This window comes from Aminobacter aganoensis, assembly GCF_014206975.1.
Classification (GTDB): domain Bacteria; phylum Pseudomonadota; class Alphaproteobacteria; order Rhizobiales; family Rhizobiaceae; genus Aminobacter; species Aminobacter aganoensis.
Window position 1 is genome coordinate 1 of the sequence record NZ_JACHOU010000011.1, and the last position, 114041, is coordinate 114041.

Annotated in this window: 105 protein-coding genes, 1 tRNA gene, 2 pseudogenes and 1 riboswitch (1 of these 109 running past the window's edge); of the genes and pseudogenes, 60 read left to right on the top strand and 48 right to left on the bottom strand. The window is 63.9% G+C overall.

The window, feature by feature from the left end; all coding sequences use genetic code 11:
• Nucleotides 1-228: 228 nt before the first annotated feature.
• The gene (locus GGR00_RS18715; RefSeq protein WP_184700369.1) at nt 229-1899 is read right to left on the bottom strand and encodes a Na/Pi cotransporter family protein; all 1671 of its coding nucleotides are present in this window, start codon (nt 1897-1899) and stop codon (nt 229-231) included.
• 94 nt (nt 1900-1993) lie between these two features.
• Nucleotides 1994-2866 carry a LysR substrate-binding domain-containing protein gene (locus GGR00_RS18720; RefSeq protein WP_184700370.1) on the bottom strand — a complete coding sequence of 291 codons (873 nt, stop codon included), beginning with the start codon at nt 2864-2866 and terminating at the stop codon, nt 1994-1996.
• A gap of 93 nt (nt 2867-2959) precedes the next feature.
• Between GGR00_RS18720 and GGR00_RS18725 the strand changes: the two genes are divergently transcribed.
• The 5 genes from GGR00_RS18725 (at nt 2960) to phnE (GGR00_RS18745) (ending at nt 7556) form a co-directional block, all read left to right on the top strand.
• Entirely contained in the window at nt 2960-4087 is a 1128-nt protein-coding gene (locus GGR00_RS18725; protein ID WP_184700371.1) for an iron-containing alcohol dehydrogenase, read from the top strand.
• On the top strand, nt 4084-5055 hold the full coding sequence (locus GGR00_RS18730; protein ID WP_184700372.1) for a phosphate/phosphite/phosphonate ABC transporter substrate-binding protein: 972 nt from the start codon (nt 4084-4086) through the stop codon (nt 5053-5055). Before GGR00_RS18725 ends, GGR00_RS18730 begins: the two co-directional genes overlap by 4 nt.
• A 65-nt stretch (nt 5056-5120) precedes the next feature.
• Nucleotides 5121-5873, top strand: coding sequence for a phosphonate ABC transporter ATP-binding protein (gene phnC / locus GGR00_RS18735; protein ID WP_184700373.1), 753 nt, complete (start codon nt 5121-5123; stop codon nt 5871-5873).
• Nucleotides 5873-6700: a phosphonate ABC transporter, permease protein PhnE gene (gene phnE / locus GGR00_RS18740; RefSeq protein WP_184700374.1), complete on the top strand. Its 828-nt coding sequence runs from the start codon at nt 5873-5875 to the stop codon at nt 6698-6700. Before phnC ends, phnE (GGR00_RS18740) begins: the two co-directional genes overlap by 1 nt.
• A gap of 10 nt (nt 6701-6710) precedes the next feature.
• A complete protein-coding gene (phnE, locus tag GGR00_RS18745) occupies nt 6711-7556 on the top strand; it encodes a phosphonate ABC transporter, permease protein PhnE (protein ID WP_210315074.1) in 846 nt (281 codons plus the stop codon).
• A 480-nt stretch (nt 7557-8036) separates the two neighbouring features.
• On the opposite strand, the gene GGR00_RS18750 is transcribed toward phnE (GGR00_RS18745), so the two are convergent.
• The gene (locus GGR00_RS18750; RefSeq protein ID WP_184700376.1) at nt 8037-8249 is read right to left on the bottom strand and encodes a hypothetical protein; all 213 of its coding nucleotides are present in this window, start codon (nt 8247-8249) and stop codon (nt 8037-8039) included.
• A 598-nt stretch (nt 8250-8847) separates the two neighbouring features.
• Here GGR00_RS18750 and GGR00_RS18755 point away from each other — a divergent pair.
• The 6 genes from GGR00_RS18755 to GGR00_RS18780 all read left to right on the top strand — a co-directional run bounded on the left by GGR00_RS18755 (nt 8848) and on the right by GGR00_RS18780 (nt 14340).
• Nucleotides 8848-10032: a hypothetical protein gene (locus GGR00_RS18755; protein ID WP_184700377.1), complete on the top strand. Its 1185-nt coding sequence runs from the start codon at nt 8848-8850 to the stop codon at nt 10030-10032.
• Nucleotides 10033-10401: 369 nt separating this feature from the next.
• Nucleotides 10402-10581, top strand: a complete 180-nt coding sequence (locus GGR00_RS18760; protein WP_184700378.1) for a hypothetical protein — start codon at nt 10402-10404, stop codon at nt 10579-10581.
• 399 nt (nt 10582-10980) lie between these two features.
• A complete protein-coding gene (locus GGR00_RS18765; RefSeq protein ID WP_184700379.1) occupies nt 10981-11286 on the top strand; it encodes a hypothetical protein in 306 nt (101 codons plus the stop codon).
• Nucleotides 11283-13046, top strand: a complete 1764-nt coding sequence (locus tag GGR00_RS18770) for an AAA family ATPase (protein WP_184700380.1) — start codon at nt 11283-11285, stop codon at nt 13044-13046. The genes GGR00_RS18765 and GGR00_RS18770 overlap by 4 nt, the downstream gene beginning before the upstream one ends.
• A 125-nt stretch (nt 13047-13171) precedes the next feature.
• Nucleotides 13172-13510, top strand: a complete 339-nt coding sequence (locus tag GGR00_RS18775) for a DUF6634 family protein (RefSeq protein WP_184700381.1) — start codon at nt 13172-13174, stop codon at nt 13508-13510.
• A gap of 77 nt (nt 13511-13587) precedes the next feature.
• Nucleotides 13588-14340, top strand: a complete 753-nt coding sequence (locus tag GGR00_RS18780; RefSeq protein WP_184700382.1) for an ATP-dependent metallopeptidase FtsH/Yme1/Tma family protein — start codon at nt 13588-13590, stop codon at nt 14338-14340.
• Nucleotides 14341-14551: 211 nt separating this feature from the next.
• Here the strand turns inward: GGR00_RS18780 and GGR00_RS18785 are convergent, their stop codons facing one another.
• The 4 genes from GGR00_RS18785 to GGR00_RS18800 all read right to left on the bottom strand — a co-directional run bounded on the left by GGR00_RS18785 (nt 14552) and on the right by GGR00_RS18800 (nt 17715).
• Nucleotides 14552-15088, bottom strand: coding sequence for a hypothetical protein (locus tag GGR00_RS18785; protein WP_184700383.1), 537 nt, complete (start codon nt 15086-15088; stop codon nt 14552-14554).
• Between the two features lie 292 nt (nt 15089-15380).
• On the bottom strand, nt 15381-15578 hold the full coding sequence (locus GGR00_RS18790) for a hypothetical protein (RefSeq protein ID WP_184700384.1): 198 nt from the start codon (nt 15576-15578) through the stop codon (nt 15381-15383).
• Between the two features lie 52 nt (nt 15579-15630).
• Entirely contained in the window at nt 15631-17535 is a 1905-nt protein-coding gene (locus tag GGR00_RS18795) for a site-specific integrase (RefSeq protein WP_184700385.1), read from the bottom strand.
• Between the two features lie 90 nt (nt 17536-17625).
• A tRNA-Ser gene (locus tag GGR00_RS18800) sits at nt 17626-17715 on the bottom strand.
• 487 nt (nt 17716-18202) lie between these two features.
• Between GGR00_RS18800 and rplU the strand changes: the two genes are divergently transcribed.
• From rplU to GGR00_RS18815, 3 genes are all read left to right on the top strand, one after another.
• On the top strand, nt 18203-18634 hold the full coding sequence (gene rplU, locus GGR00_RS18805; RefSeq protein WP_184700386.1) for a 50S ribosomal protein L21: 432 nt from the start codon (nt 18203-18205) through the stop codon (nt 18632-18634).
• A gap of 25 nt (nt 18635-18659) precedes the next feature.
• Nucleotides 18660-18929, top strand: a complete 270-nt coding sequence (rpmA, locus tag GGR00_RS18810) for a 50S ribosomal protein L27 (protein ID WP_055974797.1) — start codon at nt 18660-18662, stop codon at nt 18927-18929.
• 122 nt (nt 18930-19051) lie between these two features.
• Complete coding sequence (locus GGR00_RS18815; RefSeq protein ID WP_184700387.1) at nt 19052-19639, top strand: GNAT family N-acetyltransferase; 588 nt, start codon at nt 19052-19054, stop codon at nt 19637-19639.
• 5 nt (nt 19640-19644) lie between these two features.
• Here GGR00_RS18815 and GGR00_RS18820 read toward each other — a convergent pair whose 3' ends face one another.
• Nucleotides 19645-20505, bottom strand: a complete 861-nt coding sequence (locus tag GGR00_RS18820) for an endonuclease/exonuclease/phosphatase family protein (protein WP_184700388.1) — start codon at nt 20503-20505, stop codon at nt 19645-19647.
• A 114-nt stretch (nt 20506-20619) separates the two neighbouring features.
• On the opposite strand from GGR00_RS18820, the gene obgE reads away from it, so the two are divergent.
• The 4 genes from obgE (at nt 20620) to GGR00_RS18840 (ending at nt 24783) form a co-directional block, all read left to right on the top strand.
• The gene (gene obgE, locus GGR00_RS18825) at nt 20620-21657 is read left to right on the top strand and encodes a GTPase ObgE (RefSeq protein ID WP_055974785.1); all 1038 of its coding nucleotides are present in this window, start codon (nt 20620-20622) and stop codon (nt 21655-21657) included.
• 14 nt (nt 21658-21671) lie between these two features.
• On the top strand, nt 21672-22814 hold the full coding sequence (proB, locus tag GGR00_RS18830) for a glutamate 5-kinase (RefSeq protein ID WP_184700478.1): 1143 nt from the start codon (nt 21672-21674) through the stop codon (nt 22812-22814).
• Nucleotides 22815-22818: 4 nt separating this feature from the next.
• Nucleotides 22819-24105: a glutamate-5-semialdehyde dehydrogenase gene (locus tag GGR00_RS18835; RefSeq protein WP_184700389.1), complete on the top strand. Its 1287-nt coding sequence runs from the start codon at nt 22819-22821 to the stop codon at nt 24103-24105.
• A gap of 87 nt (nt 24106-24192) precedes the next feature.
• Nucleotides 24193-24783, top strand: coding sequence for a nicotinate-nucleotide adenylyltransferase (locus GGR00_RS18840; RefSeq protein ID WP_055974778.1), 591 nt, complete (start codon nt 24193-24195; stop codon nt 24781-24783).
• A gap of 49 nt (nt 24784-24832) precedes the next feature.
• On the opposite strand, the gene GGR00_RS18845 is transcribed toward GGR00_RS18840, so the two are convergent.
• Complete coding sequence (locus GGR00_RS18845; protein ID WP_055975463.1) at nt 24833-25663, bottom strand: AraC family transcriptional regulator; 831 nt, start codon at nt 25661-25663, stop codon at nt 24833-24835.
• 210 nt (nt 25664-25873) lie between these two features.
• Here GGR00_RS18845 and GGR00_RS18850 point away from each other — a divergent pair, with 210 nt between their 5' ends.
• From GGR00_RS18850 to GGR00_RS18895, 10 genes are all read left to right on the top strand, one after another.
• Nucleotides 25874-27124: an MFS transporter gene (locus GGR00_RS18850; protein WP_184700390.1), complete on the top strand. Its 1251-nt coding sequence runs from the start codon at nt 25874-25876 to the stop codon at nt 27122-27124.
• A 170-nt stretch (nt 27125-27294) separates the two neighbouring features.
• The gene (gene rsfS, locus GGR00_RS18855) at nt 27295-27672 is read left to right on the top strand and encodes a ribosome silencing factor (RefSeq protein WP_055974772.1); all 378 of its coding nucleotides are present in this window, start codon (nt 27295-27297) and stop codon (nt 27670-27672) included.
• A gap of 17 nt (nt 27673-27689) precedes the next feature.
• Nucleotides 27690-28172 (top strand): 23S rRNA (pseudouridine(1915)-N(3))-methyltransferase RlmH, encoded by a 483-nt coding sequence (gene rlmH / locus GGR00_RS18860; protein ID WP_055974768.1) that lies wholly within the window; start codon nt 27690-27692, stop codon nt 28170-28172.
• A gap of 122 nt (nt 28173-28294) precedes the next feature.
• The gene (locus tag GGR00_RS18865) at nt 28295-29614 is read left to right on the top strand and encodes a murein hydrolase activator EnvC family protein (RefSeq protein WP_184700391.1); all 1320 of its coding nucleotides are present in this window, start codon (nt 28295-28297) and stop codon (nt 29612-29614) included.
• A 1-nt stretch (nt 29615) separates the two neighbouring features.
• Entirely contained in the window at nt 29616-30944 is a 1329-nt protein-coding gene (locus GGR00_RS18870) for a S41 family peptidase (RefSeq protein WP_055974762.1), read from the top strand.
• A 98-nt stretch (nt 30945-31042) separates the two neighbouring features.
• A complete protein-coding gene (locus tag GGR00_RS18875; protein ID WP_184700392.1) occupies nt 31043-32197 on the top strand; it encodes a divergent polysaccharide deacetylase family protein in 1155 nt (384 codons plus the stop codon).
• Between the two features lie 6 nt (nt 32198-32203).
• On the top strand, nt 32204-32722 hold the full coding sequence (locus tag GGR00_RS18880) for an RNA pyrophosphohydrolase (RefSeq protein WP_184700393.1): 519 nt from the start codon (nt 32204-32206) through the stop codon (nt 32720-32722).
• Between the two features lie 299 nt (nt 32723-33021).
• A complete protein-coding gene (gene rnk / locus GGR00_RS18885) occupies nt 33022-33438 on the top strand; it encodes a nucleoside diphosphate kinase regulator (RefSeq protein ID WP_246441483.1) in 417 nt (138 codons plus the stop codon).
• 67 nt (nt 33439-33505) lie between these two features.
• On the top strand, nt 33506-34048 hold the full coding sequence (locus GGR00_RS18890; RefSeq protein ID WP_184700394.1) for a GreA/GreB family elongation factor: 543 nt from the start codon (nt 33506-33508) through the stop codon (nt 34046-34048).
• Between the two features lie 126 nt (nt 34049-34174).
• Nucleotides 34175-35431 carry a D-amino acid dehydrogenase gene (locus GGR00_RS18895; RefSeq protein WP_184700395.1) on the top strand — a complete coding sequence of 419 codons (1257 nt, stop codon included), beginning with the start codon at nt 34175-34177 and terminating at the stop codon, nt 35429-35431.
• A 4-nt stretch (nt 35432-35435) separates the two neighbouring features.
• Here GGR00_RS18895 and GGR00_RS18900 read toward each other — a convergent pair whose 3' ends face one another.
• The 3 genes from GGR00_RS18900 to GGR00_RS18910 all read right to left on the bottom strand — a co-directional run bounded on the left by GGR00_RS18900 (nt 35436) and on the right by GGR00_RS18910 (nt 37453).
• Nucleotides 35436-35831 carry a VOC family protein gene (locus GGR00_RS18900; RefSeq protein ID WP_184700396.1) on the bottom strand — a complete coding sequence of 132 codons (396 nt, stop codon included), beginning with the start codon at nt 35829-35831 and terminating at the stop codon, nt 35436-35438.
• Nucleotides 35832-35836: 5 nt separating this feature from the next.
• Complete coding sequence (locus GGR00_RS18905; RefSeq protein ID WP_055974744.1) at nt 35837-36466, bottom strand: hypothetical protein; 630 nt, start codon at nt 36464-36466, stop codon at nt 35837-35839.
• Nucleotides 36467-36571: 105 nt separating this feature from the next.
• Nucleotides 36572-37453 (bottom strand): LysR family transcriptional regulator, encoded by an 882-nt coding sequence (locus tag GGR00_RS18910; RefSeq protein ID WP_055974742.1) that lies wholly within the window; start codon nt 37451-37453, stop codon nt 36572-36574.
• A 180-nt stretch (nt 37454-37633) separates the two neighbouring features.
• On the opposite strand from GGR00_RS18910, the gene GGR00_RS18915 reads away from it, so the two are divergent.
• Complete coding sequence (locus GGR00_RS18915) at nt 37634-39130, top strand: CoA-acylating methylmalonate-semialdehyde dehydrogenase (RefSeq protein ID WP_055974739.1); 1497 nt, start codon at nt 37634-37636, stop codon at nt 39128-39130.
• Between the two features lie 83 nt (nt 39131-39213).
• Here GGR00_RS18915 and GGR00_RS18920 read toward each other — a convergent pair whose 3' ends face one another.
• Nucleotides 39214-39861, bottom strand: coding sequence for a GntR family transcriptional regulator (locus GGR00_RS18920; protein WP_055974737.1), 648 nt, complete (start codon nt 39859-39861; stop codon nt 39214-39216).
• Between the two features lie 115 nt (nt 39862-39976).
• Between GGR00_RS18920 and GGR00_RS18925 the strand changes: the two genes are divergently transcribed.
• The 11 genes and pseudogenes from GGR00_RS18925 to pyc all read left to right on the top strand — a co-directional run bounded on the left by GGR00_RS18925 (nt 39977) and on the right by pyc (nt 53961).
• Entirely contained in the window at nt 39977-40870 is an 894-nt protein-coding gene (locus tag GGR00_RS18925) for a dihydrodipicolinate synthase family protein (protein ID WP_055974735.1), read from the top strand.
• Between the two features lie 30 nt (nt 40871-40900).
• Nucleotides 40901-42154: an NAD(P)/FAD-dependent oxidoreductase gene (locus tag GGR00_RS18930; RefSeq protein WP_055974733.1), complete on the top strand. Its 1254-nt coding sequence runs from the start codon at nt 40901-40903 to the stop codon at nt 42152-42154.
• A gap of 18 nt (nt 42155-42172) precedes the next feature.
• On the top strand, nt 42173-43174 hold the full coding sequence (locus GGR00_RS18935) for a 4-hydroxyproline epimerase (RefSeq protein WP_055974729.1): 1002 nt from the start codon (nt 42173-42175) through the stop codon (nt 43172-43174).
• Between the two features lie 346 nt (nt 43175-43520).
• Nucleotides 43521-44423, top strand: coding sequence for a branched-chain amino acid ABC transporter permease (locus GGR00_RS18940; protein ID WP_055974727.1), 903 nt, complete (start codon nt 43521-43523; stop codon nt 44421-44423).
• Nucleotides 44424-44427: 4 nt separating this feature from the next.
• Nucleotides 44428-46023, top strand: coding sequence for a high-affinity branched-chain amino acid ABC transporter permease LivM (livM, locus tag GGR00_RS18945; RefSeq protein WP_055974724.1), 1596 nt, complete (start codon nt 44428-44430; stop codon nt 46021-46023).
• Nucleotides 46023-47054, top strand: a pseudogene (locus GGR00_RS28605) (ABC transporter ATP-binding protein); the annotation flags it as partial. The gene livM and the pseudogene GGR00_RS28605, both read left to right, overlap by 1 nt.
• A gap of 654 nt (nt 47055-47708) precedes the next feature.
• Nucleotides 47709-47963, top strand: a pseudogene (locus GGR00_RS28610) (ATP-binding cassette domain-containing protein); the annotation flags it as partial.
• Nucleotides 47960-48691, top strand: a complete 732-nt coding sequence (locus GGR00_RS18960; protein WP_055974718.1) for an ABC transporter ATP-binding protein — start codon at nt 47960-47962, stop codon at nt 48689-48691. The pseudogene GGR00_RS28610 and the gene GGR00_RS18960, both read left to right, overlap by 4 nt.
• Nucleotides 48692-48702: 11 nt before the next feature.
• Nucleotides 48703-49050 (top strand): DUF6867 family protein, encoded by a 348-nt coding sequence (locus tag GGR00_RS18965; RefSeq protein ID WP_055974715.1) that lies wholly within the window; start codon nt 48703-48705, stop codon nt 49048-49050.
• 144 nt (nt 49051-49194) lie between these two features.
• Nucleotides 49195-50313 (top strand): branched-chain amino acid ABC transporter substrate-binding protein, encoded by a 1119-nt coding sequence (locus tag GGR00_RS18970; protein ID WP_055974711.1) that lies wholly within the window; start codon nt 49195-49197, stop codon nt 50311-50313.
• 189 nt (nt 50314-50502) lie between these two features.
• Nucleotides 50503-53961, top strand: a complete 3459-nt coding sequence (pyc, locus tag GGR00_RS18975; RefSeq protein WP_055974709.1) for a pyruvate carboxylase — start codon at nt 50503-50505, stop codon at nt 53959-53961.
• 49 nt (nt 53962-54010) lie between these two features.
• On the opposite strand, the gene GGR00_RS18980 is transcribed toward pyc, so the two are convergent.
• Nucleotides 54011-54844 (bottom strand): SH3 domain-containing protein, encoded by an 834-nt coding sequence (locus GGR00_RS18980; protein ID WP_184117376.1) that lies wholly within the window; start codon nt 54842-54844, stop codon nt 54011-54013.
• Nucleotides 54845-55210: 366 nt separating this feature from the next.
• On the opposite strand from GGR00_RS18980, the gene GGR00_RS18985 reads away from it, so the two are divergent.
• Nucleotides 55211-56395, top strand: a complete 1185-nt coding sequence (locus GGR00_RS18985) for an MFS transporter (RefSeq protein WP_055974704.1) — start codon at nt 55211-55213, stop codon at nt 56393-56395.
• 27 nt (nt 56396-56422) lie between these two features.
• Here the strand turns inward: GGR00_RS18985 and GGR00_RS18990 are convergent, their stop codons facing one another.
• The 6 genes from GGR00_RS18990 to GGR00_RS19015 all read right to left on the bottom strand — a co-directional run bounded on the left by GGR00_RS18990 (nt 56423) and on the right by GGR00_RS19015 (nt 63877).
• Entirely contained in the window at nt 56423-56581 is a 159-nt protein-coding gene (locus tag GGR00_RS18990) for a DUF3309 family protein (protein ID WP_082496519.1), read from the bottom strand.
• 96 nt (nt 56582-56677) lie between these two features.
• Entirely contained in the window at nt 56678-59848 is a 3171-nt protein-coding gene (locus GGR00_RS18995; protein ID WP_055974700.1) for an efflux RND transporter permease subunit, read from the bottom strand.
• Nucleotides 59849-59851: 3 nt separating this feature from the next.
• Complete coding sequence (locus GGR00_RS19000; protein ID WP_156381205.1) at nt 59852-60982, bottom strand: efflux RND transporter periplasmic adaptor subunit; 1131 nt, start codon at nt 60980-60982, stop codon at nt 59852-59854.
• Between the two features lie 243 nt (nt 60983-61225).
• Nucleotides 61226-62356: a patatin-like phospholipase family protein gene (locus GGR00_RS19005; RefSeq protein WP_055975455.1), complete on the bottom strand. Its 1131-nt coding sequence runs from the start codon at nt 62354-62356 to the stop codon at nt 61226-61228.
• Between the two features lie 23 nt (nt 62357-62379).
• Nucleotides 62380-63162, bottom strand: a complete 783-nt coding sequence (locus GGR00_RS19010) for a 3-hydroxybutyrate dehydrogenase (RefSeq protein WP_055974698.1) — start codon at nt 63160-63162, stop codon at nt 62380-62382.
• A gap of 121 nt (nt 63163-63283) precedes the next feature.
• Nucleotides 63284-63877, bottom strand: a complete 594-nt coding sequence (locus GGR00_RS19015; protein WP_055974695.1) for a hypothetical protein — start codon at nt 63875-63877, stop codon at nt 63284-63286.
• Between the two features lie 105 nt (nt 63878-63982).
• On the opposite strand from GGR00_RS19015, the gene GGR00_RS19020 reads away from it, so the two are divergent.
• The 3 genes from GGR00_RS19020 (at nt 63983) to GGR00_RS19030 (ending at nt 66941) form a co-directional block, all read left to right on the top strand.
• The gene (locus GGR00_RS19020; RefSeq protein ID WP_200943450.1) at nt 63983-64732 is read left to right on the top strand and encodes a class I SAM-dependent methyltransferase; all 750 of its coding nucleotides are present in this window, start codon (nt 63983-63985) and stop codon (nt 64730-64732) included.
• 101 nt (nt 64733-64833) lie between these two features.
• Complete coding sequence (ispG, locus tag GGR00_RS19025; RefSeq protein WP_055974689.1) at nt 64834-66084, top strand: flavodoxin-dependent (E)-4-hydroxy-3-methylbut-2-enyl-diphosphate synthase; 1251 nt, start codon at nt 64834-64836, stop codon at nt 66082-66084.
• A 2-nt stretch (nt 66085-66086) separates the two neighbouring features.
• The gene (locus GGR00_RS19030; protein WP_055974684.1) at nt 66087-66941 is read left to right on the top strand and encodes a lytic transglycosylase domain-containing protein; all 855 of its coding nucleotides are present in this window, start codon (nt 66087-66089) and stop codon (nt 66939-66941) included.
• A gap of 6 nt (nt 66942-66947) precedes the next feature.
• On the opposite strand, the gene GGR00_RS19035 is transcribed toward GGR00_RS19030, so the two are convergent.
• The 4 genes from GGR00_RS19035 to GGR00_RS19050 form a co-directional block, all read right to left on the bottom strand.
• Nucleotides 66948-67415, bottom strand: coding sequence for a PTS sugar transporter subunit IIA (locus GGR00_RS19035; protein ID WP_055974682.1), 468 nt, complete (start codon nt 67413-67415; stop codon nt 66948-66950).
• Nucleotides 67416-67424: 9 nt separating this feature from the next.
• Nucleotides 67425-67598, bottom strand: a complete 174-nt coding sequence (locus tag GGR00_RS19040; protein WP_156381204.1) for a hypothetical protein — start codon at nt 67596-67598, stop codon at nt 67425-67427.
• A 162-nt stretch (nt 67599-67760) separates the two neighbouring features.
• The gene (locus tag GGR00_RS19045) at nt 67761-70091 is read right to left on the bottom strand and encodes a response regulator (RefSeq protein ID WP_055974676.1); all 2331 of its coding nucleotides are present in this window, start codon (nt 70089-70091) and stop codon (nt 67761-67763) included.
• A gap of 118 nt (nt 70092-70209) precedes the next feature.
• Entirely contained in the window at nt 70210-71127 is a 918-nt protein-coding gene (locus tag GGR00_RS19050) for a polyprenyl synthetase family protein (RefSeq protein WP_184700397.1), read from the bottom strand.
• A gap of 128 nt (nt 71128-71255) precedes the next feature.
• Between GGR00_RS19050 and mtgA the strand changes: the two genes are divergently transcribed.
• The 3 genes from mtgA to GGR00_RS19065 all read left to right on the top strand — a co-directional run bounded on the left by mtgA (nt 71256) and on the right by GGR00_RS19065 (nt 72888).
• The gene (gene mtgA / locus GGR00_RS19055; RefSeq protein ID WP_055975451.1) at nt 71256-71966 is read left to right on the top strand and encodes a monofunctional biosynthetic peptidoglycan transglycosylase; all 711 of its coding nucleotides are present in this window, start codon (nt 71256-71258) and stop codon (nt 71964-71966) included.
• Between the two features lie 156 nt (nt 71967-72122).
• Complete coding sequence (gene rpmF, locus GGR00_RS19060; RefSeq protein ID WP_008834724.1) at nt 72123-72305, top strand: 50S ribosomal protein L32; 183 nt, start codon at nt 72123-72125, stop codon at nt 72303-72305.
• Between the two features lie 169 nt (nt 72306-72474).
• Nucleotides 72475-72888, top strand: coding sequence for a hypothetical protein (locus GGR00_RS19065; RefSeq protein WP_055974670.1), 414 nt, complete (start codon nt 72475-72477; stop codon nt 72886-72888).
• 31 nt (nt 72889-72919) lie between these two features.
• On the opposite strand, the gene GGR00_RS19070 is transcribed toward GGR00_RS19065, so the two are convergent.
• From GGR00_RS19070 to GGR00_RS19080, 3 genes are all read right to left on the bottom strand, one after another.
• Nucleotides 72920-73348: a GlcG/HbpS family heme-binding protein gene (locus GGR00_RS19070; protein ID WP_055974666.1), complete on the bottom strand. Its 429-nt coding sequence runs from the start codon at nt 73346-73348 to the stop codon at nt 72920-72922.
• A 154-nt stretch (nt 73349-73502) separates the two neighbouring features.
• Nucleotides 73503-74105 carry a polyhydroxyalkanoate synthesis repressor PhaR gene (gene phaR / locus GGR00_RS19075; protein WP_184700398.1) on the bottom strand — a complete coding sequence of 201 codons (603 nt, stop codon included), beginning with the start codon at nt 74103-74105 and terminating at the stop codon, nt 73503-73505.
• Nucleotides 74095-74421, bottom strand: coding sequence for a hypothetical protein (locus GGR00_RS19080; RefSeq protein ID WP_184700399.1), 327 nt, complete (start codon nt 74419-74421; stop codon nt 74095-74097). Before GGR00_RS19080 ends, phaR begins: the two co-directional genes overlap by 11 nt.
• On the opposite strand from GGR00_RS19080, the gene GGR00_RS19085 reads away from it, so the two are divergent.
• Both GGR00_RS19085 and phbB read left to right on the top strand, forming a co-directional pair.
• Entirely contained in the window at nt 74402-75586 is a 1185-nt protein-coding gene (locus GGR00_RS19085) for an acetyl-CoA C-acetyltransferase (RefSeq protein WP_184700400.1), read from the top strand. The genes GGR00_RS19080 and GGR00_RS19085 overlap by 20 nt on opposite strands.
• Before the next feature lie 97 nt (nt 75587-75683).
• Entirely contained in the window at nt 75684-76406 is a 723-nt protein-coding gene (gene phbB / locus GGR00_RS19090; protein ID WP_184700401.1) for a beta-ketoacyl-ACP reductase, read from the top strand.
• Nucleotides 76407-76475: 69 nt separating this feature from the next.
• On the opposite strand, the gene aqpZ is transcribed toward phbB, so the two are convergent.
• Nucleotides 76476-77165 carry an aquaporin Z gene (gene aqpZ / locus GGR00_RS19095; protein ID WP_055974657.1) on the bottom strand — a complete coding sequence of 230 codons (690 nt, stop codon included), beginning with the start codon at nt 77163-77165 and terminating at the stop codon, nt 76476-76478.
• Between the two features lie 739 nt (nt 77166-77904).
• On the opposite strand from aqpZ, the gene GGR00_RS19100 reads away from it, so the two are divergent.
• The 4 genes from GGR00_RS19100 to GGR00_RS19115 all read left to right on the top strand — a co-directional run bounded on the left by GGR00_RS19100 (nt 77905) and on the right by GGR00_RS19115 (nt 82968).
• On the top strand, nt 77905-81153 hold the full coding sequence (locus GGR00_RS19100; protein ID WP_184700402.1) for a helicase-related protein: 3249 nt from the start codon (nt 77905-77907) through the stop codon (nt 81151-81153).
• A 5-nt stretch (nt 81154-81158) separates the two neighbouring features.
• On the top strand, nt 81159-81542 hold the full coding sequence (locus GGR00_RS19105) for an RNA-binding S4 domain-containing protein (RefSeq protein ID WP_055974651.1): 384 nt from the start codon (nt 81159-81161) through the stop codon (nt 81540-81542).
• A 147-nt stretch (nt 81543-81689) separates the two neighbouring features.
• Nucleotides 81690-82028, top strand: a complete 339-nt coding sequence (gene fdxA, locus GGR00_RS19110; RefSeq protein ID WP_055974648.1) for a ferredoxin FdxA — start codon at nt 81690-81692, stop codon at nt 82026-82028.
• 355 nt (nt 82029-82383) lie between these two features.
• Entirely contained in the window at nt 82384-82968 is a 585-nt protein-coding gene (locus GGR00_RS19115) for a CarD family transcriptional regulator (protein WP_055974645.1), read from the top strand.
• Between the two features lie 74 nt (nt 82969-83042).
• Here the strand turns inward: GGR00_RS19115 and GGR00_RS19120 are convergent, their stop codons facing one another.
• The 3 genes from GGR00_RS19120 to GGR00_RS19130 all read right to left on the bottom strand — a co-directional run bounded on the left by GGR00_RS19120 (nt 83043) and on the right by GGR00_RS19130 (nt 85399).
• Nucleotides 83043-83816: an amino acid ABC transporter ATP-binding protein gene (locus tag GGR00_RS19120; protein ID WP_055974642.1), complete on the bottom strand. Its 774-nt coding sequence runs from the start codon at nt 83814-83816 to the stop codon at nt 83043-83045.
• Nucleotides 83813-84493, bottom strand: coding sequence for an amino acid ABC transporter permease (locus tag GGR00_RS19125; RefSeq protein WP_055974639.1), 681 nt, complete (start codon nt 84491-84493; stop codon nt 83813-83815). Before GGR00_RS19125 ends, GGR00_RS19120 begins: the two co-directional genes overlap by 4 nt.
• Nucleotides 84494-84625: 132 nt before the next feature.
• Nucleotides 84626-85399, bottom strand: a complete 774-nt coding sequence (locus GGR00_RS19130; RefSeq protein ID WP_184700403.1) for an amino acid ABC transporter substrate-binding protein — start codon at nt 85397-85399, stop codon at nt 84626-84628.
• A 250-nt stretch (nt 85400-85649) separates the two neighbouring features.
• On the opposite strand from GGR00_RS19130, the gene GGR00_RS19135 reads away from it, so the two are divergent.
• Nucleotides 85650-86519 (top strand): RNA polymerase factor sigma-32, encoded by an 870-nt coding sequence (locus GGR00_RS19135; protein WP_055974634.1) that lies wholly within the window; start codon nt 85650-85652, stop codon nt 86517-86519.
• 31 nt (nt 86520-86550) lie between these two features.
• Here the strand turns inward: GGR00_RS19135 and GGR00_RS19140 are convergent, their stop codons facing one another.
• The 4 genes from GGR00_RS19140 to thiB all read right to left on the bottom strand — a co-directional run bounded on the left by GGR00_RS19140 (nt 86551) and on the right by thiB (nt 91801).
• Complete coding sequence (locus GGR00_RS19140; protein WP_343065594.1) at nt 86551-87990, bottom strand: M48 family metalloprotease; 1440 nt, start codon at nt 87988-87990, stop codon at nt 86551-86553.
• Between the two features lie 230 nt (nt 87991-88220).
• Nucleotides 88221-88940: a thiamine ABC transporter ATP-binding protein gene (gene thiQ, locus GGR00_RS19145; RefSeq protein WP_184700404.1), complete on the bottom strand. Its 720-nt coding sequence runs from the start codon at nt 88938-88940 to the stop codon at nt 88221-88223.
• On the bottom strand, nt 88937-90550 hold the full coding sequence (thiP, locus tag GGR00_RS19150) for a thiamine/thiamine pyrophosphate ABC transporter permease (RefSeq protein ID WP_184700405.1): 1614 nt from the start codon (nt 90548-90550) through the stop codon (nt 88937-88939). Before thiP ends, thiQ begins: the two co-directional genes overlap by 4 nt.
• Before the next feature lie 246 nt (nt 90551-90796).
• Complete coding sequence (thiB, locus tag GGR00_RS19155; RefSeq protein ID WP_184700407.1) at nt 90797-91801, bottom strand: thiamine ABC transporter substrate binding subunit; 1005 nt, start codon at nt 91799-91801, stop codon at nt 90797-90799.
• 44 nt (nt 91802-91845) lie between these two features.
• Nucleotides 91846-91966: riboswitch (TPP riboswitch) on the bottom strand.
• A 104-nt stretch (nt 91967-92070) separates the two neighbouring features.
• Here thiB and GGR00_RS19160 point away from each other — a divergent pair.
• Genes GGR00_RS19160 through GGR00_RS19175 form a run of 4 tightly spaced genes read left to right on the top strand, consistent with a single transcriptional unit; the run spans nt 92071 to nt 95132 of the window.
• Nucleotides 92071-92715 (top strand): thiamine diphosphokinase, encoded by a 645-nt coding sequence (locus GGR00_RS19160; RefSeq protein WP_184700409.1) that lies wholly within the window; start codon nt 92071-92073, stop codon nt 92713-92715.
• A 2-nt stretch (nt 92716-92717) separates the two neighbouring features.
• Nucleotides 92718-94532 (top strand): ABC-F family ATP-binding cassette domain-containing protein, encoded by a 1815-nt coding sequence (locus tag GGR00_RS19165; protein ID WP_184700411.1) that lies wholly within the window; start codon nt 92718-92720, stop codon nt 94530-94532.
• Between the two features lie 58 nt (nt 94533-94590).
• On the top strand, nt 94591-94833 hold the full coding sequence (locus GGR00_RS19170; RefSeq protein ID WP_184700412.1) for a type II toxin-antitoxin system CcdA family antitoxin: 243 nt from the start codon (nt 94591-94593) through the stop codon (nt 94831-94833).
• Nucleotides 94833-95132: a CcdB family protein gene (locus GGR00_RS19175; protein ID WP_184700414.1), complete on the top strand. Its 300-nt coding sequence runs from the start codon at nt 94833-94835 to the stop codon at nt 95130-95132. Before GGR00_RS19170 ends, GGR00_RS19175 begins: the two co-directional genes overlap by 1 nt.
• A gap of 33 nt (nt 95133-95165) precedes the next feature.
• Here GGR00_RS19175 and GGR00_RS19180 read toward each other — a convergent pair whose 3' ends face one another.
• Together GGR00_RS19180 and GGR00_RS19185 are read right to left on the bottom strand one after the other, a co-directional pair.
• Entirely contained in the window at nt 95166-96677 is a 1512-nt protein-coding gene (locus tag GGR00_RS19180) for a hypothetical protein (RefSeq protein WP_184700416.1), read from the bottom strand.
• A 73-nt stretch (nt 96678-96750) separates the two neighbouring features.
• Nucleotides 96751-98049: an adenylosuccinate synthase gene (locus GGR00_RS19185; protein ID WP_184700417.1), complete on the bottom strand. Its 1299-nt coding sequence runs from the start codon at nt 98047-98049 to the stop codon at nt 96751-96753.
• A 195-nt stretch (nt 98050-98244) separates the two neighbouring features.
• On the opposite strand from GGR00_RS19185, the gene GGR00_RS19190 reads away from it, so the two are divergent.
• The gene (locus tag GGR00_RS19190) at nt 98245-99165 is read left to right on the top strand and encodes a DMT family transporter (protein WP_055975438.1); all 921 of its coding nucleotides are present in this window, start codon (nt 98245-98247) and stop codon (nt 99163-99165) included.
• A 96-nt stretch (nt 99166-99261) separates the two neighbouring features.
• Here GGR00_RS19190 and serA read toward each other — a convergent pair whose 3' ends face one another.
• From serA to glmM, 5 genes are all read right to left on the bottom strand, one after another.
• The gene (serA, locus tag GGR00_RS19195) at nt 99262-100860 is read right to left on the bottom strand and encodes a phosphoglycerate dehydrogenase (protein WP_055974604.1); all 1599 of its coding nucleotides are present in this window, start codon (nt 100858-100860) and stop codon (nt 99262-99264) included.
• Between the two features lie 177 nt (nt 100861-101037).
• Nucleotides 101038-102213: a phosphoserine transaminase gene (locus tag GGR00_RS19200; protein ID WP_184700418.1), complete on the bottom strand. Its 1176-nt coding sequence runs from the start codon at nt 102211-102213 to the stop codon at nt 101038-101040.
• 182 nt (nt 102214-102395) lie between these two features.
• Nucleotides 102396-103091, bottom strand: coding sequence for an outer membrane protein (locus GGR00_RS19205; protein ID WP_184700420.1), 696 nt, complete (start codon nt 103089-103091; stop codon nt 102396-102398).
• Nucleotides 103092-103294: 203 nt separating this feature from the next.
• Nucleotides 103295-104071: an outer membrane protein gene (locus tag GGR00_RS19210; RefSeq protein ID WP_055974596.1), complete on the bottom strand. Its 777-nt coding sequence runs from the start codon at nt 104069-104071 to the stop codon at nt 103295-103297.
• A gap of 212 nt (nt 104072-104283) precedes the next feature.
• Nucleotides 104284-105636, bottom strand: coding sequence for a phosphoglucosamine mutase (gene glmM, locus GGR00_RS19215; protein WP_055974593.1), 1353 nt, complete (start codon nt 105634-105636; stop codon nt 104284-104286).
• A gap of 254 nt (nt 105637-105890) precedes the next feature.
• Here glmM and GGR00_RS19220 point away from each other — a divergent pair, with 254 nt between their 5' ends.
• Complete coding sequence (locus tag GGR00_RS19220; protein ID WP_184700422.1) at nt 105891-106661, top strand: hypothetical protein; 771 nt, start codon at nt 105891-105893, stop codon at nt 106659-106661.
• Between the two features lie 179 nt (nt 106662-106840).
• Here the strand turns inward: GGR00_RS19220 and ftsH are convergent, their stop codons facing one another.
• The 6 genes from ftsH to GGR00_RS19250 all read right to left on the bottom strand — a co-directional run.
• Complete coding sequence (gene ftsH / locus GGR00_RS19225) at nt 106841-108775, bottom strand: ATP-dependent zinc metalloprotease FtsH (protein ID WP_184700423.1); 1935 nt, start codon at nt 108773-108775, stop codon at nt 106841-106843.
• A gap of 105 nt (nt 108776-108880) precedes the next feature.
• Nucleotides 108881-110236, bottom strand: coding sequence for a tRNA lysidine(34) synthetase TilS (gene tilS / locus GGR00_RS19230; RefSeq protein ID WP_343065595.1), 1356 nt, complete (start codon nt 110234-110236; stop codon nt 108881-108883).
• A complete protein-coding gene (gene ybgF, locus GGR00_RS19235; RefSeq protein WP_055974582.1) occupies nt 110230-111285 on the bottom strand; it encodes a tol-pal system protein YbgF in 1056 nt (351 codons plus the stop codon). The genes tilS and ybgF overlap by 7 nt, the downstream gene beginning before the upstream one ends.
• Nucleotides 111286-111444: 159 nt before the next feature.
• The gene (gene pal / locus GGR00_RS19240) at nt 111445-111954 is read right to left on the bottom strand and encodes a peptidoglycan-associated lipoprotein Pal (RefSeq protein WP_055974579.1); all 510 of its coding nucleotides are present in this window, start codon (nt 111952-111954) and stop codon (nt 111445-111447) included.
• 251 nt (nt 111955-112205) lie between these two features.
• Complete coding sequence (gene tolB, locus GGR00_RS19245) at nt 112206-113483, bottom strand: Tol-Pal system beta propeller repeat protein TolB (protein ID WP_246441492.1); 1278 nt, start codon at nt 113481-113483, stop codon at nt 112206-112208.
• A 76-nt stretch (nt 113484-113559) separates the two neighbouring features.
• Nucleotides 113560-114041, bottom strand: the final stretch of a protein-coding gene (locus tag GGR00_RS19250) for a hypothetical protein (protein ID WP_055974574.1). 580 nt of this gene lie beyond the right edge of the window; the window shows 482 of its 1062 coding nt (coding positions 581-1062); its start codon lies beyond the right edge, outside the window — the gene reads right to left on this strand; the stop codon is at nt 113560-113562.

Here is a 114041-nt window from a genome sequence, read left to right on the forward strand (position 1 = left end):
CAGCCGTCGAGGCAGATGGCAATCGCCGGCACCCGCGGCCAGTCGTAGGTGCGGCCGTTGGCGCTGACGTTGATCGTGGTCATCTTGTTCATGGGGGGGAAGGTCCTTTGGCTTGGAGCAATCCGATTGCCGGTGATACGCGCCGCCTCGGATATCGATCGCCCCTTTTTTGGAGCAACTCGATCTATTTGCCAAATCGCAATTATGAATTTGTTCGATAGATCAGGCCTATGGTTGGCTTGCCTTGGCTAGGCGGCTTTCCAACAGATCGCCGCTTGCAGTCAGAATGGGGTAGGCGACCGTAACCAATAACGAATTGATCTCTTTCAGGCCGCGCGCAATTTCGAGATGCATTCCACTGGTTTCAATGCTTTCCGGAGTACCGGATTGCAGCCGCTTCAAATGCTGGCCATGGGTATGGCGGTGCAAGTCGCGCATTCTTTGCTTCTCGATAACGAGCTGCCGCGCGGACAGCTGGTCCTGCGAAATGAGAACGTTGAGGGCAAGATGCATATTCTCGAGCAGCCGCTCGTGCAAATCGGCCAGTTCTTGCCAGCCCTCATCGGAGAAGCGCCAGTTCTTGTCAGCGCGCTCCTCGGCGAGTACCAGCAGGTTCTTGGCGACTACGTCGCCGGCATGCTCGAGATTGATTGCCAGATCGGTCAGTTCGATGCTGCGCCGCGCTTCCTCAACGGTCATCTGGCCGCGGTTCACCTCCGCTAGGTAGAGCTTGATTTCGGTGTGGGCCTGATTGACCGCTTCATCCATGTCGCGGACGCGAGCGATCTCGCTGCGGTTGCCGGCCCGCAGCAGATCCATCACGGGCCGCACCATGGTTTCCAGAAGTTCGCCCATGCGCAGTAGTTCGCGCGTGGCACTGGCGAGGGCCAGGCGCGGCGTCAAGATGACGGAACGATCAAGGGCGCTGATGCGGTGGCTCAAGGAGGCGCTGCTGGCTTCAACCTGCGGATCGGGCAGCAGGTGGCGGGTGAGCGACGCCATCGCTGATATGAAAGGAAGGCTCACGGCGACCAAGCCGGCGTTGAACAGGAGATGGAAATTGACCAGCGCCGTGCCAGCCCCAGACCCCAGCCTGTCGATCGAAAACCCGCTTGTTTCGAGCGCGGCAAGAGTAAGAAGGGCACCAGTCGCACGGAAGATCAGATTGCCAACCGGGATCCGCTGTGCTGCGGCAGGCAGGCCGCGAGACAGCCAGAATGCGATGAGGCCGCCGCCGAGATTGCAGCCAAGCACAAGCGGCACGCCGGCCTCCAGCGGCACGAGGCCCTGTGCGGTAAAAGCCGTGACCATGAGGATGGCGGCAACGCTTGAATGGACGACCCAGGTAAAGACGGCGCCGACGAGAAAGGCTGTGAGGTAGTCGTCGGCCAGATAGGCTGACAGAGATGGCAGCATGGCGCCGTTGCGCAACGGACCCGTGGCCGTCCCGATCAACTGCAGCGACAAGAGGACGAAGCCAATGCCGAGGATCATGCGCCCGGTTTCGCGGACCTTTTCGCCCGATAGCTTCAAATACATTAGCCCACCGGTGAACAAGCAGACTGGCACCAGCCAGCCGAGATCGAACGACAGGATGCGCACCACCACCGCCGAGCCAAGGTCGGCGCCAAGCAGCAAGGCAAGCCCAGTCGGCAGTGCAAGAGCACCACTAACCGCGAAACCGCAAGCAAGCATGGCCACTGCGGTCGAGCTTTGGAGCATCACGGCCATAGTCACTCCACCAGCCGCGGCTTTGATTTCGCCACGTTTGGCCTGTCTCAGCATGGTGCGCAGCGTGTCGCCATGCGCGCGCTCCATTCCGCTGCGCACCAAATGCACGGCAAAAAGCAGGAGCATGGTCGCACCAGCCAGATGGAGCAGGATGAGCGAAAAATGCATGGGATGTCCCTTCGTCGACTAAACAAAGGGTCGGGCGTCACTGTCTATTCGTCAACTCGATAGTTTCAATGGCGCCATAGCCTGTAGCTATGGATCAAGTTCCGGGGTGGAGGACTGACGTCATAAAAGCCTCGATCTTGGGCGAGTACTGGCGTTCTTGCAGGCACGCAAGCCGATACTCGGTCCGGATCATGGCATCCTCGATGCGGATCGTCTCGAGACGAGGGTGCGCGACAAACTCGAAGTCCGCGACGACCCCAATACCCAGTCCACGCTCCACGGCCTTCCAGACCCCCTCGCGGCTGCCGATCTCGAGCAACGGCTTTGTGAGCACTCCTGCCTTCTCTGCCGCCAGCTCAAAGGCACGGCGGGTCGTAGATCCGGTTTCGCGCAGGATAAGGGGCTGATCCGCCAGTTCGGCGATCTTGATGCTCTCGCGGCCATGCCAAGGATGATCCGCATTTACGAACACGACCACCTCATGAGTGCTGAAGGGAACCGAGTAGATCCGAGGATCATCCACGACATGGGCGAGGATGGCGACGTCGGATTCCAGATCGAGGATCCTCTGGAGTGTCTGGTCCGAATTACCCAAGAGCATGCTGACTTTGATTGACGGGTACTTGGCAAGGAAGCGTGCCACCATCTCTGTGGCATGGAAAGGCCCGACTGCCGCCAGCCGCAACTGGCCTGTCGTCAGCCGCCCGCTGCTGAGCAGCAATTCCTCGGCCTCGTCTTGTAAGCTCATGATGCGCCGGCTGATGTCGAAGAGAGCGGCGCCTGTCTCCGTAAGCTCGACGCGGCGTCCACGGCGAACCAGCAATTCAACGCCGTAGCGGTCCTCCAACTCCTTCACCTGCGTCGTGACAGTCGGTTGGCTGATGTGAAGGGCGTTGGCCGCGGCGGTGAAACCACGGTTTTCTGCGACGGCATGGAACGAGCGGAGATGGGTAAATACTATAGCCATGGTCTATGATAAGCGACAAAGATTTGTATTAGTCAATGGATCGGGACTTCGCCACACTCCTCCTTGCCATCAGTTCAGGACAGGAATTCAACCGTGTGGTCATATAGCAATCCCGTCGACATCCGTTTTGGCCGGGGCAGTTTTTCCAGGCTTGCCGACGCCATCGGCGGCCGCAGATACGCTCTGGTCACTTATGGCGATCCATATTTCCGGAACCTTGTTGCCGAACTTGAGAAAAAGGCGGGCCGCCCTTCCTTGGTCATCGATGACATCGCGCCCAATCCAGACATCGTCCTCTTGGAGATGCAGACCGCGCGCTTCGCCAGGCTCGCCGAGCAGCCAGAAGTCATCGTCGCGCTCGGCGGAGGGTCGGTCATCGACTCGGCCAAGGTCTTTGCCGCAGCACTGGGAGATTTCGCGACGGTAGACGCTTATCTCAAGAAGCGAGCTGGCGGCGAGACGATCAAACCCTGGCCGCTGATTGCAGTCCCGACAACCGCTGGCACCGGAAGCGAAGTCACTTGCTGGGGAACCGTCTGGGACAATGCGGGCGGGGTAAAGTTCTCGCTGGCGCACCCGGGTCTCTATCCCGAATTCTCAATCGTCGATCCCGACCTGATGGTCGGCAAACCGCGCGAGCTGACTATCCAGACCGGGCTCGACGCGCTGTCGCACTCGCTGGAAAGCCTCTGGAACCGCAACTCCAATCCCGTTTCCATGGCGCATGCTGTCATGGCGGCCCGCGGCGTGCTCTCGACCTTGCCGCTTCTTGCCAACGACCTTCGCAATCCCGACCTCCGTGAGCGGATGGCTCGCGCAGCCACACTTGCCGGATTTGCCTTCTCGAACACCAAGACGGCCATCGCGCATTCGCTGTCTTATCCCATCACCTTGCGCCACGGCGTCCCGCACGGCATCGCCTGCTCGTTCTCCTTGCCGATGATCATTCGCAGCGTTGCGGGAGAGGGGGGCATCTGTGCGGAGGGACTGAACGCGATATTTGGTAGGGGTGCAGACGGCGCGGCCGATCAACTCATGGCGTTCCTAGCCAAGCTCGGGGTCGCCACTAACCACCACCACTACGGCATCGAAGATGGCGAATGGCGCGAGTTGATTGACCTCGCCTTCGATGGTGAGCGTGGACAGAACTTCATCGGCCGCAAGGACAACCTGCTGAAGGCTGCTGGTCTAGGCAAGGAGAAACGCCAGGCAGTTGCATGATTGAAGTGCCGCAGCGGGAGGACGCTGCGGTATCACCGTTTTCATGGGAGGAAAACATGAGTGCTCTGAAACATACGTTCGCCGGCCTGATGACTGCCGGGGCAGTCGTCGCCTATGCGAGCTCGGGACTGGCGCAGGAGTGCAAGAATCCGGACCAGCTGGTCTTCTCGATTATCCCGACCGAAGAGACTACCCAGGAACTCGACATCTACAAACCGTTGCTCGACAAGCTGAAGGAGAAGACCGGCAAGCCTGTCGAATTCTTTATGCCGACGTCCTACGCCTCGGTGATCGAAGGCATGGTCAATGGCTGGGTCCAAATCGGTGTCCACGGGCCCAACTCCTACGTGCTGGCCAAGGAAAAGGACCCGGCCTTAGAGGTCTTTGCTACCTATACCAAGGCCAAGGGACACTTCCAGGAGGAAGGACCCGGTTACAGGGCGGTACTCATTAGCAAGGCCGATTCCAAGTTCGACAGCATTGAGACCGTCAAGGGTTCGGTTGTCGGCCTGGCCGATCCCGCCAGCACCTCAGGCAACTTGTTGCCGCGCATGGTATTCGGCGACCTGGTGAAGGTCGGCCCGGAGCTCGAGAAGTACTTCTCCAAAGTGGTCTACACTGGGGGTCATGACCAATCAGCGCTCGCGGTGAAAGAGGGCCGTGTCGATGACGCGTTCGTCGCCACGCACCGGCTCGACAATGTTATCGACCGTGGTCTTGCGAAGGCGGAAGACTTCAAGGTCGTCTGGTCCTCGGAGATCATCCCGCAGGACCCGATGGTCTATCGTGGCGATCTCTGCGAGCCGCTGAAGGCGGCAATTCGCGCAGCCTTCCTGACCCTCCACGAGGATGCGAATTCGAAGCCATTCTTTGACGGCATCAAGTCGACCAAGTTCGTGCCCATGAAAGACAGCGACTACGATATTATTCGTAAGCTCGTCGCGGCAGAGAAGGCGGCGGGCCAGTGAGACACGAAACGGTCATAGTCGAAGGCCGCGCGCAGCGCGGCCTTCCTGCCAAGGTGGCGGATGCCATGTCTGTTCTTGAGGTTTGCAATCTTAAGGTCAGCTATTCGGCCGGAGGCCCTCAGATCCTCAAGGGTATCGGTTTTGAGGTTGGCAGCGATGATTTCTGTGCAGTCATCGGGCCGAGCGGTGCAGGCAAGTCGACCTTGATCCGTTGCATCAACAGGCTGGTGGAGCCGACTGAAGGCGACATCATCCTGTTCGGGCAGTCCGTTTGCCCGCTCAAGAGTGGCGAGCTGCGTCGCTTGCGCCGACGGATCGGCATGATCTTCCAGGAATTCAACCTGGTGAACCGCATGTCGGTGATGGACAACGTGTTGTCCGGCCGCCTCGGCTACACAGGCGCCTTCCGCAGCTTCTTCAAGGCGTTTCCGAAAGAGGACATCGATCGGGCGCTGAACTTGCTGGAGCGCGTTGGCCTGCAGGATCATGTCGACAAGCGCGCCGATGCCTTGTCGGGTGGCCAACGCCAGCGTGTCGGCATCGCGCGCGCTCTGATGCAGCGGCCGGAGATACTGCTTCTTGACGAACCGACGTCGGCCCTCGACCCGAAGATTTCACGTGACGTGATGGGGTTGATCCGCGAACTGGCGGCCGAGTTCAAGATCCCGGTACTGTGCAACATCCACGATGTGCAGCTCGCACTCGAAACCTGCAATCGCATCATCGGCATGCAGGACGGCTACAAGAAGTTCGATGGCCCAGCCAAGGGCATGCGCAAGCAGGACCTCGACGAAATCTATGCCATGGAAGTGCTGTGATGAGCAGTGCCGCCGCAACAGTTTCCGAACACGGGTTCGATGCCTATCTCGCCCACAAGCGCCGCCGGCGCATCAACAATTGGTTGCTTGTCGCCTGTAGCCTCGCGCTGCTTGCCTGGTGTTTCTGGGACACCATCATGTTCGACACCGACTGGCAACGCATGGGCGGCGTGCTTGGCATCGGCGGCACGCTTGAACGCTTCCTTTTGATCGATTGGTCGCTCCTTCCCAAGCTCATGGTGCCGGCGCTGGAAACGCTTATGATGGCGACACTTGGCACCATTCTGGGCTGCGTCTTTTCGCTGCCCGTCGCTTGGTTCGGTGCCGCCAACGTCACGCCCAGCAAGTATTTCTTCTATCCCTTCGGCCGCTTCTTGATGGTGCTCAGCCGTTCGATTCACGAGATCATCTGGGCGCTGCTGTTCGTCGGCGCTGTTGGTCTTGGTGCGCTGCCCGGCATTCTGGCTGTCGCGATGCGCTCGGTGGGCTTCATCTCGAAAATTACAGCCGAGGCGATCGAGAACATCGATCCCAAGCCGGTCGAGGCGATCCGCGCCGTCGGCGGTAACCAGTTCCAGGTCATGTACTACGGCATCGTGCCGCAGATCCTGCCGGTGATTATCGGGACGATCATATTCGAGTGGGACATCAACATTCGCCGTTCGGCGATCATGGGGCTTGTCGGAGCAGGGGGGCTTGGTCTGGTCTTCTTCCGTCAGATGGCGATGTTCAACTATGGCGGCGTCACGCTGGTGGTGCTCGCCGTCCTTGTGCTGATCGCCATTGGGGAAGTCGTTTCCCACTATGCCCGCAAAGCCGTGATCTGAGGACGCGATGATGCCTACAACAACCGCCGCTATCCCTTCAATGCCGGCCGCGAAACGTACATGGTCGCGTTACCGCCATCCGGAATCGACAGTTCGCTTCGCCGTCATCATGGCAATCCTTGCCTTCCTCGGCTACTCGGTTGCCTATCTCAACATCGACCTGTCTCGCATTCTCGGCGCTTTCCCAAGGCTCGTCGAAATTCTCGCGACCCGCTATTTTCCTCCGGACATGAACTACGTGTCCGACGCGGACTTCGTGCGCTCGGTCCTGCGCACGCTGGAAATGTCATTGCTCGGCGGCTTCTTCGGTGTTGTCTGTTCGATCCCGCTTGCCTGGCTCGCCGCGCGCAACATCACCGTCAGCAAGCGAATTGCCTATCCGTTCGGGCGCTTTGCCATCATGAGCAGTCGCTCCATCCACGAGACGATCTGGACTATCCTCTTCGTCACCGTTCTTGGATTTGGCATGCTGGCGGGCACGTTGGCGCTGACTGTTTTCTGCGTCGGATTTGCCGGAAAACTCTTTTCGGATGAGCTGGAGGCAATCGACATGGGACCGGTCGAGGCGATGCGCTCGGTCGGCGCCAATCCGCTGCAGGTTTTCCAGTACGCGGTCCTACCGCAAGTGCGCGTCGCCTTCACCGGTATCGCAATCTACACTTGGGATGTGGCTTTCCGCGCCGCGACAGTCGTTGGGTTCTTCGGTGGCGGTGGCATGGGCTGGTACCTGAAACGCACGACGCAGCAAATGGAGAGCACGCGGGTTGCCGCCATATTGCTCGTGATTATCGGTCTCGTGCTTCTTGCCGAAGTTGGTTCGGGATGGCTGCGTAAGCGCATCGGGAAGATGCGATGATCTGTTCCTGGTGCTGCCTTCCGGGCGTCGCGACAGGGTACGCCCGTGCTGTAGACGGTGATGATGTGAACTCCGTCGATCGCATGTTGGTTGCTGCACACGAGCATCAGATGAGATCGCCATGCGGTTGTCTTGCCGGCTCGTCGCCATCCATCCATTTCTGAACGGCAACGAGCGGCATGTGCGGTTGATGCCGATCTATCGATCTGCGCTGCGGCGATCCGTTCAGTTGGGGCGGCGGGCTTGCCGATACCTGTGGTCTGCGCACAAAGGTATGTCGAGGCGCTGCGTGCCGCGGACCATCACGACATTGGGCCGTTACTGGCGTTCGCGCGATCGTAAACGTCCTCGCGGGTACAAACCGAATGGCGGCTTACCGCGAACCCGATTGAAAACCGGACTGTCCGTTGTCGGCCCCCAAACGGGACATATGGCGCCGGAGGCCGACCGTTGGCGTCTAGTGCCAAGTAAGATGGCAAGTCATTCGTCCTGGCTCTTCAAGTCTGCGCTTATGTCGGCCTGTCGGGGCGCGTTGTTCAAAGTGGGCAGGCTTTCCCCCTTCTTGAAGAGAGCTTCTTCCAAGTCAGGCACCCGATACGGCTGCTCGGCCGGCGGATTAAGCGCCAGTTCACTTGGCGGACCATCGCGCGAGAAACGCGCATAAAGATCCGCTCCTGTCGCAGGTTTTCTCATGAGCGGCGACACCTTCTGCAAGGTTGTATTGTGACGCCGCCCAAGCCGGCGCGCAAGCAGCAGGTGGTGGGTGACCGAAGCGGTTGCGTCTTGTCCGATTATGCTGCGGGTTGCGGACGGCGCGCGGGCTTGGTTCCAGAAATCCGATATGCTGCGAGGACGGAGGCTTCGCCTGGCCGTACCGATGGCGTCACCATGTCCATGAATGTCAGGCAAAGTTTGCCTAGTTTGGCACCATGATCGGGTGGCGCCGCAAATCCGCGCGAACATTGCTTTGAAACGGTATCGATCGGCCAGCCGTGTAAGGCCGTCAGGCCGCGGTGGTGCCAGCGAAGTACTCGTGGATGCGGATCAGCACAAGTTAATGATGATAATCCCTGGCGAAGAATTTTCGCAATGCAAGTAAGAAAGTTTTCAGTTGTAACAATAGTGGGAAAAATCTGGGATGTCTTGTAGGTTGAAGTTTTGAATTTACTTCGTGCTTAAGTATTGTGTGTTTTGACCTGTCGAATACTTGTTGGCATAATGGGTTGTCCTGTAGATTTTGCTTCCCGCAGTTCTTCGGGCGCAATCTGAACCGCCATCCAAGGAGTCTTCCATGGCAAAACACACCCCTTCGACCGACCTTGCCGACGCAATGCCGCTTCCCGCCAGCTTCGACATCAAGGTCCCCACGCGCAGAGAAAGAAGCGCGCGCGTGGCAATCGTCCCGCCCTCCATCGCGACGCCTGCAGCAGGCGAAGCTCCCGATTATTCCGGTCTCGGAATCCCTGCCGAGGCTGTTCCCGCCCTGGAAGCGGCCCGCGTGCGGCTGGCCGCTCTCGGCCGGCTCGAGACATCGCATGTCTATGAATACGGCGCGGTCATCCATGACGTGCGCGAAGCAGCGCCAGATCAGGCAACCTTCGCCAAATGGGCCAAGAAGATTCTGAATCTTTCGCGGCGCGGTGCTGAGAACTACGTCTCTGTTTATCGGATCTTGAGCCCGTACCGGAACCGTGTCGAGGCCCTGCGCCTGAGGCCGAGCACACTTTATCTGATGGCAAGTGCCCAGCCGGAGCGCATCGAGAATCTGCTGGCGCAGCAGGAAGCTGGCCACAAGCTAGCGGTCAAAGATGTGAAGGCGATCCTTCGCGAAGGCAACGAGCCGGAGACAGAGAAACGGGCCGTTTCAAGAGGTGGCGTCGCGGGCCTGAGAGCCCAGATCGCCGAGAAGACCAGTTGTGGCGTCGCGGCGATGATGGACACGGCCGTCGACATCCTCAAGGCAATCCACGTCGCCCTCGAGCCGCATCGACAGGGCAAACGGGTGCCCAAGGACGCGACGATGCGGCCGTTGATTCATCCCGTCCGCTTGCTGCGCGAGCAGCTGGAGTCGCTGATCTGGCTCGCTCAACCGGCGGGGCAGGGGTTCCAGGATGGCGTCGTGCATGTGATGCCGCTGAGCCGAGATGATGAGTGGTATAGGCTCTGGGCGATGCTCCAGGATCTTGGCGGCTACGAGACTTGGCCGCAGGCTGCCGACATTGGAACCTGGCTTAGCGACACTGTGGTGCCGCAGCTCGAGTGGCTGGTCGGCGATCGCGCGGAGAAGGCGGCTGCCGTGATCGATGAGATGGCGAAAGCTGCCGCTGCGCGCGACAAGGCCGCGAAGAAATCGGGTGCGAAGGCTAGCGCCAACAAGACGGGCAAGGGAGCCAAGGCAACCAGGCGAGATAGCATCGAGACCTTGTCTGCGGCCGTGGACGCCATTGCAATCCGACCGCCGTCGACCAACGTCTGAGCCCGGCGGTTCATGGCGGTGGCCATTGGCTACCTTTGCTGGCCCAGCACCGTCATCTCAGCGCTTTCAGCCAGATCGGCCCGGTTCTCCGGGCCGATCTGCTTTGAGGGATACGGACCCCGTCGAGACAGCGCTGTCTGATGCGGTTGCACTGCCCGGTATTCGGTCGAGCCCCTGGACAAGGAGAGCCCATTCTTAACCTAACGATCGCCTTTTTTGTCGGGCCTGCATTTTAAGGGCTCAGATCTCCCGCAGATCCTGCCAGGATGAGTCTGCTCGGCCAAATCAGCCGGGCAAGACGGCCCTCGACGGTGTTGGCGCACCATCGAAGGCCTGACCCAGATCCCTTACGCAGAAGGCCCTGAGCTTATGAGCACCTTTATCCCATCATCTGTGAACGACAAGTCAGGGGGCTATGTCGGCGGCCCCGTTGACATCGACTCGGTTCTGTTCAGCGAGGCGGTCGCACCGGTCAGCCTCCTCGGCTCGGCAGGCGCAAGGTCGCGCGATCACTATGAGTGTCTGATCATCCCCGTCAGTGCCTGGTAGCCGTCGGGCGAGGAGCCTCGCTTTTACTCCTCAGGCAAAGTTTGCCTGAGGTCGGGGCTCGCTGACATCAGGGTGCATCGACATCCCTGACATGGCAGCCGCGTCCCGCGTCATCGCCACCACCCATCGCTTCTTGTTCCAGCTTTACCCGTGGCGCTGCCGCGGGCGGGAGATTTTTTGCCCATGCTCAAGCCTCACGCCGACAATCCGAAGCGACATTCTGATTCCGCGTCTCCGTCGCCAGTCAGCGACCTCACTGGAACTGCCGCGAATCCATTGTCTCGCGACCAGCGTCTGATCCGACAGTCACTGCATGGTCTCGGCAAGCAGCCTATGTCACATGCCGCCGAGCCCGACGCGCGTCCAATTCCGAACCCTGGGCGACGCCAGGCCAGTTCCATGCAGACCGTGCTGGAGCTTCTCGGCCACAGTCCGGAATGCGCACGGCTGGCCCGGGCAGGCTTGGTGACGTCCTGCAACTGCCACCTGAAAGCGGCCGACGATCCGGCTGTCGTCGTTGGCCTTGCCGTCCATTTTGCACGTTCGGCACTCATGCATGGCGTGCCTCTGCCGGCGTCGGTCGCCGAGCAGCTAACCAAGGCTGTCGAGGCAGGGGATTCGGCATGCCGTTCGGTCGCGGAGTGGCTTGCCGACCTCGGGCTGCTGGTGCTGGCGCCGCATTTGTCGGCCGAGGCGGGCCGATGATGGAGGCGCGTCTTGCGAGATTTTTTGTCAGGCGGCTCCGACGTCGGGCGACTAGCGAGGCGGTCCACGACGCGGTCGCCAGCGGCATCCTGCGTGTGCTCCCGGAAGATCGGGCGGACTTTGAGTCTGGTGCCAGCCCGCGCGCTTTTGCCGTCGGCCCCCTGGTTGCGGGGACATCAGCGGAAGAAGCACTGCGGATGATCCGCCGCAGCAGTGCAGCCGGGCGCGCCAGGCGTAGCGATGACAACGCCGATTTTTTCCGCACCACCTCGGTGAAGCTGCGCAACGAGGCACGCCGGGCCGGCGAGGAGGCCTCGCAGGCCGAAGCCGAAAGCCCTCGGGTTGAGCACCAGGCGCGTGCGCTCCTCGACGCCGTCCGAGCCTCCGCCATGCCTTTGCGGGCCGGCGATGTCGCAGCCGCGCTTCTGGTTGCGCAAGCTGCCGGCAAGAGTGGTCTGCCGCCGGCGGAGATCGCAGCAGCCCTTTCGATGCTCTCGCCGATGGTCACGCTCACGGCAGAAGTCGAAGGTTTCGAAGAGACCGTCCTGGGCCTGCTTGCGGGCGGTGTGCTCGCGCCAGGGCGGGTCGCTGTTTGCGAAGGTAGTGAGCTGTCGCGGTCCGGGTCGCAGCGCTTCTCGCGAGCCAGGGATCCAAGATGGCACGCCATCGTCTTCAAGGCGTCGGAACTCGATGACGACGGCGACTGGCGAGAGCGCCAGCTCGGTTTCGCCGCCGAAAGCGGTTATCCGATCGTCGGCATCTCCGAGCGCGGACCGGTAATCCCGGAGGTCTTGCGACGGGTCGCTGCCGTGCACCTCGACTGCGGATCGCTGACACCTGATATCGTAATGAACACGATGCTTGTGGTCCTGGGCTCGCGCCACGATGATCATCTTGATCCCGAGCACACGGCGGTGCTTGCCCTTTCGGACCTTGCGCTCGCCATCCGTCCGGGCCAGTCGCCGGCCCGTGCTTTTGCATTGCTGGGCGATCTCGGTCGCCGGCGCATTAGGGCGAAGCAGGAAACGAGAAGGGCGGGCAGTGCCGGGCACGCGACTGCGGGCGGCCTAGTGAAGCGCAAGACGGGCCGCGGGTCAGGCAGTGGCGCCGATGTCATCCAGCCCCGCATGCCAGGCAGCACGGCAACCGATCGCTTCCTTCCCCGCATCGAAACCCTTGCCGGATATGGCGAGGCTGCCGAATGGGCGATGTCGCTCAAGGAAGACCTGGAGCTTTGGCGGGCGGGCGAACTTGCCTGGTCGGAAATGAGCACCAGGATCTTGCTGTCGGGACCGCCGGGCACCGGCAAGACACTGTTCGCCCGCGCTCTCTGCAACACCTTGCAAGTGCCGCTGGTCGCAACGTCGGTGGCGACGTGGCTGGAGCCGGGATACCTGGGCGATGCGCTCAGGCGCATGAGCGCAACCTTTGCCGAAGCAGAAGCGATGAAGCCGGCGATTGTCTTCATCGACGAGATCGACGGGATTGGCCGCCGCGAACGGCGCGGCGAGTGGGATCAATATTGGACATCGATCGTCAACAGAGGTCTCGAACTTCTTGATGGCGCGGTCAAAACGCCGGGTGTCATTGTTGTTGCAGCGACGAACAATGCTCAGGCAATCGACCCGGCGCTGCTGCGGTCGGGTCGGCTCGAGAAACATGTCGACATCCCGCCACCCGGCATCGCAGCCCTCACTGGCATCCTGCGCCACCATCTTGGCGACGATCTCGAAACCATCGCCGCCAGCGCGGCGGAGTGACCAACAAACGATAGTCACGGCCGAATGCACTCAATCCGCAAATGCCGTTCTGCTGATCCCAACTCCAGGCATGACAATCCACTGAACCAAGCACGACGCCCACTCAACAGGAGCACCCCTGACACATGCTGATGTTCGATCCACAGAACGGCCGGTATGACCCACGTTTCGAGCGCGAGACCGACCGGCTGATAGCCCTTGCTTCCGATATGGAGAAAATCCGCAATGGCGCCGATCCCAGCGATCTGGCTGCCGGAGCACCGATCCTCGATCAATGGATTGTTGCCGAGCACTCGGTTCCCTGTCTGGCCGGCCTGTCGTCCGGTCACCCGATCCTCACCGGCACCGGCAGGCTGATCGCCACGTCGGACCTCATGCTCGTCGCCCACGACCAATCCTGGGCACGGACACGCTCGCGCTTCTACCGCCTCGGTCGGCCAGGTGGTGCTGCATCCAATTCCTAGGCTCACAGATGACGAACCGGAAATGAGTGAGGGGACCGGAGTGAACTCAGGCAAACCCATGGAGCAAAAGACAGCCGATGCATGAGCATGCCATTGATCCTGGCACCGAGGCGGTGCTGCATACCCTTGCGCGGCAGGCGAGTGGGCTGACCGGCGCCGATGTCGAGCGGATCGTGCGTGAAGCGCGCCAGAAGGCCCGACGCGAACGTCGTCACCTGAGCTTCGACGATCTGCAGGCCGGGCTTGCCGCCACCAGGCCAATCTGGCCCGAGACCCTGCGGCGGCGCATGGCGATCCATGAAGCCGGCCATGTCGTGGCCCACCTGACGCTCGGCACGGCCCGGATCGAGACCGTCACAATCGACGGTCCTCAAGGCGGGCATGTCGAAGGCGAGACCTACAGTCTCGTCGCCCAGAGCGAGGCAGGCATTGCCGCACAGATCGTCACGAAGCTGGCCGGTCGCGCCGCGGAAGAGGAGATTCTGGGAAGCGTGTCCGCCGGTGCCGGCGGCTCGCCGCGGAGCGACCTCGGCCTGGCCACCGAGCTGGCATTGGCAATGGAGACGACTTTGGGCTTTTCCAAGCAGATGCCGCTGCTGCACAGGCAGGTCGAGGCAAAGTTTGCCCAACTGGCGGATGGGGCTGACCTCGCCATCCGTGTCAACGACCGGCTCGAGCATGCCTATCGGCAGGCGCGGGAGCTCATCCGGCGCCATCGTCCCTCGGTCCAAAGGATCGCCGATGCGCTGATGACGGTCGGCACCCTCGATGGAAATGAACTCGATGCGCTGATGTCCGACAGCGACCGTAACGGAAATACCGGGTCTTGAATCGCTGGTGCCGAAAACGCCGTTTGACGGAGTAATGGGGGGAGAACGAACAGGGCCATGTAAACGCCGTTTGTGTCAGCGATATCGTGCCCGGGGAATGCGCGGCCGCATGACAAACCATGCAGCCGCGCCTTCGTGAGGTCGGAACTGGGTGACGGATCACCGCAATGCCAAGTCTGGCAAGATAGCAGCGCGAGGGGACGGCTTTGCGTCAGTCCCTGGATCCACCGCCAGCGGCGTCGACCTTGTGCCGCCTCAGATGCGGCTTCGGGAAAAAGTCCCAGCCGTCTTCGTAACGCTCAAGCAGCCCTTCCCACGCGGCTCGCGTTGCCTCGGCGTTGAAGCCCTGGTCGACCAGCTGTCGCGAAACCTCGACGATCACTCGGCCCAGTAGCCGATCGCTGCCGCGTTGCTGCGCCGACACGATCATGTAGCGCAGCATGGCCCGTGCGATATCGTCGCGATCGGGAGCCCGCTCCTGCCTGCGCTTTGCCCGGTACTCACGCTGATAAATCCGCTGCCTCTCCAGTCTCTCGTGTCTCCGCGCCATCGTCATCCTCCTCATCTCATGGTGCAGGACAATCGTCGGCTCAGGCCATGCAAGCGACAAACGCCGTTTGCGCTGTAACGACATTCTCGAATTCTGAATCGTCTGCGGAGGCTTCTGAATCGCGGTACGAAAGATCAGAATCCGAATAGCGCAAATTTTTCTGATTTGTTTTGCGTTGTGCGCAGCGTGGACCGACATGCCAGGCCATCGAATGCACGTGCCGATGAGGTGTCGCCTGTCGCAAAGGCATTGATCTGGGTCTTGCAAGGCGAACTGCATGCCGAAGCGTATCGACCAGGAGCTGGACAAACGCCGTTTGCATCTGCCCGAACGCTGCGTTCGTCAAGCCATCTGCCCTATGTTGCAAACGCGTCGGCGACGGAGTTGGGCACAAGGCTGATGGGGCGCGCGGCAGGAGAGATCGCGGGTTGAGCAGCCGAAAAACCACCAGCTCGTGACCACAAGACGCGTCGCTTGCCGGCGCTCTGCTTTATCCCGCGGTCATCTTCTTGCGAGCGCTCTTCTTCGGCCGCCGTCCACGCTTGTCGCCGAACCGGTCGCCGCTCTTCTTGCCAGCCCAAGGCGGCGGGAGCTTCTGCTCCACCCAGGGAAGCAATTGGATCGGTTGCGGCTCCAGGTGTCCGGTAATCACCGGATAGCGTGAGATGATGAGCCGCAGCAGTGCCAAGCCCACCGGGTTGGTGTACCGCGTTGCGGTTTCCGTCTCGCACGATCCTTGGTCAGATGTTGCTACGGCGTCCGAACGTGCGCTTGCCTCTTGCCAGCCGCTCAAAATCCAAACCGTCGAACATGGAGTAATCGACCCCCTCTTTCAGCGGTGTTCGCGCCATTTCGCGGGCGCGGCTTTCGCTGATCGCCCGAAACCCGTAGAAGTCATGCTCGTCGTCGAGCGTGTGGCCAGCCTGTAGTTTGCGGTCACGCGTATCGACCCTGTTGTCACGCATCAATTCAATATTGCCGCCACGAAGGGAATGGAAAACTTCCTTGCGCTTCTCCGTGACGCCTGCCTTTTCGAACAGCCGGCTCATGTAAGAACTGGCGCTCTTTGACGGATCAATGAGGCGCATCAGTTCCGGGAACAGAAACTGGTCGCCGCGCGCTGCCGCCCATTGGACGAAACCGATCTCCTTCAGGAAGCCGTGCAGCACAAAGAACGTGGAACTGGCTTCAGTCTTGATCGGTACACGTCTCCAAGTCTTGCCGACCTTGATGATGCCGCTGGTCTGAGCAATCCAGACGTCTTTGTATTTCTCGCGGATATCATTTCCCGTGAGGTGGACGAGCAGGCCAAGCCGACGCCCTGTGAGATGACCAAGCAGTGGCAGCATGGCCTCGTCCAGAAGTCCGCGATCGATGCCTATTCTGAAGATGCGACTGATCTGGTCTGCGCTGAGCGGCTCTGTCGCCTGACTTGGCGCGGCCGTCTCGGGATAGAAAATCTTGGCGCCGGAGAATGGATCGCGGTAATCGTGCTCGGTCAACTTTGAGCGAACCATCGCCTTGATGTTGGCGACATAGCCCTCGCGCAGCGTCTTGATACCGAGCGGCTTTTGCGACAGGTCCCGGTTGGACGCGATGATCTCGCGGGCGCTCATGCGGACGGGGCGTTCCTTCACCGAAGCCGGCCAATATTTCAGGAGCGCGACGTAGGCCTGCAGATCGGTGCCCGTGTACGTGTCGACGGGATGGTCGCCGATCAACTCGATGAACAGGTCGCGCCTGAAGCGGGCCGTTTCCACGTCGGCATTGTCCTCGCCCGATCTGGCTTTTCTTGCGGCCAGGTATTCGTTCGAAATGGTGCTAAACAGCGGTTTACAGGAGGGGCGCCGCTCCACCGTGCGACGATCGAGCTCGAAGGCAGGCACCGACGAGGTGGCTTTGGACATTGTCCGGGCTGCTGGGCGCGGCTGTCCTGCAGCAGCGGGGCCGAGTTCCGACCCTGAGGTGGCTGGCTGGGTAAGCACTGGCGGAGCGATGGTCGCTCCCTCGCGGTTCGTGGCGAGCGGCTCGGCACCGATTGCACTCGTGCGAGCAATCTTGTCGACATAGCGCGTCTTCAGGAGTTCGACATTGTCGACGACCACTGGATTTCCCGCCGGACCCATTGCCAGTTCGCGCGCGATGCCCACCAGCCCGCGAACCCCTTCGAAGGCAGCTTCCTGATGCGGCGGGCTCGGAGGGGGTTCCTGCGACAGGAGCGAGGTCATGGCCTTTAGGTAACCTCGAACCTCGGATGCCACTTCGCCCGCTGTCTCGCCCGAGAACTGCGGGGTACCATGCCCGTATCTTCCCTTGCCGCCGTCATTGTCCTGCCCGCTAGCCAATCGCCGTGTCCTGATCCTGTCGAAGCAAAAGCGGGCATGCGCCGCCATCAGGTCTGCCTGGACACGTGCCTGCCGCGCCGTCAGCGCGCCGAGGCTGACGCGGACGGGGCGCAGGGCTTGGTCGCACAGGTCCTTCGGGACCTTAATCTGAAAGATGTAAACAGAGCCTGACCGTACCAGGTAGCGACCGGGTCGCGCTTTCCCAGGCCGTGCGTTGCCCGCTGATCGCAGCGGTTCCGCATCTTTCGCGGGTGATACTTCGCCCGATACACCAAGCGATACTTTCGACGATACTTCCATCCCGGAAACCCTTTTCTGGGCTCCCGGTCGGGCGATTGCCGTGGGAAATCAGCTGCTTGCGTGCAATTTGGGGAAGAGTGACACCCCAAGTGGCGGAGAGGGAGGGATTCGAACCCCCGATGGGCTTGCACCCATGCCGCATTTCGAGTGCGGTGCATTCGACCACTCTGCCACCTCTCCGCGGTCGTGATCGGCCGTTGCCGGCGCGGCGCAGTAGATAACGGCTCATCGCCTGTCGCACAAGGCCAAATATGACTCTCATCGCGCATCTTTTCCGCCGGCTCCGAATTGGCCCGCGAGACGCTGCGTCAGATGGCCGGGCTATCTCCTGGCGTGGCGACGTCAGCCGGGTCGCCTGGCGCGCGTGCAGGGCGTACAGGAAGCAGATTGAGGGTGTCTGTCCGGCTTGCTCGTTGCGGGTCCAGCGCGTATCTAAGGTAGCATTGTCGGTTCGCCATATCAGTGCCGGCTGAGTTGTAGCCACTAGATGTCCGTTTGGCAGCCTGTTTGCCTTGACTCCACGACAACCTTCGGTTACGGGACGCCCTGCATTCGGCGTGGGGGATTCTCTGCGCCGTTTGTTTTGAACCCGTAAAGACTGACAAAAAGACGGCCGGGACCGCTTCGAGTGGTTCAACAAGGTCGACCGAACAGCGAAAGGCATAAAATGTTCGCAGTCATCAAAACGGGCGGCAAGCAGTACCGCGTCGCCGCCAATGATGTGATCAAGATCGAGAAGCTCGTCGGCGTCGCCGGCGATACCGTTGAATTCGTTGAAGTGCTCGCCGTTGGCGAAGGCGACAATGCAGAGATCGGCGCGCCCTTCGTGGCCGGCGCCGTGGTGACGGCGGAAGTGGTCGAACAGGGCCGCGCCAAGACCGTCATCGCCTTCAAGAAGCGTCGCCGCCAGAACTCGCGCCGTTCGCGCGGCCATCGTCAGCACCTGACGACGGTCCGGATCGCCGAGATCCTGACGGGCGGTGCCAAGCCTTCGAAGAAGGCGGCAGTGAAGGCCGAAGCCGTGGCTGACGAAGCCGCAGAAAAGCCCGCGAAGAAGGCAGCGCCGAAAAAGGCTGCAGCCGTCGCGGAATCAGAGTAATCAGAGCGACTGAAGGAGAACACCCATGGCACATAAGAAAGCTGGCGGTTCGTCGCGCAACGGTCGCGATTCCGAGTCGAAGCGCCTTGGCGTCAAGAAGTTCGGCAGCGAATCCGTGATTCCGGGCAACATCATCGTCCGTCAACGCGGCACCACATGGCATCCCGGCGTCAACGTCGGCATGGGCAAGGATCACACCCTTTTTGCGCTCGAAGCCGGCGCCGTGACCTTCAACAAAAAAGCCAATGGCCGAACCTACGTATCGGTTAATCCGATTCTCAAGGCCGCGGAGTAGCCGGTTCCGCACTACAACACCGGCGCCCCATCTCGGGAACCGGTGTCTGGCCAAGCCAGGAAAAGGATCAGGGGAGATGGGTCGCCATCTCCCCTTTTTCATTTTCCTGGAGGATATGTGACATGGTTGCCGAGAAGGACGACGTCGAAGACGAAAGACTGTCGATCGACTGCCCGATACTGCTGACGGAGCGGCTCGTGCTGCGCCCGCCGCACGAGGACGACATCCCCGAGCTGGTGCAGCTCGCAGACAACAGGCACGTCGCCGAAATGCTGTCGCGCATGCCGCACCCCTATGGCGAAGCCGAGGCGCGGGCCTTCCTGTCGATGGCGCGCGGCCAGCGTGGCGGCGTGGTCTATGCGATCACCCTTGCCGACACCGGCGCCTTCGTCGGTTCGGCCGGGCTCAACTACACCGACCGCGGCCTCGAACTCGGCTACTGGGTCGGCGAGCCCTACTGGAAGCACGGATACGCCACCGAGGCGGCGCACGCGCTGGTCGATCTCGCCTTCCGGGTGACCGACATCAACGTGCTCAACGTCTCGTGCCGCGTCATCAACCCGGCGTCGCGCCGGGTCATCCACAAGTGCGGCTTCCAGTATGCGGGGCAGGGCATGCTGAACTCGATTGTCGCCGGCCAGGTGCCGGTCGAGCGCTACCGCCTCGACCGCAAGACCTGGGCGAGCCTCAGGTCGTGGGCGCGCAGCTAGCCGGCTCATGCCAGCTCGAGCCAGACCGGCTGGTGGTCGGAGCCTTGCGCGTCCTTGTCGATGCGGATGGACCTGACGCTTGCGGCGAGGCCGGCCTGCACGAAGGCATAGTCGATGAGGCGGGATTTTTCCGGATGGGTCGCGTCGGTCCAGGAGACCGACCCATCCGGAACGCCACCCGCCAGCGCATAGGCATCGACCGGGTGGTGGGCGACGATCTGTGCGCCCTCCACCGGGTCGGGCGCACCGGCCATGACGAGATGCTCGGGCGAGCCGGGGACCATGTTGAAATCGCCCATCAGTACGAATTCTTCGGGGCTGGGGAGCTCGGGGAAGCCGTATTCGACAGCGCCTGATATGGCGCCGCCTTCCATCGGATAGGCATAGACCCGCTCCTTGAGGTGGCGGATCTGCGCGATCCTTTCCTCGAGATTGACGTGGTCGAGATGCACCGAATAGACGCGCAACGCTCCGGACGGCGCCATGACGAGCGCTTCCAGCGCCGAACGCTGCAGGTTGCCGCGGCTCAGGCGCCGGCTGCGCGGCAGAAGCAGGTTGCGCGACGCCACGATCGGCCAGCGCGACAGCACCATGTTGCCGAATTGCAGGCGCTTGTTTGCCGGCTTGCCGTCGTCGCCGACCGTGCCGAAATCGATGTCCATGGCAACGCCGTAGACATGGAAGTAGTCGGGCAGCAGGCGCGCCAGGCCTTCGACCATGTCGGCCATGTTGTTGCGCATGAAGTTGCGGGTCACCTCCTGCAGGGCGATGATGTCGGCACCCTCGATCGCGGCGGCAATGCGCCCGAGGTCGTAGCGTCCGTCGCGACCGACCCCATATTGGGTGTTGTAGGTGACCAGTTTCATCTACGTCCTTTCCATGCGCGTCTCCGCGCCCAATCCGCTCTCGCCCTTCGCCGCGCCTTGCGCTATGGCAAGTGCGCTGAAACAACGAAATAACAGCAGAAGACGAAGAGTCCGATGAAATTTCTCGATCAGGCCAAGGTTTACATCCGCTCCGGCAATGGCGGCGCGGGCGCGGTGTCGTTCCGGCGCGAAAAGTTCATCGAGTTCGGCGGTCCCGACGGCGGCGATGGTGGCCGCGGCGGCGACGTCTGGCTGGAAGTCGTCGACGGGCTGAACACGCTGATCGACTATCGCTACCAGCAGCATTTCAAGGCGCAGACCGGCATCCACGGCATGGGCCGCAACATGACCGGCGCCAAGGGTTCCGACATCGTGCTCAAGGTGCCCGTCGGCACGCAGGTCTATGAAGAAGACAACGAGACGCTGATCTGCGACCTGACCCAGGTCGGCCAGCGCTACCTGCTTGCCAAGGGCGGCAATGGCGGCTTCGGCAACCAGCATTTCAAGACCTCGACCAACCAGGCGCCGCGGCGCGCCAATCCCGGCCTGGAGGGGCAGGAGATGTGGGTCTGGCTCCGGCTCAAGCTGATTGCGGACGCCGGCCTCGTAGGCCTGCCCAATGCCGGCAAGTCGACCTTCCTCGCTTCGGTCACGGCGGCCAAGCCGAAGATCGCCGATTATCCCTTCACCACGCTGCATCCGGGCCTTGGCGTCGCACGCATCGATGCGCGCGAATTCGTCATCGCCGACATTCCCGGCCTGATCGAGGGCGCGCATGAGGGCGTCGGCATCGGCGACCGCTTCCTCGGTCATGTCGAGCGCACGCGCGTGCTGCTGCATCTGGTGTCAGCGCAGGAAGAGAACCCGGGCAAGGCCTACAAGGTCGTGCGCGGTGAGCTCGAAGCCTATGGCCATGGACTGACCGACAAGATCGAGATCGTGGCGCTCTCCCAGGTCGACACGCTCGATCCCGATACGCGCAAGAAGAAGATCGCGTCGCTGAAGCGCGCCGCTGGCCGCGCGCCGATCCTGCTATCGGCCGTCACGCGCGAGGGCGTCGAGGAGACGCTGCGGGCGCTGATGAGCGTCGTCGAGGAAGCGCGCCAGGCAAGCGGCGACGTCGCGCCCGCCGATGCGCGGTGGACGAAGTAGGCCTGGACATGACCATCCCTTCGCTGAGGACCTACAAGCGCATCACCGTCAAGATCGGCTCGGCGTTGCTGGTCGACCGCTCGACCGGTCTCAAGCGCGAATGGCTGGCCTCGATGGCCGACGACATTGCGACGCTTTCGGAACGCGGCGCCGAGGTTCTGGTCGTGTCCTCGGGCGCCATCGCGCTCGGCCGCACCATGCTTGGTCTGGGCAAGCGCGCGCTGAAGCTCGAAGAGAGCCAGGCAGCCGCCGCCGTCGGCCAGATCGAGCTGGCCGGTGCCTGGTCCGACGCGCTTGGGCGCAAGGGCCTGAAATCGGGCCAGATCCTGGTGACGCTGGGCGACACCGAGGAGCGCCGGCGCTACCTCAACGCACGCGCCACCATCTCGACGCTGCTCAAGATGAAGGCGGTGCCCGTGATCAACGAGAACGACACGGTCGCCACCACCGAAATCCGCTACGGTGACAACGACCGCCTGGCCGCGCGCATGGCGACGATGATGGGCGCCGACCTGCTGGTGCTGCTCTCAGACATCGACGGGCTCTACACCGCGCCGCCGGCGCATGACCCGAACGCCAGGTTCATTCCTGTCGTCGACCGCATCACGCCCGACATCGAGGCGATGGCGGGTGCCGCCGCCTCCGAACTGTCGCGCGGGGGCATGCGCACCAAGCTCGACGCCGGCAAGATTGCCACTGCCGCAGGCACGGCGATGATCATCACCGCCGGCACGCGGATGTCGCCGCTGCTGGCCATCGATCGCGGCGAACGCGCCACCTATTTCCGCCCGAGCGGTAATCCGGTGAAGGGCTACAAGACCTGGATCGCCGGTCAGCTCGAGCCGGCAGGCCGGTTGACGGTCGATGCCGGTGCGGTGGGTGCGCTGCTCTCCGGCAAGTCGTTGTTGCCGGCCGGCGTGAAGCTGGTCAGCGGCAATTTTTCGCGCGGCGACACGGTGGCGATCCTGGCGCCCGAGGGTCGCGAGATCGCGCGCGGGCTGGTTGCCTATGACGCAGCGGATGCCGTAAGGATCGCTGGGCTGAAGACGGCGGAAATCGAAACCGTGCTTGGCTACGAGGCGCGTTCGGCGATGGTCCATCGCGACGATCTCGTTGTCAGCCACAATGATACGGTTGCGGTGCAAGCGGAAGGGTGAGGACATGCTGAAGGCGCATGAGAAGTCCCATGAGGATACGGCGCGGCTAATGGCCGAGATCGGCCGCAAGGCTCGTGCAGCCGCCCGCCCACTCGCCATCGCTTCTGCCGAACGCAAGCACGCCGCCCTGATCGGTATGGCCGAGGCGATCACCCGCCGCGAACAGGAAATCCTCGACGCCAATGCCATCGACGTTTCGAATGGCGAGGAGGCTGGCCTGAGCGGCTCGTTCATGGACCGGCTCAAGCTGACGCCCGCGCGCATCCGCGACATGGCCGATGGCATCCGCGCGATTGCCGATCTTCGCGACCCGGTCGGCGAGGTCATCGCCGCATGGGACCGTCCCAACGGCCTGCACATCGAGCGCGTGCGCACGCCGCTCGGCGTCATCGGCGTGATCTATGAAAGCCGGCCGAACGTAACGGCCGACGCGGGCGCGCTCTGCCTCAAGGCGGGCAATTCGGTGATCCTGCGCGGCGGCTCGGACTCGCTCAATTCGTCGCTGGCGATCCATTCCTGCCTGGTCGAAGGTTTGAAGGCGGCCAAGCTGCCCGAGGACGCGATCCAGCTGGTGCCGGTGGCCGATCGCGCTGCCGTCGGCGAGATGCTGAAGGGCCTGTCGGGCAATCTCGACGTCATCATCCCGCGTGGCGGCAAGAGCCTGGTCGAGCGCGTGCAGAACGAGGCGCGCGTGCCTGTGTTTGCCCATCTCGAAGGGATCTGCCATCTCTACATCGACAAGTCGGCCAAGCTCGACATGGCGGTGGCGATCGCCGTCAACGCCAAGATGCGCCGTACCGGCATTTGCGGGGCTGCGGAGACGCTGCTGGTTGACCGTGCCGTTGCTTCGACCCATCTGGTACCGGTGCTCGAGGCGCTGCATGCGGCTGGCTGCGAAATCCACGCCGAAGAGGACGTGCTTGCAGCCTTCGCCGACGCCAAGCCCGCGACCGATGCCGATTGGGTGACGGAATACCTCGACGCCATCATTTCGGTGAAGCTTGTCGATGGCGTCGCCGGTGCCATCGAGCACATCGAGACGTTCTCTTCGCACCATACCGAGGCGCTCGTCGCCGAGGATGCCAAGGCGGTCGAGCGCTTCTTCAACGAGATCGACTCGGCGATCCTGCTGCACAACGCCTCGACGCAGTTTGCCGATGGCGGCGAGTTCGGCATGGGCGCCGAGATCGGCATCGCCACCGGCAAGATGCATGCGCGCGGACCGGTCGGCGTCGAGCAGCTGACCTCGTTCAAGTACCGCGTGCGCGGCAACGGACAGCTCAGGCCGTGACGGGACGCATCGGGTCGGTGTGACGGCTCAGGGGGCTTAGAGTTGCTGTTGCCGTCAGAGCCGCCAGTTTCGCAAAAATACCTGCGCATGCCGCATGCGATGAAGGGCGTGCAGGTCGGGCTGTTTGGTGGCTCGTTCAACCCGCCGCATGCCGGCCATGGCCTTGTCGCGGAAATCGCGATGCGCCGCCTGCAACTCGACCAGTTGTGGTGGATGGTGACGCCAGGCAATCCGCTCAAGAGCACGCGCGAGCTGGCACCTCTGGCAAAACGCATCGAATTGTCGGAGCAGGTCGCCAAGAATCCGCGCATCAAGGTCACGGCCTTCGAAGCCGCGCATCACGTGCGCTACACCGCCGACACGCTGGCGCTGATCAAGGCGCGCAATCCGGGCGTCGATTTCGTCTGGATCATGGGTGCCGACAATCTGCGCGGCTTCCACCGCTGGCAGCGCTGGCGCCAGATCGTCATGACCTTTCCGATCGCGGTCATCGACCGGCCGGGGGCGACGCTGTCGTTCCTGTCTTCGGTCGTCGCCAAGACCTTCGACTACGCCCGCGTCGACGAGGGTGACGCGCCGCTTCTGGCGCGGATGAAGGCCCCGGCCTGGACCTTCATCCACGGACCGCGTTCGCTGCTGTCGTCGACGGCTTTGCGGAACGGCACAGCCAAAACCTAGAGTGGGCGCAATTGCGGACGGAAACCGTGCGCACTTTTCTGAAATCTAGCTAGCCCCTGATCGGGATCCAGAGCTCGTAGCCGCCATTGCCCGTCGCAGGGTCGAAGCTCTCGGGGTAGAGTTCGAAATTGGGGCCGTCGGCGGCCTGATGTCCCGAGGTGGGCAACCACTTGCTCCACACAGTGTGGGTGATGCGCCGGATCATCGAGATGTGGTCGGTGGTGGCGAACACGGCGTAACGCTGCGGCGGAATGCGCAGGCGGCTGTATTCCGACGTCAGGCTGGAGAAATCGGAGACCTCGACACCGGCAATGTACTCGAAGCTGTCGTCGTCGAAGTTGTAGCAGACGCCATAGCCGACATGGTTCTTCTGGCTTGGAACGCTGCCGAAATGCGGGCCGAAACGCTGCCACAGCGCAGGTATGCCATGGCTGGTTTCGCTGGTGTAGCGCTCGCTGAGACCAGCGATGAGCAAGGGGGTGCCGTCGACGAAGCGCGACGGGGCAAGGTTTTCGACAAAGGTTTCATCCATCTTGAGATGCTCCACGCATTCGAATTGGGGAACGGTGCCATTGGCCCGCACCTCCTCGGGCGTCTGCCCGAATTGGCTGCGGAAAGCCCGGGTGAACGCCTCATGCGAGCCGTAGCCGGCGTCGAGCGCTATCGCCAATATGTCGGGTGCGCCCTTGGCCAGCGCATGCGCCGCGTCTGTCAGGCGGCGCGCACGGATGTAACCCATGACCGAATAGCCGGTGGCGGCAGCGAAAGCTCGGGACATGTGGAAACGCGAAACGCCGCCAGCCGTGGCGATTTCGTCGAGCCCGATGTCGCTGAAGTAGTGGCTTTCGATGAACCAGATGGCTTTCTGAACGGGGGTCATGGTTGCTTCCGGCATGAGGACGGCCCCGATATGCCTGCTGCCGGGGCGGCCCATTTGATCGCGCTTGCTGCACAGCGCTTTTTTGCGAAGATGTCGATGGCGAAAACGCCGGCGGACGACTTTTGATCCAGTCCGGGATTTTGGCCAAGCCAGCACGATCCATGTCGCAATCGCGGCTGCGCAAGGGTCTTGGGCAGGCGAGGTTGATGCATGGGTCAGCGGGGCGATGTTGCGGTTGCAGTGGAGGATGGCGGACGGACGCCGGCCATAGCCGTCGTCGGCGTGATCCTGGCCATGGCGCTGGTTGCCGTCGGCAACGGCCTGATGTTCGGCTACATCCCCGTTCGCCTCGGCGCGGCAGGATATGCGCCGGCCTGGGCAGGCTCGATCCTCACCGGCCTCTCGGCCGGCGGCATCGCCGGCTGCCTGCTCACCGGCATGCTGGTTCGCCGCGTCGGCCATGCGCGCGCCTACATGGTCTTCTCCGCGTTGATCGTGTTGTCGAATGTCGCCGTTGGCGCAGGCACTTTCCCGTTCGTCTGGATCGCTGCGCGGGTGCTCTACGGCTTTGCCATATGCGGGCTGTTCATCGTTGCCCAGAGCTGGCTCAACGATGCCGTCGGCAACGAGATACGCGGCAGAGTCATGGCGATCTTCTACGTAGCTTATGTCGTCGGCCTTGGCGTCGGCTCGTTCTTGCTGCGCTTCGTCGACATCGCCACGGCCCAGGCGCCGCTGCTGTGCGTTGCCTTCGCTGCCATCTCCATCCTGCCTGTCGGGCTGACCCGCCTGCGCCAGCCGCCACCGCCGATGTCGGCATCGGTGGCGCTCGCACGGGCCTGGCGCATCTCGCCCGTGGGCGTCGCAGGCATGCTGGCCGTTGGCGGCCTATCTATGATGATTACCGGCTTTGCGCCGATCCACGCCACCGCCAGCGGCTTCAGCCAGCAGGAGGTGGCGACGCTGTTGTTTGCCATGCCGCTCGGCACGCTGCTGTTCCAGATTCCGTTCGGGTGGGTTTCCGACCGCACGGACCGGCGCCATGTCCTGGTGGCGGCGGGGTTGCTGGTGGTGATTGCCGGCCTTGCCGCCAGCCGTTTCGACGGCAGCGCGCTGCCGATCATGGTTGCGATCTACGTCGTGTGGAGCGGCGCGAGCGAATCGATCTATTCGCTGTCGAGCGCGCATGCCAGCGACCGGGCCCACAAGGACGATCTCGTGGCGTTGTCCAGCAGCATGCTGTTCGCCTGGTCGCTGTCGGGTTTCGTCGTCCCCGGCCTCGGGACCGTGCTGACCGCGGTCTACGGCACCCAGGCCTTCATGCATGTGGCGATTGTCATAGCAGCCGTGTTCACGGCGTTCGTCCTGTGGCGGCTGCGGACCAGCCGAGCCGTGCCGGCGGGCGAAGCGGGCAGCTTTTCGCCGATGTCGGCGCAGCTGCCGCCGTCGGTCGATCCCTAGGGGAAAGTCGTGCACGGCCAGCCCCAGGCGATCAACTTGTTGGGTCTCGTCTTGAAACTGTACCCCAACTCTGCCTATTTAAATGGTGTCATCCGAGTTCAGGGTGATTTGGTTGTTCCTGTCGGAAAGGAAAGACACTGAGAACAGCACTTCGGAAGAGGGCGGAAATCCTGCCTTCGCCGGCCGGGATAGGCGAAATAGACGCTGTTGCCCGCGCCATCAAGACAGTCCTTGCCAGTCTGGAAGACTCCAAGGCCGAAGACATCGTCTCCATCGACATTCAGGGGAAATCGAGCCTGGGCGACTACATGGTCGTAGCCTCGGGCCGGTCGCACCGTCATGTCGCGGCGGTAGCCGATCATCTCCTCAAGGCGCTCAAGGATGCCGGTCTCGGCGCGCCCCGCGTCGAGGGCATGTCGGGTGCCGACTGGGTGCTCATCGATTCCGGTGATGTCATCGTGCACGTCTTCCGGCCCGAAATCCGCGAGTTCTACAACATCGAAAAGATGTGGCAGGCCCCGGATCTCGAGGAAGAAACGGTTCATTGAGCCGTTAGACGACAGGGATGAAGGTCGCGATACATGCCGTGGGCCGGATGAAAGCCGGCCCTGAGAAGGATCTCGCCGACCGCTATCTTGACCGGTTCTCGAAAAGCGGCGGGCCACTCGGCCTGGACTTTTCCGGGGTCACCGAGATTGCCGAAAGCCGGGCGCAGAACGTCGACGAACGGCGGCGCGAGGAAGCCGACAGGCTGCGCGCGCAGATGGCGTCGGGAACGGCGCTGGTCCTGCTCGACGAGCGCGGCAAGAACCTTTCATCGCAACAATTTGCCGACAAGATCGCCGGGCTGCGCGACGGTGGCCAGCGCGGGTTGATGATCGCCATCGGCGGCCCCGACGGCCATGACGAGGCGCTTCGCAACGAGGCGCAATTGCTGATCTCGTTCGGTGCTGCCACATGGCCGCACCAGATGGTTCGTATCATGCTCGGCGAGCAACTCTATCGTGCCGCGACAATTCTCTCGGGGCATCCGTACCACCGCGCGTGAGTGCCCGGAATTCGACAAAATGGCCGGGCAAAAGTCCGCATGCGGTCGCGCCCGGCAAACATGGTTGATGGTTCGTTAACGATGCCGCCGCTAAGGTCACAGACATAGAACCGGATCATCGCATGGCGCGGAATTTTTCCCTGAAGGCGTGGCTCCAGCCATGCCGCGGCATCGTCGCGGCGGGCTGGATTGCGCTCGCCTGCGGGGCTGCGTCAGCGCAGATGGGGCCACCCTTGCCCGATCCCGACAGGACCCGTTCCGAGCTCGAGAACCTGTCGCGCGACATCCAGGTTTCGTCCGAGCGCCGCGAGAAGCTGGCAGCCGAAATCGCCCAGGTGAAAAAGGATCACGCCTCGATCACGGCGGCGCTCATCCAGTCGGCCAAGACCGAACGCAAGCTTTCGCAGGACATCGAGGACATCGCCGGCAAGCTCGAAGGGATGAAGGAGCAGGAATCCGGCATCCGCAGCTCGCTCAACATGCGCAAATCCGTGCTGGCCGAGGTGCTCGGCGCGTTGCAGCGCATGGGGCTCAATCCGCCGCCGGCCATCCTGGTCAAGCCGGAGGATGCGTTGTCATCGGTGCGCAGCGCCATCCTGCTCGGCGCGGTGGTGCCCGAACTGCGGTCGGAGACCGAGATCCTGATGGCCGACCTCAAGGAGTTGTCGCGGGTCGTGACCTCGATCGAAGGCGAGCGCGATCGGCTGACAACAGCGATGACTGCGCAAGCCGGCGAAAAGGCGCGGCTCGACCTGCTGCTCGAGGCCAAGAGCCGGCTGCGCTCGAGCACCGAGACAGCGCTTGCCGAAGAATCCAAGAACGCGGCCCAACTGGCCGCGCGCGCCGACAGTCTCAAAGATTTGATCGCCTCGCTCGACAAGCTGGCGATCAAGAAAGCAGCCGATGCGGAGGCCGCGAGAAAGGCTGCCGAAGCGGCGGCAAAAGCGGCCAACGAGCCCGTCGTCGCTGCCGTGCCGGAAGCCAACCAACTTGTTGCTTCCGCTCCGTTTTCCCTGCTTCAAGGTCAGGTTTCCCTGCCTGTCACAGGGCGCATCAAGCGCCGCTTCGGGGCTGACGACGGCATAGGCGGGACCATGCTCGGGGACATGGTTGCGACACAATCGGGCGCCATCGTGACCGCTCCGGCGGATGGAAGCGTTCTTTATGCGGGGCCTTTCCGCTCCTATGGTCAACTCTTGATCCTCAATGCCGGCGACGGCTATCATGTCGTCTTGGCGGGGATGAGCAGAATCACCGTTGCGCCGGGTCAGTCCGTACTAGCTGGCGAACCGATCGGTGCGATGGGAGAGGCGAGGGTGGCGAGCACCTCGGCCTCCGACAATGCGAATGCGACGCCGGAACTCTATGTCGAGTTCCGCAAGGATGGAAAACCCGTCGATCCGACCCCGTGGTGGGCGGACCGCACCTCTGGAAGGACATGAAATGATGCGTAAACTGTCGCTTCTGCTTGCCGGGGCGCTGATGGGAGCCACGGCCATGGGCCTGGTGTATGGTGCGCCAGGCTCGACGGCAAACGCGGCAGGTTCGGAAACCTACCGCCAGCTCGCCATCTTCGGCGATATCTTCGAGCGCGTGCGCGGCCAGTATGTGACCCCGCCGGACGAGAAGTCGCTGATCGAGAATGCCATCAACGGAATGCTGACGTCGCTCGACCCGCATTCGTCGTATCTCAACGCCGAAGCTGCCAAGGACATGCGCGTCCAGACCAAGGGCGAGTTCGGCGGCCTCGGCATCGAGGTGACGATGGAGAACGAGCTGGTCAAGGTCATCACTCCGATCGACGACACTCCTGCCGCCAAGGCGGGCGTGCTGGCCGGCGACTTCATCTCCAAGATCGATGGCGAGGAAGTTCGCGGTCTGACGTTGAACGACGCCGTCGAGAAGATGCGCGGACTGATCAACACGCCGATCAAGCTGACGATTTTGCGCGAAGGTGCCGACAAGCCGATCGAGATTTCGATCGTGCGCGACGTCATCAAGGTCAAGGCCGTCAAGTTCCGCGTCGACAACGACGTCGGCTACATGAAGATCACCTCGTTCACCGAGAAGACCTTCGACGACCTGCAGAATGCCATCGAGCAGATCAAGAAGCAGGTGCCGGACGACAAGCTCAAGGGCTACGTGCTCGACCTGCGCCTCAATCCGGGCGGCCTGCTCGACCAGGCGGTCAGCGTGTCCGACACCTTCCTCGATCGTGGCGAGATCGTCTCGACGCGCGGTCGCGATCCGAAGGACATCACGCGCTTCGATTCGCGTGCCGGCGACGACATCGACGGCAAGCCGCTGATCGTCCTGGTCAATGGCGGTTCGGCGAGTGCCTCGGAAATCGTGGCGGGCGCGCTGCAGGATCATCGCCGGGCAACCGTTGTGGGCACGCAGTCCTTCGGCAAGGGATCGGTGCAGACCATCATCCCGCTGGCCGAGAACGGTGCGCTCCGCCTGACGACAGCGCTCTACTACACGCCGTCGGGCAAGTCGATCCAGGGCAAGGGCATCACGCCCGACATCAAGGTCGACCAGCCGTTGCCTGCTGATCTGCAGGGTCGCGACGTGACCCGCGGCGAATCGGAGCTCAAGGGCCACATCAAGGGCGCCGAGGAGAGCGACACGGGCTCGGGTTCGGCCGCCTATGTGCCGCCGGAGCCGAAGGACGACCTGCAGCTCAACTATGCGCTTGAGTTGCTGCGCGGCCAGAAGACCGATCCGGCGTTCCCGCCGAATCCGGACAAGGCCGTGATGAACAACCAGTAGGCAAGAGCCAGCGAAAAGCTGGCCTGCATGGCTGGGCAATGCGATGCTGCCGGGACCGCAAGGTTCCGGCAGTTTGATTCGGGGGCTAGCCGCAGGTCGTGGTGCAGATCGACAAGGAAATCGACCGTCCGCTCGGACAAACGTCAGGGCGTCGTCCTGGAGGCAGGCGCGCGGCCCGGCTGCGCAAGGGGCCGCTAGTCGCCGGGATTTGCCTGCTGGCGGTCGTCGCGGTTTCGGCGGCCATCGCGCTGCGCGACAAGCCATTCCGGGCGCCCGAGCTTGTTGCCGTGTCCAAGCCGGAAGCAGTTCCGGTCCCCGCCGAGGCGTTGCCTGCGGCCAAGCCATCGAGCCCGGTCTCCAATGGCGGCCCGTCAATCATCAAGGTCAACCCGACCGAAGGCAGTGGCGCGATCGTCATCCGCGACCCGTCGGCGGTGGGTCAGAACCCGCGGATAGCGCATCTTCCCGACAGGGCGCTGATCGAAGACAGCGCAACCGGCCCGCTGCCTATTCGCGCGGCAGACGGCCGGCGGGCGTTCGACGTCTATGCGGGAGCGTGGTCGGGTGCGCGCGGCGCCAGGGTGGCGATCGTCATCGGCGGGCTCGGCCTGTCGCAAACCGGGACGCAGCAAGCGATCGGCAAGCTGCCGCCCGAGGTGACGCTGGGATTTGCGCCGCAAGGCAACAGCCTTGGCCGCTGGATGCAGACGGCGCGGCGCGAGGGCCATGAGATCGTCATGCAGGTGCCGCTCGAGCCGTTCGACTTTCCCAACGTCAATCCCGGCCGCAACACGCTGACCGTTGACGCCAGCGCCGACGAAAATCTCAAGAACCTGCGCTGGACGCTGTCGCGGACCACCAATTATACCGCCGTGATGAGCTACATGGGCGCGCGTTTCTCGACGAGCCCCGAGGCGATGGGCCTGCTGATGGCAGAGCTCGGCAAGCGCGGCATCGGATATGTCGACGACGGCTCGTCGGCGCGCAGCCTGGCGCCCGAACAGGCGCTGAAGAACGGCGTGCCGTTCGCGGCGGGAGATGCAGTCATCGATGCCGTCCAGGATCGAGGCGCGATCCTGAGCAAGCTCGACGAGCTCGAGCGGACCGCCCGCGCCAAGGGGTTCGCCATCGGCACGGGCAACGCCTTCGACGTCACCGTTGATGCGGTCGCGTCATGGGCAAGCGAGGCACGCAAGCGCGGCATCGAGATCGTACCGATCTCGGCGGTCGCGAGCGACCCGGAACGAGGATAGGGATGCATGTCGAAGAACAGGATCGCTCCGGAGGATCTGCCCTACCGTCCCTGTGTCGGCATCATGGTGTTGAATGCCAAGGGCCTGGTCTGGGCAGGGCGACGCATTGCCGAGCCTGACGGCGAGCTGTCTGATGCCAGCCAGCTTTGGCAGATGCCGCAAGGCGGTATCGACACGGGCGAGGCGCCCTATCCGGCCGCGACGCGCGAACTCTACGAGGAAACCGGCATGCGCAGCGTCACGCTGCTCGCCGAGGCCCCCGACTGGATCAACTACGACCTGCCGCCGCACCTCCTGGGCATTGCGCTGAAGGGCAGATATCGCGGCCAGACGCAAAAATGGTTCGCCTTCCGCTTCGACGGCGATGAGAACGAGATCGCCATCGACCCACCTCCGGGAGGGCATTCCGCCGAGTTCGACCGCTGGGCATGGAAGCCGATGTTCGAGTTGCCGGACCTGATCGTGCCATTCAAGCGCAAGGTCTATGACGAGGTCGTGGCGGCGTTCAGGCACCTCGTGGCATAGGCCCCGCGGCCGCTGCCCTTGACAAGCCGTGCCGGGTCAGCGACCCTTTACGCATGTGCACCATCGCTCATATTGGCAGTTTTGCCCTGTTTCGGGTCTGCCCCATCGCGGGATCCTAGCCCCGGCTCGGTCGCTATGCGACTTCCGAGCCCCTGGGGCACATTCTTCAACGCATGAAATCATGAGCAACGAACCGCATCGCGGTTCGGCTTGAACATTTAGGTAGTCCGTTTCGCGGACGACCGGTCGCGCGCGTTCGCATCGAAGCGGCGGCCGGGTAAGAATTCATGAGGCTTCCATTGCGCCAGAACATTAAGCAGCGTCGCGAGCACGAGATCGTGCTGAGTGAAAGCGACCACGCCAAGCTGACCGGGCTTGCCGAATCCAGCCTCGACCGGCTGCCCGAAATTGCCGAGGAGCTGCTCTCGGAAATGGACCGGGCCAAGATCAAGCCGCTCAGCCGCATTCCGGCCAATGTCATCCGCATGGGCTCGAAGGTGACGTTCCGCAGCGGCGACGGCGAGGTCAAGACAGTCACGCTGGTCTATCCCGGCAAGGCCGATATCGCCGAAGGCAAAGTGTCCATCCTGACCCCGGTCGGTGCAGCCTTGATCGGCCTGCGCGAGGGTCAGTCGGTTGCCTGGACCTCCAGGGCCGGCCGCCGTCTCGAGATCGAGATTGTTTCGGTGGAAGCACCCGTCGAAGGCGTCAACTGACCGCCCGCCAACCAAGTTCCGAACTGTGCGAGTGCAGGGCCGATGGCCGCGCTTGCGGAGATGCGCCATGACCGAATGCCAATTGACGACCAAGGATTTCGCCATCGTGAAAACGATGCTCGACCGCCTGGCGTGGTCGGGTGGTCCGCTCGTTGCACTGCTGCGACGTAAGCTTGCTTCGGCGCAGGTGGTGTTCTCCAACGAAGCGGATGCCGATGTGGTGACACTGAACAGCCGCGTGACCTTCAGTGTCGACGGCGGCGCGCCTCATACCCGCATCGTGGCGCACGGGCCGATGGACGGCATGGTCGGACAGATCATCCCGATCACCGTGCCACGCGGGCTGGCATTGCTTGGCCTGCGCAAGGGCCAATCGATCTCGGTCGATTGCGGCCGCGGCTCGACGGAGACCATCCGGGTCGACGAGATCCACTACCAGCCGGAGGCAGCGCGACCGGCAATCACGACGCCGGAAGCCGATCCCGATCCATCCGGACGCCGCTTTCCGGTGCTGGTGTTCAGCTCGGATGCGCCGCAGACACTTGGCGCGCCGAAAAAAATCCGGCACAGCTCCAGCAATGGCGATGATCCGGGCCCCTCGGCGGCCTGAGGAGGCGCCTGCTACAGCAACACGCATCCCAAAGGCTTGCGCAACAACGCTGTAGGATCTTGTGTTTGTGCATGGTCCACTCTGAAAATCGATTATGGTTCAGGGGGACAGGCACCTGGGGGCGCAATGAAGGTCATAGTCGTCGGCGGCGGTGTCATCGGGGTGACGACCGCCTACTATCTTGCCGAGGCCGGGCACGAGGTGGTCGTCTACGATCGCCAGAAGGCGCCGGCGCAGGAGACCAGCTTTGCAAATTCGGGCGAAATCTCGTCCGGCTACGCCTCTCCGCTGGCTGCCCCCGGCGTGCCTCTCAAAGCGCTCAAATGGCTTGGCATGAAGGACGGGCCATTTTCCTTCCGCCCGAAGCTCGATCCCAAGATGTGGCTCTGGCTGGCCAGGATGCTGCGCAACTGCACGGCATCGCGCTATGCGGCGAACAAGGCCTTGATGATGCCGCTGGCCGAATACAGCCGCGACATGCTGCGGGTCCTGCGCGAAGGCACCGGCATAAGCTACGACGAGCGCAGCCATGGCACGTTGCAACTGTTTCGCACCCAAGAACAGCTGGACGGCATAGCCTCCGACGTTGCGGTCCTCGACAGGTTTGAGGTGCCTTATGAAATTCTCGATGCGGCGGGCTGTATCGCAGCCGAACCAGGCCTTGCCGGGGCACGCCAGGGCATAAGCGGCGGCTTGCGGCTTCCGGACGACGAAACCGGCGACTGCCGGTTGTTCACCGAGCGCCTTGCCGAATTATGCGCCGAACGCGGTGTCGTCTTCAGGTTCGGCAAGGGCGTTTTTTCGCTGGAGCACTGGGGAGGGCAGGTCCGGCAGATCACTTCCGGCGACGGCCGCGTGGGAGCGGATGCCTTCGTGCTGGCCGCCGGCAGCTATTCCGAACGCTTCATGCGCAAGCTGCAGCAGCGTGTGCCGGTCTATCCGCTCAAGGGCTACTCGCTCACGGTGCCGGTGGCGGATGCGGCCCGGGCACCGGTTTCGACAGTCATCGACGAAACCTACAAGGTTGCCGTCACCCGGCTCGGCGACCGCATCCGCATCGGCGGCACTGTCGAGATGTCGGGCTTCGACCTGACCCTGCACGAGTCGCGTCGCGCGCCGCTCGAACGGTCGCTGTCCGAACTGTTCGGCGGCGCCGGCAATCTGCGCGAGGCGCATTTCTGGTGCGGCCTGCGGCCGATGACACCCGACGGACCGCCCATTGTCGGCCGGACCAAGTTGCCGAACCTCTACATCAACACCGGCCACGGCATGCTCGGCTGGACGATGGCCTGCGGCTCGGCGAAAATCCTGGCCGACACGATCTCCGGCCGCGAGCCGGAGATCGACGCCAGCGGCCTTGGCCCCGAGCGCTATTGGGTCTGAACCTTCACGCGACCTTTTTCAGCGAACGCGGCACTTCCGTCGACTGGTACATCGAGATGACGTGGCCGTCGGGATCGGCGAATTCGGACGACCAGCCGCCTGGTGCATGACTCACCGGGGTGACGATGGTCACGCCCTTGCCGGCCAGCGACGAGACGATGTCGTCGATGCCGCCGTCGGCGATCTCGAAGACGATGATGGGCGAGTTGCCAGGGTGCGACTCCATCTTGAAGAAGATCAGGTCGACGCCGTTGACGGTGCTGGCGATCAGCCAGTCGCCCTCTCCGTCGCCCTCCATGCGCTGGACGTCCAGCCCCATGACATCGCGATAAAAGGCCTCGGTCCTGTCGATATCCGAGACGTAATAGCAGATGTTGCCGAGTTTGCGTTTGCCGAACATTCTGGTCACTCCGTGATTTCGGTTGCACGCCTGTTGAGTTGCCGTGCGGCAGGGTTTTGTGAGGTGCCGATCACAAAAAGATGTCCGTCGGGATCGTGGCTTGCGAGTAGGGCGCCCGGTTGCCGCGCCATCGCCAGCAGGGAGCGCCTGATGCTTCCGAAGGCTAGCGCGCCGGCCAGGCCGGGGATTTCGGCGACCGGGTCGCCGCCAAAGGCCGTCCAGCGCCGCCGGATCTCGGCGATGCGCTGGCGAAGTGCGGGGTCGGCAAGGCGCTGCAGCCAGGCGATCTCCTGCCGCGTGTGACCCGTCAGGGCCAGCAGCGTGGTCGTGCGCAGGCTGGGCGGCAAAGTCGCCACGAAACGCACGGGCACGGTTTCGGCATGCGCCGGCTCGCAGCTGCCGGCGGCAAACGGTGCCTCACGCTGCCTGCGGCGTACAGCCGAACGCGCGTCGAAGGCAGCACGGCGCCGCAACGCGCCTTCCAGCCAGCGCCGGTTCTCGATCTTTGACAGGTCGGTGCGCCCTGCTTCGACCGCCGCGACAAGGATCGTCTGCAGCAGGTCTTCGGCCTCGTCGGCGCGTCGCGTGGCGCGCCGGGCCTTGCGCAGCAATTCTGCGTAGGGGCGGGGCAGCAAATCGGTTTCCTCGCATGGAAGGGCGATGTTAGCGGATGTGCGAGATTGTCGGAAGGGCTCAGGACACGCCGCACGCGTGAAAGCATGACGCTCAAAGCCTATGGGCTAGATGAACAGAGCCCGTTCGCGCTCCACCGCCTTGGTGATGAAACCCGCCACTGTCTGGACGCGGCGCAGCGGCCGGACGGATTCGTGGTAGACGAGCCAGTAGGCGCGGCGGATCGGGGCTATGGCCGTCACCGGCACGATCTCTGAAATGGTGCGGGCGATGAAGGTGTGCAGGATGCCGATGCCGGCGCCGGAACGCACCGCCTCGACCTGTCCGAGCGCCGACGAGATCGAAAAGGCCGACTCCCAGGAGGGACTGAACTCGGCGGCGTAGTCGAGCGAGGGGCTGACGACGAGATCGGGCACGTAGCCGATCAGGCGGTGGGCCGAAAGCTCCGTGCGCGAAGTGGGCAGGCCGTGTTCTTCGGCATAGGCGCGCGAGGCAAACAGGCCGAGCGAATAGTCGACGAGCTTTGCCGCCACCAGCCGGCCTTCGCTCGGCCGCTCGGTGGTGATGGCAATGTCGGCCTCGCGCCGCGACAGCGAAAAGGTTCTGGGAACCGGGACGAGCTGGATGCGGAGGTCGGCGTGCTGGGCCGTCAGCGCACCGAGGCGCTGGGCCAGGAAGGCGACGCCAAAGCCGTCGGGGGCGCCGATGCGCACGGTGCCCGCGACCTCGTCGCCTTCACCCGAAATCTCGGCGCGGGCAGTCAGCATGTCGGCTTCCATGCGCTCGGCGACTTCCAGGAAACGTTCGCCGGACGGCGTCAGTTCGCTTCCCGTCGTCAGCCGGCGAAAAAGCTTGGTCTTGAGCGCTTCCTCGAGTGCTGCCACGCGGCGCGACACCGTTGCGTGGTTGAGCTCCAGCCGGCGCGCGGCCCCCAGGATCTGGCCGGTGCGGGCGACAGCGAGGAAGATGCGGACGTCGTCCCAGTTCATCGGCGATTCCCATCCTGAGGGCGAGGAAAGCTGCGGTCCGCACACCCTACTATGCATGAAATCGCATTCAAGCTCTTGTCGGGCTTTATTTTCTGCACAACGGTTGCGTTCGCCCTCGCGTTGCAAAGGCGCGTGTTAAGCGGGACAATAGGCCATCAGCAAGGAATTGGGAGAGAAGCAATGGTCGACTACGGTCATTTCATCGGCGGCAAGCATGTCGCCGGCACCAGCGGACGCAAGCAGGACGTGCTGCAGCCGATGGACGGCTCGGTGCGCGCCACCGTGGCGCTGGCCTCGGCGCAGGAACTGCGCGCCGCAGTCGAAAACGCCAAGGCAGCGCAGCCGGCATGGGCAGCCACCAATCCGCAGCGCCGCGTGCGCGTGCTGATGAAGTTCCTGGAGCTGGTGCAGAAGGAATACGACTCGCTGGCCGAACTGCTGGCCCGCGAACACGGCAAGACCATCGCCGACGCCAAGGGCGACATCCAGCGCGGCCTTGAAGTGGTCGAGGTCTGCATCGGCGCTCCGCACATGATGAAGGGCGAGTTCACCGACGGCGCTGGTCCCGGCATCGACGTCTACTCGATGCGCCAGGCGCTCGGCGTCGTCGCCGGCATCACCCCGTTCAACTTCCCGGCGATGATCCCCCTGTGGAAAATCGCCCCGGCCATCGCCTGCGGCAACGCCTTCATCCTGAAGCCTTCCGAGCGCGACCCGGGCGTGCCGCTGCGCATTGCCGAGCTGTTCCTTGAAGCGGGTCTTCCCGCCGGCATCCTCAACGTCGTCAACGGCGACAAGACCGTGGTCGACGCCATCCTCGACGATCCCGACATCAAGGCCGTCGGCTTTGTCGGCTCGACGCCGATCGCCCAGTACATCTACAGCCGCGGCTGCGCCAACGGTAAGCGCGTGCAGTGCTTCGGCGGCGCCAAGAACCACATGATCATCATGCCAGACGCCGACATGGACCAGACAGTCGACGCGCTGATCGGCGCCGGCTACGGCTCGGCCGGCGAGCGCTGCATGGCGATCTCGGTGGCGGTGCCGGTCGGCCACGACACGGCCGAGCGGCTGATGGAAAAGCTGGTTCCGCGCGTCGAAAGCCTGAAGGTCGGCCCTTCGACCGACTCGTCGGCCGATTTCGGCCCGGTGGTGACGCGCGAGGCGCTGGAGCGCATCAAGGGTTACGTCGACATCGGCGTCAAGGAAGGCGCCAAGCTGGTCGTCGACGGCCGCGGCTTCAAGATGCAGGGCTACGAGAACGGCTTCTACATGGGCGGCTGCCTGTTCGACCATGTCACCGCCGAAATGCGCGTCTACAAGGAAGAGATCTTCGGTCCGGTGCTGTCGGTCGTCCGTGCGCCGAACTATGAGAACGCGATCAAGCTCGCCAACGACCACGAGATGGGCAACGGCGTTGCCATCTTCACCCGTGACGGCGACGCTGCCCGCGATTTCGCCTCCCGCGTCCAGGTCGGCATGGTCGGGATCAACGTGCCGATCCCGGTGCCGATCGCCTACTACACCTTCGGCGGCTGGAAGGCGTCGTCCTTCGGCGACCTGAACCAGCACGGCACCGATGCCTTCCGCTTCTACACCAAGACCAAGACGGTGACGTCGCGCTGGCCCTCGGGTGTGAAGGATGGTGCGGAGTTCGTCATTCCGACGATGAACTGATAGCCCTCGATCAATCCTAAAACTGAAACGGCCCGGAACTCGCTTCTGGGCCGTTTTGCGTATCCGGTTCGACTCCGGAGCTGCTACCGTGTCGCCGCCGACTCGGCGTGGGCGCGCAGCATCGACATAAGCCGCTCGGCTTCCTGAGCCGCACCTTCCTCGTCATGCTCGAGGATCGAGCGGATCAACGCGACATGGTGTTCGGCCGACGCGGCGAGGCCGGTCTCGCGCTGGTAGCGGAACCAGAAGCGGCGGCTGTGGGTCTGCAAGGGCGCGGCCAGCCGGGCGGCGAAATCATTGTCGGCGGCGAGCGCCAGCGCTTCGTCGAGGGCCTTGTCGGCTTCGAGGAAGCCGAGCACGTCGGCCGCAATCACTGCCTTCTGCATCGCCAGGGCGGCGGCATGGAACTGGTTGGCGGCGTCGCGGGTGACGAAGCGCGCCGCCGAGCGGGCGAGCACGAGTTCGATGCCGCGCCGCGCGTCGAGCACGCGCAGCCAGTCGCCGGGGTGGAGCGGCGCAATCGCCAGGCCGGCGCGCGGCCTGATCTCGACGAGCCCTTCCCAAGCCAGCCGCTGGATCGCCTCGCGCACCGGCGTGCGGCCGAGGCCGAGCCGATCGATCAGTCCGCCTTCGGTGGCAACGCTGCCGGGGGCGAGTTCCAGGGTCACGATCAGCCGTTCCAGCTCGTGATAGGCGCGGGTCGCTGCCGGTTCCAGTTTCTCAACTTGCATGATCGAATCGTTTGAAAGCGCAATGATATATTTTTGATATATCAGAGCCGAATCCGGATTGACAGCACTGGTTTCCTCGTCATATATCAGTGATATATCAGATGGAGAAAGCACCATGTGGGCCGGAGTCATCCCAGCAGTCACCACCAAGTTCACGGCGGACGACCGCCTCGACCATGCCGAGATGGAGCGCTGCTTTGCGTTGCAGATGGAGGCAGGGTGCGACGGCCTGATCGTCGCCGGCTCGCTCGGCGAAGGCCCGATGCTGTCGCATGACGAGAAGATCGAGGTGCTGAAGACGGCCCAGAAGGTCGCCGGCAACAAGCCGGTGCTGCTGACCGTCAACGAGGCCGGCACCCGCGAAGCAGCCGCGATCGCCAGGCGCGCCGCCAAGGAAGGCGCCTCCGGCCTGATGGTTGTGCCGAGCCCGATCTACCACACCAATCCGGAAGAGACGGTGGCCGCCCTTCGCGCCGTGGCCGAAGCCGGCGACCTGCCGGTGATGATCTATTCCAATCGCCTCGCCTATCGCGTCGACGTCACCGTCGACCAGATGGAGGAGCTGGCGTCGGACAAGCGCTTCGTCGCGGTCAAGGAATCGTCGGACGACATCCGCCGCTCGACCGAGATCATCAATCGCCTGGGCAACCGCTACGATCTGTTCACCGGCGTCGACAACCTCGCCTTCGAGGCACTGTCGGTCGGCGCCATCGGCTGGGTCGCGGGACTGGTTGTTGCCTTCCCGCGCGAGACGGTCGCCATCTACCAGCTGATGAAGCAGGGCCGCCGCGAAGAGGCGCTTGCGATCTACCGTTGGTTCCGCCCACTGCTCGACCTCGACGTCTCGACCTATCTGGTCCAGAACATCAAGCTGGCGGAGGTGCTGGCGATCGGCTCCAACGACCGCGTGCGCATGCCGCGCAAGCCGCTTTCCGGCGAGCGCCGCAACGCGGCCGAAAAGATCATCAAGGATGCGCTGGCGATCAGGCCCAAACTGCCGTCGTTCTGATCAGGGGCAAGCCCGGGGGAGGGGCAAGGCATGAATGCAGCGGTCGAGGAGATCGACATCGCCATCATCGGTGCCGGCATCGTCGGCATCGCGGCTGCTGCCTATCTCGTCGACGCCGGGTGCAAGGTGATGGTGCTTGACCGCACCGGCATCTGTGAGGAAACAAGCTCTGGCAATGCCGGGGCTTTCGCCTTCTCCGACGTGCTGCCGCTCGCCCACAAGGGCATGATGCGCAACGTGCCGAAATGGCTTGCCGATCCGCTGGGACCGCTCAGCATTCCGCCTGCCTACCTGCCAAAACTCCTGCCGTGGCTCTACCGCTTCTGGCGTGCCGGGGCGCCCGCCAATTACGAGGCGAGCCTTGCAGCGCAAGCGGGGCTGATGAAACTCGCCGAGCAGGAATGGGCGTCGCTTATGGCCCGTACCGGCGCCAGCTCGATGCTGCGCGAGGACGGCTCGCTCGAGCTTTACGAGAGCAATGCGGAATTCAAGGACGCGCTGCCAAGTTGGGCGGCGCGCGACCGTTTCGGCATTGCCTGCCGCCATCTCGACAAGAGCGAGCTCGCCGACTACCAGCCCGGTCTCGCCGACCGGTTTACGCGCGGCACGTTCGTTCCCGGCTGGAAGACCGTGTCCGACCCCAAGGACCTCGGCAAGGCGATCTGGCGCCATGCCGAAGCAAGGGGGGCTGCCTTCGTCAAGGGCGATGTCGGGCTGGTTCGTCCGACCGGAGACCGCGTCCTGATCCAGCTCAAGCAGGGCCGTACGCTGTTTGCGCAAAAGGTGCTGATCGCTGCCGGGGCCTGGTCGCATCTTCTCGCCCGCCAGCTTGGCGACGTCATTCCGCTCGAAACCGAGCGCGGCTACAACACCACGCTTCCGTCTTCCGCCTTCGACGTGAAGCGGCAACTCATCTTCACCGGCCACGGCTTCGTCATCACCCCACTCGCCACTGGCCTGCGTGTCGGCGGGGCGGTCGAGCTCGGCGGCATTTCGCGGCCGCCCAACTATGCCCGCTCGAAGGCAATGCTGGCCAAGGCCAGAAAGTTCCTGCCGGGACTGGATCCGTCAGGCGGGCGCGAATGGATGGGCTTTCGCCCGTCGCTACCTGATTCACTGCCGGTCATCGGCGGCTCCCGCAGTCACCCCAACGTGCACTACGCCTTCGGCCATGGTCATCTCGGCCTGACCCAGGCCGCTGCCACAGGCCGGCTGGTGCGGGACCTTGTTCTGGGCCAAAGGCCGCCGCTCGATCTCACCCCCTTTTCGGCCCAACGTTTCTGACGCAAGGTATCTCCTATCATGGCGCGCCATTCCTTCTTCTGTATCGACGGCCACACCTGCGGCAATCCGGTGCGGCTGGTGGCGGGCGGCGGGCCGCGCCTCGAAGGCTCGACCATGATGGAAAGGCGGGCGCATTTCCTCGCCGAGTATGACTGGATCCGCACCGGGCTGATGTTCGAGCCGCGTGGGCACGACGTCATGTCCGGATCGATCCTCTATCCGCCGACGCGCGAGGACTGCGATGTCGCCATCCTGTTCATCGAGACGTCGGGCTGCCTGCCGATGTGCGGGCACGGCACCATCGGCACCGTCACCATGGCGATCGAGCATGGGCTGGTGAAGCCGAGGACCCCGGGCGTCCTTCGCCTCGACACCCCGGCCGGGCTGGTCATCGCCGAGTACAAGCAGGTCGGCGACTATGTCGAGGAGGTGCGCATCACCAACGTGCCGTCCTTCCTCTACGCCGAAGGGCTGTCGGTCGAGTGCCCCGGTCTCGGCGAGATCAAGGTAGACGTCGCCTATGGCGGCAATTTCTACGCCATCGTCGAGCCGCAGGAAAACTACCGCGACATGGCCGACTGCGGCGCCGGCGATTTCATCGCCTGGAGCCCGGTCGTGCGCCAGCGTCTCAACGAGAAGTACTCGTTCGTCCATCCCGAGAATCCCGGCATCAACCGGCTGTCCCACATGTTGTGGACCGGCGTCGCCAAGCATCCTGAAGCGCATGCCCGCAATGCCGTGTTCTACGGCGACAAGGCCATCGACCGGTCGCCCTGCGGCACCGGAACTTCGGCGCGCATGGCGCAGCTTCACGGCAAGGGCAAGCTCAAGGCCGGCGACGATTTCGTGCACGAATCGATCATCGGTTCGCTGTTCAAGGGACGCGTCGAACGCGAGGTCGAAGTGGCCGGCAAGCCGGCCATCATTCCCTCGATCGGTGGCTGGGCGCGGATGACCGGATTGAACACCATCTTCATCGACGACCGCGATCCGTTCGCCCATGGATTTGTAGTCATTTAGTCGTATGGCGGGAGGCAGAAACGGCCAATATGTCTAGACAATCTTAGGAAGGATATCGGCGGCGAGGCGCAAGGAAATATTGCCGAGGTGCATTCAGGCGCTACGTTCTTCGAATATGGCGCGCAAAATCACCGGAATCGGCAAAGACATTGCGTTGAGCCAATGGTAGGTTGCGCAATGGTCCAGGGCCTGGACAGCATAAAAACAGAGACGGCTTCAAGTGCCGTCCGGCAGGCGGCAACGGGCATAAGAATCACGTTGCAATCCAGGCTCGAAACTTTAGGACTAGGGGAAATATCAAAAGGAATGCGTGCATAGCGCGACATTCCAGGGGAGCCGCATTCACATGCAGTACTTCGTCCAGCAGATGGTCAACGGGCTGACGCTGGGGTCCATCTATGGCCTCATCGCTATCGGCTACACGATGGTCTACGGCATCATCGGGATGATCAATTTCGCCCATGGCGACATTTTCATGCTCGGGGCATTCGTCGCCCTGATCGTGTTCCTGATCCTCACCGCCATGTTCTATTCGGTGCCGGTCGTCGTCGCCTTGCTGATTATGATGGTGGTGGCGATGCTGATGACCAGCCTCTACAACTGGACCATCGAAAAGGTCGCCTACCGGCCGCTGCGCGGTTCGTTCCGGCTGGCGCCGCTGATCACTGCAATCGGCATGTCGATCGCGCTGTCGAACTTCGTCCAGGTGACGCAAGGTCCGCGCAACAAGCCGATCCCGCCGATGGTCTCGACGGTCTACAATGTCGGCGGCATCTCGATCTCGCTCAAGCAGATCATCATCGTCATCGTCACCGTGTCGCTGCTGGCGCTGTTCTGGTACCTGGTCAACAAGACATCGCTCGGCCGCGCCCAAAGGGCGTGTGAGCAGGACCGCAAGATGGCTGCCCTGCTCGGCATCGACGTCGACCGCACGATCTCCATCACCTTCATCATGGGCGCCGCTCTCGCCGCCGTCGCCGGCACGCTGTTCCTGATGTATTACGGCGTCGTCGCCTTCTCCGACGGTTTCGTGCCAGGCGTCAAAGCGTTCACCGCGGCCGTTCTCGGCGGCATCGGCTCGCTGCCCGGCGCCATGTTGGGCGGGCTGATGATCGGCTTCATCGAAAGCATGTGGTCGGCCTATTTCTCGATCGACTACAAGGACGTCGCGGCGTTCTCGATCCTTGCCATCGTGCTGATCTTCCTGCCCTCCGGCATTCTTGGCCGGCCCGAAGTCGAGAAGGTCTGAGCCCATGGCCAACATTGCTCAAGCCACACGCGAAGAATCCGCTACCCCGTTCCAGCGCGGCATCAAGGAGGCGCTTTATGCGGGCGCGATCTCCTTCGGCCTGTTCTTCCTGTTCATCGGGCTTAGGACCGACCAGAACATCCGCAACGAACTGATCCTCGTTCCGCGCTGGGGCCTGCTCGCCAGCGTCGTCGCACTGGTGATGGCCGGTCGCTTCCTCTACGTCGCCTACGGCCAGCCGTTCATGGCCAAGCAGAAGATCGTCGACGTCGCGAGCGGCCTGTTGCCGGACAGCGTGGCGACGCGGTTCTTCCGCCTGCCCTATTTCATCGCTGCGCTCGTCGCCGTCGTGCTGCTGTTCGTGCTCGCCGGTTCGCTCGACTCTATCTTTGGGCCGGTGCTTGCCGGCTACCTGCGCTTCTTCCGCGCGCTGGCGATCATCTATGCGCTGGCCTCGGTGATGTTCTATTTCCGCGCCTTCATCCAGGCCCATTTCTCGGCGCTGGGCATCGGCGTCCTGGTGGCCTATCCGATCGTCGTGGTGGTGGCCCTGACCCTCATCTCCGGTTCGATGGCGGGCGGCTTCCAGGGCTCGCTCAAATGGGTCGACAATTTCGGCATCCAGATCCTGATCTACGTGATGCTGGCCTGGGGCCTGAACATCGTCGTCGGCCTCGCCGGGCTGCTCGACCTCGGCTATGTCGCCTTCTACGCCGTCGGCGCCTATGCCTACGCCTTGCTGGCGACGCAGCTCGGCTGGTCGTTCTGGATCCTGCTGCCGGTAGCCGGCATCATGGCTGCCTTCTGGGGCGTCATGCTCGGGTTCCCGGTGCTGCGCCTTCGAGGAGACTATCTGGCGATCGTGACGCTGGCGTTCGGCGAAATCATCCGCCTGGTACTGATCAACTGGCGCGAAGTGACCAACGGCGCTGCCGGCATCTCGGGCATCCCGAAGGTCAGCTTCTTCGGCCTGATGTCGTTCAACGTTTCCGACCCGAACTACATCGCCAAGGTGCTCGGCATCGCCCAGTCCGGTGCCTACTACAAGATCTTCCTCTACTACCTCATCCTCGGCCTGGCGCTGCTGACCGCCTTCGTCACCATCCGGCTTCGGCGCATGCCGGTCGGCCGTGCCTGGGAAGCGCTGCGCGAGGACGAGATCGCCTGCCGCTCGCTCGGCATCAACACGACCACGACCAAGCTCACCGCCTTTGCCACCGGCGCGATGTTCGGCGGCTTCGCCGGCTCGTTCTTCGCCGCGCGCCAGGGCTTCGTGTCGCCCGAATCCTTCGTCTTCCTGGAATCGGCGATCATCCTTGCCATCGTCGTGCTCGGCGGCATGGGCTCGCTGGTCGGCATCGCGGTTGCGGCCGCCGTGATGATCGGCGGCACCGAGATCCTGCGCGAGATGGAGTTCCTGAAAGCGGTCTTCGGGCAGGACTTCACGCCCGAGCTCTACCGCATGCTGCTGTTCGGCATGGCGATGGTCATCGTGATGCTGTGGAAGCCGCGAGGTTTTGTCGGCAGTCGAGAGCCCACTGCCTTCCTGCATGAGCGAAAAGCCGTCTCCGGTGCCTTCACCAAGGAAGGACACGGCTGATGAACGCGAGCACATCCATGAACAATGCGATCCTGCAGGTCGAGCATCTGTCGATGAAGTTCGGCGGCCTGGTTGCCATCGGCGACCTTTCGTTCGAGGTCCGGCGCGGCGAGATCACCGCGCTGATCGGCCCGAACGGCGCCGGCAAGACGACGGTCTTCAACTGCATCACCGGTTTCTACAAGCCGACCGAAGGCATGATCCGGTTCAACGGTCGGGAAGGCGGCGAGTTCCTGCTCGAGCGCATGCCCGACTTCCAGATCACGGCCAAGGCGAAGGTGGCGCGCACGTTCCAGAACATCCGGCTGTTCTCGGGCATGACGCTGCTCGAAAACCTGCTGGTGGCACAGCACAATAAGCTGATGAAGGCTTCGGGCTTCACCGTCATGGGCCTGCTGGGGCTTGGCGGCTATCGCAAGGCGTCGGCGGAATCGGTCGAACTCGCCAAGCATTGGCTCGAAAAAGCCGAGCTGATCGACCGCGCCGACGATCCGGCGGGCGACCTGCCCTATGGCGCGCAACGGCGGCTGGAGATCGCGCGCGCCATGTGCACCGGGCCGGAGCTGCTCTGCCTCGACGAGCCTGCGGCCGGCCTCAATCCGAAGGAGTCGCTGGCGCTCAACACGCTGCTCATCGACATCAAGGAAAATACCGGCACGTCGATCCTGCTCATCGAGCACGACATGTCGGTCGTCATGCAGATTTCCGACCATGTCGTCGTGCTCGAATATGGCCGCAAGATCTCCGACGGCGACCCGATCTCGGTCAGGACCGATCCGAAGGTGATTGCAGCCTATCTCGGCGTCGACGACGAAGAGGTCAGCGAGGTGCTGATCGAGGTTGGCGACGAGCAGGTGATCGAGGAACTGGAGGGCGTGCCCGATCCGTCGCATGGCCCGAGTTCGTCGTCCTCGATGATGGCAGGGCCGGTCAGCGATACGATCAGCCACAGCGACGGACACGGCGAGATCGTGACCGTTTCCAAGGGTGCGTCGAAGGCGGGACAGGTCGAGGCGCGCGACGCCAAGGCCGCATCCAAGCCGGCGACAAAGACGGCTCCGGCGAAGGCGCCCAAAGCCAAGTCGGCGGCCACCCCGCCTGCCGGCCTGATGGCCGCGCCCGCGCCTGCGAAGGCGAAGGCCCCGGCCGAGACCGCGGCGGCTCCGGCGGCCAAGGCAACGGCCCCGGCCGCCAAGACGCCGGCCAAGCCGACAAAGACGGCCGCGGTGAAGGCAGAGCCGGCGAAGGTTGCTTCCACGCCGGTCAAGGCGCCGGCCCCGAAGGCCGCGACGAAACCAGCGGCGGCTCCGAAAGCAGCGGCCAAGCCGGCGAAGGCCGACGCGGCAAAGGCGGCCCCGGCACCGAAGCCCGCGCCTGCCGCCAAGGCATCAGCCAAGCCGATCAAGCCTGCCGCGGTCAAGACCGAGCCGGTGAAGGTTGCTTCCAAGTCTGCCAAGGCGCCAGCGCCGAAGGCAGCGGCAAAGCCTGCAGCCGCGGCTCCAAAGGCTGCTGCCAAGCCGGCAAAGGCCGAGGCTCCGAAGGCAGCCAAGGCGGCTCCTGCTGCGGCCAAGGCATCGCCGAAACCCGCGCCAGCAGCCAAGGGCGCAGCCGCAAAACATAAGGCGGCTGGCAAGGCGCCCGCAGCCAAGGCTCCGGCTGCCAAGACGATCGCCAATGTGCTCGCCGCTCCGCGCGGTGGGGTGCCGGACCGGCTGATCCTGATCAAGGGCATCGGACCGGTGAACGAAAAGAAGCTCAACGAGCACGGCATCTTCCATTTCGACCAGGTGGCGGCGTGGAAGAAGTCGGACATCGCGGCGGCGGAGGCCTATCTCGCCTTCGACGGCCGGATCGAGCGTGAAGACTGGGTGGGGCAGGCCAAGGCGCTGGCGCGTGAAGCGGCCAAGCCGGCGAAAGCCAAGCGCGGAGGTGGCAAGTGACGGCGGGTAAGAGCTTGCTCGACATCAGGGGTGTCGAGACCTACTACGGCAACATCCGTGCGCTTAACGGCGTCGACGTTACGGTCAACGAGGGCGAGATCGTCGCCTTGATCGGCGCCAACGGCGCCGGCAAGTCGACGCTCATGATGACCATCTTCGGCACGCCCCGGGCGCGCCGTGGCACCATCACCTTCGGCGGCACTGACATCACCGATCTGCCGACGCACGAGATCGCCCGGCTGCGCATCGCGCAGTCGCCGGAGGGACGGCGCATTTTTCCACGCATGACGGTGATGGAAAACCTGCAGATGGGCGCCAGCCTCGACAACCTCAAATTCTTCGATGAGGACGTCGAGAAGGTGTTCGCGCTGTTCCCCCGGCTCAAGGAGCGCATCGCCCAGCGTGGCGGCACGCTGTCCGGCGGCGAGCAGCAGATGCTGTCCATCGGCCGTGCGCTGATGGCACGGCCCAAGCTGCTCCTGCTCGACGAGCCGTCGCTGGGTCTGGCACCGCTGATCGTCAAGCAGATCTTCGACGCCATCCGCGAGCTCAATCGCACCCAGGGCCTGACCGTCTTCCTCGTCGAGCAGAACGCCTTCGGGGCGCTCAAGCTCGCGACGCGCGGCTACGTCATGGTCAATGGCGTCGTCACGATGAGCGGTACCGGCAAGGACCTGCTCGCCGATCCCGAGGTTCGCGCCGCCTATCTCGAAGGCGGGCGTCACTAGGAGGTTCCATCATGCAGGGCATTCTCTACGAGGAACCCTCGATCTGGCAGTTCTTCTTCGTCACCTGCCTGCTCGGCGGCTGGGCGGCCTGGATGACCGGCCGTGCCTGCGCCCAGACATGGCGCAGCTACGGCCAGCTGGTGCTTTACATCCTGGGACTTGGCATCGCGGTGCGCTTCATCCACCACGCCTTGTTCGATGGCACGATGTTCACGCTGCAATATTACATTGTCGACACTATCGTGCTGATGGCGTTCGCATTCCTTGGATATAAATACACCCGCACCAACCAGATGGTGACGCAATACAACTGGCTTTATGAAAAGGTATCGCCGCTTTCTTGGAGATCGAAGTCCTGAGCGTCAGAACTTCAATATCGGCGCCGATTCGCCAATGAATCGGCGTGACAACTGCCGGAAAATCGGCAAACTCACCTTTCTGCGATATGGGTGGGCATCGCACGAAAGAAACTCCACGCCCACTCAATTAATGGGAGTGTTTCTATGAAAAAGTCACTTTTGTCGGCTGTTGCACTGACCGCGCTCGTGGCGTTCAGCGGCAGCGCATGGGCCGATATCCTGGTCGGCGTCGCCGGTCCGATCACCGGCCCGAACGCGGCCTTTGGCGCACAGCTCCAGAAGGGCGCTGAACAGGCGGTCGCCGACATCAACGCGGCCGGCGGCATCAACGGCGAGCAGATCAAGCTTGTCGTCGGCGACGACGTCTCGGATCCGAAGCAGGGCATCTCGGTTGCCAACAAGTTCGTCGCTGACGGCGTCAAGTTCGTGGTCGGCCACTTCAACTCGGGCGTTTCGATCCCGGCCTCGGAAGTCTACGCCGAGAACGGCATCCTCGAAGTCACCCCGGCGGCAACCAACCCGACCTTCACCGAGCGTGGCCTGTGGAACGTGTTCCGCACCTGCGGCCGCGACGACCAGCAGGGCGGCATTGCCGGCGCCTATCTGGCGGAGAAGTTCAAGGACGCCAAGATCGCCGTCATCCACGACAAGACGCCTTACGGCCAGGGCCTCGCTGACGAAACCAAGAAGGCGATGAACGCCGCCGGCGTCACCGAAGTCATGTATGAAGGCGTCAACATCGGCGACAAGGACTTCTCGGCGCTCATCGCCAAGATGAAGGAAGCCGGCGTTTCGATCATCTACTGGGGCGGCCTTCACACCGAAGCCGGCCTGATCATCCGCCAGTCGGCTGACCAGGGTCTCAAGGCAACGCTCGTTTCGGGTGACGGCATCGTCTCCAACGAACTCGCCTCGATCGCTGGCGACGCCGTTGCCGGCACGCTCAACACCTTCGGTCCGGACCCGCGCCTGATCCCCGAGAACAAGGATCTGGTCGAGAAGTTCCGCGCCGCTGGCTTCGAGCCGGAAGCCTACACGCTCTACTCCTACGCCGCGATGCAGTCGATCGCAGCGGCCGCAACTGCCGCCGGTTCGACCGACACGCAGGAAGTGGCCAAGGCTCTCAAGGAGAAGGGCCCGTTCAAGACGGCGCTCGGCGACATCTCCTTCGACGAGAAGGGCGATCCGAAGCTTCCCGGCTACGTCATGTACGAGTGGCAGAAGGGTGCCGACGGCAAGTACACCTACGTGCAGCAGAAGTAATTCTCCAGCACAGCTGACCAAGGAATGCCCGGCGCTTTGCGTCGGGCATTTTTTATGGCCGTGGAAAAAATGGCCATCTGACGCTACGGAAATTAAATCGATTTAAGAGGGTGTGATTTCGGTTGCACCGCAGCATTTTCCCGCTAATCATTCGCGGCCTCTTAAATATCCGGTTTCTGGAGTGTTTTCGTGCCGATCAGCAAGATCCTCGTCGCCAACCGATCCGAAATTGCCATTCGCGTTTTCCGCGCGGCCAACGAGCTGGGCATCAAAACCGTGGCGATCTGGGCGGAAGAGGACAAATACTCGCTGCATCGGTTCAAGTCTGACGAAAGCTATCAGGTCGGCCGCGGCCCCTGGCTCGCCAAAGACATGGGACCGATCGAGAGCTACCTGTCGATCGACGAGATCATGCGCGTCGCCAAGCTGTCCGGCGCCGACGCCATTCACCCCGGCTACGGGCTCCTGTCGGAAAGCCCGGAATTCGCCGAGGCGTGCGCTGCCAACGGCATCACCTTCATCGGCCCGAAGCCGGAGACGATGCGCCGGCTCGGCAACAAGGTCGCCGCGCGCAACCTCGCCATCGAAGTGGGCGTGCCCGTGGTTCCGGCCACCAATCCGCTGCCCGACGACATGGAGGCGGTGAAGGCGCTGGCCGCCGAGATCGGCTACCCGGTCATGCTCAAGGCGTCGTGGGGCGGTGGCGGCCGCGGTATGCGCGCCATCCGCAGCGAGGGCGACCTCGTTCGTGAAGTGATGGAAGGCAAGCGCGAGGCCAAGGCTGCGTTCGGCAAGGATGAGGTCTATCTCGAGAAGCTGGTCGAGCGTGCGCGCCATGTCGAGGTGCAGATCCTCGGCGACACGCACGGCAATGCCGTCCATCTGTTCGAGCGCGATTGCTCGATCCAGCGGCGCAACCAGAAGGTCGTCGAGCGCGCGCCGGCACCCTACCTTTCCGACGCGCTGCGCGAGGAGCTCTGCGGCCATGCGCTGAAGATCGCCAAGGAAACCAGCTATATCGGCGCCGGCACGGTGGAGTTCCTGCAGGACGCCGATACCGGCAAATTCTACTTCATAGAGGTCAATCCGCGCATTCAGGTCGAGCACACCGTCACCGAGCAGGTGACCGGCATCGACATCGTCAAGGCGCAAATCCACATCCTCGACGGCGCTGCGATCGGCACGCCGGAATCGGGCGTGCCTGTCCAGGCCGACATCAGGCTTAACGGCCACGCGCTCCAGTGCCGCATCACCACCGAAGATCCCGAGCAGAACTTCATCCCCGACTATGGCCGCATCACCGCCTATCGCGGGGCGACCGGCTTCGGCATCCGGCTCGACGGCGGCACGGCCTATTCGGGCGCGGTCATCACCCGCTTCTACGATCCGCTGCTCGAGAAGGTCACGGCCTGGGCACCGACGCCGCACGAGACGATCGCGCGCATGCACCGGGCGCTGCGCGAGTTCCGCATCCGCGGCGTTGCAACCAACCTGACCTTTCTCGAAGCGATCATCACGCACCCGGCGTTCCACGACAATTCCTACACCACCAGGTTCATCGATTCGACGCCGGAGCTGTTCGCCCAGGTCAAGCGCCAGGACCGCGCCACCAAGTTGCTCAACTATCTCGCCGACGTTACCGTCAACGGCCATCCGGAAACGCGTGGCCGCGCACTGCCCAATCCGGAAGCGGCTGCGCCGGTGGTGCCCTGGTTCACCGGCCCGGTTCCCGATGGCTCCAAGCAACGGCTCGACGATCTCGGTCCGGAGAAGTTTGCCGCATGGATGCGGGCGCAGAAGCAGGTGCTGATCACTGACACGACGATGCGCGACGGCCATCAGTCGCTGCTCGCCACCCGCGTCCGCACCCATGACATTGCCAGGATCGCCGGCACCTACGCACGGGCGCTGCCGCAGCTCCTGTCGCTCGAATGCTGGGGCGGGGCGACGTTCGACGTTGCCATGCGCTTCCTGACCGAAGATCCATGGGAGCGGCTCGACAAGGTGCGCCAGGCGGCACCGAACATCCTGCTGCAGATGCTGCTGCGCGGCGCCAACGGCGTCGGCTACACCAACTATCCCGACAATGTCGTGCAGCATTTCGTGCGCCAGGCGGCGGCCGGTGGCGTCGACCTGTTCCGGGTCTTCGACTGCCTGAACTGGGTCGACAACATGCGCGTGTCGATGGATGCCGTGGGCGCCGAGGGCAAGCTCTGCGAGGCGGCCATCTGCTATACCGGCGACATTCTCGACCCGAACCGCGCCAAGTACGACCTGAAATATTACGTCGGCTTGGCCAAGGAACTCGAAGCCGCCGGCGCCCACATCATCGCCGTCAAGGACATGGCCGGCCTGCTCAAGCCGGCGGCGGCACGCGTGTTGTTCAAGGCGCTGCGCGAGGCGACCGACCTGCCGATCCACTTCCATACCCACGACACGTCGGGCCTGTCGGCGGCAACCGTTCTGGCGGCTGTCGAGAGCGGCGTCGACGCCATCGACGCGGCGATGGACGCCTTCTCCGGCAACACCTCGCAGCCCTGCCTGGGCTCGATCGTCGAGGCGCTGCGCGGCTCGGATCGCGATCCGGGCCTGGCTCCGGAATGGATCCGCCGGATCTCGTTCTACTGGGAAGCGGTGCGCAACCAGTATGCCGCCTTCGAGAGCGACCTGAAGGGGCCGGCCTCCGAAGTCTATCTGCACGAGATGCCGGGCGGCCAGTTCACCAACCTCAAGGAGCAGGCACGCTCGCTCGGCCTGGAAACCCGCTGGCACGAGGTGGCGCAGGCCTATCACGACGTCAACCTGATGTTCGGCGACATCGTCAAGGTCACGCCGTCGTCGAAGGTCGTCGGCGACATGGCGCTGATGATGGTGAGCCAGGAACTCAGCGTTGCCGATGTCGAGAGCCCGGCCAAGGACATCGCCTTCCCGGATTCGGTGGTATCGATGCTGCGCGGCGACCTAGGCCAGTCGCCCGGCGGCTGGCCGGCAGCACTGCAGAAGAAGGTGCTGAAGGGCGAGAAGCCGATTACCGCGCGCCCCGGCTCGCTGCTCAAGGCTGCCGACCTCAAGGCCAACCGTAGCGACATCGAGACCAAGCTCGGCCGCAAGCTCTCGGAAAACGAGTTCGCCTCCTGGCTGATGTACCCGAAGGTGTTTTCGGACTTCGCCAACGCCCAGGAGACCTACGGTCCGGTCAGCGTGCTGCCGACACCGACCTATTTCTACGGCATGAAGCCGGAGGACGAGGTCTTCGTCGACATCGAGAAGGGCAAGACGCTGGTCATCCGCTGCCTTGCCGTCGGCGATGTCGACGAAAAGGGTATGGTGACGGTGTTCTTCGAACTCAACGGCCAGCCGCGCCGCGTCAAGGTGCCGGACCGGGCGCATGGCGCATCCGCTTCCAAGGCAAGGCGCAAGGCCGAACCGGGTAACGATGCCCATATCGGCGCGCCGATGCCCGGCGTGGTGTCGACGCTTGCGGTTGCGGCCGGCCAGCCGATCAAGGCCGGCGACGTGCTGCTGTCGATCGAGGCGATGAAGATGGAAACGGCGTTGCACGCCGAGCGCGACGGCACGATCGCCGAAGTGCTTGTGCGCGCCGGCGACCAGATCGACGCCAAGGACCTGCTCGTCGTCTATGGCTGACAAATGCAGGCCGGGGACGTTCGTCGCCCGGCCTGTCTCGCGTCCTAGTCTAGAACAACCCCTGGCCAGCGGCGGCCTCTTCCTTGACGCTGCGGCGGATCAGGCTCTTGAACATATAGCCGCGCTGGCCGTTGTAGACGACCGTGCACCAGTTGCAGCTTGTCTCGGCCTCGATGGCGGCATTGGCCGGTACCACGACGATCACATTGGCTTCATCGGCCGGGCCGTCGCGCAGGTTGGCGTATTTGGCGGCCTTGGCGGGGCTCAGTTCGGGCAGGGGAGGCTCGATGGCGCCCACCGCATTGGCATCGACCATGCCGGTCGATGCTTCGAGCATCGCTATTTCGGCTTCCGTTTCCGCGACCTGGACATCGAGCGATCCACGCAAGCCGTCAGGCGCAATCGACGCCGTGTCGGCGGTGTCGGGGGCCGCGGCCAAGCCCGCGTTGGCTACCGGGCCGCCACTGCGCTCGTCCGGGCCGGCCGCGCTGTCCGGCAGGTTGGCCGCGACAGGCGGCGAAGGACTGAAGTGGGCCTTGGGCGTTTCCCCTGAAATCGGCGGGGCCGCTGACAGTGCGGATTTCGCGGGCTGGCGAGGCTCGACGGCGGCAGCCGACTTCTCGTCACGCGCAACGGGCGGCGCGGCGCTTGCTGTTTGGGGCAACGTGACGCGTGGCGGTACGGCTGCCGTCTGGGTCGGGTCGGGCTCCGACGCGCCGATGATCAGGAAGCCGGCTAGCGCGACCGCCACAACGGTTGCGCCCGCAATCAGCGCGACGCCTGATCTGGACAGGTTTGGTCCCGGCAGGCTGGCGCCCGACTGTCGCAATTGTTCAACCAGGCGGCTTGATGTTCCGGCGCGCCGGAAAGCAAGGGTATTCATGGTACAACACTCCACAACGGTGCGACCCGGCGTCCAGCCGGCATCGACCCCCAACCCGCGCAAGCATGCATAGAGCGGAACCAAGCGCGCGAGCGGAGAGTGTTGCCTGTCCGCCGCCATTCCTCAGAGGTTCGCGTACAACGGCTATTGGACGGAATTCGGGCAATCGTTAACCTTGGTTAACCGGCTGGCCCAATGATTGCGCGCAGCTACGCCTTGATCTGTATCTAAATCGATTTAAAGATGACCACCGACGCAATCCTGCTGATGCTGCCCGGCGCGAGCGCGGTAACATTTCGAATCCTTCGGTCACGCCGACCTGAAATCGATTTCAGGCGCAGGACCCATGTGCTAGGAGACGCGGCGATGGACGCTCCCAACACCACCACCGCTAGCCGGGCCCGCTGGGCCGTAGCCGCCGCCTTCTTCATCAACGGTTTCATCACCGGAAGCTGGGCGCCGCAGATCCCGCTGCTGCTGACGCGGCTGGAGATCAGCGAGTTCGTGCTCGGCCTGCTGATCCTGGTGTTCGGTCTCGGCGCGCTGACGGCGATGCCCTTCTCCGGCTATCTGATGACCAAGCGCGGCTCGCGGCCGGTGGTGATCGGCTTTGCGTGGATCGTGGTCTTTGCCCTGCTGCTGGTGGTGCTGTCGCCAAATGTCTGGGTGGCGGCGGTGACCATGTTCATCTTCGGCGGTTCGATCGGCGCCATGGACGTGGCGATGAACGCGAATGCGGTTGCGGTTGAAAGAAAGCTGTCTCGCGCGATCATGTCGTCGTCGCATGGCTTCTGGAGCCTCGGCGGCTTTGCCGGAGGCGGACTTGGCGGTCTCTTCATCCTGAGTTTCGGCCATCTGCCGCATGCGATGTTCGTCACCGTTGCCGCTGCGGCGATGACGGCATTCGCCCTGCCTCACCTGATCGGCGAGGACAAGCCGGTGGCGCATGAGCACCATCATTTCCGCCTGCCGCGGCTGCCCACGATCTACCTCGTCGGCATCATGGCGCTGTTCTCGATGATCCCCGAAGGGGCGGTGCTCGACTGGGCCGCACTCTATCTCAAGCAGGAACTCGGCGCCGATATCGCCACTGCCGGTTTCGCCTTCGCTGCCTTCTCGGGCATCATGGCGCTGATGCGATTCCTCGGCGACGGCGTGCGCAATCGTTTCGGCGCGGTGACGACGCTGCGCGTCTCGGCGCTCATCGCGGCATGCGGCATGCTTGCCGCAGGCCTGGCGCCAAACCCGTGGGTGGCGATCGCGGCATTCGCCTTCTGCGGCCTGGGCGTCGCCAACATGGTGCCGATCGCCTTTTCCGCTGCCGGCAACCAGCCCGGCGTGCCGTCCAATATCGGCATGAGCGTCGTCACGACGATGGGCTATTCGGGCATCCTGGTTGCTCCCTCGGGGATCGGGTTCGTTGCCGGACATGTCGGCTTCGCGCCGGTCTTCGTGACGTTGTCGGGGTTGCTGGTGGTAGTCTGCCTTATGGCGGGGCTCGCCCGCCATGCCGATTTCAGGGCGATGCCTCATACTGCTCCGGCTGAATAGCCGTCGCGGCAACGCCGGTCGGCGCTATCAGACGCGGCCCATCAGCATCAGCACCAGAAGCACGACGAGCAAGACGCCGACAATGCCGGAGGGGCCGTAGCCCCAGCCGCGGGAATGGGGCCATGCGGGCACTGCGCCGAGCAGGATCAGGATCAGGATGATCAGAAGCAGCGTCGAAATGGTCATTGTCGTGCCTCGCAATATTCGTGTTGCATCAAGGCAGCAACGCAAAAGGCCGCCCGGTCGTTCCGGGCGGCCTTTTTCGATCCAGTTGTAGACTGGTTATTCGGCGGCCTTGGGGAAGGCCACTGCAGGTTCATCCTTGGAGTCCGCCGGCGCGGCAGTCCCCTTGGAAACACGATCCTTGCCCCATCTGAACAGCCTGCTGAACCAGCCGCGCTGGCCCGGCTTGCGTTTCTCGCGGGTAAACACCATCAGCATTGCCGGCGTCACCACCAGGGTGAGGACCGTGGCGAAGGACAGGCCGAAGACGATGGCCGACGACAGCGCGATCCACCACTGGGTCGACGGCGCATTGATCGTCGTCTCATGGTGGAAGATCTCCAGCCCAAGCCCGAAGGCGATGGGCAGAACGCCGAGGATCGCAGACAACGCCGTCAGCACAACCGGACGGGCACGCTCGCGGCAGGTCTGGAGCACGGCGTCGAGCTTGTTCCAGCCTTCGTCGCGCAACCTGTCATAGGTGTCGATCAGCACGATGTTGTTGTTCACCACCACGCCCGCCAGCGCGATCATGCCGATGCCGGACATGACGATGACGAAGGACTGGCCGGTCAACAGCATGCCGAGCAGCGCTCCCACCGTCGCCATGACAACGCAGGTCAGCACCAGGATGACGCTGGTGAACTTGTTGAACTGCGCCAGCAGCACGATGAAGATCAGGAAGATCGCCGCACCGAAGGCATTGCCGAGGAAGGCACTGGCCTCGGCACTGTCCTCGTTGGAGCCGGCCAGCTTCCAGTCGATGCCGGGCTGGGCCATCTGCTCGACCACCTTGCTGACCTCGGCCTGCACCGCAGCAACCTGATAACCGGAGGCGACGTTGCCCTGGATGGTGATCGTGCGCTTGGCGTCGACACGGTTCAGGACGCCGACGGTCTGCTCCGGCTTGCGCGAGACGAAGTTCGAGATCGGCACCGAACCCTGAGGGGTGACGATGCGCAGCTGGTCGAGCGCGGCAAGCGTGCGGCGGTCTTCCGGCAGGCGCAGCCGGATGTCGACAGCATCGTCGGCGCCGGCCGGGCGATAGTCGGTGAGCTTGAGACCGGTGGTCACCAGCTGCACGACGGTGCCGACCGCAGTCGGGCTGACGCCATACTGCGCGGCCTTGGAACGGTCGACTTCCAGCGCCCAGTCGATGCCGGGCGGGGGCAGGCCGTCGGAGATGTCGATGACGCCCGGTACCTTGGCGACCGCCGCGGCAACGTCCTTGGCGTAGTCGTTGAGGCCGGTCGGGTCGACGGCGGCGAGCTGGACCTGGATCGCCTTGCCGGTCGGCGGGCCCGCGTCTGGAACGCGGACTTCGACGTCGACGCCCGGAATGCCGGCCATCGTGGCGCGCAGTTCGTCGAGGATGACGTGCGCCGACTTGCGTTCGCGCCAGTCAACGAACTCGTACTGGATTACGCCGACGACGTCCTCGGGGATGTCCTGGCCGCCGCGGCTCTTGCCGGAGCGGGTGTATACCGACTTGATGCCAGGCCAGCCGAGGATCCGCTTTTCAGCCTCGAGCGTGGCGGCGTCCATCTCGTCGAGCGAGAGGTTGCCGCGCGCATGGACATAGAGCAGGCCATAGTCGGGCTCGACCGTCGGGAAGAACTCCACGCCGTTGCCGAACTTGACATAGGCATAGGTGCCGCCGGTCAGCAGCGCGACCGTCAGCACCAGCGCGGTGATCGGGTAGGTGACCGCCTTCTTGACGACGCCCATGTAGACGCCGTCCTTGAGGTCTTCTTCGTGATGCTTCGGTGCCTTGGCGAACAGGGCGCCGATTGTTGGCGCGAAGATCAGCGCGTAGGCCATCGACGCCGCAAGCGTGACGATCAGCGTGATCGGCAGGTACTTCATGAAGTCGCCGATGATGCCGGGCCAGAACAGCAGCGGCGAGAACGCCGCGATGCGGGTCATGGTGGCGGCGATGACCGGGCCGGCCATGCGCTTGGCGGCCAGCTCGAACGCTTCTTCCTTTGGCATGCCTTCGGACATGCGCCGTTCGGCAAACTCGGTCACGATGATCGCATCGTCGACCAGCATGCCGACGGCCAGGATCAGGCTGAACAGCACGATCATGTTGATCGTGTAGCCCATGAGCGCCAGAGCCAGGATGCCCATCAGGAAGGATGACGGGATGGCGAGGCCGATCAGCAGCGAAGCCCGGCCCGACAGCGCATAGAGGATGACGATGAAGACCAGGATGACGGCAATCAGGACGTGGTTCTGCAGGTCGTTCAGCAACTGGTTGACGAAGACCGACTTGTCCTGGGTGTAGGTGACCTTCATGCCTTCCGGCGCGGTCTTGACGAACGCGTCGGCGACGGCCTTTGCGCCGTCGATCGTCTCGACGATGTTGGCGCCGATGCGCTTCTTGACCTCGATCGCGATTGCCGGCTTGCCGTCGAGGCGGGTGATCGTCTCGGCGTCCTTGAAGGTCGAACGCACCGTGGCCAGGTCCTGGACGCGCACGACGGCATTCGGCGTCGCCACCACGGGCAGCCGCGCCACATCCTCCGGCGTTTCGATCAGCGCCGGCACCTTGACGGCGTACTTGCCTTCCGAGCCTTCGATGGCGCCAGCGGCGACGAGGCTGTTGGACTGGCTGATGCCCTGGATCATCTGGTCGAGCTGCAGGCCATAGGACGACAGCTTGACCGGATCAATGATCGCCTCGACGAGTTCGTCGCGCGAGCCCTGCAGCGTGCCTTCGAGCACACCGGGCACTTCCTCGATCTGGTCGCGCAGCCGCTTGGCGGCAGCAGTCAACGCCCGCTCGGGCACGTCGCCCGACAGGGTGACGACCAGGACCGGGAATTCCGACAGGTTCACCTCGTTGACCGTCGGCTCCTCGACGCCCGCCGGCAGGTCGCGCTTGGCGTCCTGCACCTTGTTGCGGGTGTCGATCAGCGCATCGCCCAGATCCACCGACGGGTCGAACTCGACGATGACGTTGGCGCCGCCCTGATAGGCGTTGGACCTCATCTCCTTGAGGCCCTTGAGGTTCTTGAGCTGTGACTCGACCGGTCTCAGCAGCAGGCGCTCGGCGTCCTCAGGCGAGATGCCCTGATAGACGAGGCTGACATACATGATGGGAATGGCGACGTCCGGCTCTGCTTCCTTCGGCACGGCGCGATACGCGAGCGTACCGGCGATGACGAGGAACAGCAGGACCGAAAGGGTCAGTCGCGCATTGCGGATCGCAAGCTTGACGATATCCATTTTTTACTGCGTCCCGGTCGCGTCTTCGGCGAGCTTCTTGAGCACGGCTTCGCTGGCCGGCTCGGCCTTCACCTCGTCGCCTTCCTTGACCAGATCCTGGCCGGCGATGATGATCTGTGCCGCGGCCGGAATGCCGCCGAGCACCAGCCCCTTCTGCGTGTCGTCGACAAGGTCGATCGGATAGAAGACCACCTTGGAGGCGGCGTCGATGGCGCGGATGCCGAGGTCGCCGTTTTCGCTCAGCGTCACCACCGAGCGCGGCAGCATCACCGCGTCCACCGGCTTGGCGCGCACGGTGATTTCGGCGGTCATGCCAGCGGGTATGGCGCCATCGGCGTTCGGGATGGCGATTTCAACCGGGAAGGTGCGGGTCTGGGACGTGGCGTCACGGCTGATGTAGCGCACCTTGCCCGTCACGACCTCGCCGTTGACCAGCTTGACTTCCGCCTCGTCGCCGATCTTGACGTAGCGCAGGTCGCGCTCGCTGATCTCGCCCTTGGCGAGGATCGGATCGAGGCTGAGGATCGTCGCCACTTCGCCGCCCTGGACGACCGACGAACCGAGCTCGACAGCGACACGGTCGACGACGCCGTCGAAAGGCGCCTTGATCTGGTTGCGCGACAGTTCGGCTTCGGCTGCCTGCAACTGCGACAGCGCGGTCTGGTAATTGGACCATGCGCCGTCGGCCTGCAGCTTGGCCACCGAACCGGCCTTCATCAGCTTCTGGGTCGCTTCCCATTCGGCCTTGCGCTGAGCGAGCACGGCCTTCGCCGTCTCGGCAGCCGCGGCCTTTTCCTCGGCGTCGAGCATCAGGACGAGATCGCCCTGCTTGATGTGGTCGCCCTGCCTGACCGGCAGTTCGGCGATGATGCCGGCGGCGCGCGTCGCCAGCGTCGCGCGCTTGTCGGCTTCGGTCTGGCCGGAGACGCGAATGGCGCGAGCATGGTCAAGGCGCGGCGGTGCCACCACCATCACGGTGCGCAGCGGTGCCTTGGGCTGTTCGGCCTGAGCCGGCTTTTCGTCAGGGGATGTCTGGGCGCTGCCTACCGACGAGAATTCGCCGGTGCCCATCCAGGCGGCGAATGCGACGAGCACGACCAAGGCTGCAAGCTTATGGAACCTAATCTTCGACATTGTCGTTTTCCGTTAAGGACGGCTACGGCTCACCGCCATCTTGCTTGGCGCGTCGTCCCGATATGGTAGCGCGCAATGCCGCATTCAATCCGCCACGGGGGCAAAGGGGCGGAAGGGCGTCTTCTACATCAAATGTGCATCGCAAAATAGTGATAAAAAGTAATGGAAATATCATCCTGACAAAACTGGCAGGATATGTCAGCACGCTGCGGTTGTTGCTGCCGAAAGCCCGCTTTTCGCGGCCTAGTTGTGTTTCCTGACGGCTGCCGGCCTCGTTCTTGTGGCCAGGAATTCACGCACGCGTCGGCCGACGGAGGGGCCGCGGAGCGGTTTGAAACCATCGTCGAGCTGCCCGGACAGGTCGAGCGTGGGGTGCTTGCCGACCGAATCAAAGTTGTCTTCGAGCCAGTCGCTGGCAGCGGTGCGGCCGAGGTCGCGCAGATATTCGAGGAACGCCCATTCGGCATTGATCTTGGACGAAGCCGACAGGTCCTTGAACGCCTCGTCGGCATCGATCCGGTGCATGCGGATGTCGCGGAATTCACCTTCCGGCAGGCGCCTGGCGGCGATCAGTTCCTTGACGAAGGCGATCGCCCGGAATTCGCGCAGCAGGCCGGCGTTGAAGGTGATCTCGTCGATGCGGTTCTGAATCTCGTTGGCGGTCTTGGGCGCCGCCTCGCGGACCACCGGGTTGATCTGGACCAGCAGCACGTCGTCGCTGTCGTTGGCCTTGAAGAACGGATAGATCGCCGGGTTGCCGCCGTAGCCGCCATCCCAGTAGGGCACGCCATTGATCTCGACGGCCTGGAAGATCTGCGGCAGGCAGGCCGATGCCATGACGGTGTCGAGGTCTATCTCGCCGTCGCTGAAGACGCGCAACTGGCCGGTCTCGACGTTGGTGGCCGAGATGAACAGGTCGATCGCCTTGCAGGCCCGCACGTTGCCAAAATCGATCTCCTGGGCAACGACGTCGCGCAGCGGGTTGAGGTTCAACGGGTTGGCGACATAGGGCGACAACACGCGCGACATGGTGTCGAACCAGATGTAGCCGGGCGTGTTCTCGACAGACCAGTTGCCCCACAACATGTCCCAGGGCGAGCGCTGGACCGGGCTGAAGCGACCCTTGCGAGCCACCGCGCGCCAGAAGTCGGCAAGCTTGGCGCGGGCGCCGTCGGCGCCGCCGCGCACCCAGCCGTCGGCTAGGGCCACCGCGTTCATCGCACCTGCGCTGGTGCCCGACACCGCCTTGATGTCGAGCCGTCCGTCTTCCAGCAGGCGATCGAGAACGCCCCAGGAAAAGGCCCCGTGCGAGCCGCCGCCCTGCAGGGCGACATTGATCGGCTTCTTCTCCTCCGCCTTGCCGTTTCCAGCCATGGCGGCCTGTTCCTTGCTGCCCGTCACTGCGCTGTCCAGCCGCCGTCCACGGAGATGTGGGTACCGTTTACCTGGGCTGCCGCCGGCGAGGCGAGGAAGACGGCCGTCGCGGCGATCTGCTCCACGGTGGCGAACTCCTTGGTCGGCTGGCGGTCGAGCATGACCTCGCGGATCACCGTCTCGCGGTCCATGTTGTGCGCCTTCATCTGGTCCGGGATCTGGACCTCGACCAGAGGGGTGAGCACATAGCCGGGGCAGATGGCGTTGCAGGTGATCTTCTCCCGCGCGACTTCGAGCGCGACGGTCTTGGTCAGGCCCATGATGCCGTGCTTGGCTGAGACGTAGGCCGACTTGTAGGCCGAGGCGACAAGGCCGTGGGCGGAGGCGACGTTGATAATGCGGCCGCCGCCGGCCTTCTTCATCAGGGGGATCGCTGCGGCAGTCGTGTGGAATGCCGAGGTCAGGTTGATGGCGATGATCGCATCCCATTTTTCACTCGGGAATTCGTCGACCGGCGCGACATGCTGGATGCCGGCATTGTTGACCAGAACGTCGACGGAGCCGAAGCGTTCGGCTGCCTTGGCGACGAGGTCGCGGCACTCCGCACCCTTGGACATGTCGGCCTTGATGTAGACGACAGCAGCCTTGTGTTCCTTGGCGAGCTTTTCCGCCAGCGCGTGGTCGGCTGGCGTATCCGAGAAGGAGTTGAGGACGACGTTCAAGCCGTCCCTGGCGAAAGCCTCGGCAATGGCGAGGCCGATGCCGGAGGTCGAGCCGGTGACGATGGCGGTTCTGGTCGTGGTCATGTCGAATGGGTCCTTCCGGAATGCCTATATTGCGATGCAACATATACGTGCTGTGCGGCGCAATAAAAGCATTGCCGCAGCACGGTTTCGTGAAATTGCGGGACGAGCGGCCCTTGGAACCCTACCAGTCGTCGTAGGCGGGGCACTCGGCCTGAGGCATTTTCGACAGCAGGAAACGGTTGTCGTCCGCGCCCGGCGTCAGCTCGAACGCATCGGCCTCATCCTCGCCGCAGTCGAGCGTCATGCGCAGGCGTCCCATTGCCTCGAGATCGACCAGCACCTTGTCGGCGCCGCTTCGCTTAACGATCACGCCGCCTCCGTCGCAGTCGACGCCACAGAAGATCGACTTGCCGTCCTTTGTCGCCCTGCATTCACCCATGGCGGTCAGGGGCCTGCCCTGTTGCGCGTCGCGCAGCTTGGCCAGAAGCTGGAAGTAGTAGTTGCGCTGGCCCTTGGGCGCGAACTCGTCCGGATCGTGTATGTAGTAGGCGATGTGGAACTGCATTTCCGTCACCTGCTGCTTCGGGTGGCTCTTCAGATGCGCGGCATCGTAGACACGGCTGAAGCAGGCGCGGGCGCCCGCCTGAGGCGGAATGAAATTGGCAAGCTCGCCCTCCTTGCCGGGCTCGATGGCCTGGGCAAGGGCCTGTCCGGCGACAAACAGGCCCACCGCAAGGGCGAGCGACAGTGCGGGTCCGCGAAGCATCATCGGCATGGCATCCCCCAATGGAATGGCCCATCATAGCCCAATCGCCGTTGCTGTTAAGCCGGTCGGCGAGGTCGAACCGGTCCTCCATGTTCGTTGACAAGGACAGTGCTGTTGGCCACTCATCGCGCCATGACCGACCAGAGCTACAGCGACCTGCGCCTTGCTTCCGTCTATGACGCCCTCAATCCTCCAGGCAGGGATACCGACTTCTATCTCGATGTCGCCGGCGAGAGGCCAAGGACCATTCTCGACATGGGATGCGGTACCGGCCTGCTCGCCGTCGAGTTCGCGCGCCGCGGCCACAAGGTGACCGGTGCCGATCCGGCCGCCGGCATGCTGGCCATCGCCCGTTCGCGACCCGGTGGCGACCTGGTCGACTGGATCGCAAGCGATGCTGCGGGCCTTGTGACGGAAACGCGCTTCGACCTGGTTGTCATGACCGGTCACGTGTTCCAGGTTTTCCTGACCGACGATGCCATCGCTGCGATGCTCGGCAATCTGCGCCGTCATCTCGCGCCGAACGGCCGGCTGGCGTTCGAGACCCGCAATCCGGCGGCGCGCGAATGGCAAGAATGGACGGCTGCGGAAACGTCCAAGCAGGTGGAGGTCGATGGCCTCGGGGCAGTGGCCGTGCACTATGACGTGACCTCGGTCGAAGGCCAGCTCGTCCGTTACGAGACGCATTTCGGATTTGCCGATGGCGACAGGGTGGTGACGCCGAGCATGCTGCGTTTCATCGAGCGCGACCAACTCGCGCAAGCGCTTGCCGGTGCAGGTTTCGCAAACGTCGACTGGTATGGCGATTGGGATCGCTCGCCCCTACATGCCGACAGCCCCGAAATCATCGTGATCGCAGGCTAGACAGCGTCGCCCTTGGCGGGCGCGACCTCCTGCGATATTGACATCGCAACCAGCGCGCGCCACCTCAGGCGCTGATACCTCGAGCTTAAAAAGGCCGTCCGATGACCGGCTACTTTTCTTCTCCGTTCCCCCGCCGCCAGTCGGTCGGTGTCAGCGTCGGCGGCGTGATCGTCGGCGGCGAGGCACCCGTCGTCGTGCAGTCGATGACCAACACCGACACCGCCGACATCGACAAGACTGTCGCGCAGGTGGCCGCCCTGCACCGCGCCGGCTCCGAGATCGTGCGCATCACCGTCGACCGCGACGAGAGCGCTGCCGCCGTGCCGCACATCCGCGACAGGCTGGCCCGCCTCGGCATCGACGTGCCGCTGGTCGGCGACTTCCACTACATCGGCCACAAGCTCCTGGCCGATCATCCGGCTTGTGCCGAGGCGCTTGCGAAATACCGCATCAATCCGGGCAATGTCGGCTTCAAGGACAAGAAGGACAAGCAGTTCGCCGACATCGTCGAGATGGCGATCCGCCACGACAAGCCGGTGCGCATCGGCGTCAACTGGGGTTCGCTCGACCAGGACCTCTTGACCAGGCTGATGGACGAGAACCAGGAAAAGGGTTCTCCGCTCACCGCCAACCAGGTGATGCGCGAGGCGATCGTGCAGTCGGCGCTGATCTCGGCCGATCTCGCCGAGGAAATCGGCTTGCCGCGCGACAAGATCATCCTGTCGGCCAAGGTCAGCCAGGTGCAGGACCTGATCGCCGTCTACACCATGCTTGCCGCCCGTTCTGACCATGCGCTGCATCTCGGCCTGACCGAGGCCGGCATGGGCTCCAAGGGTATCGTCGCCTCTTCGGCGGCCATGGGCATCCTCTTGCAGCAGGGCATCGGCGACACCATCCGCATCTCGCTGACGCCCGAGCCGAACGGCGACCGCACCCGCGAGGTGCAGGTGTCGCAGGAACTGCTCCAGACGATGGGCTTCCGCCAGTTCGTGCCGATCGTGGCGGCCTGCCCGGGCTGCGGGCGCACCACTTCGACCGTGTTCCAGGAACTGGCGCAGACCATCCAGGAAGACTTGCGCAAGAACATGCCGGTGTGGCGCGAGAAATACCCCGGCGTCGAGGAACTCAAGGTCGCGGTAATGGGCTGCATCGTCAACGGGCCCGGCGAATCCAAGCATGCCGACATCGGCATCTCGCTGCCCGGCACCGGCGAGACGCCATCCGCGCCCGTCTTCATCGACGGCAAGAAGGCGGCGACGCTGCGCGGGCCGTCGATCGCCGCCGATTTCGAGAAGATGGTTGCCGACTACATCGACCGGCGCTTCGGCGGCGGCAGGGCAGCCGCCGAATAGCGATGCGGAGCCTGGTGGGGACAGCGCTGGCTTTCCTCGTCACCGTGGCCCTGTGCGCGCCAACGCTCGCCGACCCGCCGCGCTCGCGCAAGAAGGATCATGTCGCCCGCGTCTGCGACCTGATCGACACCCATGCCAAGCGCCATGGCTTGCCCAGCGAATTCTTCGCCCGGCTGATCTGGAAGGAAAGCCGCTTCGATCCAAACGCGGTCAGTCCGGCCGGCGCTGAGGGCATTGCCCAGTTCATGCCCGGCACCGCCCGCATGCGCGGCCTGGCAAATCCGTTCGACATGGACCAGGCGATCCCCGCCTCGGCGCGCTATCTCGGAGAACTCAAGTCGGGCTTCGGCAATCTCGGACTGGCGGCCGCGGCCTACAATGCGGGGGAAAACCGCGTCACCCGCTGGCTGGCGTCGGGCGGTTTCCTGCCGCTCGAAACCGAGGACTACGTGCTCGACATCATGGGGGAGCCGGCAGACAATTTTTCGGACAAGACCTATGCCGGCACCAACCGGCCGCTCGATTCGAAAATGGCGTTCCTCGTCGCCTGCCGCAATTTGCCGGTCATCATGTCGGCAACGGTGGCCATGGCGAACGTGCATGTGAAGCCCTGGGGCATCCAGGTCGCCGGCAATTTCCGGCGCTCGGCCGCCATCAAGCAGTGGCAGCGCCTCGAAAGGCGCTTCCCGGCGCTGCTTTCGTCACATGATCCCGTCGTCAGCCGGGTGCGGACGCCGATCGGCCGCCGCGGCATCTATACTGTCCGCATCGGCGCCGACGATCGCGGCGAGGCCGCGGTCATTTGCCAGAAGCTGCGCGGCGCCGGCGGTTCCTGCCTCGTCGTCAGGAACCGCTGAAGCGCGTCACGCGGCTGATGGCGTTCGCTCGGTGGCGAGCAGACGATGATGAATGACGGCCGCATCGTTTTCCTGGCGGAGTTTTGCCACCAGGCCGGGCTCGCGCAGCATCCGAGCGATCCTCGACAGCAGATTGAGATATTCCGGCGGTGCTGCTTCCGGCAAAAGCAGGAGTAGGACGATATCGACGTCCTGGTCGTCGATGGCCTCGAAATCGCAGGGCGTTGCCAGCCGGACAAAGGCTCCGAACGGTCGCTGCAGGCCGCGCAGCTTTGCATGCGGAATGGCAATGCCCTGTCCCAGTCCGGTGGAGCCGAGCTTTTCGCGTGACGACAGCGCTGTGGTGATTTCGGCGGCGCTGACGCCGGTGCGCGCTGCGGCGTGCCGGGCCATTTCCTTGAGGAGCCTCGTCTTGCCCTCGGCCTGAAGGCCAAGAATGACGTCGTCGGGCTGCAGGACGTCGGAGATATTCATGGCCGGCGGTCAGCTGGACAGCATGGCAGCCAGCGCCAGTGCGCCGAGCAGCACGCCGGTGACGAAGAACAGGCGGGTGAACATGAAAGGCTCGGTCTGGCCGGTGACGGGCTTGGCCTGTGGCCTGGTCGTGTCGGCAATGTCGGAGCTGGCGAACCTGTCTGGAATGTGGGTGCGAAGCATCTCGGTCTTCCCTTGTTGCTTGCGCCGGCGCGGCAGGAATTGCCGACGTCCGGGCATGCTCAGGAAGCTAGAAGCCGCAGCATCAGGATTCGAGAGAGGCCAACGCCCCAAGAAATAGGAAAGTCATATAGGCGCGGCAGCCCACGCCGGTCGATCTGCTCGTCAGGCCGACTGCACAAGCTCGGCGCTCTCGCTCAGCCAGGTGCCGATCTTGGCGCCGAGCTTGTCCGGGGACACCGGCTTGGGCAGGTAGTCGTCCATGCCGGCGTCGAGGCATTTCTCGCGGTCGCCCTTCAGCGCATGGGCGGTCACGCCGATGATCGGCGTGCGGGTGCCGTTGGCCGCTTCCTCGGCGCGGATGGCGCGTGTCGCCTCGTAGCCGTTCAACTCCGGCATCGAGACATCCATCAGGATCAGCTTCGGCTTGAAGGTACGGTACATCTCCACCGCCGTGCGGCCGTTGCCGGCGATGCGGTGGCTGAGGCCCAGGCCGGAGAGGATCTGGCCGAAGACCAGCTGGTTGACCTCGTTGTCCTCGGCCACCAGCACGTCGAGCCCGCCATTCTGCAGTGGTGTCGGTTCGGGCTGGGTGAGCGGCGCCGGCGCCGGGCCGCGGATGACGGTGAAGGCCGGCGGCGCCTGGCGGATGGGTTCGCGCACGAACTCGGTGCGGCCCGCCTGCGAGCGCGCCTTCTGCACCGCGGCAATTACCGTGCCGAGCAGCACGGCCGAGCGCGCCGGCTTGGTCAAATGCGCGGCGATCCCGAAATCGAGCACCATGCGGCCAAAATCGACCTGGTCGACCGAGGTCAGCAGCACCACGGGAATGGAGGCCGTGCGGCTGTCTGCGGCGATCGCCTTGGCGACGTCGGCGCCGTTCATGCCCGGCATCTGGTAATCGAGAATGATGCAATCGACGCTGGCGCCGAGCTGGGCGGCACGGTCGAGAAAAGCAAGGCCGATGGCGCCGCTTTCGGCGGCGGCGCAGTCGAAGCCCCAGCTCTTGAGCTGCTCGAGCAGGATCTCGCGATTGACCGGGTTGTCGTCGATGACCAGCACGCGTGCGCCGGTGACATCGACAGGCACGCCACTGCTCGCCTGCTGCGCCTCGTAGAGCGGCAGCAGGGCGGTGAACCAGAATACCGAGCCCTTGCCGAGCTCGCTCTCGACGCCGATATGGCCGCTCATCAGGTCGACGAGGCGGGCGGCGATGGCAAGGCCGAGGCCGGTGCCTTCGTGGCGGCGGGTCGAACTGCCGTCGACCTGGGCGAACTTCTCGAACACGCTCTGCAGCTTGTCGGCGGGAATGCCGATGCCGGTGTCTTCGACGCGCACCTTCAGCGCCACCGTTTCGCCGACAAGTTCGCCGGAGACGTCGACCAGGACGTGACCGCGCTCGGTGAACTTCACCGCGTTGCCGACCATGTTGGTGATGATCTGCCGGAAGCGGCCGACGTCGCCTGTCACATGCGTCGGCAGGCCGGGGTCGATGCGGACGATGAGTTCGAGGTTCTTCTCTGCGACGCGCGCCGAGATCAGTGTCGCGACGTCCTCGACCGCTTCGCCGAGATGGAACGGGGCGGGGTCGAGCGTCAGCTGGCCGGCGTTGATCTTGGAGAAGTCGAGCACGTCGTTGATGATGGTGAGCAGCGCGTTGCCCGACTTGACGATGACATCGGTGAAGGTCCTCTGTCGCGGGGTCAGGTCGGTTCGCGCCAGCAGTTCGGCCATGCCGAGAACGCCGTTCATCGGCGTGCGAATCTCGTGGCTCATGTTGGCGAGGAATTCCGACTTGGCGCGGTCGGCGGCCTCCGCCTTCGACAGCGACTCGGCGCTTTCGGAAAATGCCTTGCGGATGGCGTGTTCCATCGGCCGGAAAACCCAGACCGCGACACCGCCGATGACCAGCATCAGCAGTGCGGCCGCGGTCATCAGCAGCCTGTCGCTGCGGGTCTCGGCAAAGCGGCGTTCCTTTTCCATCGCACCGCTGGCGCGCAGCAGCATCGGCTGGGCGAACAGGTCGTTCTGGTTGCGGATCTCGCGATAGCTCCATTCGTCGGGGCTCTGGGCCGTCGCCAGGGCGCCGAGATTGCTGGCGATATCGCGTGCCGACCAAAACAAGTCGCCATTGACCGAGGCGCTGTCGATCTCGCGCAACGAGCTTTGGGCCAGCCTTGGCCGTACCGCATTGATGGCGCCGGTCAGGCTGTCGATGCCGGCTTCGAGCCGTGCCGCATGGTTGCGCCCGGCAGCCGCCAGCGCGTCGCGGGTTTCGGGGCGCCAGGCAGTGGTCGTGGTTTCGGCGAAGTTGGTGGCGTTGCGCAGGTCGCGGGTGAACGACAGGAGCTCGGTGGCGATGGCATCGACGTCGCGGCGGTACGCGTTGCCCTGGCTGAAGGCCATCATCACGGCCATGGAGGTGAGCGCGAAGATCAGCAGGCCCGAAAGATATCTGATCCGTACCGAACGGATGAACGACGAGTGCTCCGGCATGCGCAACCCCAACACATACGCACAATTTTACAGAGCCGGAATAGACACCATTAACATTAAGAGTTTCTGACCCGCCAAAACCGGGTATTTAAGTAGTTCCTCAAGAACCGTTGCCGGGTCAGCTGTTGCGTTCGGCGACGAAACTTGCTGCGGCCTTGAGCATGATTGCGCGTTCGCCGAAGGGTTCGAGCAAGGCATGAGCCTGACTGACCAGGCCGGACAGCTGCGATCGTGCCCAGTCGGCGCCGTGCAGCGATACCAGCGTCGCCTTGCCTGCGGCAGCATCCTTGCCGGTCGCCTTGCCCATGGTTTCAGCGTCGGCGGTGAGGTCGAGCAGGTCGTCGGCGAGCTGGAAGGCAAGGCCGATCGCCGAGCCGAACTCGGCCAGCCTTTCGCGGTCGGCAATGGATGCGCCGGCAATGATGGCGCCGGCCTCGCAGGCGAAGCGGATCAGCGCGCCGGTCTTCATCGCCTGCAGGCGGATGATGCCGGCTTCGTCGGGCTTGTTGCGCTCGGCGTCGAGGTCGAGCGCCTGGCCGCCGACCATGCCGCCCGGGCCGGCGGCGCGCGCCAGCGCCAGCACCAGCGCTGCCCGGCGTTCCGCCGGCAGCGGCGTGGCCTCGTCGGCGATGATGTCGAAGGCATGTGTCAACAGGCCGTCGCCGGCCAGGATGGCGGTCGCCTCGTCGAAGGCCTTGTGCACTGTCGGCAGGCCACGGCGCAGGTCGTCGTCGTCCATCGCCGGCAGGTCGTCGTGGATCAGCGAGTAGCAGTGCACGCATTCGAGCGCGGTTGCGACGCGAAGTGCCGCCTCAGCGTCGGCGTCGAACAGCGCCGCACTCTCCATCACCAGGAATGGCCTCAGCCGCTTGCCGCCATTGAGTGCGCCGTGGCGCATGGCGGCCATCAGATGTCCGGGCCGCGCGATCTCGCCGGGCAGGATGCGTTCGTCGAGCAGAAGCCGGAGCTCGGCCGCGACGGCGTCGGCGCGTATGCGAAGGGCGGTTTCGAACAGGATATGGCTGTCGTTCGTCATGGCGGCGAGCGGTAGCCGACAGTCAGACGTTGCGCAAGAAGCCAAGCGCCTTTATGCCGAAAGGCTGAGAGGCAAGGGCGGACGGGTTGGCGGAACCGATCATAGAGCCGGAAACCGAAAGGCTGGACATGGCAGCTGCACGACGCGGGATCTTCTCGCGTGGAGGCCTGCGCCGCTGGGTGCGGCTCGGCGTGCTGACCGTTGCCATCATGGCCGCGCTGCCGGTCGTGCTGACCGTCCTCTACATGCCGCCCGTCGTTCGTCCTATCTCCACCTTGATGATCAAGGACCTCGTCACCCTCCAAGGGTACGACCGGCAATGGGTGGCGCTCGACGACATCGCGCCGGTGCTGGCGCATTCGGTCATCATGTCGGAGGACGGGCAGTTCTGCAGCCATCGCGGCGTCGACCTGGGCGAACTCAAGGGCGTCATCAGCGATGCCCTGGACGGCGAGGCGACCCGCGGTGCCTCGACCATTCCGATGCAGACGGTGAAGAACCTGTTCCTGTGGAACGGCCGCTCCTTCCTGCGCAAGGTGGTCGAGCTGCCGCTGGCGATCTATTTCGACGCGCTGGTGCCGAAGCGGCGCATCATGGAGATCTATCTCAACATCGCCGAATGGGGACCCAACATCTATGGCATCGAGGCCGCCTCGCAGCACTACTTCGGCAAGCCGGCGAGCGAGCTTTCCCGCCGCCAGGCGGCGCTGCTTGCGGTGACCTTGCCCAATCCCGCGGCACGCAACCCGGCCAAGCCCGGCCCCGGACTGCGGCGACTGGCGACGGTCATCGAGCGCCGGGCCGGCAAGGCCGGCGCCTATGTCCAGTGCCTGAACTAGGATGACGCAGGCCGGGACCGAAAAAAGAGTCGCTTCGGGCTGGTCAAGTTCCGTCTCGCCGTGTATAGCCTCGCCAACTTTCTCAGATTCCGGCCCCGGATGCGGCCCTTTCACGAGGGCGGTCGGGGTCATTTGACCGATTGGTGGAGTATTTCCATGGCTGTTCCGAAACGAAAAACCTCCCCGTCCAAGCGCGGCATGCGCCGCTCGGCCGACGCGCTCAAGGCCCCGACTTATGTCGAGGACAAGAATTCCGGCGAGATGCGCCGCCCGCATCACATCGACCTGAAGACCGGCATGTACCGCGGTCGCCAGGTTCTGACGCCGAAGGAAAGCTGAGACAGCTTTCCCCGGGAAAAGCCAAACCGCTTTTCCCCAGCACGCCTATCAAGAAAGGACCGGCTCGAGCCGGTCCTTTCTTTTTGCGTGTCCGGACGGTGCTGAAATCTCTTGACGCCAAGGCGTTCGGGGATTCTAGAAGATGCCGGCGCAACGCGGAGACTGGTCCATGCTCGCGGGCATTCCTCTTCTGATCATCCCTTTCATCCTGTTCAACGTCGGCCTCGCCGGCCTGTTCGGCAGCGGCGTCAATGGCGATCCGTGGGCGGGGGAGATCCTGTCGCTCAACATGATGTCTGGCGGCGTCTTCACGCTGACGCTGGGCAACCTGCTGGTCGTCGTCGGATTGCTGCTGCTGTTCGTCGAGATCGTCAAGTCGACGCGCACGACCAACGCGTCGGTGGTCGACCATCTGCTGTCGACCTTCGTCTTCGTCGCGTTCCTGGTCGAGTTCCTGCTGGTGCGCGGGGCCGCGCACCCGGTGTTCTTCACCCTGATGGTCATCGCGTTGCTGGATGTGCTGGCGGGCTTCTCGGTTTCCCTTCGTTCCGCCGGTCGCGACGTCACTTTCGGTCGCGAGTAGAGGCGCGCCCCCATGGGGGACGCGCGTGAGGTCAGACTTTCGCGACGAAGCCGGCGCTTTCGATGCCGGCCATCGCGGCCAGTTCGTCATTGTCCGACGTATCGCCCGAAATGCCGACCGCGCCGAGCACGGCGCCATCCCTGTTGCGGATGAGCACGCCGCCCGGTACCGGCACGATCTTGCCGCCTGAGACGGCAGAAAGCCCCTGGAAGAAATGCGGCCGCTCGACGGCGGCGACGCCGAGTGCACGCGAGCTCGACCCTACTGCCAGCGCGCCATAAGCTTTGCCCGAGGCGACTTCGGCGCGGATGAACGGAGAGCCGTCCTGGCGCTGGAAGGCCAGCAGGTGGCCGCCGGCGTCAAGCACGGCGATGCCGAGCGGCTTGAAGTTGTTCTTGCCGCCCAGTTCGAACGCGGTGGCGATGATGGCGTTGGCCTTGGCCAGCGTCAGTTCGGTCATTTGCAGGGTCCTCCATTGTTGAGCGCCTAGCAAACACGCTTGGACGGCCGAGCAAAACCCTGCGTCAGGTTGAAAATCTCTCGCCCAAAGGGTAGGGGCCGGGCGCGGCTTGAAACGTCCGGCGGGCGTTCGATCCGCCAAGGCGGTCCGGGTGTCATCCCATCGAGTCGATCTTGCGCTGCATCGCGGCAAGCTGTTCCTTGAGCTCCTTCAGCTCGTCCGGCTTTTCCGGTGCGTCTTTCTTGGCGGGTTCGGCGGGAGCGGGGCCGGCGCCTTGAGCGGGGAAGGGCGTGAACATGCGCATCGCGTTCTGGAACAATTCCATGTTGCGGCGCGTCTGCTCCTCGAGCGCCTTCATCGGGGCCGCGCCCTTCATCACGTCCATCGGCGTCTTGCCGAAGGTCGACTTCATCTGCTCGCGGAAACGCTCCTGTTCCTTCGAGAAGGCAAGCATCGACTGTTCGAGGAAGCTCGGCACGACCATCTGCATCTGGTCGCCGTAGAAAGAGATCAACTGCCGCAAGAACGGGATCGGCAGCATGTTCTGGCCGTCCTTGTTCTCCAGTTCGAAGATGATCTGCGTCAGTACAGGATGGGTGATGTCTTCGCCGGTCTTGGCATCCTGTACTGTGAATTCTTCGCCCTTCTTGACCATCTCGGCCAAGTCTTCGAGCGTCACATAAGTACTCGTGCCAGTGTTGTAGAGCCGCCGGTTGGCGTATTTCTTTATGACGATTGGCGCATCTTTAGCAGGCATCAGCATCCTCCCCCGGAAGACCGGTATGCCATGTAAGCAGCCGGTAACATTTCGCCGGTGATGAGGATAAGCGCAAAGCAACGGCAAATCCAAGTAATTTGTGCAGTGCAAGAACCCCGAACCGACCCAAGCCGGCAAAAAAATGCTGCGCAGCATTTTCTGAAACGCGGCCGCAGCATGCGTCGGCAGGCGATTTTCCGGTTTGACTCGGGTCCTGGAACGGGCAAGAAAAGTCGTGAGCGCCAATGTTTTCGACGCGCATAAACCATTTCGCCTCACGAAGTCTGGAGAGAAACATGTCCGCCTCGTCCTCCATCGTCGTCGCCAGCGCCGCCCGTACGCCGGTCGGCTCTTTCAACGGTGCCTTCGCCAACACCCCGGCGCACGAATTGGGCGCCATCGCCGTCAGGGAAGTTCTGGCCCGGGCCGGCGTCGACCCCAAGGAGGTTGACGAAGTCATCCTCGGGCAGATCCTTTCTGCCGGTGTCGGCCAGAACCCGGCCCGCCAGGCGGCCATGGCTGCAGGCGTGCCGCAGGAAGCGACCGCCTGGGGCCTCAACCAGCTTTGCGGTTCCGGCCTGCGCACTATCGCCATCGGCATGCAGCAGATCGCCGTGGGCGACGCCAAGATCATCGTCGCCGGCGGCCAGGAATCGATGTCCATGGCACCGCACTGCCAGCACTTGCGTGGCGGCGTGAAGATGGGCGACTTCAAGATGATCGATACGATGATCAAGGACGGCCTGACCGACGCCTTCTACGGCTACCACATGGGCAACACCGCCGAGAACGTCGCCCGCCAGTGGCAGCTGACGCGCGACGAGCAGGACCAGTTCGCGGTCGCCTCGCAGAACAAGGCCGAAGCCGCCCAGAAGGCCGGCCGTTTTGCCGACGAGATCGTGCCCGTCACCATCAAGGGCAAGAAGGGCGACACCATCGTCGACCAGGACGAATACATCCGCCATGGCGCGACGCTGGATTCGATTGCCAAGCTGCGCCCGGCCTTCGACAAGGAAGGCACCGTCACCGCCGGCAACGCATCCGGCATCAATGACGGCGCTGCCGCGGTCGTGCTGATGACCGAGGCAGAAGCCGTACGCCGCGGCCTGACCCCGCTGGTCCGCATCGTCTCGTGGGCAACCGCCGGCGTCGACCCGCAGATCATGGGCACGGGCCCTATCCCGGCTTCGCGCAAGGCGCTCGAAAAGGCCGGCTGGTCGGTCGGCGACCTCGACCTCGTCGAGGCCAACGAGGCGTTCGCGGCGCAGGCCTGCGCGGTCAACAAGGACATGGGCTGGGATCCGGCGATCGTCAACGTCAATGGCGGCGCCATCGCCATCGGCCATCCGGTCGGCGCTTCCGGTGCCCGCGTCTTCAACACGCTGGTCCATGAAATGCGGCGACGCAGCGCGAAAAAGGGTCTCGCGACCCTGTGCATCGGCGGCGGCATGGGCGTCGCGATGTGCGTCGAGGCGATGTAACTCGGAAAACAAGACAAGGGCGGCCAATGTGCCGCCCTTTTTGCCTCTAAAGCCTGGCGTGAAGGCAGGCTACAAAGCAGCAGAAAAGGGGAATCGCATGAGCAAGGTTGCACTCGTCACGGGCGGATCGCGCGGCATCGGTGCTGCGATTTCGGTCGCGCTGAAGAACGCAGGCTACAAGGTTGCCGCCAACTATGCCGGCAACGACGAGGCCGCGCAGAAGTTCAAGGCCGAGACGGGCATCCCGGTCTACAAATGGTCGGTCGCCGACTACGACGCCTGCGAAGCCGGCATAAAGCAGGTCGAGGCCGATCTCGGCCCGGTTTCGGTGCTGGTCAACAATGCCGGCATCACGCGCGACTCGATGTTTCACAAGATGACGCGCGAGCAGTGGAAGGAGGTCATCGACACCAACCTGAACGGTGCCTTCAACATGACCCATCCATTGTGGAGCGGCATGCGCGACCGCAAGTTCGGCCGCGTCATCACCATCTCCTCGATCAACGGCCAGAAGGGCCAGGCCGGCCAGGCCAACTACTCCGCGTCGAAAGCCGGCGACATCGGCTTCACCAAGGCGCTGGCCCAGGAAGGCGCACGCGCCGGCATCACCGTCAACGTCATCTGCCCCGGCTACATCGCAACCGAAATGGTCATGGCGGTTCCCGAGAAGGTGCGTGAATCGATCATCGCCCAGATTCCGGTCGGCCGTCTCGGCGAGCCGGAGGAGATCGCGCGTTGCGTGGTGTTCCTGGCCTCCGAAGAGTCTGGCTTCGTCACCGGCGCGACGCTGTCGGCCAATGGCGGCCAGTATTTCGTCTGATCGGCGGCTTCTATCCGACAAAGAAAACGGCGCCGCGAGGCGCCGTTTCCGTTCTTGGCGATGGGTGGGCTACTTGTCGCCGAATAATGACTTGTGGGCGATGCCGGCAATGGCTGCGCCGACGATCGGGGCGACCCAGAACAGCCAGAGCTGCTGCAGGGCGACGCCGCCGACGAACAGCGCCGGGCCGGTCGAACGCGCCGGATTGACCGACGTGTTGGTGACCGGGATCGAGATCAGGTGGATCAGCGTCAGGGCGAGGCCGATGGCGATCGGTGCAAAGCCGGCCGGAACGCGCTCGCTGGTCGAACCGAGGATGATCATCAGGAACATGAAGGTCAGCACGACCTCGATGATCAACGCAGAGGACAGGCCGAATTTGCCCGGCGAGGCGTCGCCATAGCCGTTGGTGGCAAAGCCGCCGATGCCGGCGAAATCAGCCTTGCCGCTGACGATGAGGTACAGCACCGTCGAAGCCGCGACCGCGCCGATCAGCTGGGCGATGACGTAGGGGACCAGGTCCTTGGCTTCGAAACGCCCGGCCATCATCAGGCCGACCGAGACAGCTGGATTGAAATGCCCCCCGGAAATGCCGCCGACCGCATAGGCCATGGTCAGCACCGTAAGGCCGAACGCCAACGCAACGCCGGAGAAACCGATACCCAGTTCGGGGAACGCTGCAGCCAGGACAGCGCTGCCGCAGCCCCCGAAGACGAGCCAGAATGTGCCGAGGAATTCGGCGAACAGACGTTTGGACATGATATTCCCTCCGATATCGTGCGCCTGCGTGGTGCGCCGCATTTTCCGGAGGCCCCGCCTGGGCATCCCCCGCCGCGCAGACTCAACTCCGCAATGGAGACACGCTCCGCTCCCAGGTGCAACGGGTGTGGTTCCCCTAACGTAATGCAATCACAGGTATTTTCGCTGAAGCACGGGTGTGCCGGGATGGCACGCAAAGGTTAATGCGGCGATCGAGGTGCTGTGGAGTGTTCTGTGCACAGGCTGTGGATAATAGGTGGAGAAACTGACCCGGCACTACATCTAGTGGTGAACAAACCGGGAAATCTGCCCGGACAGTGATTCGTCGCCTGTTCGTTCCGCATTTGGTTCAAATCTTAACGAAATGCCGTTTCCGGCAGCTCCGGCCGTTAATCCGCCGGTAGGAAACGTCAACAAATTCATTATTTTGCACTCGGTTGACGCGCAGCTATCTTCGCTTGGCCGGCAAAGGTTAACGGAGGGGTGGCGAAAGCAGGAAACGGGCCACTTTAGAGATTCTGCATGTGGTGCGGCTTGCAGGGCCGGCATCAATATGTTGGGGTGAACAAAACCTGAATCAGCTGGAGTCAGTGATTCGTCGCTGATTCGTTCCAGACTCGTTCCAACTCTTAAATCTGGAACATTCCGCTTTCGCTTCGGCTTGCAAATCCCTATGTGTCCACTCGTCGCGACAGGCGGCGCAACGCCGGGCTGTCCCGGCGCCGAGGGCAGTTCCAGTATGAATGTTCACTCCAGGCAGAACGACCCGCTGATCCTGTCAGGCCGCGATGTCACGGCGGTTCTGGGGCCAACCAATACCGGCAAGACCCATCTCGCCATCGAGCGCATGGTCGCGCATGAAAGCGGCATCATCGGCCTGCCGCTAAGGCTGCTCGCCCGCGAGGTCTATGGCCGGCTCTGCGAGAAGGTCGGCGCCCACAAGGTGGCGCTGGTCACCGGCGAAGAGAAGATCCTGCCTGCCGGCGCCAGGTATTCGGTCTGCACCGTCGAGGCCATGCCGCGCCAGACGGATGCCGCCTTCGTCGCCATCGACGAGGTCCAGCTTGCCGGCGACCTCGAGCGCGGCCACATCTTCACGGACCGCATCCTGCATCTGCGCGGCAAGCAGGAAACGCTGCTGCTCGGTGCCGCCACCATGCACGGCATCCTGCAGAAGCTGTTGAAGGGTGTGTCGGTGGTCACCCGGCCACGGCTGTCGCATCTCGCCTATGCCGGTTCCAAGAAGCTGACGCGGCTGCCGCGGCGCTCGGCCATCGTCGCCTTCTCCGCCGACGAGGTTTACGGCATCGCCGAGCTCATCCGCCGGCAGCAGGGTGGTGCAGCGGTGGTGCTCGGCGCGCTCAGCCCGCGCACCCGTAATGCCCAGGTCGAGCTCTACCAGAACGGCGACGTCGACTACCTGATCGCCACCGATGCCATCGGCATGGGCCTCAATCTCGATGTCGACCACGTCGCCTTTGCCCAGAACCGCAAGTTCGACGGCTACCAGTATCGGCAGCTCACCGCCGCCGAGCTCGGCCAGATCGCCGGTCGCGCCGGGCGCCATTTGCGCGACGGCACCTTCGGCGTCACCGGCCAGGTCGATCCGTTCGAGGACGAACTGATCGAAAAGATCGAGGGTCATGACTTCGAGCCGGTCAAGGTGCTGCAGTGGCGCACGGCAAGTTTCGATTTCGCCAGCCTCGATACGCTCAAGCGCTCGATCGACACCGTGGCGCCGGTCGAGGGCCTGACGCGTGCGTTGCCGGCTGTCGACGCCCAGGCGCTCGACCATCTGTCGCGCGATGAAAACATCCGGTCGCTCGCAACCAACCGCGAGCGTGTCGCCCTGTTGTGGGAAACCTGCGCGCTGCCCGACTACCGCAGGATCGCACCGGCCCAGCATGCCGACCTGATCGCTTCGATGTATGACGATCTCGCCCGGCGCGGCCATGTCGACGAGACCTACATGGCCGAACAGGTGCGCCGTGCCGATTCCACCGAGGGCGACATCGACACGCTTTCACATCGGATCGCACAGATCCGGACCTGGACATTCGTCTCAAACCGCCCTGGCTGGCTTGCCGATCCGGCACACTGGCAAGAAAAAACGCGCGACATCGAAGACAGATTGTCGGATGCACTGCATGAGCGGTTGACGAAACGCTTTGTAGACCGCAGGACTTCCGTCCTCATGCGCCGCCTTAGAGAAAACACTATGCTTGAAGCCGAAATCAGCCCGTCCGGAACCGTCCTCGTCGAGGGCCACCATGTCGGCGAACTGCAAGGGTTCCGTTTCACCGCCGACCAGAGCGCGGGCGGAGAAGACGCCAAGGCCGTGCGCACGGCAGCGCAGAAGGCGCTTGCAACCGAATTCGACACACGCGCCGAACGTTTCGCGACGTCGCCCAATGGTGACATCGCGCTTGGCTCGGACGGCGTGCTGCGCTGGATCGGCGCGCCCATCGGCACGCTGGTCGAAGGCGAGGATGCGCTGAAGCCGCGCGTCGTGCTGTTGGCCGACGAACAGCTGACCGGCCCGTCCCGCGACAAGGTCGCCGCGCGCGCCGAGCGCTTCGTCAATTTCCAGGTCGAGTCCCTGCTCAAGCCGCTGGTCGATCTCAAGGCTGCGGAGCAGCTGTCCGGCATCGGCCGTGGCATCGCCTTCCAGCTGGTCGAGAATTTCGGCCTGATCAATCGCCGCGACATCGCCGAAGACGTGAAGTCGCTCGACCAGGAAGGCCGCGCCGCGCTTCGCCGTCTTGGTGCGCGCTTCGGCGCCTATCACGTCTTTGTCCCGGCACTGATCAAGCCCGCGCCCGCCGGTCTGGTGACGCTGCTGTGGGCGCTCAAGAACGACGGCAAGGACAAGCCGGGCTTCGGCGATGTCGTCCATGCGCTGGCTGCTGGCCGCACCTCGGTGGTCATCGACCAGGCCTTCGACAAGACGTTCTACAAGCTTGCCGGCTTCCGCAACCTCGGCCGCCGCGCCGTGCGTGTCGACATCCTCGAGCGTCTCGCCGACCTCATCCGCCCGGCGCTTGCCTGGAAGCAGGGCACCGGCGCCCGGCCTGAGGGCGCCTATGACGGCAGCGCGTTCATCGTCACGCCGCAGATGATGTCAATCCTCGGCGCCACCGGCGACGACATGGAAGAAATCCTCAAGGGCCTCGGTTATCGCGCCGAACCCAAGCCGGCTGTCGAGGTCAAGGAAAAGCTCGAAACGATCGACACCGCCGCGCGCGAAGCTGCAGCGCAGGCGATGGCCGCCAAGGCCGCAGTGGCGGCAGCAACCGACAGCGGCGAAGCCACCGAGGTTTCGACGGAAGCCTTTGCCGAAGCCGCCGCCGATGCCGTGCAGGCTTCGGATGCCGGACAGGCACCGGAAGCCATTGCCGAACAGGTCGAGGACGTTGCCGAGTCCGTTGCCGAAGTGGTGGCTGAGCCAGCGGCGGAAGCCGATGCGGCAGCCGAGCCCGAGGCGGCCACTGCCGACGCCCCGGTGGTTGCAGACGCGCCGGTCGAAGCCCCAGTCGCTGCCGAGGCACCGGCCGAGGTCGCTGCCGGGGAAGCATCCGAACCCGCGGAAGAGCCCAAGCCCATCCTGCTGTGGCGCCAGGGCCGCTTCGAGCAGCGTCCGCGCCATCGCCAGGACAACCGTCCGCGTGGCGGGCAGCGCGAACCGCGCGCAGCCGGCGCTCCGGCGGGCCGTCAGGGCGAGGGCAACCGTGGACGCGAAGGTGGCGAAGGCCGCGATGGCGGTCGTCCGCGCTTCGATCGCAAGCCCGGCGGCAAGCCGCAGGGCGAGCGCCACGAGAATCGTGGCCGCGGTGAGCGCCCGCAGGGCGAGAAGCATGGGGGCGACCGCAATGGCTTCAAGGGCAAGCCGGCGTTCCAGCAAAAGCCACGCGAAGAGCGTCCGGTGCGCATCGATCCCGATTCGCCCTTTGCCAAGCTCGCCGCGCTGCGCGACCAGCTCAAGAAGTAGCTCCTTTGGCCGGCGAGGGAAGACAGCGCATCGACAAGTGGCTGTTCTTCTCGCGCGCGGTCAAATCGCGTTCGCTTGCAGCCAAGCTGGTGCAGGGTGGCGGTGTTAGGAACAACGGCCAGAAGCTCGGCCAGGCTTCGGACATCGTCAAGTCGGGCGACGTGCTGACCATCACGCTCGACCGTCGCATCCTGGTCTACAAGATTCTGCTTCCTGGCGAGCGGCGCGGGCCGGCTGAAGAGGCTCGCAAGCTCTACGAGGACCTGTCGCCCGTTCCGACACCGAAGGACCAGGCGCCGCCCGATGCCCTGCCGCCAGTGCGCGAGGCCGGAAGCGGACGCCCGACCAAGAAGGAAAGGCGGGCCACCGACCGGCTGCGCAGCGAGTGACGCAAAGCCGCGGAAGGCTCCGCCCTCACATTGAGAATTACGTTCCGCCAAGCGCCGCCCGCGCGGAATAGCCGCCCTTGCAAGACCCCTTTAAAGGGGATACCTCACCGAAAGATATGAAATACGGGAAGTCCCGGAGCCTGCCTCATGACCTACGTCGTCACCGACAATTGCATCAAGTGCAAGTACACCGACTGCGTCGAGGTGTGTCCGGTCGACTGTTTCTATGAAGGCGAGAACATGCTCGTCATCCATCCCGACGAATGTATCGACTGCGGCGTCTGCGAGCCCGAGTGCCCGGCGGATGCGATCAAGCCCGACACCGAGCCGGGGCTCGACAAATGGCTGAAGATCAACACCGAATACGCCAGCAAGTGGCCGAACCTGACCGTCAAGAAAGACGAGCTGCCCGAAGCCAAGGAATTCGACGGCGTTGAAGGCAAGTTCGAGCAATACTTCTCCGAGGCGCCCGGCGAAGGCAACTGAAAGCTGCCATACCAGCTCACTGCATCGTGGCTTTGCGCGTCGCCGGCTGCACTTGACGCCGTGCGCTCTTCGCGCATGCAGCAAAACCTTGATTCTTCCGACTTTTTGTGTTAGAGCTAGATCAACATGCCGATGACACAACGTCGATCTATGGCGCGAAGCCTAAATCACTGAAAGGTGACAGCCCCAATTCGGACCAGAGTAATCTGGGCCGGAGGCCGCTGCTTTAGCGGTTTACCGGTTCAAGCTCTCCCGGTTGGGGATCGATTGTCGTGCGGCACAAGGTCGCGTTTGCCGACCATCCTCGTTCAGCCGGCCTCGGCGGGCCGGTGTTACAAGAAGGAGTTCAGGGCGTATGGCAACTTCCATCCCGCAGAAGAAATCCGCAGCGCGTCACGGTTTCAAGACCGGCGAGTACATTGTCTACCCGGCGCATGGCGTCGGCCAGATCGTCTCCATCGACGAGCAGGAAGTGGCGGGACACAAGCTTGAGCTGTTCGTGATCGATTTCCAGAAGGACAAGATGCGCCTGAAGGTGCCGGTCGCCAAGGCGACCTCGATCGGCATGCGCAAGCTCTCCGAGACCGACTATGTCGAGCGTGCCCTGAAGGTCGTGCAGGGCCGTGCCCGCGTCAAGCGCACTATGTGGTCGCGCCGCGCCCAGGAATACGATGCGAAGATCAATTCGGGCGACCTGATCTCGATCTCGGAAGTCGTGCGCGATCTCTACCGTGCCGACAATCAGCCGGAGCAGTCCTATTCCGAGCGCCAGCTCTATGAAGCAGCGCTCGACCGCATGGCGCGCGAACTGGCAGCCGTCAACCGCCTGTCGGAAACCGAAGCCGTTCGCCTGATCGAGGCCAACCTCAACAAGGGTCCGAAGCGCGGCGCCAAGGCCGACAACGAGGAAGCCGACGCCGAGCAGGAAGAAGCAGCCTGATCTGGCATGCCTTCGAGAACTACGAAAAACCCGGCCACTGGCCGGGTTTTTTGTTTCAGGCGGGTGAAGTCACGTCAGCCTTCGCCGCCTTTGCCGTGCTCGTGCTGATGCGTGATCGTCGCGATGAAGCGCTTGGTGCGCTGGTGCGTCGGATTGCCGAACACTTCGCTCGCAGGGCCCTTCTCGACCACCGTTCCGGCCTCGAGGAACACCACCTCGTGGGCGATCTTCGAGGCCAGGCGCAGGTCGTGTGTCGCAATCACCATGGTCGTGCCTTCGCGCGCCAGCTGGCCAAGCACGTCGACCACCTCCTGGGCGAGTTCCGGATCTAGTGCCGAGGTCGGCTCGTCGCACAGCAGCACCTTTGGTGACGGCGCCAACGCGCGTGCTATTGCCACGCGCTGCTGCTGGCCGCCGGACAGCGTTGCGGGCCAGGCATCGACCTTGTGCGCCATGCCGACCTTCTCGAGCAAGGCGAGGGCACGTTCGCGGGCCTTGGCCTCCGGCCATTTCAGCACGGTCACCAGCCCTTCCATGACGTTTTCGATCGCCGTGCGATGCGGGAACAGCTGGAAGTTCTGGAACACCATGCCGGTCTGGCGCCGCAACTGCTGGATGGCCCGTGTCGGAACCTTGACGTCGGGCTTGAATTCGATGGCGTCGTCGCCGACACGCACCGTACCCGAGGTCGGGACCTCCAGCAGATTGATGCAGCGCAAGAGCGTGCTCTTGCCGCCGCCCGAGGGGCCGACGAGCGCGGTGACGCTGCCTTCCTGGATGTCGACCGAGACGTCCTTGATAACGGTGTTGTCGCCGAATTGCTTGACGATGTGCGACAGCCCGATCATGTCCGCGCCTCCAGGAAGCCGCCATATCTGTTGAGCCGCTTTTCGAGCCGGACCTGAAGCGAGGACAGAACCGAGCTCATGGCGAGATAGAGTATCGCGGCCTCGACATAGAGGATCAGCGGCTCATAGGTGGTGGCGACGATGCGTTGCGCCGCCTGGAACATCTCCGGCACGGTGATGGCAGCGGCCAGCGAGGTGTCCTTGACCAGCGAGATGAAGGTATTGGACAGCGGCGGCACCGCCACGCGCGCGGCCTGCGGCAGGATCGTCCGGCGCATTGCCTGGCTCCAGGTCATGCCGATCGAATAGGCGGCCTCCCATTGCCCCTTGGCGACCGAGCTGATGGCAGCGCGGATGATCTCGGAGGAATAGGCGCCGACATTGAGCGTGAAGCCGATCAGTGCCGCCGGAAAGGCGTCGAGCACGATGCCGACGCTGGGCAGGCCGTAGAAGATCAGGAACAATTGCACCAGCAGCGGCGTGCCGCGGATGATCCAGACGTAGAAGCGCACGATCGCCGACAGCCAGGCCGGCCCGAACAGGCGGGCAAGGGCGGCGCCGAGGCCAACCGCCAGGCCAAAGGCGAAGGAGAGAAGCGTCAGCGGCGCGGTGAAAATGAGTGCGGCCCACAACAGGGGGCCGAGCGAGTCCAGCATCAGTTGCAGCCAGTGTGGCAAGATGAACGCTCCCTCCCCACAACAAACGAGCCCGGAAAATCGCAGATTTTCCGGGCAAGTTCATGGGAAAAATGAGAGGTGGAAAAATCATGCCCATCGACCGCGGGTCAGCGCAGCCGATGGGCGATGCGGTTACTGGGAGACGTCGGCGCCGAAGTAGGTTTCGGAGATCTTCTTGTAGGTGCCATCGGCCTTGATCTCGGCCAGTGCCTTGTTGATCGCTTCGACCAGTTCCGGCTCGCCCTTGCGCACGATGACGCCGGAGAAGTCGGCCTTTTCTTCCTCGGCGACGATCTTCACGTCGGCGTCGGGCTTGTTCTTCTTGAAGTCGTAGAACGACAGGCTGTCATTGATGGTGGCGTCGGCGCGGCCGTTCAGCACCAGCTGGATCGACTGGTCGAAGCCATCGGTGCCGACGAGTTCGGCGCCATTGGCCTCGGCGATCTTGCCGAAATTGCTGGTCAGCGACTGGGCCGACTTCTTGCCCTTGAGGTCGGCGAAACCCTTGATGTCCTCGTTCTTGCCGCTGACGATGAGCACGGCCTTGGAGGCGATGTAGGGTTCGGAGAAGTCGTACTTGGCCTTGCGCGCCTCGGTGATGCCGACCTGGTTGATGACGGCGTCATAACGCTTGGCGTCGATGCCGGCGATCAGACCGTCCCACTTGCCTTCGAGGAATTCGGCCTTGACGCCGAGGCGCTTGGCGATCTCCTTGCCGATCTCGACGTCGAAGCCGACCAGGGCGCCCGAGGCGTCGTGATAGGTGAAAGGCGCATAGGTGCCTTCGGTGCCGATCTTGAACACGCCGGCAGCTTTGATCTCATTGAGGTTCTCGCCGGCGTGGCCAGCGCCCACGGCTGCGATCTGGAGCGTTGCGACAACGGCCAGCGATTTCAACCAGTTCATTTCATGCGATCCCGATCTTGGGCCGGCGACGATGGCCGGCGAAGTTGTGATTGGGTCCAATCTCGCAGATGCCGGCGCTCAAGATAAGGAATGAAATTTCAATTATCGATCAATCTCGGAATCTGAATCTACACGCCTGCCTCAAGCCGGGTCGTCGCGGAACATTGTCCGGCATCTTGCGTTAATGACCTTGCGGGGCAGCATCCGCATTCACGGTGCGCCCGGCTTGCTCACGAACAAGGGGCGAAGCATGTATATGGATCGGGCAGGCCTTGCCGGCGAGCAGATGATGCTGAGGGCGGCGTCGCGCGCACCATACCTGGAGCGCGGCGAAGAGCTGGAACTGGCGATCCGCTGGAAAGAGCAGCACGACCAGGATGCGTTGAACCGCATCACCACCGCCCACATGCGTCTCGTCATCGCCATGGCGGTCAAATTCCGGCGCTATGGGCTGCCGATGGGCGATCTCATCCAGGAAGGTCATGTCGGGCTGCTCGAGGCTGCCGCGCGCTTCGATCCGCTGCGTGAAGTGCGCTTTTCGACCTATGCCAGCTGGTGGATTCGCGCATCGATGCAGGACTACATCCTGCGCAACTGGTCAATCGTCAGGGGCGGCACGAGTTCGGCCCAGAAATCGCTTTTCTTCAACCTGCGCCGCATGCGCGCCCGTCTTGCGCAGGGCGGCGGCCCGCTCGGCAACAGTTCGGCATACCAGGAAATCTCCCTCGCGCTCGGCGTGTCGGAGGCGGACGTGGCGATGATGGACATGCGCCTTTCGGTGCCCGACACGTCGCTCAACGCGCCGCTGAGCGACGATGGCGATGGCGGCGAGCGCATGGATCTTTTGGTCTCCGACGATCCGTTGCCGGATGAACTCGTCGGCGATGCGATTGACATCGAACGGCGCTCTGGCTGGCTGCACGATGCGCTCGGGGTGCTCAACGCGCGCGAACTTCAGATCATCGAGGAGCGCCGGCTGAGCGAGGAGGGCGCCACGCTGGAAGAGCTGGGCACGTCGCTCGGCATCTCCAAGGAGCGGGTCCGGCAGATCGAAACCCGCGCCATGGAAAAGCTGAAGTCGGCCTTGGTGCGTCAGAACTCGGCGTTTCTGGCCGCCTAGAGCTTTTCTTCTTTGGAATTGCCCCGGGCGACTACCGGTCGGTGACGATCTTGACCTTGTCGCCGGCCGAAACGGTGGCACCGGGGGCAAGGGCGTTCAGCACCCTGAACAGATCGAGCTTGCGGTCGACGCCAACCATGCTGGCGGCGAGCGAACCCATGTTCTGGCCTGCTTGCACGGTGACGACGCGGATGCGCAGCGGTTTGAGCGAAGCCTTTTCCGCCGCGGTCATGACGTGGAAGCTGGAGCTCACCGAGCGGGCGACCGTATCGAGGTTGGAGCTGGCTGTCGGTGCGGCCGTCAGCAGGCGGTAGACCTGTGCGCCGGCGCGGATCACCATGATGTCGAATTGCCAGCCTTCGGCGCTTGCGCGGGCAAAGGCTGCCTCGTTGCCGTTGATCGTCTCCGAGCGGACGCTTGCCGGATCTAGCCCGGCAACCCAGCCGCTCTTGACGTAGTCGGGCAGCGACAGCTTGCCGTCGATGGTTACGCCGTCGAAGCGGATGGCCATGTTGCCCGGACCCGTCGCGGTCACTGCGGCGGCTGTGTTGTCGATGATGAAGCCCTGCGGCACCGAGAACGAGATGCCGAGCTTGGGATGTAGGAAGGTGGTGCCGCGGACGTAGCCTTCGTCGGGTGTGTCGCCGAACAGAAGCCCGTCGATGCCGGCGAGGAAGGAATCGCGGTCGCGCTTGCCGATGCCGGGCGCGCCGAACTGGCGGGCGTGGCGCTGGGCAAGGTCGATGCGCTGCGGCGCGTTGGGATGGCTGGCGAGGAAGTCGAGGCTGGCGTCGGTGGCGCCGCTGACCGCGCGCAGGTCGCTATAGGCGGCCATCGACTGCAGGAAGCGGCCCGCGGCGAAGGGATCATAGCCCGACTGGCCGCTCATCTTGATGCCGATTCCGTCGGCCTCGAGCTCCTGGTTGCGCGAGAACTGGGCAAGGCGCAGCTTGCCGCGGATCAGGGCCGCCTTGGCTGTCGGGCTTTCGCCGAGCACGTCGGTGACGACCTTCGTCGCCAGCACTTCCTCGGCTTCCTTCTGCTGGCGCTGGACGCCATGGTTGGCGGTGACGTGGCCCATCTCGTGCGAGATGACGGCGGCCAGTTCGGCCGAATCGTTGGCCAGCGCCAGAAGTCCGCGCGTCACGTAGAGATAGCCGCCCGGCAGCGCGAAGGCATTGACGTTGGGCGAATTGAGGATGGTGATGCGATAGGTCTGGTTCGGGTTGGCCGACACCGTGGTCAGGCTGCCGACGACCTTGGCCACCATACGCTCCAGCTTGGGGTCGGAGTATTCGCCGCCATAGGTCGCGAGGATGCGCGGGTGCTGGGCCTTGGCGATCTCGGCGAGCTTGTCGTTGCGCGAGACGTTGTCGACCGTCACCGGATTGTTGGACGGCTGGAAACCGGATTCGCGGACATCCGAAGAGTTGAGCACCTGGCAACCGGCGACAAGCGCCGACAGCGCCACGGCGACTGCAAGTCGCGCGCAGCGTGGCGTTATCGTCCCGGTCAGTCCGTCGCGGCAGATGGGCAGAGCTCGCGTCCTTTCAAATTCAACAAATGCGGGCGAAGCAGATGCCGGCCCGCATCGTGTGGACGTAGCCACACTCGCCTTGCCGACACAATAAGGCCGCCGCCGCGAATATGGCGATTTGGCTGTAAATTATGTCCGCTTCCGGGCAACGCGGCGTGAACGTGTCACTGCCGTTCATTGCCGATATAGTGTCTGAAGGCTTCAGGTCCAGAACTCTTAAAGAAATCCGCAGTCTTTCCTGCCGCCGCGACCCTTCCACCTTCGACGAAAACCATGTTTTCAGCGAGTTTTCGCGCATCTTCGGGTTGGTGTGTCACGAAAAGCACGGTCATGCCGCGTTCTGCTTGGACGCTGGCCAAAAGCTCCAGCATGTCGTCGCGCAAGGCTGGTCCAAGCGAGGCAAAGGGTTCATCCAGCAGGAGAATCGGGCGGTCGCGCACAAGAACCCGTGCCAGGGCGACGCGCTGGCGTTCGCCACCCGACAGTTCGCGGGGCAGGCGATGCTCCATGCCCGCCAGCCCGACGCGCGCCAGGGCCGTTGCCACATCCTGCTTGTCCGTCGCGCTGAGGCGCAAGGCAGGCGAGCGCCCGAGCCCGACATTGCTGGCGATGTCGAGGTGGGCGAAGAGGTTGTTCTCCTGGAACACCATCGACACAGGCCTGTCGGCTGGTGGCGCCGACGTCACATCCATGTCGCCGATCAGCACCTGGCCCTCGCGTGGTGTCTCGAAGCCGGCGACGAGGTTGAGCAATGTCGACTTGCCGGCGCCGCTCGGCCCCATGATGGCAGTGATCTCGCCGGGCGCGAACGTCACGTCGAAGCGCACCATGGTGTCGGCATAGCTGAACACCAGCTGGTCGAGGTGCACGGCCGCACTGGTCATCTGGGTGTCTCCTTGCCGAGGCGGTCGGCCAGCATCATCAAGGCCAGGCACAACAGTCCGAGCATCAGTGCCAGGCCGGCCGCGTCGTCGGTGCGATAGCTGCCCATGCGGGCGAGCAGAAGATAGGGCAGCGTCTGCACGGCGTCGCTGCCGAAAAGGGCGATGACACCGAGGTCGCCGAGCGACAGCGCCATGGCAAAGGCGAACGCGGTGGCCAGCGGACGCCGGAGCACCGGCCAGTCGATCAGCCGCAGCCGGTTCCAGCCGGATATGCCAAGCTGGGCGCAAAGCCGCTCGTGGCGTTCGCTCGCCGCATCATGGGCGGGGCGAATGGCGCGGACGGCAAACGGCATCGCCATCACTGCATTGACCGCCACCACCATGAAGGGGGCCAGCGCGAAGACGTCGACCGACTGCCGCACCAACACGAACCAGCCGGCGCCGATGACGATCGGCGGCACCACCAGCACGAAGCCGGCGCCGGTGTCGGTGAAGCGTTCGAGGATCGTCTTCTTCCGGCTGTTGCGGACTGTGGCCAGCGCCCGGCGTGCCGTTACCAACGCCAGGGCCAGTATCGCCGCAAGCGTCGCCGACAGTGTCGCCAGGATGATGCTGGTCAGCGTCGCGCGCTGGACGGAAGTCTCTCCGGCCAGCCGGCCGAGATCAGCCTTGAGCCCGGCGGCAACGGTCGCCAGCATCGGCCCGCCGACGAAGGCGAGAGCCAGGAGGATAGCCGCTGCATTGAAGGTCGCCTCGCCGGCTTTCGCCTGAATGAAGTTGCGCCGTGCCACCGGCAGGTTGGCGTCGCCGGTCGTGTTGGCGCCGAGCCGCATCAGGGCCAGGACGACGATTGCTGTCAGCGCGATCTGCAACACGGTGAGTGCAACTGCCCGGGCAGGGTCGAAATCGAAGCGCAGCGCCTGGTAGATCGCCACTTCCAGCGTGGTTGCAGCCGGTCCGCCGCCGAGTGTCAGGACGATGGTGAAGGAAGTGATGCACAGCATGAACACCAGCCCGGCGATGCCGGGCAGGGCTGCGCGCAGCGCAGGCCATTCGATCAGGCGGAAGCTTGACCGCGCGCCCATGCCGAGCTGGCTCGCCAGGCGCCACTGGTCGGCTGGCACCGTCTGCAGGGCCTCGAGCATCAGGCGTGTCGCCAGCGGCAGGTTGAAGAAGACGTGGGCGACCAGAATGCCCGACAGGCCATAGATGCCGGGCCATGTGCCGCCGGTCAGCGCCGTCAGCGGTTCGGCGAAATAGCCGGCACGGCCGTAGAGCGACAGGATGCCGAGGGCCGCGACGATCGCCGGCAACGCCAGCGGCACGGCAAACAGGCGCAGGATCAGACCGCGGCCGGGAAACTCAGGATGCCGGGACAGGGCACGCGCGACGAGGATCGCAGGCGCAACCGACAGCAAGGTCGACAACATCGCCTGCCACAGCGTGAAGCGCGCGACCCGCAGAAGGTAGGGATCGATGGCGGCAAGGGCGCCTTCAGGATTGCGCCAGGCCTCGATGCCGAGCCCGACGAAGGCGCCGCCGACCAGGATGCCGATCGCCGCCAGCGCGATGACGCCGGCGGCAATGCGGGGGTCGCGAGCTAGTGGCATGATGTGCCGAACGCTGCAGGACGTAGATCGTGAGGTCGATCGGGGTAGCAATCTTTCGCACCCCCCTCTGGCCTGCCGGCCATCTCCCCCGCAAGGGGGGAGATCGGCAGCTTGGACGCCCATCCACCACCGACAACTTCTTGGATTGGCGATGGCCGTGCCACAGCCAATCTCCCCCCTTGCGGGGGAGATGGCCGGCAGGCCGGAGGGGGGTATTCAAGCAGATCCATCACAAGTCGACAGTGCCTACTTGCTCATCACGCCGAGCCATTCGTCGACCCAGGCCTTGCGGTTGGCGGCGACTTCGTCGGCGCTGAAGAGCAGCGTCTTGGCCGGCTTCACGAGCTTGTCGAAGGCCGGGTTGAGCGGCTTGTCGGTCTTGCCGGCCGGCAGCATCCAGTTGGTTTCGGGGATGACATCCTGGAAGCCGGGGCCGGTCATGAAGGCCATGAACTTCTCCGACAGCGGGTTCTTGGCACCCGTGGTGGTGATGCCGGCGACCTCGATCTGCAAATAGTGGCCTTCCTCGAAGGTCGCGGCCTGGTAGCGCTCGGTGCTCTCCGCCACCATGTGGTAGGCCGGCGAGGTGGTGTAGGACAGCACCATCGGCGCCTCGCCCTTGGTGAACAGGCCGTAGGCCTCACTCCATCCCGGCGTCACGGTCAGCACGCGACCCTTGAGCTTGGCCCAGGCTTCCGGCGCCTTGTCGCCATAGACCGACTTGACCCACAACAGCAGGCCGAGGCCGGGCGTCGAAGTGCGCGGATCCTGGATGGCGATCTTCTGCTCGGGGTCGCCCTCGACCAGTTCCTTCAGGCTTTTCGGCGGGGTCTTCAGCTTGTCGGTGTCATAGACGACGGCGAAATAGCTGTAATCGTAAGGCACGAAAGTGTCGTCGGACCAATCGCCGGGAACCTTGACGTTCTCTCCCGCGGCGCCGTGCGGCGCAAACAGGCCGGTCGCCTTGGCCTCGGCGGTCAAATTGGTGTCGAGGCCGAGCACGATGTCGGCCTTGGTAGATGCACCTTCGAGCTTGACGCGGTTGAGCAGGGCCACGCCGTCGGCGACCGAGACGAAATCGACGGTACAGGCGCATTCGGCCTCGAAGGCCTTCTTGACCTGGGGGCCGGGGCCCCACCCGGCGGTAAAGCTCTCATAGGTGTAGACGGTGAGCTTGCCCTCGGCGGTCGCCGGAAAGGCGATGGCGGCGAACGCCAGGGCGGAAGTCAGGGACAGAACGGGCGAGCGCATCGGCGCCTCCTTCATTGGTGTTGAAAGGGAATTTGAAGCGCCGGGCGTCCGAAGCATCTAATCCCTCCGCCGGTACAAACCGGATCAGGTTCAGCGGGTTGGCCGGATCTCTCCATGCCTCTCAGCCGGCCCGCTTGCGCGCGACAGGCACCCCGTTAGAGCGGTTCCACAAATAAGGCCGTGCGACAGGCCGTGCAAGCGGTAGTTTGCCGGCCACACGCGGTCTCGCGGCCTTCCGTTTCGGCTGCCGGGCTGGTAATGCGCTTGCCATGACCCGGTTCACCCTCCTTCTCGGCGGCGAGCTTTTCCGCACGCCGCGCCTCGACCGTCAGGTCGCGGGCAGCCGCGTCATCGCGGCCGACTCCGGCATGCGTCATGCCGCAACGCTCGGCCTGCTGCCGGAACTCTGGCTTGGTGATTTCGACTCGGCACCTGCCGAGATCGAACCGACCTTCGCTTCCGTGCCGCGCGAGAAGTTTCCCGCCGACAAGGACAAGACCGACGGTGAATTGGCGATCGCGTCCGCGCTCGCCAGCGGGGCGACCTCGATGGTGCTGGTCGGTGCCTTTGGCGGGGCGCGGGCCGATCACGCCTTTCTTCATCTTGCGCTGGCGCTGCGCCTTGCCGATGCCGGCACCGAAGTGCTGCTGACCAGCGGCCGCCAGGAGGCGCATCCGCTTTTGCCCGGTACGTCCAGCTTCGACTATGACGACGGCACGCTGTTTTCGGTGCTCGCCTTTTCCGAGCTTTCCGGACTCACCGAAGAGGGTGCCAAATGGCCGCTCGATAGCGTCGAGGTGCCCTTCGGCTCGTCGCTGACGCTTTCCAACGAGGTGCGCGGCAGTTTGCGTGTCTCGCTCGGCAGTGGCCGTGCGCTGCTCCTTGCCCATCCCTTTCCTGCCTCGGATTTCTGAACATGGCCCCTCCGCTTCTCAATCTCGACGGCATCCGCCTGACCTTTGGCGGCGTGCCGCTGCTCGACGGCGCGGCACTGTCGGCCTCGACGGGCGACAAGATCGCACTTGTCGGCCGCAACGGCTCGGGCAAGTCGACGCTGCTGAAGATCGCCGCCGGCATGGTCGAACCGACTGATGGAGAGGTGTTCCGCCAACCCTCGGCGACGATCCGCTACCTGCCGCAGGCGCCCGACATGGACGGTTTCGCCAGCGTGCGCGCCTATGTCGAGGCCGGTCTCGGGCCTGCCGACGATGCGCACCGCGCCACCTACCTGCTCGACCATCTCGGCCTCAGCGGCGAGGAGCGTCCCGGCGACCTGTCCGGCGGCGAGGCGCGCCGTGCGGCACTCGCCCGCGTCATGGCGCCCGAGCCCGACATCATGCTGCTCGACGAGCCGACCAACCATCTCGACCTCTCCGTCATCGAGTGGCTGGAAGAAGAGCTCATCCGCACCTCCTCGGCGCTGATCCTGATCTCGCACGACCGCCGCTTCCTCGAACGGGTCAGCCGCAACACTGTCTGGCTCGACCGCGGCCAGACGCGGCGGCTCGACCGCGGTTTCGCCCATTTCGAGGAATGGCGCGACCAGATCCTCGAGGAAGAGGAGCGCGACCAGCACAAGCTAGGCCGCCAGATCGTGCGCGAGGAACATTGGCTGCGCTATGGTGTGACGGCGCGGCGCAAGCGCAACATGCGCCGTCTCGGCGAACTGCACACGATGCGCCAGAAGTTCCGCAGTCACCGCGGCGCCGAGGGCGTGGCGACGATGGTGGCCAGCGATGCGGCCGAATCCGGCAAGCTCGTCATCGAGGCCAAGAACATCGACAAGAGCTTCGGCGACCTGACGGTGGTGAAGGGCTTTTCGACCCGCATCCAGCGTGGCGACCGGATTGGCCTCGTCGGTCCCAACGGCGCCGGCAAGACGACGCTGCTCAAGATGCTGACCGGTGAGATGGAGCCCGATGCCGGCAGCATCCGGCTCGGCGTCAACCTGGAGATCGCCACGCTCGACCAGAAGCGCGAGGCGGTCGACCCGAACGAAACCCTGACCAGCTACCTCACCGACGGGCGCGGCGAAAACCTCGTCATCAATGGCGAGCAGCGCCACGTCGTGTCCTACATGAAGGATTTCCTGTTCAAGCCCGAGCAGGCGCGTACGCCGGTGCGTGAACTCTCTGGCGGCGAGCGTGCCCGGCTCATCCTGGCGCGTGTCCTGGCGCGCCCGGCCAACCTGCTGGTGCTCGACGAGCCGACCAACGACCTCGACATGGAGACGCTGGAGCTGCTGCAGGAACTGGTCGCCGGTTTCGCCGGCACCGTCATCCTGGTCAGCCACGACCGCGACTTCCTCGACCGCACGGTGACCAGCATCATCGCGCCGGACGGCGACGGCAAATGGGTCGAGTATGCCGGTGGTTATTCCGACATGCTCGCCCAGCGCGGCGGCACCAGGCTCGACGACCGCAAGTCGCGCAAGGTGAATGCCGAAGCATCGAGTTCATCGCGCAACGAGGCCGAGGCCCTGAAAGGGCCGGCCAAGAAGTTGTCGTTCAAGCAGAAGTTTGCCCTCGACAACCTGCCCAAGAAGATGGAGGCGGTGACCGCATCGATCTCGCGGCTGGAAAACCAGATCGCCGATCCGGCCTTCTACGAACGCGACCCCCACGGCTTCCAGAAGACCATCGCCGCCCTCGACAAGGAACGCGTCACGCTCGCCGCCCTGGAAGAGGAATGGCTGGAGCTGGAAATGCTGCGCGAGGAGCTTGAAGGCTAGGCTGCTTGCCGCAGCCGGCTGATGCGCATATGTTATGCGCATGGATCGAGGTGCCGATATGCTTCAGAAAGCTCCCAAACCCGTTCGCAAGCCGACCAACGTGACCATTGATGCCGCCCTGGTCGAAGAGGCCAAGGCACTCGGGCTGAACATGTCCCAGCTTGCCGAAGACGCGCTCCGGAAAGCGGTTTCGGAGGAAAAGTCGCGGCTCTGGAAGATCGAGAACCGCGAGGCCATCGAGGGCCTGAATAGATATGTCGAGGAGAATGGACTGCCGCTGGAAGAATTCCGGCAGTTCTGATGGCAAGATACGATGTCTTTCTCAATCCAGTTGGCGTCGGTTATCTGCTGGATGTTCAGACGGACTTGCTCGAAGAGCTGAGCACGCGCGTTGTCGTGCCTCTCGTGCCCATCTCGGAAAGGTTGGCACTGGTGCGACGGCTCAATCCGATATTCGTGATTGACGGCAAACAATACGCGATGTTCACGCACTTGATTGCAACCGTGCCTAGGGCACGCCTGGGCGGGTCGCAAGCGAACCTGATTGCAAGTCACGACAAAATCACAGAAGCCCTGGACATGGTGTTCCAGGGCTTCTGACGTTCGCTTCAGACTGCGAACCCGCGCCGAGCGTCAGCCCGCTGCCTTGGCTTGCCAGGCTTTCATCGCGTCTTCGAACACCTTGTCGCCCGGGATACCCTTTTCCAGGGTGAACAGGGCGCGACGGCCGGACTTGTAGACCACCGGAACGTCGATCCAGCTCTGGCGCCGCAGCAGGTTCAGGTTGGCGTCGACTTCAGCCTTGGTGTCGTTGAGGGCGACGAGGAAGAAGCCGTCGGCGATCTTGGCCGGAATGCCGAGCAGCGAGTTGCCGGCGTCCTGTTCGGAGCTCTTCATCGCCACGCGCAGGATGTTTTCGATGCCGCCGCCTTCGAAACCGTCAGGCGTCAGGAAGATCATCTCGAGGATATGGCTCGCCGGCAGCGTCTTGTCGGCGTTGCGGCGGATGGTCATGCGCAGCTGGATATCCTTGCCGGGGATCGTCGCCTCGGCACGAATTGCCGGCTCGGGCGGCAGGTCGCCGCCGGGAGATTCCTGCACCACCGTCCAGACGACCGCGCCGGGTTCGGCCGAGCCCTGCGCCACATTGGTGCGTTCTTCATAGAAGATCGCCTTCTGGCCGACGGCCACCGGCGCGTTCTCGCTGGCAGCGGGCGGCGTCGGGGCCGTGCCCTGGGCAGGGGTCGTTGCCGGCGTCTCTGGGGCGGACTGGTCCGGCTCGGCGGCAGTCGGTGGTGTTGCCGGCGGCTGCTGCGTCAGGGCGGCGACAGAGGTGCCTTCGCCGACGCCATTGCTGCCGCTTGCCGGGCCTGGGTCGACTTCGTTGCCGTCCGCCGTCATGCGCTGGGTAAACTTGCCCGGCTCGCCATTGGCAGGCGTCTGGGCGTTCTGGCTGCCACTGGCGGGCGGAGGGGCGGCCGTTTCGTTCGCAGGCGCGGTCGTCGCCGGCTTGTCGTCGCCGGAACCGACGAACGCATCGCGATTCGACCACAAGGCATAGCCACCGCCGCCAATCACCACGACAGCCAGGGCAGCGGCAATCAGGCCGCCGCTGACGCGCTTGCGCGGCCGTTGCCGGGTGTTCTGGAAAGGATCGACATCGTCCGGCGCTTCGTTGCCGAAACGATCGTCGCCGTCCGCTTCGGGGCCCTCGTTGCCGAAATCGTGGCTGGGGGAGAATTCAGGCAGCGGCTCGCGCGCCTGCGGCTCATAGGTCGGCGCAGGGGCGGCGGCAGGCGGTGGCGCGACCGGTGTTACGGGGCGGGCGACCACCGGCTCGGGCGCGGGCCGGCTGTAGGCTGGCTGGTCCTTGTTGCGGGCGATCGAGGTGAAGACATTTTCGAGCTCGGCCAGCGGATCGTCTTCGACCGGCTTTGCCGTGAACGTCGCCTCGAGGGTGGCGATGGCATCCTCGAGCGATTTCGTCTGCCGCTCGGCGACGGCGGCAGGCGGCTGCGGGTCTAAGGCGGCGAGCTTGGCTGCGATCGTGCTGCGGGCCTTGTCATACACCCGCGCGCGCATCGCCGGCGTGGTGTCGCCCATGCCATCCAGCGTCTTCTTCAGGACCGCTACGAAGTCTGCCATTCTCTCGTCGACCTATCTCTTCTTCTGGGCCGCGCCGCGACCGGCGGCCGAAGCCGCCGGAAAGCTGCCAAAACTAGTCTTCAAACGGGTCGGTCACAAGTATCGTGTCCTCCCGCTCCGGGCTGGTGGAAAGCATCGCCACGGGCGCGCCGATCAGCTCTTCGATGTAGCGAACATACTTCACTGCCTGGGCCGGCAGGGCGTTCCAGCTGCGGGCGCCGGCGGTGGTTCCCTTCCAGCCTTCGAGCGTCTCGTAGACCGGTTCGACCAGTGCCTGCGCGCCCTGGCTCGCCGGCAGGTAGTCGATCAGTTCGCCATCGAGCATGTAGCCGGTGCAGACCTTGATCTCGTCGAGGCCGTCGAGCACGTCGAGTTTGGTCAGGGCGATGCCCTTGATGCCGTTGACAGCAACCGCCTGGCGCACCAGCACGGCGTCGAACCAGCCGCAGCGGCGCTTGCGCCCGGTGACGACGCCAAACTCGTGGCCACGGGTGCCGAGGAATTCGCCGATGTCGTTCTGCTGCTCGGTCGGGAACGGGCCTTCGCCGACGCGCGTCGTATAGGCCTTGGTGATGCCGAGGACATAGTTGATCGCGCCCGGGCCGACGCCCGACCCGGCCGCTGCCTGGCCGGCCACCGTGTTCGACGAGGTGACGAATGGATAGGTGCCGTGGTCGATGTCGAGTAGCGTGCCCTGCGCGCCCTCGAACAGGATGCGCTCGCCGGCACGGCGCTTGTCGTCCAGCACCTTCCAGACGCGGTCCATGTAGGGCAGGATCTTGTCGGCGATCGAGGTCAGCTCGGTCATGATGGCGTCATGCGTCACTTCCGCATGGCCGAGGCCGCGGCGCAGCGCGTTGTGGTGGGTCAGCAACCGGTCGACCTTGTGGGGCAGTGTTTCCAAATCCGCCAAGTCCATCACCCGCACCGCACGGCGTCCCACCTTGTCCTCGTAGGCGGGGCCGATGCCGCGACGGGTCGTGCCAATCTTCGTGCCCGAATTGGAGGCGGCGTCCTCGCGGAAACCATCCAACTCGCGATGCAGGGACAGGATAAGCGCAGTGTTTTCGGCTATTTTCAGGCGGTCGGGGCCGATCTCGACGCCCTGGGCGCGGATCTTCTCCAATTCGACGACAAAGGCGTGCGGATCGAAGACCACGCCGTTGCCGATGATCGACAGCTTGCCCTCGCGCACGACACCGGAAGGCAGCAGCGACAGCTTGTAGACCACGCCGTCGACCACCAGCGTGTGACCGGCATTATGTCCGCCCTGGAAACGCACCACCACGTCGGCGCGCTCGGACAGCCAGTCCACGATCTTGCCCTTGCCTTCGTCGCCCCACTGGGAACCGACGACCACCACATTGGCCATGATATTTTCCTTCCGACATCGCGGGCAGCGCCGCGAACAGTGCAAAATGACAGGCCTCTATAACGCCAAGCAATTGCAAGCGCGACCTTTCTTTGCCGCCTCAGGCACAACAAATTCTGGCTTTGGAGGCATTTACTTGCCGGGATCGGCCACTTAGGCCGGGGCATGGCCCGCCGCCTGCGAAAGTTTGTCCGGATGTTCCGAAATGCCTACGTCCTGCTGTTGCTGACAACCCTGTTCTGGGGCGGCAACTCGGTGGCGGGCAAGCTCGCGGTCGGCCACGTCTCGCCGATGCTGTTCACCACCATGCGCTGGGCCTTCGCGGCTGCCATGCTTGCCGCCATCGGCTGGCCGCGGCTGCGCGCCGACTGGCCGGTCGTCCGCAAGCACATCTGGCTTCTCGCCAGCCTGGGCGCGCTCGGCTTCACCGTGTTCAACGCGGCGCTCTACACCGCGCTGAATTTCACCACGGCGATCAACACCAGCATCGAGCAGGCGGGCATGCCGATGCTGATCTTCGCCGCCAATTTTCTGCTGTTCCGGATGCGCGTCGCGCCCGGCCAGATCCTCGGCTTCCTGCTGTCGTTGCTCGGCGTCGCGCTGACCGCGAGCCATGGCGACCTCTCGAACCTGGTGGCGCTCGACCTGAACTTCGGCGACGCGCTGATGCTGGTCGCGGTGCTGGTCTACAGCGGCTATACGGTCGCGCTGCGTTTCAAACCCGACATCCACTGGCAAAGCCTGATGATCGTGCTTACCGCGTCGGCCTTCGTCACGTCGATCCCGTTCACGGCGTGGGAGATCGCTACTGACCGGTTGATCGCGCCCGATCTCAATGGCTGGGCGCTCACCGCCTACGTCGTGTTGTTTCCATCAATCATGGCGCAGATATTCTACATCAGAGGCGTCGAACTGATCGGCGCCAATCGTGCCGGGCTGTTCATCAACATGGTTCCCATCTTCGGGACGCTGCTGTCGGTCCTGATCCTCGGCGAGGATTTCCAGGGCTACCATGCGCTGGCCATCGCACTTGTGTTCGGCGGCATCTGGATGGCCGAGCACAGCGGGCGCAAGATGGCTGCCCAGTATGGCCTTGGCGGCTCCGCGGCCGATTGAAGACGGCTACCGTGATCTCCACGCTTCGGGCGCAAGAAAAAGGCGCGGACCTGGCCGCGCCCTCTTCAGCCTTGGGAGGCAATGCTTGCCGGCCGCTCAGAAGCCGTTGACGTCGAACTGCAGGCGCTTGGCCGAGTCGATCGACATGTGGTCGCGCACCTTGGCGAGCACGTCCTCGGGGAACGGCGCGTCGAGGTAGAGCAGGGCGATGGCATCGCCGCCCGGGCGGTCGCGGCCGAGCTGGAAGTTGGCGATGTTGACGCCGTTCTCGCCGCAGACGGTGCCGAGCAGGCCGATGATGCCCGGCGCATCGGCATTGGTGGTGTAGAGCATGTGCTGGCCGACCTCGGCATCGAGATTGATGCCCTTGATCTGGATGAAGCGCGGCTTGCCGTCGGAGAAGCAGGTGCCGGCGATCGAGCGGGTCATGTGCTCGGTCTTGACCGTCAGCTTGATGTAGCCGTCGAAGACGCCCGACTTGTCGCGCTTGACCTCGGCGACGATGATGCCGCGCTCCTTCACCATGATCGGCGCCGACACCATGTTGACATCGGAGAGCTGCGGGCGGATCAGGCCTGCGAGCGCTGCGCTGATCAGCGCCTTGGTGTTCATCTGCGCGGTCTGGCCGTCGAACAGGATCTCGACCTCGGTGATCGGATCTTCGGTCACCTGGCCGACAAAGGCGCCCAGAACCTCGGCAAGCTTGACGAAGGGCTTCAGGCGCGGAGCTTCTTCGGCGGTGATCGACGGCATGTTGATGGCGTTGGTGACGGCACCCTTGACCAGGTAGTCGGCCATCTGTTCGGCAACCTGCAGGGCGACGTTTTCCTGAGCCTCGGAGGTCGAGGCGCCGAGATGCGGCGTGCAGACGACGTTGTCCATGCCGAACAATTCGTTGCTCTCGGCCGGCTCGACCTCGAACACGTCGATGCCGGCGCCCGCAACCTTGCCGCTCTTCAGCCCGGCGATCAGGTCCTTCTCGACGATCAGGCCGCCGCGGGCGCAGTTGATGATGCGCACGCCGGCCTTCATCTTGGCGATGGCGTCGGCGTTGATGATGTTGCGCGTCTTGTCGGTCAGCGGCGTGTGCAGGGTGATGAAGTCGGCGCGGGCAAACAACTCGTCGAGCTCGACCTTCTCGACCCCAAGCTCCTCGGCGCGATGCTCGGAGAGGAACGGGTCGAAGGCGACGACATGCATCTTGAGGCCGACGGCACGGGCGGCGACGATCGAGCCGATGTTGCCGCAGCCGATCAGGCCGAGTGTCTTGCCGGTGATCTCGACGCCCATGAAGCGGTTCTTTTCCCACTTGCCGGCATGCGTCGAGGCGTTGGCTTCCGGCAACTGGCGGGCAACGGCGAACATCAGCGCGATGGCGTGCTCGGCAGTGGTGATCGAGTTGCCGAAGGGCGTGTTCATGACGATGATGCCGCGCCGCGACGCGGCCGGGATGTCGACATTGTCGACGCCGATGCCGGCACGGCCGACGACCTTGAGGTTGGTCGCAGCGGCGATCAGCTTCTCGGTCACCTTGGTGGCAGAGCGGATGGCGAGGCCGTCATACTGGCCGATGACTTCGAGCAGCTTTTCCTTGTCCTTGCCGAGGTCCGGCAGGTAGTCGACGTCGACACCGCGGTCCCTGAAGATCTGGACGGCGGTGGTGGAGAGTTTGTCGGAAACGAGAACGCGGGGCATGGGTCTGGTCCTTGGCTCTGGTTCCCTCCCCCTTGAGGGGAGGGTGGTCGCGCAGCGACCGGGTGGGTTGTCGAGGCGGTGCGGCCCGAGAATTTCTTGGGAATGGAGCGGGTGGACAGGATCCCACCCGGCTCACTTCGTTCGCCACCTCCCCTCGAAAGGGGAGGGTGTGCTGCGTCAAGCCACAGCCTTGAGCGCGGCTTTCTGGTTGGCGAAGGCCCAGTCGAGCCAAGGCATCAGCGCCATCAGATCCGATGTCTCGACGGTGGCGCCGGCCCAGATGCGCAGGCCGGGAGGCGCGTCGCGATAGGCGCCGATGTCGAAGGCAACGCCTTCCGTTTCAAGCGCTGACACCATGGCCTTGGCGAAGGCCGCCTGGCCGTCCTTGTCGAGCGCGGCGACCTCAGGGTCGACGATCGACAGGCAGACCGAAGTGTTCGAGCGCGTCTCCGGCACGACGGCCAGGTTGGCGAGCCAGCCCGACTTCTGCACGAAGGTGTCGATTGCGGCGAAGTTGGCGTCGGCGCGGCCGACCAGAGCTTCGAGCCCGCCCAGGCCCTTGGCCCAGTTCAGCGCGTCGATGTAGTCCTCGACGCAGAGCATCGACGGCGTATTGATCGTCTCGCCCTTGAAGATGCCTTCGATCAGCTTGCCGCCCGAGGTCATGCGGAAGATCTTGGGCAGCGGCCAGGCCGGCTTGTAGGTTTCGAGCCTCTCGACGGCGCGCGGGCTGAGGATCAGCATGCCGTGGGCGCCTTCGCCGCCGAGCACCTTCTGCCAGGAGAAGGTGACGACATCGAGCTTGGCGAAATCGAGGTTCTGCGCGAATGCGGCCGAGGTGGCGTCGCAGATGGTCAGGCCCTTGCGGTCGGCCGGGATGAAGTCGCCATTGGCGACACGCACGCCCGAGGTCGTACCGTTCCAGGTGAAGACCACGTCGCGGTCGAAATCGACCTTGGAAAGGTCTGGCAGCTCGCCATAGGCGGCTTCGAACTTGCGCACGTCCTCGAGCTTCAGCTGCTTGACCACGTCGGTGATCCAGCCGGCGCCAAACGATTCCCAGGCGACCATGTCGATACCGCGCTCGCCGAGCAGGGACCACATCGCCATCTCGACGGCGCCCGTGTCGGAGGCCGGAACGATGCCGATGCGATAGCCGGCGGGAACCTTGAGGATTTCGCGGGTCAGCTCGATCGCCTGCTCGAGCTTGGTCTTGCCGATCTTGGCGCGGTGCGAGCGGCCGAGCGGCGCGTCGGCGAGTGCGGCGAGCGACCAGCCGGGACGTTTTGCGCAGGGACCTGAGGAGAAATTGGGGTTTGCCGGACGGAGTCCGGGCTTGGCGACGATCGTCATCGTGGTTCTATCCTTCCAGATAGTTGGCCCCTCGTTGGGGAGGGGTGGCCCACGGACGGCGATATTATCAGAGGCCCTCGGCGTCAAGAGGAAATTGAACGTCGCATCTGGAACAGTTTTCCAAATGCAAAGGCGGCGGGCCAAAACCCGCCGCCTTTTGAAAGGCTTGATCGATGGGACTCCTACCAGAGATCGTAGCGCAGGCCGACCTTGACCTGATGGTAGTCGACGCCCTTCTTCACTGTCAGCGTGTCGATGTCGACATATTCGAGGTCGGGCGCGGTGAGGTACTGGTAGCCGACGTCGACCGAGGTGTTCCGCGCCACCTGATAGTTGATGCCGGCGCCGACCGAATAGGCGACCTTGTACTGGGTGTCGTCGAGGTTGAACGTGACCGGTCCGGGCAGGACACTGTAGTCGAGCGTGGTGCTCGAATAGATCAGGCCGACGCCTGCGCCGACATAGGGCGTGAAGCCGGCGATGGTGCCAAGGTCGGCATACACGTTGGCCATGCCGTTCCAGACGTTGTTTTCGAAATTGACCTGGCTGCCGCCGCTGGCGACATCGAGCTTGTCGTAGGAAACGAAGCCGAAGTTCAGTTCGCCGCGCAGGAAGTCGCTGAAATGGTAGCCGGCGCCGATGCTGCCATTGACGTGGATGTTGCGCGTTTCCTCGCCGAGCAGGGTGAATTGGTAGGGCGTGTCGCTGAAATTGTAGCCGATATCGCCGCGCAGGTACCAGCCGGAGCCGACCTCGACCGGGACATATTCCGGCGCTTCTTCGATGACGACAGGCGGATCGTAATCGGCTGCACTTGCCGCCAGCGGCCACATCGCGGATGCAGCCAGCGCCAGCGCTATGCGAGACTTCATTGTCATGATCGCATTCTCCCGAAATGGCGCCGGGGTGTTGCCCGAAAATCCAGCAGCCGTTCGAGCCATTGTTAACCATAGAGGTTAAGTCACGGTTAAGGATAACAGGTGGTTAGCGCGGCTCGGCAACCGGCCAACGAAAAACCGCCCGGCAGGGCCGGGCGGTTTGTGCAGATCGGGCTCCACGCGTCGTGATGACGCCAGGGCGATCAGTTCAGCGAATAACGGACGCCGAGCTTGAAGTCGTGCGAGGTTATGTCCTTGAAACGGATGCCGCTGTTGCCGGCAGGCGGGAACGGCTCGGCCGGGTCATCGTTCTTGAGCTCACCGGTCTGGCCGTCGCCGAGCGAAAGGAAGCTGTAGCCCAGGTCGATGGTCATGCGCTCGGTTGCCTTAATGCCGACACCGGCATGCAGCGCCCAGGCGAGATCCCAGCGCGACTTGTCGTCCGCGTAGGCGCCGCCACCGTTGATGATGTTGATATCGCGGAAGCTTGAGATGGTGTTCCGCGAAGCGCCGATGCCGGCGCCGAGATAAGGAGTCACGCCATAGAAGTCGCCGAGATCGGCATATGCGTTGGCCAGGAACAGCCATTCCGACTTCTTGCCGCGGTAGTCGTTGGTGGTGATGACGCCGGCATTGTCCTGCCAGTCCAGGGCGCTGAATTCGGAGTTGCCACGGTATTCGACGGTCAGGTCGCCGCGGAGGAAATCGTTGAACTGGTAGCCGACGCCGACACCGAAGGTCGGGGCGGCGCCGAATGTGCCCTCGTCATGCCAACCATGAGCATCCGGGAATGCGAACAGCTCCGATTCAAGCCGCTTGATACGCTGGTTGCTCATGCCGATGTGGCCGCGCAGGTACCAGCCGCCATAGGATGGCTGTTCGATCTCGATGACCGGCTCGGGCATGTCCGCGGCGAATGCCGGGGCAGTGACGCTGGCAAGCAGCGCGGCGGCGAACGCCTTCTTTCCAAAAATGCGCATGATTAAAACCCCATACCTGCGGACCCGCAACGCGCCCGACCATGACTAACCGGGATGGATAATGCTTGGTATAGGTTAAGGGCTGCTTAACCCTGACGATTAACTACGTTTTCTTGCGCCTCATGGTTGCCGGACTGCGCGAGCGGCGTCCGCGACAGCAAAAAAGCCCGCACGAGGCGGGCTTTCTTGGATCGGCGAAGTTGTTGGAAGTATCAGGCGGCCGAGCGGCTCTCGGCGATGACGCCGACGATGTCGTTGACCACTGTCTCGACCAGCTGCGGGTCGTCGCCCTCGGCCATGACGCGGATCAGCGGTTCGGTGCCCGAGGGGCGGATCACCAGGCGGCCGGTCTTGCCGAGCCGGTTGCGGCCGTCCTCGATCGCCGCCTTGACCAGCGCTTCCTCAAGTGGCTTGCCGCCGGAGAAGCGCACGTTCTTTAGCAGTTGCGGCACCGGCTCGAAGGTGCGGCTCAGTTCGCTCATCGGCTTGTTGGAGCGCTTGATGCAGGCCAGCACCTGGAGCGCTGCCACCAGCCCGTCGCCAGTGGTCGAGAAATCCGACAGCACGATGTGGCCGGACTGTTCGCCGCCGATGTTGAGGCCGTGCGCGCGCATCTGCTCGACGACGTAGCGGTCGCCGACCTTGGTGCGGTGCAGTTCGAGGTTGAGGTCGCCGAGATACCGCTCGAGGCCGAGATTGGACATCACGGTCGCCGCCACGCCGCCGCCGGCAAGGCGGCCGCTCTGCTGCCACGACTGGGCGATCAGCGCCATGATCTGGTCGCCGTCGACGATGGTGCCGTTCTCGTCGACGATGACGACGCGGTCGGCGTCGCCGTCGAGCGCGATGCCGATGTCGGCGCGGACCTCATGGATCTTCTTCTGCAGGCCGGCCGGATGGGTCGAGCCGCATTCGGCGTTGATGTTGAAGCCGTTGGGCTCGACATTGATCGCGATCACTTCGGCGCCGAGTTCCCACAATGCTGCGGGCGCCACCTTGTAGGCCGCGCCATTGGCGCAGTCGACGACGATGCGCAGGCCCGACAGCGACATCGAGCGGGGCAGGGTGCGCTTGGCGAATTCGATGTAGCGGTCATGCACGCCATCGACGCGCTTGGCCCGGCCGAGGCCGTCTGAATCGGCCAGCAGCGCCTCGACGTCCTGGTCGAGCATCGCCTCGATGCGTTCCTCGATCTCGTCCGAGAGCTTGTAGCTGTCGGGGCCGAACAGCTTGATGCCGTTGTCGTGGTAGGGGTTGTGCGAGGCCGAGATCATGACGCCGATGTCGGCGCGCAGCGAGCGCACCAGCATGGCAACGGCAGGCGTCGGGATCGGGCCGAGCAGGAACACATCCATGCCGGCGGCACACAGCCCGGCCACCAGCGCGTTCTCGATCATGTAGCCCGACAGCCGCGTGTCTTTGCCCAGCACCACGCGGTGGCGGTGGTTGCCGCGCTGGAACGACAGGCCGGCAGCCATGCCGACCTTCATCGCGATCTCTGCCGTCATCGGAAATTTGTTGGCCCGTCCGCGAATGCCGTCGGTGCCGAAATAGCGTCCAGCCATGATTAGCCTGTCCCCGTGAAGTCCACCCGCGCTTGCTTTGCCACAAGCTGGGCCGACCAACGCATCACATTTGGTGATTTTATGTCACAAAACCTTAGAAAAGGGTTGGATTTTTGAGGAAGGGGAATTGAGCATTTGTATTGCATTCATAGATAGGAAAATATTCCATAGGTTGGTATGCATTTAGCAATTCGGCAGTCTAGGCAAGGATATGAAGCTCGGCCAGCAGGTTCAACGAGACGGGAGGGATGAATATGTTGGAACTTAAGGGCAAGGATTTTCTGTTTGCGATGAACCAACTTTCCGAGCTGAATGAGATCGGAAAGATGGACTCAAAGTATCTTGTGGAACACAAGGAACAAGTTTCGTTTCTAAACTCTCAGTTGCGCGAAGAGCTAAAAAAATTGAATTTGCCTTTATCAATAATAGTTACTAACAGAATTGAAGGTGGTTTCAATCTTTGGAGCAATGGAAAATACTCAAGCGATACTGTTGCTAGTAACTTCTCGAAAAATATAGTCGACCTTCGAGCGCGCATCGAGGATGAACTGGAGAATAGCGTAATCTATTGCCTTTCTCCTTCGGAGGCGGTGTTTGCGCGTGCGACTGAACCGCCGTTTGGCGTCGAAGTCTTTGACAAGTTCCAAGATGCAGCAACCGATATCGAAGAAGCGCGAAAATGCATGGCTTTCGCCCGCTGGACTGGGGCGGTTTTTCACCTGATGCGCGCCATGGAACTGGGACTAACCCTGTTGGGGGGTAAATTGGGCGCCACCGTTCAAAATGCGCATGGCGGCTCTCTGTCTTGGGGCATCATCCTTTCAAATCTGGATGGTAGGATTGAACAGCTACCCAAGGGCGAAGAACGAAATCGCTGGTCGCAAGCAAGAGCGTTGCTCTACCATGTTAATCAGTGCTGGCGAACTGAAACGATGCACCCAAAGCAGACGTATACGGAAGAAGAGGCAAGGGCAGTCTACGATGCAACAGGATCGTTTTTGAGGTACCTGTCGGGTCTCGTATGAAAATCACATTTGATTGCGTCGGTCAGACCGCAATACCCGTTCGCTGTATGCTGCAAGTCGCCCCGCGCAGCATCGAGCTGTGCACCCAAAACTGACCCTCAATTGGCACCGTCCAAAAATGCAAAAACGCCGCCGAGTTTCCTCAGCGGCGTTTTTCATTCATTCAGCTTGCGCGAGCCTCAGTTCGACGGCTGGGGCTCCATGCCGCCTTCGGGCTCCGAGCCCTTTTTCTTGCCGCGGGTCGAGCCGGCCTTGGGTACGGCCGAGCCGCGCGAAGTCGGCGTGTCGTCGCCCATGTCGCGGGCGGGCTTGTTGCCGGCGATCAACTGCTTGATCTCCTCACCCGACAGCGTCTCGTATTCGAGCAGGCCCTCGGCGAGTGCGATCCAGTCCTTCTTCTTCTTGGTCAGGATGGTCCTGGCCGTCGAATAGGCCTCGTCGATCAGGCGGCGCACTTCGGCGTCGATGATCTGGGCGGTTTCTTCCGAGATGTTCTGGGTGCGCGCCACCGAATGGCCGAGGAACACCTCTTCCTGGTTGTCGCCATAGGCGACATGGCCAAGCTTGTCGGAGAAGCCCCAGCGGGTGACCATGGCGCGGGCCAGCTTGGTCGCCTGCTCGATGTCGGAGGAGGCACCCGAGGTGATGTTCTCCTTGCCGAACTTGAACTCCTCGGCGACGCGGCCGCCCATCATGATCGCGAGACGCGAGATCATGTACTTGTAGCTCATCGAGTAGCGGTCGCCTTCCGGCAGCTGCATGACCATGCCGAGCGCGCGTCCGCGCGGGATGATGGTCGCCTTGTGCAGCGGGTCGGCGGCCGGCACGTTGAGCGCCAGGATGGCGTGGCCGGATTCGTGATAGGCGGTCAGCTCCTTCTCGGCCTGGGTCATGGCCGAGGAGCGGCGCTCGGCGCCCATCATGATCTTGTCCTTGGCGTCCTCGAACTCCTGCATGGTGACGAGGCGCTTGTTGCGGCGCGCTGCCATCAGGGCGGATTCGTTGACGAGATTCATCAGGTCGGCGCCGGAGAAGCCGGGGGTGCCGCGGGCGACCGTCTTGAGGTCGACATTGGGCGCCAGCGGCACGTTGCGGACGTGGACCTTGAGAATCTTCTCGCGGCCGACGATGTCGGGGTTCGGCACCACGACCTGGCGGTCGAAGCGGCCCGGACGCAGCAGCGCGGGATCGAGAACGTCGGGACGGTTGGTCGCGGCGATCAGGATGATCGACTCGTTGGCTTCGAAGCCGTCCATCTCGACCAGCAACTGGTTCAGCGTCTGCTCGCGCTCGTCGTTGCCGCCGCCGAGGCCGGCGCCACGATGGCGGCCGACGGCGTCGATTTCGTCGATGAAGATGATGCAGGGCGCGTTCTTCTTGGCCTGCTCGAACATGTCGCGGACGCGGCTCGCGCCGACACCGACGAACATCTCGACGAAGTCCGAACCGGAGATGGTGAAGAACGGCACATTGGCTTCACCGGCGACGGAGCGGGCAAGCAGGGTCTTGCCGGTGCCGGGAGGGCCGACGAGCAGCACGCCGCGCGGGATCTTGCCGCCGAGGCGCTGGAACTTCTGCGGGTCGCGCAGGAACTCGACGATTTCTTCGAGGTCTTCCTTGGCTTCGTCGACACCGGCGACGTCGCCGAAGGTGACGCGGCCATGCGCCTCGGTCAGGAGCTTGGCCTTCGACTTGCCGAAGCCCATGGCGCGGCCGGAACCGGACTGCATCTGGCGCATGAAGAAGATCCACACGCCGAGGATCAGGATCATCGGCAGCCAGGACAACAGCACGGAGAAGATCGAGCCGGAGCCGTCATTCTCGGGGCGGGCGTTGATGGTGACGTTCTTTTCCTCAAGCCGCGACACCAGCGTCGGGTCGCCGGGCGAGTAGGTCTGGAAGCCTGTCGAGTTGTCGATATAGGTGCCGCTGATGCGGTCGCCGGCAATCGTCACCGTCTTGACGCGGCCCGAATTCAGATCCTGGAGGAACTGCGAATAGGCCACTTCGCTCGACGCGCCGCGGGTCTGCGGGGTCTGGAACAGATTGAACAGGGCGATGAGTAGAACGGCTATGATCGCCCACAGCGCGAAGTTGCGATAGTTCGGATTCATCGAATGTCCCGTTGGCGTCCGCGAGAGAACGCGCATGGTGTGAGTAAGCTTGCCCCTAACATAGGCACGGGCTGCCACATTGCCAAGCGCGTCCCTAAGTCTCGGTTAAGCTCCAACGCCAATGTGGCCACGGCATGGCGGGTCCGGGACATATGCGGTGCCGATCAAATTTTGGAGAGCCCGCGCAGGGGCGAGATCAAAGGCCGGCAGGAACCGCGCCCAGGGCGCGGCAACCGGGTTGGTACCTTCCCGTGACAGCAAGCCGGCGAAGGCTTCCCCCCGCCACGATGCCGGCTCGGCCGCAAGTGCGGACCGGACAAGACTTTCCGGCGCCGTCCCCTCGACCGGCAACGTCCTCGCCGTGATTGGACCGACAGGCGCGACCGCTAAACCGGTTCCCTGTTCTGATGGCTTAAGCCTGTAGCGGCCGTCCCAGATGCCGCCGGCGAGCGTGGCAGGCGCCGGCAGGCCGCGGTCCTCGCGCAGGACGAAGATCCCGGTCCGGCGTGCATCGACCAGGGCGCGCGACAATGTGGCGCGGGCCGGCTTGTCGGCCGCAATATTGTTCGCCAGACGCGCCAGCAGGCCCTGGACGCGGGTCTCGTCGGGCAGGTGAGGCACGCCACCGGCGACCGCGATCAGGATGCGCAGGGCGTAACATGCCGCGTCCCTGTCGGGCGCGTGGAGGAACGAAGGATCGAGGCGGAGCAGTCCCGGGGCCACCTTGCCTGCCAGCCCGGCCATCAGCTTGGCCGCTCGCTCGCCGAGTTCGGTCCGCGTTTCGCCAGCTTGCTGCGCTTCTGCAAGGGCCTGTTCGATACGTTCTCTGCCTTCGTCGCCGAGCGACAGCCGCACGCGCGGGCGCTCATAGGCGAGGTCGGTGTTGGTCGGGTCGTCGAGCCAGCCGATGCCACGTATGCTCAGTGCCGCGCGCAGCCTGTCGCGGCGTTGGCCGAGCAGCGGCCGGACGATCCAGATGCCGCCATCGAACAGGGTTGCCGGCGCCATGCCGGCGCTGCCGCGCCCGGCGCCGCGCATGCCGCGCATCAGCACCGTCTCGGCCTGGTCGTTGGCGGTATGCCCGGTGGCGACGACCGTTGCGCCTGCCGCGCGCGCGGCCTCGGCCAGGAGATCGTAGCGCGCGTCTCGTGCCGCGGCCGGGATGCCGGTCGAGGGTTTGTCGCCGCGCCACCGCATCGTGCGGTGGGCGATGCCATGGGACGCGCAAAGCCGTGCCACCTGTTCGGCCTCCGCGCCCGAGCCGGGCCGGAGCCCGTGGTCGACGGTGACGGCCATCAGCCGCGTCGAAGGCGCGTGCCGGGCGAGATGGGCTTGGAGAAGGAGAAGCAGGGCGGTCGAATCGCTGCCGCCGGAAACCGCTGCGACGATGGTCGTATGCGCGGCGAAGTCGAAACCGGAAAAGTCTGGGAAAAAATCGGTGTCGGTGGGCTGCGTCAGCACGCGGCGAGGGCCCGTTCCTGCTTGACCCGCTCCTTGATCGCGCCGGAGACATTGGGGTAGCGCTTGCCGATTTCGCCGAAGGTGGCGCAGGCAACTTCACGCTGCTTCAGGCCGACCAGCGAAACGCCGAGCTTCAGCATCATTTCGGGGGCCTTCTTGGACTTGGGGTATTCCTTGCTGGCGCTGAGGAAGATTTCGGCAGCGTCGCGGTATTTCTTTTGGCCGAGCAGCGACTCGCCGAGCCAGAAGCGTGCATCCGCCGTCTTGGGGTCGGCCGGGAAGCGCTGGATATGGTCGCGGAAGCCTTCTTCGGCGGTGGTGTAGTCGCCGGAAAGCACGAACTGATAGGAATTGCGGTAGAGCTCGTCGGGGTCGTCCGTAGAGGGCAGTGCCGCCACCGCCGTGCCATTGGCCTTGGGCTGTGCCGGCTGTGCGGCGGCCGGGGCCTGCGGCTGCGCCGGCGTTGCCGCCTGCTGGTCGATCGAGTCGGAAACGACATTGCCGTTCTTGTCGACGGTGATGGTGCCGAAGGTCCGCGGTGGGGCGCCCGTACCGCCGCCCTCGATGGTGGTGCCGGGTTCGCCGGTGCCGGAATCGACGATGACGTCCTCGACGCTCTGGCCGTTGGTTGCGGGTGCGGCGGCCTGCGCCTGACCCGATTGAGGCGCCGTGGGCGCCTCAACGATCGAGCTGTTGTTGGTGGTGCCGGAGGCGTCGGACTTCTTTTGCCCGCCGCCCTCGAGTTCCTGGAAGCGGAACTCGTTGTCTTCCTGCATTTTCCGCATCTGCTCCTGCATCTGCAGGATCTGGAAGTTCAGTTCCTCGATGCTGCCGTTGAGCTTGCGGATTTCTTCTTCAAGCGTGGTGACGCGCGGATCGCCTGCCTGGGCAAGCTGGATCGGGGCTTCGTGGTTCTCAGTCTTGCTGCCGAAGACGCCCGGCAGGCCGATTTTCGGAAGGTCGATGCCGATGCCGTCGCGCGCATGCGCCGCGGCCCCGGACAATAGGAAGATGGCAAGCGTGCCACTCAGGATTGATCGAAAATGCATTAGCCTCTCGCCGTGGAACGGAAATGGTTGCTTCGCGCCGATGCGCTCTCGTCGTTTATCAGGACCGGAGACTTCGGCCAAATTTTGTTTCAAAGGCCCCGATAAGCAAAAGGCGGCCCGAAGACCGCCTTTCGTTCGACTGTGTCGCTATTTGGCCGCTCAGCTGCCGGCGCCGGAGAGCGTCGTGACGGCACGACGGTTCTGCGACCAGCAGGAGATGTCGTCGCAGACGGCGACCGGACGTTCCTTGCCGTAGGAGATCGTCTTGAGGCGGTTCGAGGCAACGCCCTGCGAGATCAGGTAGTCGCGGGTGGCCGCGGCGCGACGGGCGCCCAGTGCCAGGTTGTACTCGCGGGTGCCGCGCTCGTCGGCATGGCCTTCGACCACGATCGCATACTGGCGATACTGGTTCAGCCACTGTGCCTGGCGGCTCAGGATGCCCTGCGCATCGGCGCGAACCGACGAGGAGTCGGTGTCGAAGAAGATGCGGTCGCCGACATTGACGGTGAAGTCCTGGGACGAGCCCGGGGTCGCCGCACCGGCGCCGCCGCCGAGGCCGAGGTCGGCCGCATTGTTGGGGGTCTTCTTCGAGGCGCAGCCGGCGATCGCCAGCGAAGCTACGAGCGCCACGACCACGGGGTTGGTTGCAAATTTCGCGATACGGCGCATCCCGCCTCTCCTTCGCATTCGAGTGATTTCGTTGAACATCCAGTAACCACGTTGCAGTTAACCGGCATTCAAGAAACGTGGTTAAAATTCAGTTTCCGCTCGCCCTTTGCGTCACCGCAGCGGCTGCAGTCAAACGTGCATTTCGCCGCGCACCCTAGGCGGAAATGCGGCAGAAAGGCGGCGTCATTGGGCATTTGACGCCGCCTGGTCCTTTGGTCGCGCCTGATGGCGCGTGGTTAACCGGCGGCTGTTTAGTCGAGCAGCGGCGACCAGGCCGGATCGGAGGCGAAGCCCGAGGTCGGGATCGCCTGTTCGTTGCGGCCGGTCAGGTCGACCGAATAGAGCTTGGGGCCGCCGCCGCCGGGCTGGTCGCGGAAGAACATCACGACGCGGCCGTTCGGCGCCCAGGTCGGGCCTTCCTGCTGGAAGCCGGTCGACAGGATGCGTTCGCCCGAGCCGTCGGTCTTCATCACGCCGATCTGGAACTGGCCGCCGGACTGCTTGGTGAAGGCGATCAGGTCGCCGCGCGGCGACCATACCGGCGTCGAATAGCTGCCGCCGCCGAAGGAGACGCGGGTCTGGCCGGAGCCGTCGGCGCCCATGACGTAGATCTGCGGCTGGCCGCCACGGTCGGAGGTGAAGACGACCTTCGAGCCGTCGGGCGAATAGGACGGCGAGGTGTCGATGGCGCTGGAGTTCGTCAGGCGCGTGGTGGTGCGGCTGCGCAGGTCCATCGAGAACACGTTGGAATTGCCGTCGTCGCGCAGCAGGCTCATGATCACCTTCTGGCCGTCGGGCGAGAAGCGCGGCGCAAAGGTCATGCCGGGGAAATTGCCGACGAGTTCGCGCTGGCCGGTCTCGATCTGCAGCAGATAGACCTGCGGCTGGCCGCTCTCGTAGGACATGTAGGTGATTTCCTGACGCGTCGGCGAAAAGCGCGGCGTCATTGCCATCGAACGTCCGTCCGAGAGGTAACGCACATTGGCGCCGTCCTGGTCCATGATGGCGAGGCGCTTCTTGCGCGCGGTCTTGGCGCCCGATTCGTCGATGAACACGACACGGGTGTCGAAGTAGCCCTTCTCGCCGGTCAGGCGCTCGTAGATCGCATCGGCGATGATGTGGGCGATGCGGCGCGAGTTGGTCTTGTTGGCGAAGAACTGCTCGCCGGCGAGCTGCTGGCCGGCGAAGGTGTCCCACAGCCGGAACTCGGCCTTGAGGCGGCCATCGGCCTCCTGGCTGACACGGCCGGTGACGAGTGCCTGGGCGTTGATGACCTTCCAGTCGTCGAAGCGCGGGGCAACGTCGGGGTTCGAGATCTTCTCGATGAAGGCGCCCTTGTCGATCGGCGCGAACAGCCCCGAGCGCTGCAGGTCGGCGGCGACGATGCCGGCGATCTCGGCGCCCATCGCGTCCCCCGACAGGAAGTCGGTGATGGCGATCGGCAGCGGCTCGACATTGCCCTTGTTGACGTCGATCTCGACCAGCGCGCGAGCGGGGAAGGTGGCGAACGCGGTCATGCCGCTCGCCATGGCGCCGATCAGGAGGATCGCTTTGATTACATGCTTCATAAGACAGGCCTCTTAGTTCCGGGTGAGCGCCAGGCGCTCAGAACATCTCGCTTGGGTCGAAGTTGACGATGACATCCGCCCAGGCTTCGTATTTGTCGGCGGGAAGATTGTAGGGGGCGCATTGCAGCACGGCGCGACGGGCCGATTCCGCTGCCGCGCGTTCGATGCCGGCGGCGCCACCGCCGGAGATGATCTCCGGCCGGCCTTCGATCTCGCCGGTCTGGCTCAGCTTGAACTGGACCGAAACCTTCAGCGCGCCGCCATCCATGGCGCCCGCCGGCACGTTCCAGCAACGCTGGATCTGGCCGCGCAGCGCATCCATCTCGCTCTGGCTGAGCTTGTTGCCGCCGGTGTCCTTCTTGCCGCCGAGCGATGCCTGCTCGGTTGAGCGCTTGGCGCCGCCGCCCGAAGGCTTCTGCTTGTTGAGCAGGGCGGCGACCTCGTCGGCGTTGAATTCCTTCTCTTCCGACTTCGGCTTCGACGCGGCCTCCTGGGCCTGCTTGTCGTCCTGCTTGCGGT

Coding starts and splice junctions, on each gene's coding strand:
- GGR00_RS18715 (WP_184700369.1), bottom strand. CDS start 1,899: ATGCATTTTTCGCTCATCCTGCTCCATCTGGCTGGTGCGACCATGCTC.
- GGR00_RS18720 (WP_184700370.1), bottom strand. CDS start 2,866: ATGGCTATAGTATTTACCCATCTCCGCTCGTTCCATGCCGTCGCAGAA.
- GGR00_RS18730 (WP_184700372.1), top strand. CDS start 4,084: ATGATTGAAGTGCCGCAGCGGGAGGACGCTGCGGTATCACCGTTTTCA.
- phnC (WP_184700373.1), top strand. CDS start 5,121: ATGTCTGTTCTTGAGGTTTGCAATCTTAAGGTCAGCTATTCGGCCGGA.
- phnE (WP_184700374.1), top strand. CDS start 5,873: ATGAGCAGTGCCGCCGCAACAGTTTCCGAACACGGGTTCGATGCCTAT.
- phnE (WP_210315074.1), top strand. CDS start 6,711: ATGCCTACAACAACCGCCGCTATCCCTTCAATGCCGGCCGCGAAACGT.
- GGR00_RS18750 (WP_184700376.1), bottom strand. CDS start 8,249: ATGAGAAAACCTGCGACAGGAGCGGATCTTTATGCGCGTTTCTCGCGC.
- GGR00_RS18755 (WP_184700377.1), top strand. CDS start 8,848: ATGGCAAAACACACCCCTTCGACCGACCTTGCCGACGCAATGCCGCTT.
- GGR00_RS18760 (WP_184700378.1), top strand. CDS start 10,402: ATGAGCACCTTTATCCCATCATCTGTGAACGACAAGTCAGGGGGCTAT.
- GGR00_RS18765 (WP_184700379.1), top strand. CDS start 10,981: ATGCAGACCGTGCTGGAGCTTCTCGGCCACAGTCCGGAATGCGCACGG.
- GGR00_RS18770 (WP_184700380.1), top strand. CDS start 11,283: ATGATGGAGGCGCGTCTTGCGAGATTTTTTGTCAGGCGGCTCCGACGT.
- GGR00_RS18775 (WP_184700381.1), top strand. CDS start 13,172: ATGCTGATGTTCGATCCACAGAACGGCCGGTATGACCCACGTTTCGAG.
- GGR00_RS18780 (WP_184700382.1), top strand. CDS start 13,588: ATGCATGAGCATGCCATTGATCCTGGCACCGAGGCGGTGCTGCATACC.
- GGR00_RS18785 (WP_184700383.1), bottom strand. CDS start 15,088: ATGTCGGTCCACGCTGCGCACAACGCAAAACAAATCAGAAAAATTTGC.
- GGR00_RS18795 (WP_184700385.1), bottom strand. CDS start 17,535: ATGGAAGTATCGTCGAAAGTATCGCTTGGTGTATCGGGCGAAGTATCA.
- rplU (WP_184700386.1), top strand. CDS start 18,203: ATGTTCGCAGTCATCAAAACGGGCGGCAAGCAGTACCGCGTCGCCGCC.
- rpmA (WP_055974797.1), top strand. CDS start 18,660: ATGGCACATAAGAAAGCTGGCGGTTCGTCGCGCAACGGTCGCGATTCC.
- GGR00_RS18815 (WP_184700387.1), top strand. CDS start 19,052: ATGGTTGCCGAGAAGGACGACGTCGAAGACGAAAGACTGTCGATCGAC.
- GGR00_RS18820 (WP_184700388.1), bottom strand. CDS start 20,505: ATGAAACTGGTCACCTACAACACCCAATATGGGGTCGGTCGCGACGGA.
- obgE (WP_055974785.1), top strand. CDS start 20,620: ATGAAATTTCTCGATCAGGCCAAGGTTTACATCCGCTCCGGCAATGGC.
- GGR00_RS18835 (WP_184700389.1), top strand. CDS start 22,819: ATGCTGAAGGCGCATGAGAAGTCCCATGAGGATACGGCGCGGCTAATG.
- GGR00_RS18840 (WP_055974778.1), top strand. CDS start 24,193: ATGCCGCATGCGATGAAGGGCGTGCAGGTCGGGCTGTTTGGTGGCTCG.
- GGR00_RS18845 (WP_055975463.1), bottom strand. CDS start 25,663: ATGACCCCCGTTCAGAAAGCCATCTGGTTCATCGAAAGCCACTACTTC.
- GGR00_RS18850 (WP_184700390.1), top strand. CDS start 25,874: ATGGGTCAGCGGGGCGATGTTGCGGTTGCAGTGGAGGATGGCGGACGG.
- rlmH (WP_055974768.1), top strand. CDS start 27,690: ATGAAGGTCGCGATACATGCCGTGGGCCGGATGAAAGCCGGCCCTGAG.
- GGR00_RS18865 (WP_184700391.1), top strand. CDS start 28,295: ATGGCGCGGAATTTTTCCCTGAAGGCGTGGCTCCAGCCATGCCGCGGC.
- GGR00_RS18870 (WP_055974762.1), top strand. CDS start 29,616: ATGATGCGTAAACTGTCGCTTCTGCTTGCCGGGGCGCTGATGGGAGCC.
- GGR00_RS18880 (WP_184700393.1), top strand. CDS start 32,204: ATGTCGAAGAACAGGATCGCTCCGGAGGATCTGCCCTACCGTCCCTGT.
- GGR00_RS18890 (WP_184700394.1), top strand. CDS start 33,506: ATGACCGAATGCCAATTGACGACCAAGGATTTCGCCATCGTGAAAACG.
- GGR00_RS18895 (WP_184700395.1), top strand. CDS start 34,175: ATGAAGGTCATAGTCGTCGGCGGCGGTGTCATCGGGGTGACGACCGCC.
- GGR00_RS18900 (WP_184700396.1), bottom strand. CDS start 35,831: ATGTTCGGCAAACGCAAACTCGGCAACATCTGCTATTACGTCTCGGAT.
- GGR00_RS18910 (WP_055974742.1), bottom strand. CDS start 37,453: ATGAACTGGGACGACGTCCGCATCTTCCTCGCTGTCGCCCGCACCGGC.
- GGR00_RS18915 (WP_055974739.1), top strand. CDS start 37,634: ATGGTCGACTACGGTCATTTCATCGGCGGCAAGCATGTCGCCGGCACC.
- GGR00_RS18920 (WP_055974737.1), bottom strand. CDS start 39,861: ATGCAAGTTGAGAAACTGGAACCGGCAGCGACCCGCGCCTATCACGAG.
- GGR00_RS18925 (WP_055974735.1), top strand. CDS start 39,977: ATGTGGGCCGGAGTCATCCCAGCAGTCACCACCAAGTTCACGGCGGAC.
- GGR00_RS18930 (WP_055974733.1), top strand. CDS start 40,901: ATGAATGCAGCGGTCGAGGAGATCGACATCGCCATCATCGGTGCCGGC.
- GGR00_RS18935 (WP_055974729.1), top strand. CDS start 42,173: ATGGCGCGCCATTCCTTCTTCTGTATCGACGGCCACACCTGCGGCAAT.
- GGR00_RS18940 (WP_055974727.1), top strand. CDS start 43,521: ATGCAGTACTTCGTCCAGCAGATGGTCAACGGGCTGACGCTGGGGTCC.
- livM (WP_055974724.1), top strand. CDS start 44,428: ATGGCCAACATTGCTCAAGCCACACGCGAAGAATCCGCTACCCCGTTC.
- GGR00_RS18965 (WP_055974715.1), top strand. CDS start 48,703: ATGCAGGGCATTCTCTACGAGGAACCCTCGATCTGGCAGTTCTTCTTC.
- GGR00_RS18970 (WP_055974711.1), top strand. CDS start 49,195: ATGAAAAAGTCACTTTTGTCGGCTGTTGCACTGACCGCGCTCGTGGCG.
- GGR00_RS18980 (WP_184117376.1), bottom strand. CDS start 54,844: ATGAATACCCTTGCTTTCCGGCGCGCCGGAACATCAAGCCGCCTGGTT.
- GGR00_RS18985 (WP_055974704.1), top strand. CDS start 55,211: ATGGACGCTCCCAACACCACCACCGCTAGCCGGGCCCGCTGGGCCGTA.
- GGR00_RS18990 (WP_082496519.1), bottom strand. CDS start 56,581: ATGACCATTTCGACGCTGCTTCTGATCATCCTGATCCTGATCCTGCTC.
- GGR00_RS18995 (WP_055974700.1), bottom strand. CDS start 59,848: ATGGATATCGTCAAGCTTGCGATCCGCAATGCGCGACTGACCCTTTCG.
- GGR00_RS19000 (WP_156381205.1), bottom strand. CDS start 60,982: ATGTCGAAGATTAGGTTCCATAAGCTTGCAGCCTTGGTCGTGCTCGTC.
- GGR00_RS19005 (WP_055975455.1), bottom strand. CDS start 62,356: ATGGCTGGAAACGGCAAGGCGGAGGAGAAGAAGCCGATCAATGTCGCC.
- GGR00_RS19010 (WP_055974698.1), bottom strand. CDS start 63,162: ATGACCACGACCAGAACCGCCATCGTCACCGGCTCGACCTCCGGCATC.
- GGR00_RS19015 (WP_055974695.1), bottom strand. CDS start 63,877: ATGCCGATGATGCTTCGCGGACCCGCACTGTCGCTCGCCCTTGCGGTG.
- ispG (WP_055974689.1), top strand. CDS start 64,834: ATGACCGGCTACTTTTCTTCTCCGTTCCCCCGCCGCCAGTCGGTCGGT.
- GGR00_RS19030 (WP_055974684.1), top strand. CDS start 66,087: ATGCGGAGCCTGGTGGGGACAGCGCTGGCTTTCCTCGTCACCGTGGCC.
- GGR00_RS19035 (WP_055974682.1), bottom strand. CDS start 67,415: ATGAATATCTCCGACGTCCTGCAGCCCGACGACGTCATTCTTGGCCTT.
- GGR00_RS19040 (WP_156381204.1), bottom strand. CDS start 67,598: ATGCTTCGCACCCACATTCCAGACAGGTTCGCCAGCTCCGACATTGCC.
- GGR00_RS19045 (WP_055974676.1), bottom strand. CDS start 70,091: ATGCCGGAGCACTCGTCGTTCATCCGTTCGGTACGGATCAGATATCTT.
- GGR00_RS19050 (WP_184700397.1), bottom strand. CDS start 71,127: ATGACGAACGACAGCCATATCCTGTTCGAAACCGCCCTTCGCATACGC.
- mtgA (WP_055975451.1), top strand. CDS start 71,256: ATGGCAGCTGCACGACGCGGGATCTTCTCGCGTGGAGGCCTGCGCCGC.
- rpmF (WP_008834724.1), top strand. CDS start 72,123: ATGGCTGTTCCGAAACGAAAAACCTCCCCGTCCAAGCGCGGCATGCGC.
- GGR00_RS19065 (WP_055974670.1), top strand. CDS start 72,475: ATGCTCGCGGGCATTCCTCTTCTGATCATCCCTTTCATCCTGTTCAAC.
- GGR00_RS19070 (WP_055974666.1), bottom strand. CDS start 73,348: ATGACCGAACTGACGCTGGCCAAGGCCAACGCCATCATCGCCACCGCG.
- phaR (WP_184700398.1), bottom strand. CDS start 74,105: ATGCCTGCTAAAGATGCGCCAATCGTCATAAAGAAATACGCCAACCGG.
- GGR00_RS19085 (WP_184700400.1), top strand. CDS start 74,402: ATGTCCGCCTCGTCCTCCATCGTCGTCGCCAGCGCCGCCCGTACGCCG.
- GGR00_RS19080 (WP_184700399.1), bottom strand. CDS start 74,421: ATGGAGGACGAGGCGGACATGTTTCTCTCCAGACTTCGTGAGGCGAAA.
- phbB (WP_184700401.1), top strand. CDS start 75,684: ATGAGCAAGGTTGCACTCGTCACGGGCGGATCGCGCGGCATCGGTGCT.
- aqpZ (WP_055974657.1), bottom strand. CDS start 77,165: ATGTCCAAACGTCTGTTCGCCGAATTCCTCGGCACATTCTGGCTCGTC.
- GGR00_RS19100 (WP_184700402.1), top strand. CDS start 77,905: ATGAATGTTCACTCCAGGCAGAACGACCCGCTGATCCTGTCAGGCCGC.
- fdxA (WP_055974648.1), top strand. CDS start 81,690: ATGACCTACGTCGTCACCGACAATTGCATCAAGTGCAAGTACACCGAC.
- GGR00_RS19115 (WP_055974645.1), top strand. CDS start 82,384: ATGGCAACTTCCATCCCGCAGAAGAAATCCGCAGCGCGTCACGGTTTC.
- GGR00_RS19120 (WP_055974642.1), bottom strand. CDS start 83,816: ATGATCGGGCTGTCGCACATCGTCAAGCAATTCGGCGACAACACCGTT.
- GGR00_RS19130 (WP_184700403.1), bottom strand. CDS start 85,399: ATGAACTGGTTGAAATCGCTGGCCGTTGTCGCAACGCTCCAGATCGCA.
- GGR00_RS19135 (WP_055974634.1), top strand. CDS start 85,650: ATGTATATGGATCGGGCAGGCCTTGCCGGCGAGCAGATGATGCTGAGG.
- thiQ (WP_184700404.1), bottom strand. CDS start 88,940: ATGACCAGTGCGGCCGTGCACCTCGACCAGCTGGTGTTCAGCTATGCC.
- thiP (WP_184700405.1), bottom strand. CDS start 90,550: ATGCCACTAGCTCGCGACCCCCGCATTGCCGCCGGCGTCATCGCGCTG.
- thiB (WP_184700407.1), bottom strand. CDS start 91,801: ATGCGCTCGCCCGTTCTGTCCCTGACTTCCGCCCTGGCGTTCGCCGCC.
- GGR00_RS19160 (WP_184700409.1), top strand. CDS start 92,071: ATGACCCGGTTCACCCTCCTTCTCGGCGGCGAGCTTTTCCGCACGCCG.
- GGR00_RS19165 (WP_184700411.1), top strand. CDS start 92,718: ATGGCCCCTCCGCTTCTCAATCTCGACGGCATCCGCCTGACCTTTGGC.
- GGR00_RS19170 (WP_184700412.1), top strand. CDS start 94,591: ATGCTTCAGAAAGCTCCCAAACCCGTTCGCAAGCCGACCAACGTGACC.
- GGR00_RS19175 (WP_184700414.1), top strand. CDS start 94,833: ATGGCAAGATACGATGTCTTTCTCAATCCAGTTGGCGTCGGTTATCTG.
- GGR00_RS19180 (WP_184700416.1), bottom strand. CDS start 96,677: ATGGCAGACTTCGTAGCGGTCCTGAAGAAGACGCTGGATGGCATGGGC.
- GGR00_RS19185 (WP_184700417.1), bottom strand. CDS start 98,049: ATGGCCAATGTGGTGGTCGTCGGTTCCCAGTGGGGCGACGAAGGCAAG.
- GGR00_RS19190 (WP_055975438.1), top strand. CDS start 98,245: ATGTTCCGAAATGCCTACGTCCTGCTGTTGCTGACAACCCTGTTCTGG.
- serA (WP_055974604.1), bottom strand. CDS start 100,860: ATGCCCCGCGTTCTCGTTTCCGACAAACTCTCCACCACCGCCGTCCAG.
- GGR00_RS19200 (WP_184700418.1), bottom strand. CDS start 102,213: ATGACGATCGTCGCCAAGCCCGGACTCCGTCCGGCAAACCCCAATTTC.
- GGR00_RS19205 (WP_184700420.1), bottom strand. CDS start 103,091: ATGACAATGAAGTCTCGCATAGCGCTGGCGCTGGCTGCATCCGCGATG.
- GGR00_RS19210 (WP_055974596.1), bottom strand. CDS start 104,071: ATGCGCATTTTTGGAAAGAAGGCGTTCGCCGCCGCGCTGCTTGCCAGC.
- glmM (WP_055974593.1), bottom strand. CDS start 105,636: ATGGCTGGACGCTATTTCGGCACCGACGGCATTCGCGGACGGGCCAAC.
- GGR00_RS19220 (WP_184700422.1), top strand. CDS start 105,891: ATGTTGGAACTTAAGGGCAAGGATTTTCTGTTTGCGATGAACCAACTT.
- ftsH (WP_184700423.1), bottom strand. CDS start 108,775: ATGAATCCGAACTATCGCAACTTCGCGCTGTGGGCGATCATAGCCGTT.
- ybgF (WP_055974582.1), bottom strand. CDS start 111,285: ATGCATTTTCGATCAATCCTGAGTGGCACGCTTGCCATCTTCCTATTG.
- pal (WP_055974579.1), bottom strand. CDS start 111,954: ATGCGCCGTATCGCGAAATTTGCAACCAACCCCGTGGTCGTGGCGCTC.
- tolB (WP_246441492.1), bottom strand. CDS start 113,483: ATGGCGAGCGGCATGACCGCGTTCGCCACCTTCCCCGCTCGCGCGCTG.